105 protein-coding genes (2 of these 105 cut by a window edge) are annotated in these 111,540 nt (G+C 65.4%); 74 read left to right on the top strand and 31 right to left on the bottom strand.

Annotated features, from left to right (window positions below; genetic code table 11):
• Positions 1-2,407: the 5' portion of a ribonuclease E gene (rne, locus tag IEJ03_RS05270; RefSeq protein ID WP_192036627.1), read on the bottom strand. 914 nt of this gene lie to the left of the window's left edge; the window shows 2,407 of its 3,321 coding nt (coding positions 1-2,407); it begins with the start codon at positions 2,405-2,407; its stop codon lies beyond the left edge, outside the window.
• Between the two features lie 596 nt (positions 2,408-3,003).
• On the opposite strand from rne, the gene IEJ03_RS05275 reads away from it, so the two are divergent.
• The 3 genes from IEJ03_RS05275 (at position 3,004) to sppA (ending at position 5,812) form a co-directional block, all read left to right on the top strand.
• Entirely contained in the window at positions 3,004-3,951 is a 948-nt protein-coding gene (locus IEJ03_RS05275; protein ID WP_192036628.1) for an RluA family pseudouridine synthase, read from the top strand.
• Between the two features lie 57 nt (positions 3,952-4,008).
• Positions 4,009-4,662, top strand: coding sequence for an HAD-IA family hydrolase (locus tag IEJ03_RS05280; RefSeq protein ID WP_192036629.1), 654 nt, complete (start codon positions 4,009-4,011; stop codon positions 4,660-4,662).
• Positions 4,663-4,729: 67 nt separating this feature from the next.
• Positions 4,730-5,812: a signal peptide peptidase SppA gene (sppA, locus tag IEJ03_RS05285; protein ID WP_192036630.1), complete on the top strand. Its 1,083-nt coding sequence runs from the start codon at positions 4,730-4,732 to the stop codon at positions 5,810-5,812.
• 42 nt (positions 5,813-5,854) lie between these two features.
• On the opposite strand, the gene IEJ03_RS05290 is transcribed toward sppA, so the two are convergent.
• A complete protein-coding gene (locus tag IEJ03_RS05290; RefSeq protein ID WP_192036631.1) occupies positions 5,855-6,463 on the bottom strand; it encodes a nucleoside triphosphate pyrophosphatase in 609 nt (202 codons plus the stop codon).
• A 124-nt stretch (positions 6,464-6,587) separates the two neighbouring features.
• Here IEJ03_RS05290 and IEJ03_RS05295 point away from each other — a divergent pair, with 124 nt between their 5' ends.
• The 10 genes from IEJ03_RS05295 to tmk all read left to right on the top strand — a co-directional run bounded on the left by IEJ03_RS05295 (position 6,588) and on the right by tmk (position 14,710).
• Entirely contained in the window at positions 6,588-7,115 is a 528-nt protein-coding gene (locus tag IEJ03_RS05295) for a YceD family protein (RefSeq protein ID WP_192036632.1), read from the top strand.
• A gap of 32 nt (positions 7,116-7,147) precedes the next feature.
• Positions 7,148-7,318 carry a 50S ribosomal protein L32 gene (rpmF, locus tag IEJ03_RS05300; RefSeq protein ID WP_112053312.1) on the top strand — a complete coding sequence of 57 codons (171 nt, stop codon included), beginning with the start codon at positions 7,148-7,150 and terminating at the stop codon, positions 7,316-7,318.
• Between the two features lie 36 nt (positions 7,319-7,354).
• Entirely contained in the window at positions 7,355-8,437 is a 1,083-nt protein-coding gene (gene plsX / locus IEJ03_RS05305) for a phosphate acyltransferase PlsX (RefSeq protein ID WP_192036633.1), read from the top strand.
• A gap of 20 nt (positions 8,438-8,457) precedes the next feature.
• A complete protein-coding gene (gene fabD, locus IEJ03_RS05310; protein ID WP_192036634.1) occupies positions 8,458-9,411 on the top strand; it encodes an ACP S-malonyltransferase in 954 nt (317 codons plus the stop codon).
• 48 nt (positions 9,412-9,459) lie between these two features.
• Positions 9,460-10,200, top strand: a complete 741-nt coding sequence (gene fabG, locus IEJ03_RS05315) for a 3-oxoacyl-ACP reductase FabG (protein WP_192036635.1) — start codon at positions 9,460-9,462, stop codon at positions 10,198-10,200.
• Positions 10,201-10,329: 129 nt separating this feature from the next.
• A complete protein-coding gene (gene acpP / locus IEJ03_RS05320; protein WP_016414620.1) occupies positions 10,330-10,563 on the top strand; it encodes an acyl carrier protein in 234 nt (77 codons plus the stop codon).
• A gap of 227 nt (positions 10,564-10,790) precedes the next feature.
• Entirely contained in the window at positions 10,791-12,029 is a 1,239-nt protein-coding gene (fabF, locus tag IEJ03_RS05325; protein WP_192036636.1) for a beta-ketoacyl-ACP synthase II, read from the top strand.
• Positions 12,030-12,036: 7 nt separating this feature from the next.
• A complete protein-coding gene (pabC, locus tag IEJ03_RS05330; RefSeq protein ID WP_192036637.1) occupies positions 12,037-12,840 on the top strand; it encodes an aminodeoxychorismate lyase in 804 nt (267 codons plus the stop codon).
• A gap of 33 nt (positions 12,841-12,873) precedes the next feature.
• Positions 12,874-13,881 carry an endolytic transglycosylase MltG gene (mltG, locus tag IEJ03_RS05335; protein ID WP_192036638.1) on the top strand — a complete coding sequence of 336 codons (1,008 nt, stop codon included), beginning with the start codon at positions 12,874-12,876 and terminating at the stop codon, positions 13,879-13,881.
• Positions 13,882-14,083: 202 nt separating this feature from the next.
• Positions 14,084-14,710 (top strand): dTMP kinase, encoded by a 627-nt coding sequence (gene tmk, locus IEJ03_RS05340; protein WP_192036639.1) that lies wholly within the window; start codon positions 14,084-14,086, stop codon positions 14,708-14,710.
• Between the two features lie 484 nt (positions 14,711-15,194).
• Here tmk and IEJ03_RS05345 read toward each other — a convergent pair whose 3' ends face one another.
• Genes IEJ03_RS05345 through IEJ03_RS05355 form a run of 3 tightly spaced genes read right to left on the bottom strand, consistent with a single transcriptional unit; the run spans position 15,195 to position 17,291 of the window.
• On the bottom strand, positions 15,195-16,187 hold the full coding sequence (locus IEJ03_RS05345) for a hypothetical protein (RefSeq protein WP_192036640.1): 993 nt from the start codon (positions 16,185-16,187) through the stop codon (positions 15,195-15,197).
• Positions 16,162-16,521: a MazG nucleotide pyrophosphohydrolase domain-containing protein gene (locus IEJ03_RS05350; protein ID WP_192036641.1), complete on the bottom strand. Its 360-nt coding sequence runs from the start codon at positions 16,519-16,521 to the stop codon at positions 16,162-16,164. Before IEJ03_RS05350 ends, IEJ03_RS05345 begins: the two co-directional genes overlap by 26 nt.
• Complete coding sequence (locus tag IEJ03_RS05355; protein ID WP_192036642.1) at positions 16,521-17,291, bottom strand: hypothetical protein; 771 nt, start codon at positions 17,289-17,291, stop codon at positions 16,521-16,523. Before IEJ03_RS05355 ends, IEJ03_RS05350 begins: the two co-directional genes overlap by 1 nt.
• A gap of 483 nt (positions 17,292-17,774) precedes the next feature.
• On the opposite strand from IEJ03_RS05355, the gene IEJ03_RS15965 reads away from it, so the two are divergent.
• The 7 genes from IEJ03_RS15965 to IEJ03_RS05385 all read left to right on the top strand — a co-directional run bounded on the left by IEJ03_RS15965 (position 17,775) and on the right by IEJ03_RS05385 (position 23,874).
• A complete protein-coding gene (locus tag IEJ03_RS15965; RefSeq protein ID WP_277950342.1) occupies positions 17,775-17,900 on the top strand; it encodes a hypothetical protein in 126 nt (41 codons plus the stop codon).
• On the top strand, positions 17,897-18,892 hold the full coding sequence (locus IEJ03_RS05360; RefSeq protein WP_242458053.1) for a DNA polymerase III subunit delta': 996 nt from the start codon (positions 17,897-17,899) through the stop codon (positions 18,890-18,892). The genes IEJ03_RS15965 and IEJ03_RS05360 overlap by 4 nt, the downstream gene beginning before the upstream one ends.
• A 38-nt stretch (positions 18,893-18,930) precedes the next feature.
• Entirely contained in the window at positions 18,931-19,266 is a 336-nt protein-coding gene (locus IEJ03_RS05365) for a PilZ domain-containing protein (protein ID WP_192036643.1), read from the top strand.
• Between the two features lie 40 nt (positions 19,267-19,306).
• On the top strand, positions 19,307-20,134 hold the full coding sequence (locus tag IEJ03_RS05370) for a TatD family hydrolase (protein WP_192036644.1): 828 nt from the start codon (positions 19,307-19,309) through the stop codon (positions 20,132-20,134).
• A 27-nt stretch (positions 20,135-20,161) separates the two neighbouring features.
• On the top strand, positions 20,162-20,716 hold the full coding sequence (locus IEJ03_RS05375) for a DUF1285 domain-containing protein (RefSeq protein WP_192036645.1): 555 nt from the start codon (positions 20,162-20,164) through the stop codon (positions 20,714-20,716).
• A complete protein-coding gene (locus IEJ03_RS05380; RefSeq protein WP_192036646.1) occupies positions 20,713-22,959 on the top strand; it encodes an ATP-dependent helicase in 2,247 nt (748 codons plus the stop codon). Before IEJ03_RS05375 ends, IEJ03_RS05380 begins: the two co-directional genes overlap by 4 nt.
• Before the next feature lie 75 nt (positions 22,960-23,034).
• A complete protein-coding gene (locus IEJ03_RS05385) occupies positions 23,035-23,874 on the top strand; it encodes a sulfurtransferase (RefSeq protein WP_192036647.1) in 840 nt (279 codons plus the stop codon).
• A gap of 290 nt (positions 23,875-24,164) precedes the next feature.
• Here IEJ03_RS05385 and IEJ03_RS05390 read toward each other — a convergent pair whose 3' ends face one another.
• A complete protein-coding gene (locus tag IEJ03_RS05390; protein ID WP_192036648.1) occupies positions 24,165-25,862 on the bottom strand; it encodes an electron transfer flavoprotein-ubiquinone oxidoreductase in 1,698 nt (565 codons plus the stop codon).
• Between the two features lie 117 nt (positions 25,863-25,979).
• On the opposite strand from IEJ03_RS05390, the gene IEJ03_RS05395 reads away from it, so the two are divergent.
• The 9 genes from IEJ03_RS05395 to IEJ03_RS05435 all read left to right on the top strand — a co-directional run bounded on the left by IEJ03_RS05395 (position 25,980) and on the right by IEJ03_RS05435 (position 33,757).
• Positions 25,980-26,285: a hypothetical protein gene (locus tag IEJ03_RS05395; RefSeq protein ID WP_207116429.1), complete on the top strand. Its 306-nt coding sequence runs from the start codon at positions 25,980-25,982 to the stop codon at positions 26,283-26,285.
• 55 nt (positions 26,286-26,340) lie between these two features.
• Positions 26,341-27,093, top strand: coding sequence for an electron transfer flavoprotein subunit beta/FixA family protein (locus tag IEJ03_RS05400; protein WP_192036650.1), 753 nt, complete (start codon positions 26,341-26,343; stop codon positions 27,091-27,093).
• Complete coding sequence (locus tag IEJ03_RS05405) at positions 27,090-28,028, top strand: FAD-binding protein (protein ID WP_192036651.1); 939 nt, start codon at positions 27,090-27,092, stop codon at positions 28,026-28,028. The genes IEJ03_RS05400 and IEJ03_RS05405 overlap by 4 nt, the downstream gene beginning before the upstream one ends.
• A 735-nt stretch (positions 28,029-28,763) precedes the next feature.
• Positions 28,764-29,555 carry a DUF3450 domain-containing protein gene (locus IEJ03_RS05410; RefSeq protein WP_192036652.1) on the top strand — a complete coding sequence of 264 codons (792 nt, stop codon included), beginning with the start codon at positions 28,764-28,766 and terminating at the stop codon, positions 29,553-29,555.
• Positions 29,552-30,952 carry a MotA/TolQ/ExbB proton channel family protein gene (locus IEJ03_RS05415; RefSeq protein ID WP_242458054.1) on the top strand — a complete coding sequence of 467 codons (1,401 nt, stop codon included), beginning with the start codon at positions 29,552-29,554 and terminating at the stop codon, positions 30,950-30,952. The genes IEJ03_RS05410 and IEJ03_RS05415 overlap by 4 nt, the downstream gene beginning before the upstream one ends.
• A complete protein-coding gene (locus IEJ03_RS05420; RefSeq protein WP_192036653.1) occupies positions 30,933-31,469 on the top strand; it encodes a MotA/TolQ/ExbB proton channel family protein in 537 nt (178 codons plus the stop codon). The genes IEJ03_RS05415 and IEJ03_RS05420 overlap by 20 nt, the downstream gene beginning before the upstream one ends.
• Positions 31,462-31,869: a biopolymer transporter ExbD gene (locus IEJ03_RS05425; protein ID WP_192036654.1), complete on the top strand. Its 408-nt coding sequence runs from the start codon at positions 31,462-31,464 to the stop codon at positions 31,867-31,869. The genes IEJ03_RS05420 and IEJ03_RS05425 overlap by 8 nt, the downstream gene beginning before the upstream one ends.
• Complete coding sequence (locus tag IEJ03_RS05430; protein WP_192036655.1) at positions 31,869-32,618, top strand: energy transducer TonB; 750 nt, start codon at positions 31,869-31,871, stop codon at positions 32,616-32,618. The genes IEJ03_RS05425 and IEJ03_RS05430 overlap by 1 nt, the downstream gene beginning before the upstream one ends.
• On the top strand, positions 32,615-33,757 hold the full coding sequence (locus IEJ03_RS05435; protein ID WP_192036656.1) for a hypothetical protein: 1,143 nt from the start codon (positions 32,615-32,617) through the stop codon (positions 33,755-33,757). Before IEJ03_RS05430 ends, IEJ03_RS05435 begins: the two co-directional genes overlap by 4 nt.
• Before the next feature lie 96 nt (positions 33,758-33,853).
• On the opposite strand, the gene xthA is transcribed toward IEJ03_RS05435, so the two are convergent.
• Both xthA and IEJ03_RS05445 read right to left on the bottom strand, forming a co-directional pair.
• Positions 33,854-34,669 carry an exodeoxyribonuclease III gene (xthA, locus tag IEJ03_RS05440; protein ID WP_192036657.1) on the bottom strand — a complete coding sequence of 272 codons (816 nt, stop codon included), beginning with the start codon at positions 34,667-34,669 and terminating at the stop codon, positions 33,854-33,856.
• Positions 34,669-34,911, bottom strand: a complete 243-nt coding sequence (locus IEJ03_RS05445) for a hypothetical protein (protein ID WP_192036658.1) — start codon at positions 34,909-34,911, stop codon at positions 34,669-34,671. Before IEJ03_RS05445 ends, xthA begins: the two co-directional genes overlap by 1 nt.
• Before the next feature lie 246 nt (positions 34,912-35,157).
• Here IEJ03_RS05445 and rhlB point away from each other — a divergent pair, with 246 nt between their 5' ends.
• The 3 genes from rhlB to IEJ03_RS05460 all read left to right on the top strand — a co-directional run bounded on the left by rhlB (position 35,158) and on the right by IEJ03_RS05460 (position 39,539).
• Positions 35,158-36,432 (top strand): ATP-dependent RNA helicase RhlB, encoded by a 1,275-nt coding sequence (rhlB, locus tag IEJ03_RS05450; protein ID WP_192036659.1) that lies wholly within the window; start codon positions 35,158-35,160, stop codon positions 36,430-36,432.
• 27 nt (positions 36,433-36,459) lie between these two features.
• Positions 36,460-38,601 carry an ATP-dependent DNA helicase DinG gene (gene dinG / locus IEJ03_RS05455; RefSeq protein ID WP_192036660.1) on the top strand — a complete coding sequence of 714 codons (2,142 nt, stop codon included), beginning with the start codon at positions 36,460-36,462 and terminating at the stop codon, positions 38,599-38,601.
• A gap of 83 nt (positions 38,602-38,684) precedes the next feature.
• Positions 38,685-39,539 carry a hypothetical protein gene (locus IEJ03_RS05460; RefSeq protein WP_192036661.1) on the top strand — a complete coding sequence of 285 codons (855 nt, stop codon included), beginning with the start codon at positions 38,685-38,687 and terminating at the stop codon, positions 39,537-39,539.
• Positions 39,540-39,711: 172 nt separating this feature from the next.
• Here the strand turns inward: IEJ03_RS05460 and IEJ03_RS05465 are convergent, their stop codons facing one another.
• Positions 39,712-40,788: a 3-deoxy-7-phosphoheptulonate synthase gene (locus IEJ03_RS05465; RefSeq protein ID WP_192036662.1), complete on the bottom strand. Its 1,077-nt coding sequence runs from the start codon at positions 40,786-40,788 to the stop codon at positions 39,712-39,714.
• A gap of 343 nt (positions 40,789-41,131) precedes the next feature.
• Here IEJ03_RS05465 and rpoE point away from each other — a divergent pair, with 343 nt between their 5' ends.
• The 12 genes from rpoE to acpS all read left to right on the top strand — a co-directional run bounded on the left by rpoE (position 41,132) and on the right by acpS (position 52,180).
• Positions 41,132-41,737: an RNA polymerase sigma factor RpoE gene (gene rpoE / locus IEJ03_RS05470; protein ID WP_192036663.1), complete on the top strand. Its 606-nt coding sequence runs from the start codon at positions 41,132-41,134 to the stop codon at positions 41,735-41,737.
• A gap of 215 nt (positions 41,738-41,952) precedes the next feature.
• Positions 41,953-42,639 (top strand): sigma-E factor negative regulatory protein, encoded by a 687-nt coding sequence (locus IEJ03_RS05475; RefSeq protein ID WP_192036664.1) that lies wholly within the window; start codon positions 41,953-41,955, stop codon positions 42,637-42,639.
• A gap of 47 nt (positions 42,640-42,686) precedes the next feature.
• The gene (locus IEJ03_RS05480; protein WP_192036665.1) at positions 42,687-43,667 is read left to right on the top strand and encodes a MucB/RseB C-terminal domain-containing protein; all 981 of its coding nucleotides are present in this window, start codon (positions 42,687-42,689) and stop codon (positions 43,665-43,667) included.
• Positions 43,664-44,128 (top strand): SoxR reducing system RseC family protein, encoded by a 465-nt coding sequence (locus tag IEJ03_RS05485; RefSeq protein ID WP_192036666.1) that lies wholly within the window; start codon positions 43,664-43,666, stop codon positions 44,126-44,128. Before IEJ03_RS05480 ends, IEJ03_RS05485 begins: the two co-directional genes overlap by 4 nt.
• 135 nt (positions 44,129-44,263) lie before the next feature.
• Positions 44,264-45,682 carry a DegQ family serine endoprotease gene (locus tag IEJ03_RS05490; protein ID WP_192036667.1) on the top strand — a complete coding sequence of 473 codons (1,419 nt, stop codon included), beginning with the start codon at positions 44,264-44,266 and terminating at the stop codon, positions 45,680-45,682.
• Positions 45,683-45,874: 192 nt separating this feature from the next.
• Positions 45,875-47,692 carry a translation elongation factor 4 gene (lepA, locus tag IEJ03_RS05495; protein WP_192036668.1) on the top strand — a complete coding sequence of 606 codons (1,818 nt, stop codon included), beginning with the start codon at positions 45,875-45,877 and terminating at the stop codon, positions 47,690-47,692.
• Between the two features lie 13 nt (positions 47,693-47,705).
• Positions 47,706-48,533: a signal peptidase I gene (lepB, locus tag IEJ03_RS05500; protein WP_192036669.1), complete on the top strand. Its 828-nt coding sequence runs from the start codon at positions 47,706-47,708 to the stop codon at positions 48,531-48,533.
• Between the two features lie 79 nt (positions 48,534-48,612).
• On the top strand, positions 48,613-49,302 hold the full coding sequence (gene rnc / locus IEJ03_RS05505) for a ribonuclease III (RefSeq protein WP_192036670.1): 690 nt from the start codon (positions 48,613-48,615) through the stop codon (positions 49,300-49,302).
• Complete coding sequence (gene era, locus IEJ03_RS05510) at positions 49,299-50,201, top strand: GTPase Era (protein WP_192036671.1); 903 nt, start codon at positions 49,299-49,301, stop codon at positions 50,199-50,201. Before rnc ends, era begins: the two co-directional genes overlap by 4 nt.
• A gap of 8 nt (positions 50,202-50,209) precedes the next feature.
• Positions 50,210-50,917, top strand: a complete 708-nt coding sequence (gene recO / locus IEJ03_RS05515) for a DNA repair protein RecO (protein ID WP_192036672.1) — start codon at positions 50,210-50,212, stop codon at positions 50,915-50,917.
• A gap of 55 nt (positions 50,918-50,972) precedes the next feature.
• Positions 50,973-51,797: a pyridoxine 5'-phosphate synthase gene (gene pdxJ, locus IEJ03_RS05520; protein ID WP_192036673.1), complete on the top strand. Its 825-nt coding sequence runs from the start codon at positions 50,973-50,975 to the stop codon at positions 51,795-51,797.
• Between the two features lie 5 nt (positions 51,798-51,802).
• Entirely contained in the window at positions 51,803-52,180 is a 378-nt protein-coding gene (acpS, locus tag IEJ03_RS05525) for a holo-ACP synthase (protein WP_192036674.1), read from the top strand.
• Here the strand turns inward: acpS and IEJ03_RS05530 are convergent.
• Positions 52,120-54,906: an ATP-binding protein gene (locus tag IEJ03_RS05530; RefSeq protein WP_192036675.1), complete on the bottom strand. Its 2,787-nt coding sequence runs from the start codon at positions 54,904-54,906 to the stop codon at positions 52,120-52,122. The genes acpS and IEJ03_RS05530 overlap by 61 nt on opposite strands.
• 118 nt (positions 54,907-55,024) lie before the next feature.
• Here IEJ03_RS05530 and cysM point away from each other — a divergent pair, with 118 nt between their 5' ends.
• The 7 genes from cysM to fadA all read left to right on the top strand — a co-directional run bounded on the left by cysM (position 55,025) and on the right by fadA (position 67,159).
• Positions 55,025-55,921, top strand: a complete 897-nt coding sequence (cysM, locus tag IEJ03_RS05535) for a cysteine synthase CysM (protein ID WP_192036676.1) — start codon at positions 55,025-55,027, stop codon at positions 55,919-55,921.
• Position 55,922: 1 nt separating this feature from the next.
• A complete protein-coding gene (rlmD, locus tag IEJ03_RS05540; RefSeq protein ID WP_192036677.1) occupies positions 55,923-57,383 on the top strand; it encodes a 23S rRNA (uracil(1939)-C(5))-methyltransferase RlmD in 1,461 nt (486 codons plus the stop codon).
• 6 nt (positions 57,384-57,389) lie between these two features.
• Complete coding sequence (gene relA, locus IEJ03_RS05545) at positions 57,390-59,669, top strand: GTP diphosphokinase (protein ID WP_192036678.1); 2,280 nt, start codon at positions 57,390-57,392, stop codon at positions 59,667-59,669.
• Positions 59,666-60,544: a nucleoside triphosphate pyrophosphohydrolase gene (mazG, locus tag IEJ03_RS05550; protein ID WP_192036679.1), complete on the top strand. Its 879-nt coding sequence runs from the start codon at positions 59,666-59,668 to the stop codon at positions 60,542-60,544. Before relA ends, mazG begins: the two co-directional genes overlap by 4 nt.
• 134 nt (positions 60,545-60,678) lie before the next feature.
• On the top strand, positions 60,679-63,327 hold the full coding sequence (ppc, locus tag IEJ03_RS05555) for a phosphoenolpyruvate carboxylase (RefSeq protein WP_192036680.1): 2,649 nt from the start codon (positions 60,679-60,681) through the stop codon (positions 63,325-63,327).
• A 409-nt stretch (positions 63,328-63,736) separates the two neighbouring features.
• Positions 63,737-65,953: a fatty acid oxidation complex subunit alpha FadB gene (fadB, locus tag IEJ03_RS05560; protein WP_192036681.1), complete on the top strand. Its 2,217-nt coding sequence runs from the start codon at positions 63,737-63,739 to the stop codon at positions 65,951-65,953.
• A 27-nt stretch (positions 65,954-65,980) separates the two neighbouring features.
• A complete protein-coding gene (gene fadA, locus IEJ03_RS05565; RefSeq protein ID WP_192036682.1) occupies positions 65,981-67,159 on the top strand; it encodes an acetyl-CoA C-acyltransferase FadA in 1,179 nt (392 codons plus the stop codon).
• 99 nt (positions 67,160-67,258) lie between these two features.
• Here the strand turns inward: fadA and IEJ03_RS05570 are convergent, their stop codons facing one another.
• From IEJ03_RS05570 to IEJ03_RS05580, 3 genes are all read right to left on the bottom strand, one after another.
• On the bottom strand, positions 67,259-67,723 hold the full coding sequence (locus tag IEJ03_RS05570; protein ID WP_192036683.1) for an NAD(P)H-dependent oxidoreductase: 465 nt from the start codon (positions 67,721-67,723) through the stop codon (positions 67,259-67,261).
• Positions 67,724-67,786: 63 nt separating this feature from the next.
• A complete protein-coding gene (locus tag IEJ03_RS05575) occupies positions 67,787-68,245 on the bottom strand; it encodes a DUF488 family protein (protein WP_192036684.1) in 459 nt (152 codons plus the stop codon).
• 79 nt (positions 68,246-68,324) lie between these two features.
• Positions 68,325-69,218 carry a LysR substrate-binding domain-containing protein gene (locus IEJ03_RS05580; RefSeq protein ID WP_192036685.1) on the bottom strand — a complete coding sequence of 298 codons (894 nt, stop codon included), beginning with the start codon at positions 69,216-69,218 and terminating at the stop codon, positions 68,325-68,327.
• Between the two features lie 109 nt (positions 69,219-69,327).
• Between IEJ03_RS05580 and IEJ03_RS05585 the strand changes: the two genes are divergently transcribed.
• The 9 genes from IEJ03_RS05585 to IEJ03_RS05625 all read left to right on the top strand — a co-directional run bounded on the left by IEJ03_RS05585 (position 69,328) and on the right by IEJ03_RS05625 (position 77,260).
• Positions 69,328-70,209, top strand: a complete 882-nt coding sequence (locus IEJ03_RS05585; protein WP_192036686.1) for a hypothetical protein — start codon at positions 69,328-69,330, stop codon at positions 70,207-70,209.
• 158 nt (positions 70,210-70,367) lie between these two features.
• The gene (locus tag IEJ03_RS05590; protein WP_192036687.1) at positions 70,368-71,651 is read left to right on the top strand and encodes a Xaa-Pro peptidase family protein; all 1,284 of its coding nucleotides are present in this window, start codon (positions 70,368-70,370) and stop codon (positions 71,649-71,651) included.
• Positions 71,652-71,737: 86 nt separating this feature from the next.
• A complete protein-coding gene (locus tag IEJ03_RS05595) occupies positions 71,738-73,225 on the top strand; it encodes a CoA-acylating methylmalonate-semialdehyde dehydrogenase (RefSeq protein ID WP_192036688.1) in 1,488 nt (495 codons plus the stop codon).
• 216 nt (positions 73,226-73,441) lie between these two features.
• Positions 73,442-74,140 (top strand): TVP38/TMEM64 family protein, encoded by a 699-nt coding sequence (locus IEJ03_RS05600; protein ID WP_192036689.1) that lies wholly within the window; start codon positions 73,442-73,444, stop codon positions 74,138-74,140.
• Positions 74,141-74,289: 149 nt separating this feature from the next.
• Positions 74,290-74,685, top strand: a complete 396-nt coding sequence (locus tag IEJ03_RS05605) for an MAPEG family protein (protein WP_192036690.1) — start codon at positions 74,290-74,292, stop codon at positions 74,683-74,685.
• A 110-nt stretch (positions 74,686-74,795) separates the two neighbouring features.
• Positions 74,796-75,092: a VOC family protein gene (locus IEJ03_RS05610; RefSeq protein WP_347400997.1), complete on the top strand. Its 297-nt coding sequence runs from the start codon at positions 74,796-74,798 to the stop codon at positions 75,090-75,092.
• Positions 75,093-75,335: 243 nt separating this feature from the next.
• The gene (locus IEJ03_RS05615; RefSeq protein WP_207116430.1) at positions 75,336-76,073 is read left to right on the top strand and encodes a hypothetical protein; all 738 of its coding nucleotides are present in this window, start codon (positions 75,336-75,338) and stop codon (positions 76,071-76,073) included.
• Positions 76,074-76,289: 216 nt separating this feature from the next.
• Positions 76,290-76,571, top strand: coding sequence for a hypothetical protein (locus IEJ03_RS05620; protein ID WP_192036692.1), 282 nt, complete (start codon positions 76,290-76,292; stop codon positions 76,569-76,571).
• A gap of 212 nt (positions 76,572-76,783) precedes the next feature.
• Positions 76,784-77,260 carry a YbhB/YbcL family Raf kinase inhibitor-like protein gene (locus IEJ03_RS05625; RefSeq protein WP_192036693.1) on the top strand — a complete coding sequence of 159 codons (477 nt, stop codon included), beginning with the start codon at positions 76,784-76,786 and terminating at the stop codon, positions 77,258-77,260.
• A 76-nt stretch (positions 77,261-77,336) separates the two neighbouring features.
• On the opposite strand, the gene IEJ03_RS05630 is transcribed toward IEJ03_RS05625, so the two are convergent.
• The 3 genes from IEJ03_RS05630 to IEJ03_RS05640 all read right to left on the bottom strand — a co-directional run bounded on the left by IEJ03_RS05630 (position 77,337) and on the right by IEJ03_RS05640 (position 79,594).
• Entirely contained in the window at positions 77,337-77,885 is a 549-nt protein-coding gene (locus IEJ03_RS05630; RefSeq protein ID WP_192036694.1) for a thioredoxin family protein, read from the bottom strand.
• Between the two features lie 130 nt (positions 77,886-78,015).
• Positions 78,016-78,918, bottom strand: coding sequence for a complex I NDUFA9 subunit family protein (locus IEJ03_RS05635; RefSeq protein WP_192036695.1), 903 nt, complete (start codon positions 78,916-78,918; stop codon positions 78,016-78,018).
• A 25-nt stretch (positions 78,919-78,943) separates the two neighbouring features.
• Positions 78,944-79,594, bottom strand: coding sequence for a DsbA family oxidoreductase (locus IEJ03_RS05640; protein WP_192036696.1), 651 nt, complete (start codon positions 79,592-79,594; stop codon positions 78,944-78,946).
• A gap of 343 nt (positions 79,595-79,937) precedes the next feature.
• Here IEJ03_RS05640 and IEJ03_RS05645 point away from each other — a divergent pair, with 343 nt between their 5' ends.
• Positions 79,938-80,633, top strand: a complete 696-nt coding sequence (locus IEJ03_RS05645; RefSeq protein WP_192036697.1) for a YrbL family protein — start codon at positions 79,938-79,940, stop codon at positions 80,631-80,633.
• A 259-nt stretch (positions 80,634-80,892) separates the two neighbouring features.
• Here IEJ03_RS05645 and IEJ03_RS05650 read toward each other — a convergent pair whose 3' ends face one another.
• Complete coding sequence (locus tag IEJ03_RS05650; RefSeq protein WP_202884395.1) at positions 80,893-81,498, bottom strand: hypothetical protein; 606 nt, start codon at positions 81,496-81,498, stop codon at positions 80,893-80,895.
• A gap of 456 nt (positions 81,499-81,954) precedes the next feature.
• On the opposite strand from IEJ03_RS05650, the gene IEJ03_RS05655 reads away from it, so the two are divergent.
• The 3 genes from IEJ03_RS05655 to IEJ03_RS05665 all read left to right on the top strand — a co-directional run bounded on the left by IEJ03_RS05655 (position 81,955) and on the right by IEJ03_RS05665 (position 85,106).
• Complete coding sequence (locus tag IEJ03_RS05655; protein WP_192036698.1) at positions 81,955-82,416, top strand: GNAT family N-acetyltransferase; 462 nt, start codon at positions 81,955-81,957, stop codon at positions 82,414-82,416.
• Positions 82,417-82,548: 132 nt separating this feature from the next.
• Positions 82,549-84,177, top strand: coding sequence for a thymidine phosphorylase family protein (locus tag IEJ03_RS05660; RefSeq protein ID WP_242458055.1), 1,629 nt, complete (start codon positions 82,549-82,551; stop codon positions 84,175-84,177).
• A complete protein-coding gene (locus IEJ03_RS05665; protein ID WP_192036699.1) occupies positions 84,177-85,106 on the top strand; it encodes a ribose-phosphate diphosphokinase in 930 nt (309 codons plus the stop codon). Before IEJ03_RS05660 ends, IEJ03_RS05665 begins: the two co-directional genes overlap by 1 nt.
• 88 nt (positions 85,107-85,194) lie before the next feature.
• Here IEJ03_RS05665 and IEJ03_RS05670 read toward each other — a convergent pair whose 3' ends face one another.
• The 3 genes from IEJ03_RS05670 to IEJ03_RS05680 are packed head-to-tail and all read right to left on the bottom strand — an operon-like array spanning position 85,195 to position 87,018.
• The gene (locus IEJ03_RS05670) at positions 85,195-85,644 is read right to left on the bottom strand and encodes a secondary thiamine-phosphate synthase enzyme YjbQ (RefSeq protein WP_192036700.1); all 450 of its coding nucleotides are present in this window, start codon (positions 85,642-85,644) and stop codon (positions 85,195-85,197) included.
• A 2-nt stretch (positions 85,645-85,646) separates the two neighbouring features.
• Positions 85,647-86,615, bottom strand: coding sequence for a PA2778 family cysteine peptidase (locus IEJ03_RS05675; protein ID WP_192036701.1), 969 nt, complete (start codon positions 86,613-86,615; stop codon positions 85,647-85,649).
• Between the two features lie 4 nt (positions 86,616-86,619).
• Positions 86,620-87,018, bottom strand: coding sequence for a PA2779 family protein (locus tag IEJ03_RS05680; RefSeq protein WP_192037200.1), 399 nt, complete (start codon positions 87,016-87,018; stop codon positions 86,620-86,622).
• 303 nt (positions 87,019-87,321) lie between these two features.
• Here IEJ03_RS05680 and IEJ03_RS05685 point away from each other — a divergent pair, with 303 nt between their 5' ends.
• The gene (locus IEJ03_RS05685) at positions 87,322-87,852 is read left to right on the top strand and encodes an HPP family protein (RefSeq protein WP_192036702.1); all 531 of its coding nucleotides are present in this window, start codon (positions 87,322-87,324) and stop codon (positions 87,850-87,852) included.
• Positions 87,853-87,873: 21 nt separating this feature from the next.
• Here the strand turns inward: IEJ03_RS05685 and IEJ03_RS05690 are convergent, their stop codons facing one another.
• From IEJ03_RS05690 to leuS, 9 genes are all read right to left on the bottom strand, one after another.
• Entirely contained in the window at positions 87,874-88,716 is an 843-nt protein-coding gene (locus IEJ03_RS05690; RefSeq protein WP_192036703.1) for a nitrilase-related carbon-nitrogen hydrolase, read from the bottom strand.
• A 230-nt stretch (positions 88,717-88,946) separates the two neighbouring features.
• Complete coding sequence (locus IEJ03_RS05695; protein WP_192036704.1) at positions 88,947-89,831, bottom strand: glycine betaine ABC transporter substrate-binding protein; 885 nt, start codon at positions 89,829-89,831, stop codon at positions 88,947-88,949.
• Positions 89,832-89,928: 97 nt separating this feature from the next.
• Complete coding sequence (locus IEJ03_RS05700; RefSeq protein ID WP_192036705.1) at positions 89,929-90,810, bottom strand: glycine betaine ABC transporter substrate-binding protein; 882 nt, start codon at positions 90,808-90,810, stop codon at positions 89,929-89,931.
• A gap of 96 nt (positions 90,811-90,906) precedes the next feature.
• Positions 90,907-91,638 (bottom strand): ABC transporter permease, encoded by a 732-nt coding sequence (locus tag IEJ03_RS05705; RefSeq protein WP_192036706.1) that lies wholly within the window; start codon positions 91,636-91,638, stop codon positions 90,907-90,909.
• Positions 91,639-91,641: 3 nt separating this feature from the next.
• Positions 91,642-92,820, bottom strand: coding sequence for an ABC transporter ATP-binding protein (locus tag IEJ03_RS05710; RefSeq protein WP_192036707.1), 1,179 nt, complete (start codon positions 92,818-92,820; stop codon positions 91,642-91,644).
• Between the two features lie 62 nt (positions 92,821-92,882).
• Complete coding sequence (locus tag IEJ03_RS05715; RefSeq protein ID WP_192036708.1) at positions 92,883-93,548, bottom strand: ABC transporter permease; 666 nt, start codon at positions 93,546-93,548, stop codon at positions 92,883-92,885.
• A gap of 478 nt (positions 93,549-94,026) precedes the next feature.
• A complete protein-coding gene (gene holA / locus IEJ03_RS05720; protein ID WP_192036709.1) occupies positions 94,027-95,085 on the bottom strand; it encodes a DNA polymerase III subunit delta in 1,059 nt (352 codons plus the stop codon).
• A gap of 10 nt (positions 95,086-95,095) precedes the next feature.
• Positions 95,096-95,611, bottom strand: a complete 516-nt coding sequence (gene lptE / locus IEJ03_RS05725) for an LPS assembly lipoprotein LptE (RefSeq protein WP_192036710.1) — start codon at positions 95,609-95,611, stop codon at positions 95,096-95,098.
• A gap of 13 nt (positions 95,612-95,624) precedes the next feature.
• Positions 95,625-98,213 (bottom strand): leucine--tRNA ligase, encoded by a 2,589-nt coding sequence (leuS, locus tag IEJ03_RS05730; protein ID WP_192036711.1) that lies wholly within the window; start codon positions 98,211-98,213, stop codon positions 95,625-95,627.
• 215 nt (positions 98,214-98,428) lie between these two features.
• Between leuS and IEJ03_RS05735 the strand changes: the two genes are divergently transcribed.
• Complete coding sequence (locus IEJ03_RS05735; protein ID WP_192036712.1) at positions 98,429-98,953, top strand: zinc ribbon-containing protein; 525 nt, start codon at positions 98,429-98,431, stop codon at positions 98,951-98,953.
• Between the two features lie 16 nt (positions 98,954-98,969).
• Here the strand turns inward: IEJ03_RS05735 and IEJ03_RS05740 are convergent, their stop codons facing one another.
• Together IEJ03_RS05740 and IEJ03_RS05745 are read right to left on the bottom strand one after the other, a co-directional pair.
• Complete coding sequence (locus IEJ03_RS05740; protein ID WP_242458056.1) at positions 98,970-100,355, bottom strand: hypothetical protein; 1,386 nt, start codon at positions 100,353-100,355, stop codon at positions 98,970-98,972.
• A 93-nt stretch (positions 100,356-100,448) separates the two neighbouring features.
• The gene (locus IEJ03_RS05745; RefSeq protein WP_192036713.1) at positions 100,449-101,372 is read right to left on the bottom strand and encodes a LysR family transcriptional regulator; all 924 of its coding nucleotides are present in this window, start codon (positions 101,370-101,372) and stop codon (positions 100,449-100,451) included.
• Positions 101,373-101,617: 245 nt separating this feature from the next.
• On the opposite strand from IEJ03_RS05745, the gene leuC reads away from it, so the two are divergent.
• The 8 genes from leuC to trpB form a co-directional block, all read left to right on the top strand.
• Positions 101,618-103,063 carry a 3-isopropylmalate dehydratase large subunit gene (leuC, locus tag IEJ03_RS05750; RefSeq protein WP_192036714.1) on the top strand — a complete coding sequence of 482 codons (1,446 nt, stop codon included), beginning with the start codon at positions 101,618-101,620 and terminating at the stop codon, positions 103,061-103,063.
• 3 nt (positions 103,064-103,066) lie between these two features.
• Positions 103,067-103,735, top strand: coding sequence for a 3-isopropylmalate dehydratase small subunit (gene leuD / locus IEJ03_RS05755; RefSeq protein WP_192036715.1), 669 nt, complete (start codon positions 103,067-103,069; stop codon positions 103,733-103,735).
• A 214-nt stretch (positions 103,736-103,949) separates the two neighbouring features.
• A complete protein-coding gene (leuB, locus tag IEJ03_RS05760; protein WP_192036716.1) occupies positions 103,950-105,029 on the top strand; it encodes a 3-isopropylmalate dehydrogenase in 1,080 nt (359 codons plus the stop codon).
• Positions 105,030-105,143: 114 nt separating this feature from the next.
• Positions 105,144-106,256, top strand: coding sequence for an aspartate-semialdehyde dehydrogenase (gene asd / locus IEJ03_RS05765; RefSeq protein ID WP_192036717.1), 1,113 nt, complete (start codon positions 105,144-105,146; stop codon positions 106,254-106,256).
• Positions 106,257-106,526: 270 nt separating this feature from the next.
• The gene (locus tag IEJ03_RS05770; RefSeq protein ID WP_192036718.1) at positions 106,527-109,184 is read left to right on the top strand and encodes a FimV/HubP family polar landmark protein; all 2,658 of its coding nucleotides are present in this window, start codon (positions 106,527-106,529) and stop codon (positions 109,182-109,184) included.
• 7 nt (positions 109,185-109,191) lie between these two features.
• Positions 109,192-110,136, top strand: coding sequence for a tRNA pseudouridine(38-40) synthase TruA (gene truA / locus IEJ03_RS05775; RefSeq protein WP_192036719.1), 945 nt, complete (start codon positions 109,192-109,194; stop codon positions 110,134-110,136).
• Between the two features lie 14 nt (positions 110,137-110,150).
• Positions 110,151-110,813 (top strand): phosphoribosylanthranilate isomerase, encoded by a 663-nt coding sequence (locus tag IEJ03_RS05780; protein WP_192036720.1) that lies wholly within the window; start codon positions 110,151-110,153, stop codon positions 110,811-110,813.
• A 45-nt stretch (positions 110,814-110,858) separates the two neighbouring features.
• A protein-coding gene (gene trpB / locus IEJ03_RS05785; protein ID WP_242458103.1) for a tryptophan synthase subunit beta crosses the window boundary here: on the top strand, positions 110,859-111,540 show its 5' portion. It continues 506 nt past the right edge of the window; 682 of the gene's 1,188 nt are visible here — the first part of the coding sequence; its start codon is at positions 110,859-110,861; its stop codon lies beyond the right edge, outside the window.

Genomic DNA, 111,540 nt, shown 5'->3' on the forward strand with positions numbered 1-111,540 from the left:
CTTCCGCCTTCGGCTGCTCGGCCTTCGGGGCCTCCTGCTTCGGCGCCTCTTGCTTAGGGGCTTCCGCCTTCGGCTGCTCGGCCTTGGCGTCAGACTGCTGGGCTTCGGCCTGCAGACGTTGCTGCTCGGCCTCGGCCTGCGGGTTCACCGCGTGCTTGCGGGTCCGGTTGCGCGGGTTGTTGCGGGTGCGCTTGGGCTTGCCGTCGGTCTTGGCAGTTTCCTTGGCCGGCTGCTCCGCTGAGCTTGCCTTGTCGGCGGCCTGCTGGGGCTTCTTGTCGCCCTGGGGCTTATCGCTTTGCGGCTTGTCACCCTGGGCCTTGTCACCTTGCTGCTTGGCCGACGACGGCTTCTGCTGGCGACGTTCATCGTCCTGGCGCCCGCGTCCGCGACCGCCACCCTGGCGGCGTTCGTCGCCACGCCCCTCCGGCTTGGCGTCGCGCTGGTCGCCGCGGGTCTCGCCACGGTTGTCCTGGCGCTTGGCGCCCTGGCCGCGGTTGTCGTCACGGCCACGGCGGTTGCCACCGCGGCCGCCCCGTCCACCACGGCCGCCGCGGTCCTGGCGAGACTCGCCGTCGGCTTGCGCGTTGCGCTCGTCGTCCTGGCGCTTCGGGGTCGAGCGCTGGGAGCCACCTGCTTTCTCGCTCGCCGGGGCGGCGGGAGTCTCACCGCTACCGAGCAGCTTGCCGAGCCCCTTGAACAGACGGGTGATCACGCCGCTCTCGTCGGCGGCCGGCGCCTGGGGGGCGACGGGTGCTGCCTGAGGCTTGGACGTTTCTGGCTCTGCCTTCAGCGAGGCAGGGGCAGGTGCAGTATGGATCACGCTCTTCACCGCGGCCTCGGCGCGCTGCACGGGCTTGGCGATGCTTTCGTCCGGTTCCTTGCCGACGTCGGTGTCGGTGGGCAGCTCGTAGCTGGACTTGACCGACTCGTCCTCATCGACATGGTCGTCGCGCAGGCGCTGGACATCGTAGTGCGGGGTGTCCATCTCCGGGTTCGGCAGCACCAGCAGGCGCACGCCTTGGCGACGCTCGATCTCGGCCAGCACCGCGCGCTTCTCGTTGAGCAGGTAAGTCGCCACCGGCACCGGCAGGATGGCGCGGATCTGGGCGCTGCGCTCCTTCATGGCCTCTTCCTCGAGCAGGCGCATGACGGAAAGCGACAGCGAGCGCACGTCGCGGATGGTGCCCTGGCCGTCACAGCGCGGGCAGACCACGCCGCTGGTCTCGCCGAGCGAGGGGCGCAGGCGCTGGCGGGACATCTCCATCAGGCCGAAGCGCGAGATGCGACCGATCTGCACCCGAGCGCGGTCGAGCTTCAGGGCATCGCGCATGCGATTCTCGACCTCACGCTGATTGCGCGCCGGGCTCATGTCGATGAAGTCGATGACCACCAGGCCGCCGATGTCGCGCAGGCGCAGCTGGCGGGCGATCTCGTCGGCGGCCTCGCTGTTGGTCTGCAGCGCGGTCTCCTCGATGTCGCTGCCGCGGGTGGCACGAGCCGAGTTGATGTCGATGGACACCAGGGCCTCGGTGTGATCGATGACGATCGAGCCACCTGACGGTAGCTTCACTTCCCGCTGGTAGGCGGTCTCGATCTGCGACTCGATCTGGAAGCGCGAGAACAGCGGCACCTCATCGGCGTACAGCTTGATCTTCTGCTGGTAGGAGGGCATCACCTGGCGGATGAAGGCCAGGGCTTCCTCGTGCACCTCGGGGCTGTCGATCAGCACCTCGCCGATGTCGTTGCGCAGGTAGTCGCGCATGGCGCGGATGATGACGTTGGATTCCCGGTAGATCAGGAAGGGCGCGGGGCGCTTGCCGGCTTCCTCGGTGATCGATTCCCACACCTGGGCCAGGTAGTCCAGGTCCCACTGCAGCTCTTCGGAGGAACGGCCGATGCCGGCGGTGCGCACGATCACGCCCATCTTGTCGGGCAGCGTGAGCTGACCCATCGCGTCCTTGAGCTGCGCCCGCTCCTCGCCCTCGATGCGCCGGGAGATGCCGCCGGCGCGCGGGTTGTTGGGCATCAGGACCAAGAAGCGACCAGCCAGGCTGATGAAGGTGGTCAGGGCCGCGCCCTTGTTGCCGCGCTCTTCCTTGTCGACCTGGACGATGACTTCCTGGCCTTCCTTGAGCACTTCCTTGATGTTGGGGCGCCCGCTGGGCTCCTTGATGAAGTACTCGCGGGAGATTTCCTTGAGTGGCAGGAAACCGTGGCGGTCGGCACCGAAGTCGACGAAGGCGGCTTCGAGGGAGGGTTCCACGCGGGTGATCTTGCCGCGATAGATATTAGCTTTCTTCTGTTCCCTGGCACCGGATTCGATGTCCAGGTCGTACAGGCGTTGTCCATCGACCAGGGCGACTCGCAGCTCTTCCGGCTGGGTCGCATTGATGAGCATCCGTTTCATGTTGTCTCGCTTGCAGTCGCGCACCGGATGGCGCCCGTAAGCGGTCGACGAAGGCGAACCTCTGGGTGCTGCGTGCTTGTGCTCAGCGCATGTCGCGGATGCTTGTGCGCCCGGCTCGGGCCGCGGGGAGGTCCCGTGGCTATACGAGCGTGATCATGTTGAGTACGCGGCGGTGGCGGGACATGTTTCGGCGGGCATTACGCCCTGCCGGCCCCGCGGTCAACCGCCAGACACCTGGCATACATCGATTCGCCAACGCCGGCCTCCGGCTCGCTGTTGAGTATTCCCGTGGCCTGCGGGTCGTCCCGTCTCTGGGAACGGCCCGGGGTCCGGGCGTGGCGTTCAAGTTTCGCTTTCTTCTTACAGTGGCTCCGCAACGCTGCAAGGGCAGGCGTCATGGAGGCCAGATTCGGTTCGCTCTGGCCTGCGTGTCTGTCGGGCAGGCGCGGCTGTCGGGCAGTGAAAGGCCCATTTGAGCGAGCTGGAAATATAACAGCAATGCCCGATAGCAGCAATTGGCGCAGGGGCGGCGCGGGTGCGGTAGAATGCGCCCATCAATCGAGCGCAAGACATGACCAGGCGAGACGGAGTAACGAATGGCCGAGGGGCGAGAAGTACAGTGGATCGAGGTCACCGAGGGCCAGGTAGGGCAGCGCATTGACAACTTCCTGCGCACCCGACTGAAGGGAGCGCCCAAGGCACTGATCTACCGGATCGTGCGCAAGGGGGAGGTGCGGGTCAACAAGAAGCGGGTCAAGGTCGACTACCGCCTCCAACTCAACGACCTGGTGCGGGTGCCGCCGCTGCGGCTGGCCCCGGAGGAAGCGGTGCGCGAGGTCAGCGACAACCTGCGCAACCTGCTGGCCGGCAGCGTGCTGGTCGAGGGGCCGGGCTGGCTGGTGATCAACAAGCCGTCGGGCCTCGCCGTTCACGGTGGCAGTGGCGTCAAGATCGGGCTGATCGAGGCCCTGCGCCAGGTGCGTGAGGATCTGGACTTCCTCGAGCTGGTGCATCGGCTGGACCGGGATACCTCGGGCTGCCTGCTGCTGGCCAAGTCGCGCCCCGCGCTGCTGACCCTCAACGAGGCCCTCAAGGGGCGCAAGATGGACAAGCAGTACCTGGCGCTGGTGGCCGGGCGCTGGCCGGCACGGCGTGACTACGTCAGCGCGCGGCTGGATCGCTTCGAGGCCGGCAACGGCGAGCGTCGGGTGCGAGTCGACCCGGCGGGCAAGGTGTCACGGACCCGCTTTGGAGTGCGCGAGACCTTTGCCAACGCCACCCTGATCGAGGCCGAGCCGGTCACCGGGCGCACCCATCAGATCCGCGTCCATGCCGCCCATGCCGGTCATCCCCTGCTCGGGGATGACAAGTACGGCACCCGTCAGGGCGAGTCACTGGCGGGGCGGCTGGGGCTCAATCGTCTCTTCCTGCATGCCGCGGCCTTGACCTTCCCCGAGCCCGACAGCGGGCGTCCGGTGCACGTCAAGGCGCCGCTGGGCGAGGAGCTCGGTGCGGTGCTCGAACGCGCGCGTCGTCAGTCCTGATGCGCTGACGGGCCGCGTTCACTTATCTTTTAGCGGCAATTTCTTAGCGGGAGAGTTATGCGTTACCGACTGGTGATCTTCGATTGGGACGGCACCCTGATGGACTCCGAGGCGCGCATCGTCGCCTGCATGCAGGCGGCCGCCCGGGATGCGGAATGGGGCGAGCTGCGTGCCGAGGCGGTGAGTGACATCATCGGTCTGGGGCTGCCGGAGGCCATTGCGCGGATGTGTCCGGGGATCGGCGCCGACCAGGCCGAGCGGCTGCGCCAGCACTATGCCCGTCACTTCGTGGCCGCCGAGGCCGAGCCGCTATCCTTCTTCCCGGGCGTTGAGGCCGGGGTGGCGACGCTGCGGGAGCGCCCCGGGACACGGCTGGCGGTGGCCACCGGCAAGAGTCGTCGCGGTCTCGATCGGGTATTCGCCGAAAGCGGCAGCGGGGCCTGGTTCGATGCCAGTCGTACCGCCGATGAGACCCGCTCCAAGCCGCACCCCCTGATGCTCGAGGAGCTCCTCGATGAGCTCGAGGTGTCGGCGGATGAGGCCGTGATGGTGGGGGACACCGAGTATGATCTGGAGATGGCGCGGGCGCTGTCGATGGATCGAGTGGCCATGACCTATGGCGTGCATGCGCCCGAGCGGCTGGCCGCCAGTCGACCGACCTTTACCACCGACAGGTTTCCTGAGCTGGTCGAGTGGCTGATCGGGCGGTAACGGCCATGCCCGTCCCCAGTGACACGATGGCTTTGGACACGATGGCTTTGTAAGGAACAGGATGCCCATGAGTGATGATACCCCGAAGGATCGCTGGACCCAGGGCCCGGAGCTGAGCCCTGACGATCTGCGGCGTGCCACCCGGGAGGGAGATAAGGGCGCGGCCGTGCCGCCCGGCGACGATGCCGAGACCCTGCGCGAGCGTCAGCGCCTGGCCCAGCTCGAGATGATGGATCATTGGATCGGCGGGGTGCTCGCCGAGCAGCGTCGGTCGCGACGCTGGAAGCTGTTCTTTCGTTTTCTCTTCGCTGCGCTGATCCTGACCTCGCTGGCGACCACTTTCTATGGCGTCTACCAGGCGGGGCAGCCGGCGGTGACGGGCGAGCGGCACCTGGGCGTGGTCGAGGTGGAAGGGGTGATCGATAGTAAGTCGCCGGCCAGCGCCGAGCGCATCATCGAAGGCCTCAGGCGGGCCTGGAAGGCGCCGAGCGCCGAGGCGGTGGTGCTGCATATCAACAGCCCCGGCGGCAGCCCCGTGCAGTCCCAGCGCATCTATGACGAGATGATGCGACTGCGCCAGCAGGGCGACAAGCCGATCATCGCGGTGATCGAGGACATCGGTGCCAGCGGTTCTTACTACATTGCCGCGGCCGCCGATGAGATCGTCGCCGCGCCGGCGAGCCTGGTGGGGTCGATCGGGGTGATCTTCTCGGGTTTTGGCCTGGAAGAGGTCATCGATCGCCTGGGGGTGGAGCGTCGCGTCTTCACCGCCGGCGACAACAAGGCCTTCCTGGACCCCTTCAAGGATATCTCGCCGCAGCAGCGGGCGTTCTGGCAGCAGGTGCTCGATACCACTCATCGCCAGTTCATCGATGACGTCAAGGCGGGGCGTGGTAAGCGGCTCGGCGACGATCCGGAGCTTTTCACGGGGCTGGTGTGGACCGGCGAGCAGGCCCTGGAGCTTGGGCTGGTGGATCGCCTGGACACCTTGGATGGGGTGGCCCGAGAGCAGCTGGAGACGCCCCGCGTCAAGGACTATACCCCGGGGCTCGATCCCTTCGAGCGCCTGACGCGCCGTTTCGGTCGGGTGGCCGCCGAGTGGATGGGGCTGCCCCAGGCGCAGTCGCCGCTGCGCTATCAGGCCTACTGAGGCAGAGAGTCCGCCGGGCTGGCTGCCTTGAGCGTTTTAGGTCTATCCGGCGCCGGGGTCATCCGCCTCGGCGCCCAGCGGGTCGAGGCCGGCGTCTCTCAGCATGGCGCACAGGCGAATCAGTGGCAGGCCGATCAGGCTGTTGGGGTCGTTGCCCTCGAGGCGCTCGAAGAGGGCGATGCCAAGGCCTTCCATGCGAAAACTGCCGGCGCTGTCCAGCGGCTGTTCGCGGGCCACATAGCGGGCGATCTCGTCTGCCCGCAGGTGGCGAAACACCACATCGAAGGTTTCGTGGGCGAGCCAGTGCCGGCCGCCGGCGGTGTCGAGCAGCGCCAGTCCCGTCATGAAGTGCACGCGCTGGCCCGAGAAGCGTGCCAGGTGGGCGCGGGCGGCGGCGTCGCTGCCGGGCTTGCCGAGTATCTCGCCGTCGAACACGGCGACCTGGTCAGAGCCGATGATCAGGTGGTGCGAGAAGGTCTCGGCCAGGCGGCTGGCCTTGGCGAGCGCCAGGCGGTGCACCAGGGCGTCCGGCGATTCACCGGGACGGGGCGTTTCGTCGATCTCGGGACTCGCCCAAGTGAACGGCAGGCCCAGGCGCTCGAGCAGCTGGCGGCGCCAGGGGGAACTCGAGGCGAGAATCAGGGGTGGCATGTGATCTCCTCAGCGGCAGATGGGGCGTGTCGAGGCGGTCAAGTGTGCCCCGCCGGCCGGGAGGCGTACAGCCGTGTCGGGATGCTTTGACACCCGGCGGGGGAGTGCCTATCATTGCGCGCCTATGTTGACCACACGACTCCCCTTGAAGGTTGAGCCTCATCGGCTCGCCGCCAACGCCGAACATCTCGAAGGCCTCGTGGCCCTCGATCAGTTCGCGCGCCTCGCTGAAGATGCCGGGCCCCAGCAGGGCGATTGCCAAGTCTGGCTGGACTTCGCCATCGACACTCAAGGGCGTCGAGTGATTGAGGGTCGGCTTGCGGCCGATGTGCAGTTGCCGTGCCGGCGCTGCATGGAGCCGATGCCGACCCAGGTCAGTAGCCATTTCCTGTTGGGTGTGGTCAGCAGCGATGCGCTTGCCGCCGATCTGCCGAGCACGCACGAACCGGTGGTGGTGGAAGACGAACAGCTGAATCTCCTGACGGTGATCGAGGATGAACTGATCCTCAGTCTGCCGCAGGTGATTTATCACGACGAGGCGCAGTGTCGTGTCTCGTCAGACCAGCTGAGCAGCGGCGACGCGTCCGAGGCCTCGGCAACGCCTGCTGATAGTCCTTTCGATGTGCTGCGCACCTTGAAAGGCAAATCCTGATAGATCATCGATGCACTCTGGAGTGAATTCCCATGGCAGTTCAAAAGAGCCGTAAGACCCGTTCCAAGCGCGGCATGCGTCGTGCCCACGACTCACTGACCGCACCGACCCTGTCCCAGGACAAGGAAACCGGTACCACTCACCGTCGCCACCACGTGGCCGCCGACGGTTTCTACCGAGGTCGTCAGGTCGTCGAAGCCTGAGTCAGTGCTTCGTCCGGCGACGCTCAGCGCATTGACGTGAGAATCGCCATCGACGCGATGGGCGGGGACTTCGGTCCCCGCGCCACCGTGTCGGCCGCCGTACGGGCCCTGAAGGCCCACCCTAGACTGCAGCTGAGCCTGTTCGGTCAGCAGTCCGCCCTCGATGACGCGCTTTCGCACCTGCCGCGAAGCGACACATCCGTGCTACCCCGCCTGACCCTGTACCATTCTCCTGCTGTTGTCGCCGAAGACGCCAAGCCCTCCAGTGCCCTGCGCGGATCCAAGGATTCGAGCCTGGCGATGGCGCTCGACTGCGTAGCATCCGGACAGGCGCAGGCAGCTGTCTCGGCCGGCAATACCGGTGCCCTGATGGCGCTGGGTCGTCGGGCGTTGGGGACCGTGGCAGGCATTCCGCGCCCGGCCATCAGTACCGCGGTGCCGACGCGGGGCAAGGGGCGCTGTTACCTGCTCGACCTGGGGGCCAACGTCGAAGCCGACGCCGAGCGCCTGGTCGACTTCGCGAGGATGGGCGAGATCATGGCGCGTCGCATCGACGGACTTGCCAAGCCGCGCGTCGCGCTGCTGAACGTGGGCATCGAGGGCACCAAGGGGACGGCCAGCGTGCGGGAGGCTGATGCACATCTGCGTCGGTTCGCTCACCTGGATTATCGTGGGTTTATCGAAGGTGATGGTATCTACTCGGGCCAGGCAGATGTGGTAGTGTGCGACGGTTTCGTTGGCAATGCCGTGCTCAAGGCCAGCGAAGGGTTGGCGAAGATGCTGATCCAGCGTGTTCAGCAGACCTTCGAGGCGCACTGGAGCAGCCGGCTGGTGGGGCTCATGGCGCGGCCAGCCCTGCGTCGCCTGCGCAGCGAGTTGGATCCGGTGCGCTACAATGGGGCCAGCCTGCTAGGGCTCAACGGCATCGTGGTCAAGAGCCATGGTGGTGCCGATGCCGCTGGCTTCGCTCATGCCATCACGCGAGCCATGCGGGAGGTCAGCGAAGACCTGCCGTCGCAGCTGGCGCAAGAGCTCGAGGCAAGGGAGCCTGTTATCGCGTCGGTCGCGTGCGGTCGAGGCGATAGCGGGATGGATGCCCGTTGTCGGACCAACGAATAGAAGATGCAAAGGTGAATGTCATGACGCAATCCCTGGCCCTCGTGTTCCCGGGGCAGGGCTCCCAGCAAGTCGGTATGATGCGGGAGCTGGCCGAACGATACAGCGTGGTGAGAACCACATTCGAAGAGGCCTCTGACGCCCTGGGCTACGATCTTTGGCATGTCGTCCAGGAAGGACCTGCCGAGGCGCTGGATGCCACCGCCTGCACCCAGCCGGCACTGCTGACGGCGAGCGTCGCCATCTGGCGTGTCTGGCAGGAACTGGAAGGCCCGCGGCCCGGCATCATGGCCGGCCACAGCCTTGGCGAATACAGCGCCATGGTCTGCGCGGGCGTGCTGCCCTTTGCCGAAGGCGTGCGCCTGGTGAAGCTGCGGGGTGAGGCCATGCAGAACGCCGTGCCGGCGGGCACCGGTGCCATGGCCGCCATCCTGGGGCTTGCCGACGACGCCGTCGAGCAGGCCTGTCGCGAGGCCGCCCAGGGAGAGGTGGTGGCCGCGGTCAACTACAATGCGCCGGGGCAGGTCGTGATCGCCGGTGGCAAGGCTGCCGTCGAGCGGGCTATCGCGCTATGCCAGCAGGCGGGCGCCAAGCGTGCGCTGCCGCTACCGGTATCGGTGCCTTCGCACTGCGATCTGATGCGCCCGGCCGCCGATCGCCTGGCGAGTGCCATGAGCGCCATCGAGATGCGTCCGCCGCGTTACACCGTGGTACAGAACGTCGATGCCCAGGCACATGCCGATGTCGACACCCTGCGCACCCGGCTGGTCGAACAGCTCTACCAGCCGGTCCGCTGGACGTCCTGTGTCGAGGCCATGACCGATCAGGGCGCCGAAGTGTTCATCGAGTGCGGTCCGGGCAAGGTGCTGACCGGCCTTGGCAAGCGTATCAATCGCTCCATCAAGGGCCTGGCCGTCAATGACCCTGACAGCCTGGAGAGTGCACTCGAACTGGCGCGCGGTGCTGCTACCGAATAAGGTGGGGCCGCGCTGCCAAATGATGACAGCAACAATGCGGAATAGCTTATGAGCGAATCTAGAATTGCCCTGGTGACGGGGGCCAGTCGTGGCATCGGTCGTGCCATCGCCCTCGAGCTCGGCCGTCAGGGCCGGGTCGTCATCGGCACGGCGACCAGCGATCGCGGCGCCGAGGCCATCGATGCCTATCTCAAGGAGCAGGGCATCGCGGGTGCCGGCCGCAAACTCGACGTCACCGATCAGGGCAGCATCGATGCGCTGCTCAAGTCGGTCGGCGAGGAGTTCGGTGCCCCGACCATCCTGGTCAACAATGCCGGGATCACTCGCGACAACCTGCTGATGCGCATGAAGGAAGACGAGTGGGATGATGTCATCGACACCAATCTCAAGTCGCTCTACCGCGTCACCAAGGCCTGTGTCCGCGGCATGACCAAGGCGCGCTTCGGTCGTATTGTCAGCATCAGTTCCGTGGTCGCGACCATGGGCAATATGGGGCAGAGCAACTATGCTGCGGCCAAGGCTGGTATGGAAGGCTTCTCTCGTGCGCTGGCGCGTGAGGTTGCCTCGCGCAATATCACCGTCAATAACGTGGCGCCCGGCTTCATTGCTACCGACATGACGGATTCGTTGCCGCAGGCGCAGAAGGATGCCCTGCTGTCGCAGATTCCGCTGACCCGGCTGGGCCAGCCCGAGGAAATTGCCGCGGCGGTGGGCTTTCTCACCAGCGAGGCAGCCGGCTATATCACCGGCGAGACGCTGCAGGTCAACGGCGGCATGAACATGCGCTGACGGCCTGGCCGACTCTCATGTTGCGAAGGCCCCTGGCGGTCTATAAACTACCCCGCAGCTTTTTTGGGCTTGCGGATTCTATCCGGCTGTAAGTTAACGGCTATCTTGAACGACTGGAGTGAGTAACTAATGAGCACCATCGAAGAGCGCGTGAAGAAGGTTGTGGCCGAGCGCCTGAACGTCAAGGAAGAAGACATCCAGAACACCTCTTCCTTCACCGAAGATCTCGGTGCCGATTCTCTCGATACCGTCGAGCTGGTGATGGCGCTCGAAGAGGAATTCGATACCGAAATTCCCGACGAAGAAGCCGAGAAGATCACCACCGTTCAGGAAGCGATCGACTACGTCAACGCCCACCAGTAAGCGGGTGTTGAGATCGCGACCTTAAGGGTCGCCAGGCTCACGCAAGTGACCTGACACGGGAGCCACCCAGGCAATAGCCGGGTGGCTCCTTTTTTTGTTGGAATGGAAGCTGTGTATACAGAGGCGGGACTCCTGCGGGTGGAGACACACCGGGGGGGACATCAGGTATAATTCCCGCAACGTCGGCATGCTGCGGCATGCCATCTGAATGGTCTGGAGGGAAGCTGATGCCTCGTAGAAGGGTCGTGGTGACCGGGCTTGGTCTGGTAACGCCAGTAGGAAACACCGTCGATGACAGCTGGGCGAACATCGTCGCCGGCAACAGCGGCATCGCCGCCATCGAACACTTCGATACCAGCGGGTTCAACACGCGCTTCGGCGGGTCGGTCAAGGACTTCGATATCAGTCCTTATCTGAACCCCAAGGATGCGCGCAAGATGGATCTGTTCATCCAGTATGGCATCGCCGCCGGGGCGCAGGCCATCGACGATGCCGGCCTGGAGTGTACCGAGAATAATGCGCACCGGATCGGGGTGGCGATCGGCTCCGGCATCGGCGGTCTGCCGATGATCGAGCACAACCACAATGCCCTCAACAAGGGCGGCGCCCGTCGCATCTCGCCATTCTTCGTGCCGGGTTCGATCATCAACATGATCTCCGGCAACCTGGCGATCCAGCACGGCTTTCGTGGCCCCAACATCGCCATCACCACCGCCTGCACCACCGGTACCCACAACATCGGCTACAGTGCCCGGACCATCGCTTACGGCGATGCCGACGTCATGGTCTGTGGCGGGGCGGAGATGGCCACCACGCCACTGGGCCTGGGGGGCTTCTCGGCGGCGCGGGCGCTGTCGACGCGCAACGACGATCCTCAGTCGGCAAGCCGTCCCTGGGATCAGGATCGCGACGGCTTCGTGCTGTCCGATGGTGCCGGGGTGATGGTGCTGGAGGAGTACGAGCATGCCAAGGCCCGGGGGGCGACCATCTACGCCGAGCTCTCGGGCTTTGGCATGAGTGATGATGCCTACCACATGACCGCACCGCCGGAAGACGGTCGGGGCGCGGCCATGTCGATGGAAAACGCCGTCCGCGATGCCGGCATCGATCCCGCCAGCATCGACTACATCAACGCCCACGGCACCTCCACGCCGGCCGGTGACCTGGCCGAGAGCCGTGCCGTCGAGAAGGTGATGGGTGAGGGCGCGAAGTCCGTGGCGGTCAGCTCCACCAAGTCGATGATCGGCCACCTGCTGGGTGCCGCCGGCGCCGTCGAGGCGGTGTTCTGCGTGCTGGCGATTCGCGACCAGGTGGCTCCGCCCACCATCAACCTGGACACCCCCCAGGAAGGCTGCAATCTCGACTACGTGCCTCACAAGGCCCGGGAGATGAAGATCGACACCGCCCTGTCGAACTCCTTCGGGTTCGGCGGCACCAACGGCTCGCTGATCTTCACCAGGGTCTGATATCGCGATGGACGAGGCTGTGCTGCCGTTGGATGATCGCGGCCTGGCCTACGGCGACGGGGTCTTCGAGACCGTGCTGGTGCGTGACGGCACCCCGGTGCTGTGGGAGGCGCACCTGGCACGCCTCACGCGTGGCTGCGAACGGCTGGGCTTCCCTGCACCGCCCCGAGACACCCTCGAGGCATTGCCCGGTCGGGCGCCGGCCGGGCTCAGCGTGCTGAAGCTGATCGTGACTCGCGGCAGCGGGGGGCGAGGCTATCTGGCGCCGGCCGACCCTCAGCCTCGCCTGCGGGTACAGCGCATGCCCTTCGCGCCCGCCGAGGCACGCTGGCACGAGGGTGTGCGGGTGCGTCACTGCGCCCTGCGCCTAGGCATCCAGCCGCGCCTGGCCGGCCTCAAGCACCTCAATCGGCTGGAGAACGTGCTGGCCCGCGGCGAGTGGTCCGATCCCGGCATCGCCGAGGGGCTCTTGTGCGACAGCGAGGGGCGTCTCGTCGAGGCCACCTGCATGAACCTCTTCTGGCAGCGGGCCGGGCGACTGGAAACCCCGCGGCTCGATCGCTGCGGGGTGGCCGGCACCCTGCGTCAGGCACTGCTGGACGACCAGCCGATCGCGGAAGTCGAGGCGACCCCCGAGCGGCTCATGGAGGTCGAGGCCCTGTGGCTCGGCAACTCCCTGCAGGGGCTCTGGCCGGTGACTCGGCTCGATGACGACGAAGGCCGTGCGCTCATCACCTGGACGATCGGCGAGACACACCGTCGATTGCAGAACGACGCCCAGCGCCTGCTGGGCTATCCGTCGCTGACCTGATCCCGGTCGGCGGCGTTCCCCTGAGGAGACATCATGCGAGTGGGAAAACTTCTGCTGGTGCTGCTGGCCGTGACGGCCGCCGCGGCAGTCGGTGGCTATCGCTACTGGGAAAGCCGGCTGGTCGCGCCGATCGCTATTGACGAGCCGATACTCTATGAGGTGCCGGCGGGCGCCGGCTTCCACCAGGTGGTGCTGGACCTGGCCGATCGCGACATCCTCGACGATCCCTGGGCGTTTCGCCTGCTGACTCGCCTCGATCCGTCGGCGGTGCCGAGCCTCAAGGTCGGCGAGTATCGCCTCGAGCCCGGCATGACCGGCCGCGAGGCCCTGGCCCTGCTGGGCAGCGACCAGGTGGTGACCTATCCGTTGACCATTCCCGAGGGCTGGACCTTCGCCGAGATGCGCGCGCGCCTGGAAGCGGCCGACAAGCTGGTGCAGGAAACCGATGGCATGAGTGATGCCGAGGTCATGGCCGAGCTGGGTCGTGAAGGCGAGCATCCCGAGGGCTGGTTCTTCCCTGATACCTATCGATATCACAAGGGTGTCAGTGACCTGGATATCCTGCGCCAGGCCCATGAGCGCATGGAGACCATCCTCGATGAGGTCTGGGAAGGGCGCGACAAGGCGCTAGACCTACCCGTCGATAGCCCCTACGAGGCGCTGATCATGGCCTCGCTGATCGAGCGGGAGACCGGTGCCAGCGAGGAGCGTCGGGCCATCGCCGGGGTCTTTACTCGGCGTATGGAGCGGGGCATGCGCCTGCAGACCGACCCCACCGTCATCTATGGCATGGGCGACGATTACGCGGGCAACATCACCCGGGCCGACCTGCGCGAACCGACGCCCTACAATACCTACGTCATCGATGGCCTGCCGCCCACGCCGATCGCCATGCCGGGGCGGGCCGCCCTCGAGGCGGCGGTGAATCCCGAGGATGGCAATACCCTGTACTTCGTGGCCCGCGGCGACGGCACGCACCAATTCTCGCGCTCGCTTCGCGAGCACAACAATGCGGTGAACCAGTATATCCGCAATCGTTGAGGGACGAACGCTGCATGGATATTGAATTTTGGAAGGCAGCGCAGGAGTTCCTGATGAAATGGTTTGGGCGCATCATAGCTCTGAAAGGTGGGATCATCTCAAAATCCCAATCCCTTCTATCCAAATCATATTGCTATTATCACTGGATTCTAGGTATCAGCACCGGCCTAGATATGCGCAACGTTGACGATGGAAGGGTCATATGAAACAAGGCCGGATGATTGTAATCGACGGTAGCAATGGGGCTGGAAAAACTACGGTTATTGAAGCTCTACGTGACCATCTCAAACATCAAAATAGGGAAGCTGTTTTTACTCGCGAGCCTGGCGGCACGCCTATTGGGGAAAAGATAAGAGAAGTTCTATTATCCACGGACACCTCTGGAATGGCGTCTGTTACAGAGTTGATGCTTTTCGCTGCTGCGCGTGCGCAGCACGTACGTGAAAAGATTCTCCCCGCTCTTCAGGAAGGGAAAGTAGTTATAAGTGATCGTTTTGACTCGGCGACTTTAAGCTTTCAACATTATGCTCGGGGGCTTCCAATCGGGCTCATAACAACGCTAAATGATCTTGCAGTAGATGGGCTCAAGCCAGATTTGACCATTATCCTCGATCTGGATCCGGAGGCCGGCCTTGCGCGTGTAAGCACGCGTGACTCCCCGGATAGGCTTGAGAAGGAAACATTGGACTTTCTTCGTAAAGCTCGTGAAGGCTATTTGGCGCAGGCTAGGCTGAACCCGGAGCGTTTCATAGTGATTGATGCTTCACAATCCGTTGGCCATGTTTTAAGTGACGTGTTGCAAGCTGTTGATCATATATTGGAGTGTTGACCATGCATGATACATGAGATGCTTATGATGGTTATTTTTATTTTTCTGGTAGTGCTGAAGGGTAGGGCGCTACCTTTTCTGACAACCTCGAACATGATTTAGGTGACTGTTAGGGCTAGCCTCTATGTCATCCTTGTCATGCGCTAACTTATGTGATGGTGCGTGAGGCAGTGAGTGGCTATAGCGGTTATGGCAGGCCCTAAGGCTATCAGCTGGCTCAGTAGTAAAAACCTTTGCTTCGACCTGTTGCTTCCCTTTTTCAAAGCGATATTTCTGCTGTTAGGGTATTGTTAAGGTAGCCTAGTGATGCGTTTGTTTAAGATGGGGTTGCTAGGCTGCGAAATTGAAGCTGATGATTATATATTGAGGGTTACTGTTCTCTGAAGTGTGGGAGGTTGTCTGTTTCGGCGTGCGTCTGCGGCTGCTGATAAAGATTGGTTTTAAGTTTTAGTTGAAATTATTATAGGAGTGGTGTGTGATAGTTCTATTGATTATAAGTGTCCCATTTTCCGCAAGTAATGGAATCTTTTCCTCGTGAATGATAGTGACACTTCATGCGGTTTTGGCAACCGTTGGAATGCTTTTTCAAAAATTCAGGATTTGCGATAAGGTCACGACAGATACCGATGTGGACATTTTTCGGGAGATCTTTTGTCCATCCTTTGAGAGATTTTCCGGAGGCTATGAAATTTCGTCGTGGGTGCCCATGCGCGAGTCCAGTCGTGGCGGCTATTCTCTGTGACAGAAGTTTGTCGGTTGATGGATAGATAAGTCGTTTGTTTAAATTATAAAAGCCTGAAGAGATATCTATATAATCTATCGGTAATGTACAAATTTTGTCAAGGAAGTCGTTTGGTTCATAGTCGTCTATTTCCGTTGCGCCAGTTGCTAAAGAGAGTCGGATCGAAGCTTCTACTTCAAGATCAGCGGTCTGATCAGACCACTCTGTCAATTTCTCCATTGCAAGGTCTACATGTCGTGAAAATCGAGAATCTATGATGAGGTTGAAAAGATAGCCATGCGCAGCATGCAATTGTATGTGTCCGAACCCTGCTGAGGCTGCTAGGCTCGTGCCTAGCTTGAGGTCGTCGAAAGCATCGATTATGTCCTTCTCTTTTAATGATGAGGCAATTTCACGGTAAGTATTAATATTTTTTTTGTTTGATTTGGTTATGAAATTTTGCATTCCTTTATAGCCTGGCCAGCACGAAGCCAACTGAACCCCGGGTATTGCTCCTCGTTCAGAAATGGCTTCGGTGAGAGCGTTCCACGCCACATTTTTTGAAATCTTTGAGCAGGCGTTGTTGCTGCCAACTCCTGATGGAAGAACAACGTTTCCGACTATTGCGCAGTGGAGCCCGTTCCCACTTCGTTCGCGATAAAATTCGATACAGCGTGAGTCTGGGGTTTGATTTTTTGAGAATCCAGTGTTTACGGGTAAGAAGAAAGTTTTACTTTTGTTTTTGGAGATTGGCATATCTATGTTCATTCCTTGTCATTTTTTCTGTTAGTTGTTGTTCGAGATCAACCTCGAGGATGGCGGCAAGCCGTATTATGTAGATTAAAGTGTCGGCTAGTTCTTCTCCCAGTTGTCCCTTTGTGGCATGAATGTCTAATTCATATTCATTGGGCCGGTCTAGCTTTATGTTGATTTTCTTGATGGCGTTAGAGAATTCTCCTATTTCTCCGATAAGCCCGATTAAGTCCTTCGATAACTGAGCATAAGCTTCCATATCACTATCAAAAGAGACTGGAAATCCATGCCTGATATCCAGATCAATTTGTTTTTTTATAAGGTCTTTTAGTTCCACTATTTTTTCCTTTCTTTGGAGTTCCACGTTATTAGTGCTACGATTGCTGTTGAGATTAAGTTTATCGAAATTGCGGCTGCAGTTTCGACAAAGTCGTTCAAAACTGCCGCAAGAACTAAGCTGTTAATAAATATTGTTATTAATAATCCTGAGTTAATGATGCGCTGCTTTTTTTGTATGCTTTTTAGTGCGTTTGCCGTGGCTTGAGGAAGTATTTTGTATGATTCGGCCTCTTCGCTTTCTACGCGTGGGTCGTTTTTTATTTCTCCGTAGCTTTTTGTTAGTTGGTGGCGTATTGGCCAGATCTCCGTTTGGAAGCCGTGTTGTCCTCTATAGGTTTTTTTTGCTTCCTCTGTGAGCATGGAGAAATCGACTTTGGCAATTGGTTCTCCAATCGGTAAGCTAATATAACTATCGCTTATGTTTTGTGTGACGATCCCTAGGTTTCCGTGAAATCCCGGGTCTGCATACGTGCTTACAGGAGTGAGTCCTATGCTAAATAAAGAACCTTTGCTAATAACCCTTGCAATGACGTCTTTCGGTATGGAGAGTTCCTCTTTTGTTATTAGAACGACTCGGTGTCCTGGTTTGATGAGTATGTCACGATTGGCTGATGCGTCTATACGAGTGTTCGCTTCGGTAAGATCATAATAAACATTGCCCATCCGAAGTTCGTAACAGGCCGGTCCAACCTGGCTTGTGGAGCCGTTCACAATCAAGTGGCCAGCTGCCATCTTTTCTTCGATGTCCTTATCTGCGAGCGTTGTCATTATTTCTCCTGAAATGTTGTGCTGACGCAAGCCTATATATTTTTTTCTCGGCACACCATAGATGAAGGTCGAATTTCGCGTGTGCTTATGGTGAAACCTACGGAGTACAGTGACTGAAAGGCTCGATGTAGAGGCTCGGCCAAGCCGTATCGATTGTGTGGTCATTCCTGAGTTTCAAGTCTTGACTTGCCGCGCTCACGTTTGGTTTGCGTGGATTGAACCAGTAGCTCGAGGATAACCCTTGGTTTGTAAGCTGTTGTCAGCTACATCAACCCGAGCCTAGCTTGTATTTTCCCAGAGATATTTGGTCACCGGTCGTTGGTAGATCGTTCTGTGGGATATATAATCACTTCATATTGGAAAGGATGTAGCGTGCTTACACAAATGTTTAGCAAGTCGAGCGACCTCAATTGGGAAGCTGAATGGCTAGAAGGGCGGGGCCTAGATGTGACTCAGGTCCGTGGTCCATTCAGCGCCCCACACGTGGAGTCCTCTCCCGAGCGGGTCGCCATCATCGACGCCGGTCAATCGCTCGAGGCCGTGCAGGCGTCGATCCGCACGGAACTCGAGCGACAGCTGGCGCAGCCGTCGGCCGGGGAGAGCGCATGAGCGCCGAGGCCATGCCGACGCCGTTGCCCTGGCAGACGGGGCTCTGGCAGCAGCTGGTCACCCTGCAGGACGGGGATCGGCTGCCCCATGCGCTGCTGCTCTCGGGGCCTCGGGGTGTCGGGCCTCAGGCCCTGGCCGAGGCGCTGATCGCCCGCACCCTGTGCCATCGCCCCGGCCGTGTCGCCTGCGGGGAGTGTCACAGCTGCGCGATGCTGGCTTCGGGCTATCACCCGGACCTGAAGCGGGTCAATCCCGCCGACAAGGGCCGTCAGATCCGCATCGACCCGATTCGCGAGGTCAATGCCTTCGTCAATCAGACCGCCCAACAGGGCGGTCACCGGGTGATCGTGATCGAGCCCGCCGAGGCAATGAACGTGGCCGCCGCCAATGCCCTGCTCAAGAGCCTCGAGGAGCCTGGTGCCCGCACCCTGTTCGTGCTGCTGGCGGAGATCCCCTCGCGGTTGATGCCAACCGTGCGCTCGCGCTGCCAGCAGTGGTCCCTGACCACTCCCGAGCCGTCGGCCTGCGAGGCCTGGCTTAGCGAGGCGCTGGGCGAGCACCAGGACGCCGTCTTCTGGCTGCGGGTGGCCGGCGGCCTGCCGCTCCTGGCGCGGGATCTCGCTACCGGCGAGGCGCGTCAGCTGCGCCAGACCCTGCATGAACTGTTCGATGCTCTGGTGCGGGGCGCCGAACCGGTCGCCGAGGCCTCGCGCCTGGCCGGTGAGTCGGTGGAGGCGGTCCTGTGGTACGGTATCGGCTGGCTGGAGGACCTGATCCGCCTGGGCCTGTCCGGTGACGAGACGTCGCTGCGCAACCCGGACCTCTTGCCCCTCTACCGCCAGGCGGTCAAGAATGCTCGAGTACGGGACTGGTTTCGTCTGCTCGACTTCGCCCGCGAGCAGCGACGCCTGCTGGCGGCCGGCGGCAACCCCAATCCCCAGCTGGTGCTGGAAGCCTGGTTGGTGCGCTGGTCGGCGCTGCTACGCTCCTAGCGAAGCCCTTGTCTCCCACCATGTCACGAGGAGCCCTCATGGCCGGTCAAAAAGCGCTGTCATTGACGATTCAGGACCTGCCGACCCTGCTGTCGGCCTACATGCCTTCGCTTGAGCGGGGAGGGATCTTCGTGCCTACCCGCGAGCGCTATGCGCTCGGCGAGGAAATACTGCTGCTGCTGACCCTGCCCGGCGACGAGGAGCGCTATCCGGTGACCGGGCAGGTGGCCTGGGTCTCCCCGTCCGGCGTGTCCGGCCGCCGGGTGCCGGGGGTCGGGCTGCATTTCCGTCCCGAGGACCAGAGCGTGCGCGACCGCATCGAGACGCTGCTGGCCGGGCAGCTCGACAAGGGCGCCGCCACCTATACCCTCTAGGGTTCCCCACCTTTCCTTTTTTTCGCTGACCGAGTGTCCCATGTTTGTCGATTCCCACTGCCATCTCGATCGTCTCGACCTGAGCGCCCATGACGGCGACCTCAACGCCGCCCTGGAAGCCGCTCGCGCGCGCCATGTGCGTCAGTTCCTGGCCATCGCCGTGACCCTCGAGGACGTGCCCGGGCTTGGCGAGATCGCTCGCGCCCATGACGACGTGGTGATCTCCGCCGGTGTGCACCCGCTGCACCGCGTGGCCGAGGAGCCGACGGTCGAGGCCATCAAGGAATGCGCGGAGGCTCACGAGGCGGTGGCCATCGGCGAGACCGGTCTCGACTACCACTACGAAGGCGTCGCCCCGGAGGTGCAGCACGAACGCTTCCGTCGTCACCTGATCGCCGCCACCGAGCTGGAGCTGCCGGTGATCATTCACACCCGCGAGGCCCGCGAGGACACCCTGGCGCTGATCCGCGAGCATACCGATCCCGCCATCGGCGGTGTGCTGCACTGCTTCACCGAGGATCTGGACATGGCGCGGGAGGCGGTGCGCCACGGCTTCTACATCTCCCTGTCCGGCATTGTCACCTTCCGCAATGCCAAGGCGATTCGCGAGCTGGCCCGAAAGGTGCCGCTGGATCGCCTGCTGATCGAGACCGACAGCCCCTACCTGGCGCCGGTCCCGCATCGCGGCAAGCCTAACGAGCCCCAGTGGGTCGTCGAGGTGGCCGAGTGCATCGCCGAGGAGCGCGGCATCAGCGTCGACGAGGTGGCCATGCAGACCACCAGCAACTTCTATCGTCTGTTCAAGGCCGCGGTGCCCGAGGCGCCGTCGGACGTGAAGGAGTCCCTGGCTCAGTCCGGCCTGATCTGAGCCCGCCGCCGTCCAGGAGGACACCCGATGCCCACCGACCCTCATCCGCTTGCGCCCCTGCTGAACCACATCGAGGGAGAGGGCGCCATTCCGCCGCTCGAGGCCTGGCAGCCACCGCTGTCGGGGAGCATGGAGCTGCGCATCGGGGCCGATGGCCGCTGGTGGCACGAGGGCGAGCCCATTACGCGGGGGCGTCTGATCCGCCTGCTCTCTACCGTGCTGCGTTGTGAAGACGATGGTTCCCATTATCTGGTGACCCCGGTCGAGAAGTGGCGTATCGAGGTCGAGGATTGCGCCTTCCTGATCATCGACGCCGATCACCAGGACGGCGTCTGGACTCTGACCACCAACGTCGGCGACCGCCTGGCCTTGGGGGCCGAGCGGCGGCTCAGGCTCGACCGGGAGATGCCCTCGGTGCCGGTGCGCTTCGGGCTGGCCGCGAGGCTGCATCGCAACGTCTATTACCGGCTGATCGAGCAGGCCGAGAGTCGCTCGAGCATCGGCGGCGATGTGCTGGAGCTCGGTGTCGAGAGCGACGGTGTCTGGCAGCCACTGGGGCGGCTGTCCAAGGAGGATGCGTGAGGCTGACGTCGGAACAGCAGGCCGTGGTGGGGCACCCGGGCGGGCATGCCCGGGTGGCCGCCGTGGCCGGCGCCGGCAAGACCACCACCCTGGTGGCGCGAGTGCTGCACCTGCTCGCCACGGGCGTGCCGCCCCGGCGCATGCTGGTGCTGATGTTCAACCGCGCCGCTCGCGAGGACTTCACCGCCAAGCTCGTCGCCCGGGCACCCGCCGGCACGGCCCTGCCCGATGTGCGTACCTTTCACTCCCTGGGCCATCGCCTGACCCAGAGCCTGACCCGCTGGGGGGCACTGGCGCCGCGCCAGCTGCTGTCCGTGGACTGGCAGCGCGAGCGCTTGCTGCGCCAGGCCGTGCAGCAGACGCTGTCAGGCGATCAGACGCGCCTGGAGGCCGCCCTGGAGCCGGATCGCCTGGAGGCCTTCGGCCACTTCTGCGAACTGGTCAAGGCCGAACTGGCCGACCCCGGTGAGCTGCATGAGCGCCTCGATTACGGCGATGATACCGGTCACTTTATCGAGGCCTTCGATGCGGTCGAGACCCTGCTCGCCGACCATGGCCTGATGACCTATGCCGACCTGCTGTATCGGCCCCTCAAGGCGCTGGAGCGGGAGCCGGCGCTCAAGGCGCGGGTGCAGGGCTATCTCGATGAGGTCATCATCGACGAATACCAGGATATCAACGCCGCCCAGCAACGCCTGCTCGCCCTGCTGGCCGGCGAGACGGCGGCGGTGATGGCGGTGGGCGATGCCAATCAGTGCATCTACGAATGGCGCGGGGCCCGTCCCGACACCATGCTCGACGACTTCACCGCCATCTTCGGCGAGGCCCGGGACTACCCCCTGTCGACCACCTTCCGCCATGGCCACGCCCTGGCGCTGGCCGCCAATCACGCCATCGCCGCCAATCGTCGACGCCCGGATCAGCTGTGCCTGGCCGGCCCCGATAATCCGGCCACCACCCTTCGGGTGGCCCGGGGCGGGCAGCGGCTCAGCGAGGCGCTCACCGACTGGCAGCGGAAGGGGAGGTCTCTTTCCGAGAGCTGCGTGCTGGTGCGCAGCTGGGCGCTGTCGGTGTCGGTGCAGCTGACCCTGCTGCGTGCGGGCATTCCCTTTCGGCTGTCCCGGGATGACCGCTTCGTGTTCCGCCTGCCGCTGGTGCAGGCCCTGGCCGGCCACTTGATGCTGGCCCGTCAGCCCGAGTTGCTACATGACCCCGGGCACCTCGAGCTGCTGCTCGCCCAGCCCACACCCTTCGTGGCTCGCGAGCGGCTCGGCGCCCTGGCCCTGCGCCTGGCCGAGACTCAGCGCTGGCCCGAGCGCCAGGACCCGCTGCTGCAGAGCCTCAAGCCCCTGCAGCGCCGCAATCTCAAGCGTCGCTGGGAGCTGCTCTGCGAGCTGCCGCGCCTGGCCGCCTGGCCCCCGGCCAAGCTGCTCACACATGTGGTCGAGCGTCTGGACGCCGAGAAGGTGCTCAAGCGAGCCGCGGCGCGCCGCGAGAAGGGTGAGGAGGACGTGCGCCTGCTCGACGTGCTGATCGAGCAGGCCGGCGAGCTCGCCCACGACCCCGATGCCTTCATCGCCTTGCTGCGCGATCCCGTCGAGAGCCGTGAAGACGGCGTGCTGATCACCACCGTGCATGGCGCCAAGGGACTGGAATGGCCATTGGTCGCCCTGTGGGGCGTCAACGAGGAAGACTTCCCCCACTACAGCCGCGAGAATCCGCTCAGCGACGAGCGTCTCGAGGAAGAGCGACGGCTCTTCTACGTGGCGATCACCCGTGCCCGCGAGCAGTTGCTGATGCTCCACGACGGTGGCGAGCATCGTCCCAGCCGTTTCATCGCCGAGACCGCCTGGCAGGATTGCCAGCGGCTCGCCGAAGCGCTGAACGATGACGATGCACAGGGCGCTGCATACAGTGACGGTGTCGCCTCCCCGCCGGCGCCGTTGGCCGTGGAGCAGCCGACCCTGGCCGAGCGCTATCTGGCCGCCCAGGGTCTTGACCAGCCGGCGATCACCCGTGCCGAGCCGGCTGTCGCCTCGGCCGGCTCGCCGCCATCCGGCGTCGCCTTTCGCGTCGGCCAGCGCCTGCGGCACGCGGTGTTCGGTGAAGGGGAGATCGATCTGGTCGAGGGCGACCCGCGAGACCCGGTCATCGAGGTGCGCTTCGCCCAGGCCGGCAAGCGGCGCCTGATCGCCAATCGCGCGCCCATCGAGCCGCTGTCGATGGCGCCGGTCACCGACTAGAGGCATCGTCTTTCGAGAATCATCCCTCCAGAATCATCCCTCGAGAATCATTCCTCGAGATAAGGAGCGCCCCGCATGACGCAGCCGCTGATCGATAGTGCCTCTCTCGCCGCCGCCCTGGCCTCATCGCGTCCGCCGCTGTTGCTCGACTGCCGCGCACGACTGGATGATTCGGATGCCGGTCGAGCCCTGTGGCAAGCCGGTCACCTGCCGGGCAGCCGGCACCTGGCCCTGGAGCATGACCTGTCAGGGCCAGCGGGAGAGGGCGGCCGCCATCCGCTGCCGGCCCAGGACGCCTTCACCGCGGTGATCCGGCGTCTGGGTATCACCCCGGATGTGCCGGTGGTGGTCTATGACGACAGGGGCGGCCAGCTCGCCGCCGCCCGGGCCTGGTGGATGCTGGCCTGCTGGGCGGGCCATCCGGAGGTGCGCGTGCTCGATGGTGGGTTGCCGGCCTGGCAGGCCATCGACGGAGCGCTCGAGGCGGGAGAGGTGGCTACGTCGGCTCCCAGCGACTGGCGGCCGCGCTTCGACGACGGCGCCTGGGTGGAGGCCGCCGATATCATGCCTGAGCAATCGGCGCTGCTGGATGCCCGGGCCATGCCGCGCTTTCGTGGCGAGGTCGAGCCCATCGACGCGGTGGCCGGTCATATTCCCGGCGCGCGCTGTCGCCCCAGTGCCGACAACCTGGCCTCCGACGGGCGCTTCAAGCCGGCCGTCCAGCTCGCCGCCGAACTGGCAGACATCGATACTCAGGCGGCCGATGGCCTGATCGCCTACTGCGGCTCCGGCGTCACCGCTTGTCACGACATCCTGGCCTATGCCGTTGTCGGCAAGCCGTTGCCGCGCCTCTACGCCGGCTCCTGGAGCGATTGGATTCACGATCCCGACCGCCCTGTCGCCACCGGCGAGTGAGTCCGGGGTTCGTTCGTCGCCCCAAAAAACGCCCCGCCGGCACGTGGCCGGCGGGGCGCTTTGCGTTCCGCTCCTCTGCTAGGGAGCGCCTGATTCATGTCGCGAGCGACGAGAGGCTGGTCGCCGCCGGAACGGAGGAACCGGAGTGTAGCCTGCTACATGAGGATTCCGGCCGGGCCGGCGATCCGAGTACCGCCGGCGGCCAGGATGGCTAGGTTCGTTCCCGACGAACCAACGCACTTCCCACTTCCTTGTGCGTCGTCGAGCGCAGCAATGAATCAGGGGGTCCCTCACATGTTGGGGTAGTTGGGTCCACCCCCGCCTTCCGGCGCCACCCAGGTGATGTTCTGGGCGGGGTCCTTGATGTCGCAGGTCTTGCAGTGCACGCAGTTCTGGAAGTTGATCTGGAACTTGGGCGTGCCGGCCTCATCTTCCACGATCTCGTAGACCCCGGCCGGGCAGTAGCGCTGCGCGGGTTCGGCGTACTCCGGCAGGTTGACCCGCACCGGCAGCTCGGGGTCGGTGAGGCGCAGGTGGCAGGGCTGGTCTTCCTCGTGATTGGTGTTAGAGAGGAACACCGAGGAAGACTTGTCGAACGAAAGCTTGCCGTCGGGCTTCGGGTAGTCAATCTTCTCGCATTCTGAGGCCTTCTTGAGCGCGGCATGATCGGCGGTGGTGTCGTGGACGTTGGGCAGCTTGCCGCCCAGCAGCTGATCGAGGAAGTTGTAGGCGCCGCCGCCCACGGTGCCGTACTTGTGGATCGCCGGGCCGAAGCTGGCGCTCTCCTTGAGCTCCTGATAGGCCCAGCTCGCTTCCCACTTGTCGGTGAAGGTGGTGAGTTCCTGGCCGCCTTCATCGCCGGCCGAGAGCGCCTCGAAGACGCTCTCGGCGGCCACCAGCCCGGACTTCATGGCGGTATGCAGGCCCTTGATCTTGGCGAAGTTCAGGGTGCCGGCATCGCAGCCGATCAGCAGGCCGCCCGGGAAGGTCATCTTCGGCAGGCAGTTGAGGCCGCCCTTGGCGATGGCTCGAGCGCCATAGGCCACGCGCGTGCCGCCCTCCAGGTACTGCTTGAGCACCGGGTGGTGCTTCATGCGCTGAAACTCGTCGAAGGGCGACAGGTAGGGATTCTGGTAGGAAAGATCCAGGATCAGCCCGACCACCACCTGCGAATTCTCGGCGTGGTAGAGGAACCAGCCGCCGTGGGTCTGCTTGTCCAGCGGCCAGCCGGAGCCGTGCAGCACCAGCCCCGGTTCGTGCTGCTCGGCCGGCACGTCCCACAGCTCCTTGAGGCCGATGCCGTAGTGCTGGGGATCCTTGCCGGCATCCAGGTCGAATTTGTCGATCAGGCGCTTGCCCAGGTGGCCGCGTGCGCCTTCGGCGAACAGGGTGTACTTGGCGCGCAGCTCCATGCCCGGCATGTGGCCGTCCTTGGGCTCGCCGTCGGCGCCCACGCCCATGTCGCCGACCAGGATGCCGCGCACGGTGCCGTCGGCGTCGTGCAGGGTCTCTTGGGCGGCGAAGCCCGGGAAGATCTCGACGCCGAGCTCCTCGGCCTGCTCACCGAGCCAGCGACACAGGTTGCCGGCGCTGATCACGTAGCGGCGGGAGTCGCCACTCGTCTGGTCGCCGCCGGGGCGCCGGCCGCCGGTGTTATGCATGGTCTTGGGCACCAGGGCGTTGGGCAGCTTCTGGGCCTGCTCGGCATCCTTGAGCAGATAGAGCTCGTCGCGAATGGCCGGCGTGGTCAGCGGGGCGCCGCGGCTTTCCCAGTCGGGGAAGAGCTCGGCCAGGGCGCGGGGCTCGAAGACGGCACCGGACAGGATATGGGCGCCCACTTCGGACCCCTTCTCCACCACGCACACGGTCAGCTCCTGTTCGGTCTCGTTCGCCTGCTGCATCAGGCGGCAGGCAGCGGCCAGGCCGGAGGGGCCGGCGCCGACGATGACCACGTCGAAATCCATGTATTCGCGTTCTTGCTCTTCCACTTGTGCTCTCCCGTTATGCGATGTCGTTCAGGGCTTATGCCTGCGCGAATCACGCCTGATTATGCTGCCTATTGTGCGATATTAGTGGCCAATCGGGTAGCCATCTTCGTGCCGACAATGCGTCGTCAAACGTGCGTTTTCTTTCATGTCTGTGCCCTGATGCGCATACTTGGCGCAACGCATCGCAGGCCGGGGCTCGGCCGACGACAATCGGCGCCGATTGCCTCGCCTTTGGTGCTGCCAATCCCGGGCGGGAAAGGGGAGCATGGCGAGCCGATCGGTATCATTCTTGCCGCCAATATTGTGACGGCACTGGCCCTGTGGCAGATTACGCATCTGCCCGGGATCTGTCGGTTGATCATGCACTTAACGAAAGAATCTAACGACCTGCCCATCGGTGATAACGGGGCGGCCGACGCATGACGGTACTATCCCCGACTCACGCCTCAGCGAGGCCCCAGCGTAAAGCGAGGACACCATGAAAGTATTGGTCGCGGTCAAACGCGTCATCGATTACAACGTCAAGATCCGGGTCAAGCCGGATCACTCCGACGTCGATCTCACCAACGTCAAGATGGCGATGAACCCCTTCTGCGAGATCGCCGTGGAAGAAGCGGTCCGCCTCAAGGAGAAGGGCGTGGCCACCGAGGTGGTCGCCGTGACGGTGGGCCCCAAGGCGGCCCAGGAACAGCTGCGCACGGCCATGGCACTGGGCGCCGATCGCGCCATCCACGTGCAGACCGACGACAAGGTCGAGTCGCTGGCGGTCGCCAAGCTGCTCAAAGGCGTGGTCGACGAGGAGCAGCCGGGGCTGGTGATCCTCGGCAAGCAGGCCATCGACACCGACAACAATCAGACCGGCCAGATGCTGGCCGCACTGGCAGGCCTGCCCCAGGCCACCTTCGCCTCCGAGGTGGATGTCCAGGGTGAGAAGGTCGCGGTGACCCGCGAGATTGATGGCGGCCTGCAGACCCTCGAGCTGTCGCTGCCGGCGATCGTCACCACCGACCTGCGCCTCAACGAGCCGCGCTACGCCAAGCTGCCGGACATCATGAAGGCGAAGAAGAAGCCGCTGGCGGTCAAGACGCCGGAGGACTATGGCGTGGCGACCGGCAGCAAGGTCAGCCTGGTCAAGGTCGAGGCGCCGGCCGAGCGCAAGGGCGGCGTCAAGGTGGGCTCGGTGGATGAGCTCGTGGACAAACTCAAGAACGAAGCCAAGGTGATCTCATGAGCATTCTGGTACTCGCCGACCATCACGACGGACAACTCGCTGGCACCACCGCTCATGTGGTGGCGGCAGCGCAGGAGATTGCCAAGGCCGGCGGTGGCGACATCGACGTGCTGGTGGCCGGTGAAGGCGTCTCCGCCGTCGCCGAAGCCGCCGCCAGGCTCGAGGGCGTCAACCGGGTGCGGGTGGCGGATCACGCCGTCTATGCTCACCAGTTGGCCGAGCCGCTGGGCGCGCTGCTGGTCGAGCTGGCCGGCGACTACAGCCACGTGCTGGCCAGCGCCTCGACCACCGGCAAGAACGTCATGCCGCGCCTCGCTGCCCTGAAGGACGTCTCCCAGCTCTCCGACATCATCGCTGTCGAGAGCGCCGACACCTTCTGCCGCCCGATCTATGCCGGTAACGCCATCGCGACCGTCAAGAGCGACGACGTCCTCAAGGTGATCACCGTGCGTGCCACGGCCTTCGATGCCGTGGCAAGCGAGGGCAGTGCCAGCATCGAGGCGGTCGACAACGTGGTGGACAACCCCCAGTCGCGCTTCCTCAAGGAAGCACTGGAGCAGAGCGACCGGCCCGAGCTCGGCGCCGCTCGGGTCGTCATCTCCGGTGGCCGCGGCATGGGCAACGGCGAGAACTTCAAGCTGCTCGACGGCATCGCCGACAAGCTGGGCGCGGCGATCGGTGCCTCGCGTGCCGCGGTGGATGCGGGCTATGCCCCCAACGACATGCAGGTCGGCCAGACGGGCAAGATCGTGGCCCCGGAGCTGTATATCGCCGTGGGCATCAGCGGTGCCATCCAGCACCTGGCGGGGATGAAGGACTCCAAGGTCATCGTCGCCATTAACCAGGATGAGGAGGCGCCGATCTTTCAGGTCGCCGACTATGGCCTGGTCGGTGATCTGTTCGAAGTCCTGCCGGAGCTCGAAGCGAAGCTGTAAAACGATCGGGCTCTTCCAGGTCGCGCGCTCGATAATCTGCGGCCTGGTCGGCGATCTCTTCGAAGTCCTGCCGGAACTCGAAAGCAAGCTGTAAGACGATCGGGCTCTTCCAGGTCGCGCGCTCGATAGTTTGTGGCCTGGTAGGTGACCTGTTCGAGGTGCTGCCCGAGCTCGAAGCGAAGCTGTAGGCAGATCGGGCTCTTCCAGGTCGCGCGCTCGATAGTCTGCGGCCTGGTCGGTGATCTGTTCGAGGTGCTGCCGGAGCTCGAAAGCAAGCTGTAGGACGGTCGGGCTCTTCCAGGTCGCGCGCTCGATAGTCTGCGGCCTGGTCGGTGATCTGCTCGAGGTGCTGCCGGAGCTCGAAAGCAAGCTGTAGGACGATCGGGCTCTTCCAGGTCTTGCCGGAAATCGAAGGCAAGCGGTAAGGCTTGCTCCTGTTCGGCCATAGGACGGGCCGGTCTCTCCCCGGAGAGGCCGGCCCGTTTGCGTCTGTGCGCCGGCAGCGAAAGCGAAGGGGGCAGCGCCCGTCGTCCGGGCACACCCCGTCATGGGCTTGTCTGTCCCCGAGTGCGACGCCGATGTGATGCCGCTGCGCTATGATGGCGTCAAGCCATTCGCGTCGCTGGCGTCAGGCGATGAGAGGCATCCGCGGGCGCGACGGCATGCATTGGATATTGATAACTATTCTTGTTTAGAGTAGGGTCCGGGCATCTGTCGGATCTTTCGGAGACAAGCGTGTCCTATCCCCATCCCTGGCTTCGCCATGCCGTGGCGGGTGTCGCCCTGCTCATGGTCGGCACGGCGGCGGCCCAGTCGACGGTGCGCGACGAGGCCCTCGAGGCCCAGCGCACCCAGGCCGAGCTTCAGGCGCGTATCGACAACGCCGACGATGCCGTGCGCGATAAGCTTCGAGCCCTGCGCCAGGCGCGTGGGGAAACGCGGCGACTGAGCGCCTACAATGCCGAGCTGGCGCCGCTGGTCGAGCGCCAGGCCGAGGCCCTGGCCCGGCGTGACGAGGCGCTCTCCACCCTGTCTGCGACCCGTGAGGCCCTTCCCGGCCTGATGCGCGCCATGGTCGAACGCCTACGGGTCTGGGTGGAGCGCGACATGCCTTTCCTGCGAGCCGAGCGCCTGGCTCGGGTCGAGAGCCTCGAGCGCTTGCTGGGTGATCCCGAGACGAGCCGCGACGAAAAGCTCTCGCGGATGCTGGCCGCCTGGCGGGCCGAGCTCGACTACGGCCGCGAGATCGACGCCTGGCGTGGCGAGCTTGCCGGCGATGTCCCGCGCGAGGTGGATTTCCTGCGCCTGGGGCGGGTCGGCTGGTACTTCCTGACCCCCGACGGCCATCGAGGCGGCGTCTGGAAGGTGGCACAGAGCGACTGGCAGCCGCTGGACGCCGCGGCTCTGGCCGAGGTCCGCAAGGGGCTGGCCATCGCCCGTGAACGGCGGGCACCTGCGCTGCTGGACCTGCCGATTTCTCAATCCGTGTCTCAGTCACAGGTACGCGCCAGGGAGGACGCCCGATGAGCATGCCAAAAGCCATGCGGACCGCCCTGATGGGCCTGTGGCTGGCTGGTGCGCCGCTGCTGGCTCAGGCTCAGCCGATCAGCGAGCCGGACGACGAGGCCGCGCTCTCGACCCTGCGCGCCGATCGCGAAGCCGCCGAGGCCCGCGACCGCGCCCGTCTGGCCGAGCTGGTCGACGACGACACGGCGCTCGATGCGGCGCTGGCCGAGGCCCGGGAGGCGCTGGCCGGGGCTCGCGAGCGGCGGGAGTCCCTCGACGCCCGGCAGCAGGCGCAGCGCCAAGCCCTCGAGGCCCTCGACGCCCGTCGACAGGAGCAGGGCGGCGATCTGCAGGCGGTATTCGATGAGGTGGTCGGCGTCAGCGGGGAGTTGCGCGACGATCTCGCCGACAGCTGGTTGACCCTCGGCGGCGCGGCCGAGCTGCCGCCGCGGCTAGAGGCCGATGGTGTCCTCGGCGTCGATCGGGTGGCCGGCCTGGCCGACAGCTTGATGGCGCTGACCCGCGAGACCGGCCGCGTGATCGAGCTCGAGGCGCCGGTGGCCGGCGCCGACGGCCAGATCGTTAAGCGCTCGGTGCTCCGCGTCGGCGACCTGCTGGCGGCCACCGACGATGGCCGGCTGCTGGAGCGCTCAGGCGAGGCCGGGCGTCTGGCGGTGTTGCCGATGACGCCCGAGCCGGTCGCCGAACGGCTGGCGGCCTTCCAGGGTGGCGAGGGCGAGACCCTGGCCTTCGACCCGGCCGGTGGGCAGGTCGTTGCCGCCATGGCTCAGACGCCGAGCCTCTGGGCGCGCTTCCAGCAGGGCGGCGCCGTGGGCTATGTGGTGGTGGCGCTGGGCATCGTCGGGCTGTTGGTGGCGCTGGGTCAGTACCTCTATCTGATGCGCGTGACCGTGCGGCTGCGTCGTCAGCTCGCCGACCTCGACCGGCTACGCGATGACAATCCGCTGGGCCGCGTGCTTAAGCGTTTTCATGCTCTCGGCTCGGGCCATGCCCCCGAGGCACTGGAGGCCCGTCTCGACGAGGCGCTGCTCGCCGAGCAGCCGAAGCTCGAGCGCGGCCAGGGGCTGGTCAAGATGCTCGCCGCCGTGGCGCCGCTGATGGGGCTGCTTGGCACCGTCACCGGCATGATCGTGACCTTCCAGTCGATCACCGTGTTCGGTACCGGCGACCCGCAACTGATGGCCGGCGGCATCAGTCAGGCGCTGGTGACCACGGTGCTGGGTCTGGTCACCGCGGTGCCACTGCTGTTCGCCCACACGGCGCTGTCCAGCCGCAGCCGGGCGCTGATCGGCACCCTCGAGGGACGGGCCAGTGCCGTGCTCGCCGATGCCCTGGAAGCCGATCGGGCCTTGCCCTCAGTGAGCGCGACGCCGCGCCATGCCGATGTCCTGGCTTGATCCCCTGGCGTGGCTGGTCGAGGCCGGCGGCCCGGTGCTGGTGGTCGTCATCGGCGTGGCGGTGCTGCTGTTCTCGCTGGGGCTGGAGCGCTGGTGGTTCTTCCGTTTCCATTACCGCCCGGCACGCCGCGCCCTGGTCAGGCGCTGGGTGGCCCGCGAGGATCACGTCAGCTGGAGCGCCCTGACCCTGCGCGAGACCTGGGCCCGTGAGCTGATCACCCGGCTGCGCGCGCCGCTGCCCTGGATCAAGCTGCTGGTGGTGATCTGCCCGTTGCTGGGTCTGCTCGGCACCGTGACCGGCATGATCGCCGTCTTCGACAGCCTGTCGGTGAGCGAGGTCAACCAGGCGCGAGCCATGGCCGATGGCGTGGCCCGCGCCACCCTGCCGACCCTGAGTGGCATGGCGGTCTCGGTGGTGGGGCTTCTGTTTATCGCTCGACTCGAACACATCATCCGGCGCGAGGATCAGCGGCTGCACGACCGCCTGGCACGCGCCGCGGAGGACGCACATGCGTAGACGTCGACTGGCGGCGGCCGCTGAAGATAGCAGCGAGGTCAACCTGACCCCGATGCTGGACGTGGTCTTCATCATGCTGATCTTCTTCATCGTCACCACCAGCTTCATCAAGGAGAGCGGGGTGGAGATCGAGCGCCCCGAGTCCAGCGCGGCGACATCCCGCCCGGACGTCCAGGTGCTGGTGGCGATCACCCCCGAGGGCGCGGTCTGGGTCGAGGGCGAACCCGTGGACCTGCACCGGGTCGGCCCGCGGGTGGCCAGCCTGGTCAGCGACGACGGGTCGGTGGTGATCCAGGCCGATCGTGACGCCACCACCGGCGTGCTGATCGAGGTCATGGATCGCCTGCGCGAGGCCGATGTCGAGCGGGTGGCGGTGGCCGCCCAGCGGAGCGGTGACTGATGCGGCTACCGGTTTCGCTGCTGGCCGGTGCGGCCCTGACGATGGCGCTGTTCGCGCTGCTGGCGCTCTTGGTGGCCCCACCCGAGGCCGAGCCCGAGCCGCCCAAGGAGTTCATGATGACGTTGGCCGAGGCCCCGGCCGAGCAAGCGCCCGAGCCGACCGTGGCCGCCAGCGCCGCGCCGCCGCCGCCACCCAGTGCGCCGCCCCCCCCTCCTCAGCCGGCGCCGGCGCCCCGGTTCGACAGCGCCATTTCCCTGCCGGAGCCTGAGCTGCCACCCATGAACATGCCGGAGGCGCCGGTGGACGAGGCGCTGCCGGCGCTCATCGAGACGCCGCCCGCACCAGATCCCGAACCCAGGCCGCAGCCCGAGCCGGAACCTGAGCCTTTGCCGGCGCCCGAGCCTAGCCAGGCATCGGCCGACACGTCTTTGGCCGACGAGAGCTCGGCGGCCGTGTCCCAGGCGGCCGCCGATGAGCCGGTGGACGTCGGCTCCTCGGCCAAGGCGACCCGGCGGGTGCCGCCCGAGTATCCGTCCCGAGCCCAGCGGCGCGGCCTCGAAGGCCATGTAGTGGTGCAGTTCATCATCCGTCGCGACGGGCGTGTCGAGCGCGACAGCATCGAGGTGGTCAAGGCCAGTCCGCGCAACGTCTTCGACCGCGTCGCTCGTCGCGCCATCGCCGGCTGGCAGTTCGCCGCCGCCGATCACCGTCGCCGGGCCCGCCAGCGCCTGGAGTTTCAGTTGAGATGACGACCATGACGCCGACTCGCCCACTGTGCCTGGTCGCCTGGCTGCTGCTGGCGTCGCCCGCGCTGGCGGCGCCGACGCTGCCGGGTGGGATCATCAACGACCTGCAGCGGCTCGAGCAGCGCCTCGGCCAGTCCGAGTTCGATGTCGTGCGCGAGCGCGCCCGGAGCCAAGCCGAGCGCCTGGCCGGCGGCAACGCCTCGGATCGCTGGGCCCGCGCCCTCTATCTGCAACTCGCCGCCAGCGCCGAGGCGCGCCTCGATGCGCCGCTCGCGGCCGCCGCGCATCTGGCCGAGGCCCGCAGCATCCGCGGTGTCGATCGCGCCCAGGCGGATCGCTGGCTTCGCCAGGAGGCGGGGCTGCGCCTACGGGCCGGCCAGTCCGAGCGGGCGAGGGCACTGTTGGGCGACTGGTTCACGCGTCACGACGGCACCAGCGAGGAGCACTGGCTGATGGCCCGGCTGCTGGCCGCCGAGTCCGACTGGGACGGTGCGGCGCGCTGGGTGAGTCGAGCCCTGGCCTCCGGCGGCGAGCCGAGCGAGCCCCGGGTGCGTCTTGCCGCCACCGTGCTGCAGCGGGCCGGCGACGAGGGCGGTGCGCTCTCGCTGATCGAGCGGCGTCTCGAAGGCGCAGGCGGCGACGCCGAGACCTGGCGGCGGGCGGCGAGTCTCGCCCAGCGCCTGGGTGAGCCGGGGCGGGCGGCGGCGATCTGGGAGGCCGGCTGGCGGCGCGGCGTGTTGTCGGGAGTCGATGATCTTGGCCAGCGCATTCGCCTGCACCTGGCCGGTGGCACACCGGCGAGGGCCGCCGAGCTGCTGGCCACCGCCCTCGAGTCGCAATCGCTTCCGGATGATCTCGACCACCGTCGCCTTCTGGCGCAGGCCTGGCAGGCCGCGCGGGATCATCAACGGGCCCTGGTCGCCTGGCGCGAGGTTGCGAAGCGCAGCGGGGAGGGCGACGACTGGTTGCGACTGGGCGAGCTGGCCCATGGCTGGGGCGAGTGGGAGGCCGCCGTCTTGGCGCTGCGTCGGGCGCGGGAGCTGGGCGAGGCCGAGGCGGACGCCTGGCTGGCAAGCCTGCCGGGGCAGGAGGATGGCAGCGAGGACGGGGTCGCAGTGGGTGGCCCCGCCGGCGAGTCGTGACTCAGAGCGTCATGATCAGCGGGGCTTGATCAGCGAGGGCTTGATCAGCGAGGGCTTGATCAGCGAGGGCAGAGCGCCGTGATCGGCACGGCCTGATCAGATCGCGAGCTCGGTCCACACCGGCGCGTGATCCGAGGGTTTCTCCATCCCGCGCAGATCATAGTCGATGCCGGCGTCGGTCACGGCCTCAAACAGCGGGCGGCTGACCAGGATGTGGTCGATGCGCAGGCCGCGTTTCGGCTCGCGGTCGAAGCCCTTGGAGCGGTAGTCGAACCAGCTGAAGTGATCGTCCCGGGTCGGGTGCACCAGGCGATAGCTGTCCTTGAGTCCCCAGTCCTTGACCCGGCCGAGCCAGGCGCGCTCGATGGGCTGGAAGCTGGTCTTACCCTCGCGCAGCCAGCGCTTGCGGTTGGGCTCGCCGATGCCGATGTCGCGATCTTCGGGCGAGATGTTGAAGTCGCCCATGATGGCGATGCGCTCATCCGGTCGGCAGTCTTCCTCGAGCAGCCGCGAGAGCTGCGCATAGAAGCGTTCCTTGTAGGGGAACTTGGTGGGGTGCTCGACGTTCTCGCCCTGGGGAAAGTAGCCGTTCCACACGGTGAGGCTTTCGCCATCGGCCAGTCGCAGCCGGGCCCCGATCATACGCCGCTGGGCATCGTCCTCGTCGTCGGGGAAGCCGTAATGCACCTCTTCGGGCTCCTGGCGGCACATCAGGGCCACGCCGTAGTGGCCCTTCTGACCGTGGTAATAGACGTGATAGCCCAGGGCCTCCAGGGCCGCGCGAGGGAACTCGCTGTCCTGGACCTTGGTTTCCTGCAGTCCGATCACGTCCGGCGCATGAGCCGCCACCAGAGCCTCGAGCTGGTGCGGGCGCGCCCGCACGCCGTTGATGTTGAACGAGACCAGACGCATCACTTGTCCTCGCCGTCGGAGGAGGACCGCTCCGGGTGAATGGCGATGGACTGCGCCTGCTGCATGCGCTCGAGCTTGCGAGCGGCCTGCTGCTTGCGCTGATCCTGCTTCTTGCGGGTAAAGCGGCGCGACGAGGCGACCTCATCCGGGTTGTCGTGGCGCCATTGCTTGTAATCCTTGCGACGGCCGGTGCGAATCGTCACCTTGTCGGCCATCGAGCGGGTCTTCTTTTTGCGTGTCATGACATCGTGTCCTTTCCTGAGCGGCGGCCATTCTAGCAATCACCGCGCCCTATCGACAGCGATCCGCCCCGTTACTACTACTTGCGTACGTGCGCGATCGCCGATGCCGTCATGGCGAGGCGGGGCGCGAGATGTCTCCCGGGCAAGCCGAGACGATCAAGGGCTGGTACAATACCTCACCCGGAACTGGCCTGACCCTGGCGTCAGTGCATCACATCCACTGTTACTGGAACCTAAGCACAGCCTATGAGCGAGTCGGAACAGAATCCCGCCCCGGCGCAGACCCGCAAGCCGAAGCGTCGGCGCCGCAAGCCGCGCAAGTCACAGTCCAACTGGGACATCCGCCAGTTCCAGGTGCCTGCCGTCGCGGGCAAGTGGCGCTTCCACGACTTCGATCTGCCCCTGCCGCTGATGCGCGCCATCCATGCGCTGGGCTTCGAGTACTGCACCCCCATTCAGGCCGAGGCGCTCGCCCAGACCCTGCTGGGCGGCGACGTGGTCGGCAAGGCGCAGACCGGCACCGGCAAGACCGCGGCCTTCCTGATCTCGATGCTGGCCTATTTCCTCGAGGAGGAGACCCCCGACGGCCAGCAGACCGGGGCGCCCCGCGCGCTGATCATCGCGCCGACCCGCGAGCTGGCGCTGCAGATCGAGAAGGACGCCAAGGCCCTGGCACGCTTCACCAAGCTGAACATAGCAAGCGTCGTCGGCGGCATGGACTACCAGGCGCAGCGCGAGCAGCTGGGCAAGAACGTCGATCTGCTGGTGGCCACCCCGGGCCGGCTGCTCGACTTCCACGAGAAGCGGGATGTCGACCTGACCCAGGTCGAGGTGCTGGTGCTCGATGAGGCGGATCGCATGCTGTCGATGGGCTTCATCCCCGACGTCAAGCGCATCATCCGTCACACCCCGAAGAAGGAAGAGCGCCAGACCTTCCTGTTCTCGGCGACCTTTACCCCGGACATCCTCAACCTGGCCAGCCAGTGGACCCTGGATCCGGCGCATGTGGAGATCGAGGTCACCGTCGACAACGCCGCCGATATCGATCAGCACGTCTATCTGGTCAGCGACGAGGACAAGTCACGCCTGCTGATCAACCTGTTGAAGGACGACAGCCTCGAGCGGGTGATGGTGTTCTGCAACCGTCGTGATCTGGTACGCAAGCTCGACGATCTGCTGCGCGAGGCCGGCGTCAATGTGGCGATGCTCTCCGGCGACGTGCCCCAGACCAAGCGCATCGAGACCCTCGAGCGTTTCCGCGAGGGCGAGGTGCGGGTGCTGGTGGCCACCGACGTGGCCGGTCGCGGCATCCACATCGAGGACGTCAGCCACGTGATCAACTACACCCTGCCGGAAGACCCGGAAGACTACGTGCACCGCATCGGTCGTACCGGTCGTGCCGGCGCCAAGGGGGTGTCGATCAGCTTCGTGGGCGAGGAAGACGCCTTCTCGTTGCCCGAGATCGAGCGCTACATCAACGACAAGCTGCCCTGCGAGCACCCGCCGGAAGGCACGCTGTAACGGCCACGGCCGTAAGGACGACCGACGATGCTGGACGAGGCGCTCAAGGGCGACATCCAGACCGCCTATCGGCGGGTACTCGAGGGCCTCGAGCTGACGCCGCGCTACGGCCAACGGCTGATGATCGCCGAGATCGCCCGCACCCTGGCGGGCATCGAGGCGGATGACGCCGGCAAGCGGACCTCCGATGAGCACGTCTGCGTGCTGGAGGCCGGCACTGGCACCGGCAAGACCCTGGCCTATCTGCTGGCGGCCCTGCCGGTGGCCAAGGCCCGTGGCAAGCGGCTGGTGGTCTCTACCGCTACCGTGGCGCTGCAGGAGCAGGTCCTGCACCAGGACCTGCCGGCGCTCAAGAAGCACAGCGGGCTCGACTTCGATTATGCCCTGGCCAAGGGGCGCGGGCGCTACCTGTGCGTGGCCAAGCTCGAGCAGGCACTGGACGGCGTCGAGGACAATCCGACCCTGTCGCTGTTCGAGCAGGCCATGGAGTCCCGGGACGGCGATGACTTCCATGCGCTGGTCAAGGAGCTGGCCGAGGCCTACGGCAACGGCCGCTGGGAAGGGGATCGCGACAGCTGGCCGGTGGCGATCGCCGACCCTCAGTGGCGGCGCCTGACCACCGATCATCGTCAGTGCACCAATCGTCGCTGCGACCACTTCAGCGCCTGTGCCTTCTTCCGCGCCCGGCGCTATCTGGACAGCGCCGATATCATCGTCGCCAACCACGATCTGGTGCTCGCCGATCTGGCGCTGGGTGGAGGCGCGGTGCTGCCGAGCCCCTCCGATTGCATCTACGTCTTCGACGAAGGGCATCACCTGCCCGACAAGGCGATCGGCCACTTCACCCACCGCTTCGCCGTCAACGGCGCCCTGCGCTGGCTGCGTACCCTCAAGAAATCGCTGACCGAGCTCAACACCGCACTCGGCGTGCAGCCGACCCTGGCACGCCTGCTGGGGGGTTTCCCCGAGGCGATCGCCGCCCTGGAGCCGAGGTTGGGCGAGGTCTTCGCTCTTGGCCATCAGCTCGCCGAGCTACCCGATGGCGCCGGCGAGGAGAGTCGCCAGCTGCGCTTCGACATGGGACGCGCCCCCGAGGCCCTGCGCGAGCAGGCCGGCGGCCTGGTGACGATCTTCGCCGAGCTGTCGCGCAACCTCGAGAGCATGGCCGACATCCTGCGCGAGAGCCTCGACCCGGAGAAGTCCACCGGACTGCCCCGGGAGCAGGCCGAGCCCTGGCTGCCGCTGATTGCCCTGCTGCATGGTCGCGCCCTGGAGGCGCATGGGCTGTGGCTGGCCTTCAGCGAGGTCGACGATACCCGGGAGCCGCCCCGGGCGCGCTGGTTGAGCTTCGAGCAGGTCGGCGGTGAGCCGGAGCTGGTGTTCGCGGCGAGCCCGGTCTCGGCGGCGCACACCCTGGCGCGGACCCTGTGGGGCAGCTGCCACGGCGCGGTGGTCACCTCGGCGACGCTCACGGCGCTGGGGCGCTTCGAGCGCCTGCAGGAGCGAGCGGGGCTGGCCAACCGCTATCGCTACCAGCGCCTGCCGAGTCCATTCGACTACTCCCGGGCGGTGCTGAGCATCCCCCGCGAGGCGGTGGATCCCGGCGATCGCGAGGGCCACGAGCGCGCCATCGTCGACTTCGTGCAGGGGCTCGGCGACAACGAGGCGGTGCTTGCGTTGTTTTCCTCGCGTGCCCAGCTGCGCGCCGTCGAGAAGGCGCTGCCGCGCCGTTATCGCGAGCGGGTGCTGGCGCAGGACCGGCTGCCCAAGCGGGAGCTGATCGAGCGCCATCGCGCCCGGGTCGATGCCGGGGAGGGCAGTATCATCTTCGGCCTGGCGAGCTTCGCCGAGGGCATCGACCTGCCCGGCAAGTACCTGACCCACGTGGTGATCACGCGGCTGCCCTTCGCGGTCCCCGACGATCCGGTCGGGGCGACGCTTGCCGAGTGGATCGAGAGCCAGGGCGGCAACCCCTTCATGCGCATCACCGTGCCGGATGCCTCGATCAAGCTGGTGCAGGCCTGCGGCCGGCTGATCCGCAAGGAGGAGGATGTCGGGCGCATCACCCTGCTGGACAGGCGGGTGCTGACGCGCCGCTACGGCCAGGCGCTGCTCGACGGCCTGCCGCCCTTCACCCGCGAGATCGACGGGGTGGTGCAGGCAAGCTGATCTCCTCTGGCTCCAGGGCTCCAGGGCTCCAGGGCTCCAGGGCTCTGGTGTTCTGGGGCCCTGGCCGCTGCCGCGAGACCAACATGAAGCTGATCCTCAGTCGCAAGGGCTTCGATACCGCCGCCGGCGGGGTGCCGAGCCCGATCTTCCCCGATGGCCGCCTGCTGTCGCTGCCGATCCCCGATGCCCGCTCGACAGTCGCCTACGACGACATCGTTCACGAGGGGGCGTCGCTTGGCCCCTTGGTCGCCGAGCTGACCCGGGGGCGCATCGCGTCCGGGCAGGGCGCCCACCTGGATCCTGATCTGCTGGCAGATAGCCTGCCGCGTCGCCCCGGCTGGCGGCCGGTATTCGGCCAGATGGGCCAGGCCCAGAGCCATCTGCGCAATCAGGGCGTGGGGCCGGGTGATCTGTTCCTGTTCTTCGGGCTCTTCCGGCGGGTCGAGCGACGCGAGGGCGCCTGGCGCTGGGTGCGGGATGCGAGGCCCTGTCACCTGCTGTGGGGCTGGATGCAGGTCGATGAGGTCGTGTCGCTGGCAGACGGCTGGCCGCCGGGTCTCGAGTGGGCACGGGATCATCCTCATGCGCATCGGCTGGAGGCCGCGGGCAACACCCTCTACCTGGCGCGGCCCAGGCTGGTCCTCGACGGCGTGGCCGATGGCCTGCCGGGAGCGGGCGTCTTTACCCATGATGCCCCGGCGCGTCGGCTGACGGCGCCGGAGGCGGAGAGGGTCTCCGACTGGGCGCTGCCGCCTGGCTTCTACCCGGGGGATGGCCAGCCGCCGCTTTCTTATCACGCCGACCCAGGCCGGTGGCGTCTCCATGCGGATCATGTGGCGCTCAAGGCCGTGGCTCGAGGGCAGGAGTTCGTGCTGGATGGCTCGGCCTACCCCGAGGCGCGCGCCTGGGCGGAAGAGCTGATTAGAGGCGGTGTCTGAGGGGCTCTCACCAGTCGCGCTTGTAGAAGGTGAAGCGCGAAGGTGAAACGACACGGGCCCGCCATTTGGCGGGCCCGTGTCGTTGTCTTGTCGAGCTAGGAAGACCGTTCAGTCGATGCAACGCTAAACTATCACGCCGCTCAGTCTTCGCGTCGCTTACTCTGCGCGTCGCTTACTCTTCGCGTCGCTTGGCCAGCACCGGCGTCAGTTTCTCGTTCATGGCGGTGAAGGTGGACACGGTGGTGTCCCAGTCGATGCAGGCATCGGTGATCGAGACGCCGTAGGCGAGGTCGGCCTTGTCGTCCTTGATCTTCTGGTTGCCCCAGCCGATATGGGACTCGACCATCAGGCCGATGATGGAGCGGTTGCCCTCGAGGATCTGGTTGGTGACGTTTTCCATCACCAGCGACTGCAGGGCCGGGTCCTTGTTGGAGTTGGCATGCGAGCAGTCGATCATGATGTTCGGCTGGATGCCTTCCTTCTCCAGCTCCTTCTCGGCGAGCGCCACGCTGACGCTGTCGTAGTTGGGCTTGCCGTTGCCGCCGCGCAGTACTACATGGCCATAGGCATTGCCGCGGGTGCGGATGATCGCCACCTGACCGGCCTGGTCGATGCCGAGGAAGTTGTGCGGATGGGCCACCGATTGCAGGGCGTTGACCGCCACGTCGAGGCTGCCGTCGGTGCCGTTCTTGAAGCCCACGGGGCAGGAGAGGCCGGAGGCCATCTCGCGGTGGGTCTGGGACTCGGTGGTGCGGGCGCCGATCGCCGACCAGCTGATGCAGTCCTGCAGGTACTGGGGCGAGATCGGATCGAGCGCCTCGGTGGCCAGCGGCAGGCCCATCTCGGCAAGATCGACCAGCAGGCGGCGGGCGATGTGCAGGCCTTCCTCGATCTCGAAGGAGCCGTTGAGGTGCGGGTCGTTGATCAGGCCCTTCCAGCCCACGGTGGTGCGGGGCTTCTCGAAGTAGACGCGCATAACGATGTAGAGGCTGTCTTTGACCTCGTCGGCCAGCTTGCGCAGGCGGCGGGCATAGTCCAGCGCCGCGTCCACGTCGTGGATGGAGCAGGGGCCGACCACCACCAGTAGTCGCGGATCGCTGCCATCCAGGATGCGCTGGATCGTCTCGCGGCCCTCGATGACCGTGCGTTCGGCGGCATCGGTCAGGGGAATTTCCTGCTTGAGCGTCTCGGGAGTGATCAGGACATCCTGGGCCAGGACGTTGAGGTTGTTGACCTGCTGTTGTGACATGCCGCTACCTGTGACGTGGATACACGCGTGAAATAAGGATGAAGAACCATCTACTATCGCTCGTGGGCCCGGTAAAAATCAACGGCGACAAGGAACTCGCCGGCACCGGAAGTTGTCCCAGCCGTTCGTGATCGATGGCATGCTGTGTGCTTGATGGAATGCCAATAAACAGGAACACTGACCGATACCCATCATCGAATGCCACCAGGTTTCCACATAAACGATATGACTGCTTGTTTGCTCCCAGCGTTCACCGAGAGTTCGCCTCCGGGGCGGTGCCGCCTGGTTGGCCCGCCTGACAGGACGGCGATTGCCAGCCCCTCCTGCGCCGGAGGGGGCTGAAATGGACACCCGGGAAACCGATCAAGCGCTCGTCGAGCGGGCGCAGCGAGGCGATACGCGAGCCTTCGATCTGCTGGTCAAGAAGTATCAGCACAAGATCATCGGCCTGATCGGTCGCTATGTGCATGACCATGCAGAGGTGCATGACGTGGCGCAGGAGGCCTTCATCAAGGCCTATCGTGCGCTCGGCAAGTTCCGCGCCGAGAGTGCCTTCTACACCTGGCTGTATCGCATCGCCATCAATACCGCCAAGAATCACCTGGTATCTCGCGGACGGCGCCCGCCGGGCAGCGATCTGGATATCGTCGATGCCGAGCTGGTCGACCAGAGCGGCCGACTGTCCGACATCGAATCGCCCGAGGCCTCCATCGCGCGCGACCAGCTGGAGGCGGCGGTGTTCGAGGCCATCGAGAATCTGCCCGAGGATCTGCGCACGGCCATTACCCTGCGCGAGTTCGACGGCCTGTCCTACGAGGACATCGCCCAGGTGATGGATTGCCCGGTGGGCACGGTGCGTTCGCGCATCTTCCGTGCCCGGGAAGCCGTCGATCGCCATATCCAGCCGCTGGTGGTGACCGCGCGCACGCAGGACATGGTCCACGAATGAGCCCGTCGGGCATTTTCTCGCGCCGAGCTGAACTGTTGTCGCCTTGTGGCGTCACATGCTTGGGCCAAATGAATCGCGGTGGCAATGCCTGAAAAGGTGGGATCAATGACGCCATGTCTTGCCCACCGGAACGACAGGTCACGAAGGCTGTTGTCACCATTCGCGTCGACAACCGATCCAAGGGCAACATGCCTTAAAGTGTGAGGGTGCAAGTAATGAATCAGAATCCACGGGAGTCATTGTCTGCCTTGATGGACAGCGAGGCCGACGATCTCGAGCTACCCCGGGTACTCAAGTCGCTGGACGAGTCCGGCGAGGTAGCCGAGACGTGGCGTCGCTACCATCTGGCCCGCAGTCTGATGCAGCGCGACCGGGATCTCGATGTGACCACCGACCTGTCGGCGGGCATCATGGCAAGACTCGCCGATGAACCGGTCCCGGCGCCCGAGACGCCGGTCGCGCCGGCTCGAGGCCTGTTTTCCCGTGTCGGCTCCTTCGCAGGCAGTGCCGCGGCGGCCGCTGCCGTTTCGTTGATGGTGATTACCGGCGTGCAGTATTACAACGCCTCGGAGGACGGTGGCTTGGCAGGGCAGCCGGGATTGGTCAGTGCGCCCGGAGCGACCGCCGGAGATGCGGGTTCGGTGCAGCGGCCATCACTGGTCGATCTACCGCTGTTCCAGTCGTCCGCGTCCGACCGCGGCTTGATCAATGTCGGGGCCGGTATCAAATCGCCGATGATGATGTCGCCGAGCGTGCGGCAGTCTCAGCGCGCCGATCATCAGCAGGCTCGTCTGCTGCAGTCCTATCTCGATCGTCACGCACAAGGCGCGGCCTATGGTAGCGGTGATGCCTGGATGCCGCTGTTGAGGGCCTCCGGCCAAGAGTCGTTGGGTCTGCGTTGATGGCGACATCCCCTCACAAGCGTGATGGCGGCGCAGGCCGAGCATCTATGTTTCGACCGCTAGGGGCTTCCCTCCTGCTGGTGCTGATCTGGTCATCGTCGCCGGCCGTGGCGGAGAGCGAGGAGTCGGCTGGCCTGGACTGCCGCCGCCTGGTCGAGAAGCCGGTGCCGTCCTCCGCCAGCGCCTGGTTCGAGCGCAGCCTCTGGGCCAATCACTGTTACGTCTTCAAGGCCCGCGCCGTGCGTATCGGCGGCGACGGCGTGCGAACGATCGCCCTGTCGCATGACGTCCGCGATGGCATCGAGCATGAGGTGGCACGCTTTCTCGATGGCGAGCCGGTGGTCTTCGAGCGTCGCGGTCGCGTCGGGCGTGGCGCCTTTGCCAACCAGGATGGCGGGGTGCCGGACTCACCGCAGGCGATCATGGCACGTCTCTCCGAGCATTATCGCCTGAGTCTCGGGGGCGAGGAACGCATCGCCGGGCGCCGCGCCATCCGCTTGGATATCGAGCCGCTGGACGACATGCGCTATGGACAGCGCCTCTGGCTGGACGAGATCACGGCCCTGCCGCTCAAGCAGATGCTGCTGGACACCCAGGGACGGGTGCTGGAGACCTTCCAGATCACCGAGATCGAGCATCCGGCGGTCTTCGACGGCCACCTCGAGATGGATCGGGTGCGGACTCTGCCGGATGACTCCTGGCAGCCGGGCTGGCTGCCACCCGGCTTCGTGGCGCAGCCGGTGACAACGGCCAGCGCCCGACATGCCGAGGCGGTGCGCCATCGGTTCTTCAGCGACGGCCTCTCCAGCCTGAGCATGTTCGTCGAGCCCCTCGTGCCGGAGCGGTCGGCGCTGGCCCCCGGGCTGCATCGCCTCGGCATCTCCTATGCCGCGGTCCGCCACCTGTCACTGGGCGGTCAGCCCATGCAGGTGGTCGCGATGGGGGAATTGCCGGCCGAGGTGCTGGTGAGGGTCGTCGAGCGGGTCAGCCTGGATGCCGATGGATCAGTCTCGCAGGAGGCGCCATGACGTTCGCCCAGGATCTGTCCGAGACGCACTGCCTCGAGGCGTCGGCCCGGGTCGAGGCTCTGCTTCCGGAAGGCGCCCGGATCAGCGTGCTCACCCAGAGCGGCTGCGCCGGCTGTGCGTCCCGACAGGGCTGCGGTACCGGCCTGCTGGCTAGTCGGAAGCGACAGCGTGCCCAGCAGTTGATCGTTCATACCTCCCGGTCGCTGACGGTCGGCCAGGCGGTACGTGTCGGCCTGCCGGCGCGACGCTTCTTGAGTGGCGCAGTGGCCGTCTATGGCTTGCCTCTGCTGACCTCTCTGGTCGCCGGTGGCGCGGCCGAGGCCTGGCTGGCAGCGGGGCATCCGCTGGTGCCGGTGGCCTTCCTGGCGGGCCTGGCCGGGGGCATGTCGGGGCTGGCCCTGTGGACTCGCTACCAATCCCCGGTCTATCGCCCGGTGTTGCTCGACCCTTCTCCCCCCTGAGCGACGGGTCACACCATATAACCAATAAACCAGGGATGATTCACGGGAATGGCCATGACCTCGACGACTCGGGGTTGCTGGCATTCAACCATGCCGATCCACGCATTACCTTTCCATGCTGTTGCAGGAGTGACTATGGAACGTACGCTTCGCCATTCTTTCGCTTTCGCCGTGCTGATGATGCTGGCCCTGGCCTGTGCCTCGGCCCAGGCCAGGGACCTGCCCGACTTCACCGAGCTGGTCGAGCAGGCGGCCCCGGGCGTGGTCAACATCTCGACGACACGCACCGTGACCTCCGGCGGGTTTTCCTATCACGGCCCCGGGGGCGAGGAAATCCCCGAGATCTTCCGGCGCTTCTTCGGCGATCAGCTCCCGATACCGGGCGGCGGCCAGAAGCGGGAACGCGAGCGCCAGTCGCTGGGTTCCGGCTTCGTGATCAGCGAGGACGGCTACATCATGACCAATGCCCACGTGGTCCAGGATGCCGATGAGATCCTGGTGCGTCTCAATGATCGCCGCGAGCTCGAGGCCGAGCTGGTCGGTGCCGATGCCAAGACCGATGTGGCACTGCTCAAGGTCGACGCCGACAACCTGCCGACTCTCGAGATCGGCGACTCCGATACGCTCGAGGTGGGGGAGTGGGTGGCCGCCATCGGCTCGCCCTTCGGCTTCGATCACTCGGTGACCGCCGGTATCGTCAGCGCTATCAACCGCACCCTGCCGTCCGATGCCTATGTGCCCTTCATCCAGACCGATGTGGCCATCAATCCGGGCAACTCCGGCGGGCCGCTGTTCAATCTCGATGGCGAGGTCGTGGGCATCAATTCGCAGATCTTTACCCGCAACGGCGGCTTCATGGGCCTGTCGTTCGCGATTCCGATCAGCGTAGCCATGGACGTCGCCGATCAGCTCAAGAACGAAGGCCGGGTCAGCCGTGGCTGGCTGGGGGTGGTGATCCAGCCGGTCTCTCGGGATCTGGCCGAGTCCTTCGGCCTGGAAGGTCCGACCGGGGCGCTGATCGCCGATCTCGATCCCGAGGGCCCCGCCGCCCGTGATGGCCTGAAGGCCGGCGACGTCATCATCGGCGTCAACGGGGAGGACGTCGATCGGTCCAGCACCTTGCCGCGGCTGGTGGGGCGCGTCCGCCCGGGCGAGGATGTCGAGCTTGCGCTGATGCGCGACGGTCGCGAGCGCGAGCTGACCGTGACCGTGGGCGCCTGGCCGGATGCGCCGGGTGGCCAGCAGGCATCGGGTCCGTCTACTGGCCGCCAGGCCCGCCTGGGACTTGCGGTCATGCCCCTCGAGGAAAACGTGCGCGAGCGGCTGGGCATCGACGGCGGGGTGCGCGTCGAGTCGGTCGAGCCCGGTGGCGTCGCCCAGCAGGCAGGCATTCGCCCGGGCGACGTGCTGGTCTCGGTGGACCATCAGGCCATTTCTTCACCGAAACGGCTGATGTCGGTGATCGAGTCGCTGGAGGCCGGGCGTGCCGTGCCGGTGCGTCTCTATCGCGAGGGCCGCTCCCTGTACGTGGCGCTGCGCCTCGAGGCCGACTAGTCGACTCCGTGAGTCGAGGCGAAGGACGGGGCCTGCGGGCCCCGTCCTGCGTCGGGAGCAGGCTTGCCGGTGGTGTCGCTGTTCCTGTCGGGCCCTTGCCGGTACAATGCCGGCATTCTTTTCAAGACGCTCCTCTCGTCGGGCCCTTTCCCGACGATGCTAGGATGCGTACCAAGAACCGGATGACTGTGCATGAGCAACAACGCAACGAGCAAAGACCTGAGCCTGATTCGAAACTTCTCGATCATCGCCCACATCGATCATGGCAAGTCGACCCTCTCGGATCGCATCATTCAGATCTGCGGAGGCCTGACCGATCGCGAGCTCAAGGAGCAGGTGCTCGATTCCATGGATATCGAGCGGGAGCGCGGTATCACCATCAAGGCACAGTCGGTCACCCTGGATTACCAGGCCGATGACGGGAAGACCTACCAGCTCAACTTCATCGACACCCCGGGTCACGTCGACTTCTCCTATGAGGTCTCACGTTCGCTCTACGCCTGCGAGGGCGCGCTGCTGGTGGTCGATGCCGGTCAGGGGGTCGAGGCGCAGTCCGTGGCCAACTGCTATACCGCCGTGGAGCAGGGTCTCGAGGTGCTGCCGGTGCTCAACAAGATGGACCTGCCCCAGGCCGACCCGGACAAGGTCAGCCAGGAGATCGAGGAGATCATCGGGCTGGATGCCACCGATGCCTGTCAGGTCTCGGCCAAGAGCGGCATGGGCATGGAAGCACTGCTCGAGCGCCTGGTGCGCGACATCCCGGCCCCCAAGGGCGATCGGGACGCACCGTTGCAGGCGCTGATCGTCGATTCCTGGTTCGACAATTACCTGGGCGTGGTCTCCCTGGTGCGGGTCTTCGACGGCACCCTGAAGAAGGGCGACAAGATCCGCATGACCTCCACGGGCCGCGATTGGCCGGTCGGTGAGGTGGGCATCTTCACGCCGCTGCGCAAGGAAACCGGCATCCTGCGGGCCGGCGAAGTCGGTTTCGTGGTCGCCGGTATCAAGGATATCCACGGCGCGCCGGTGGGTGACACCATCACCCATGCCAAGACCCCCGACGTGCCGCGTCTGCCGGGCTTCCAGAAGGTCAAGCCGCAGGTCTATGCGGGTATGTTCCCGGTCAGCTCCGATGACTATGAGGACTTCCGCGATGCCCTCGAGAAGCTGGCGCTCAACGATGCCTCCCTGGACTACGAGCCGGAGAATTCCGATGCCCTGGGCTTCGGCTTCCGCGTCGGCTTCCTCGGCACCCTGCACATGGAGATCATCCAGGAGCGCCTGGAGCGGGAATACAACCTCGACCTGCTGACCACTGCGCCCACGGTGGTCTACGAACTGGCGATGGACAGCGGCGAGGTCATCTACGTCTCGAACCCCTCGAAGCTTCCGGACATGGCCAACGTTGACGAGATGCGTGAGCCGGTCGTGCGGGCCAGCATCCTGGTGCCCCAGGAGTTCGTTGGCAATGTCATCACCGAGTGTGAGCAGCGCCGCGGCACCCAGCTCGACATGCAGTTCCTGGGCAGCCAGATTCAGCTGACCTACGAGCTGCCGATGTCCGAGGTGGTGATGGACTTCTTCGATCGTCTGAAGTCGATCACCAAGGGCTATGCGTCGCTTGATTACAACTTCGAGCGCTTCGAGGCCGCCAAGCTGGCGCGCCTGGACGTGCTGATCAACGGCGACCGGGTCGATGCCCTGGCAGTCATCATCCACCGCGATCATGCCCATTCCCGTGGCCGCTTGCTGGTTGAGAAGATGAAGGAGCTGATTCCGCGCCAGATGTTCGACGTGGCGATCCAGGCCGCGATCGGCGGCCAGGTCGTGGCTCGCTCGACGGTCAAGGCGCTGCGCAAGAACGTGACCGCCAAGTGCTATGGTGGCGATGCATCCCGCAAGAAGAAGCTGCTCGAGAAGCAGAAGGCGGGCAAAAAACGCATGAAGCAGGTAGGCCGGGTCGAGATCCCGCAGGAGGCCTTCCTCGCCGTGCTCAAGGTGAACGACTAGGATGCTCTAACACATGGATTTCTCGCTTCTGCTGGTGGTGGCCGTCGCGGTCACCGGGTTGATCTGGCTGCTCGACAGCGTCTGGTGGTCCAAACGCCGCCAGCAGCGCCCGATGCTTGCCACCGGCGACGGCCCTACGGGCCATGAGTCGGATCACAGGGAGAGCGCAGGCGTTGCCGTTCCCGCGACGAGTGCCAAGGAGCCCTGGCTCGTCGACTACGCGCGCTCCTTCTTCCCGGTGCTGCTGGTGGTGCTGGTGCTGCGCAGCTTCGTGGTCGAGCCCTTCCAGATCCCCTCGGGCTCGATGCGCCCGACCCTGGAGATCGGTGACTTCATCCTGGTCAACAAGTTCACCTACGGGCTGCGTCTGCCGGTCACCAACACCGAGCTGGTCGATCTCGGCGAGCCCGAGCGGGGTGACGTGATGGTGTTCCGGTTTCCCCAGGATCCCTCGGTGAACTTCATCAAGCGGGTGATCGGGCTACCGGGCGATCGTATTCGCTACGAAGGCAAGCAGCTCTATATCAATGGCGAGCCGGTCGCCAAGCAGCTGGTCGACGGGAGCGACACCGACCAGTTGGAAGAGGTGCTGCTCGAGGAAAGCCTGGGCGATGCCACCCACGCCATTTACAATAATTTTCGCGACCCGGGGCCGCAGATGCGCGAGCTTCGCGTGCCCGAGGGCCATTATTTCATGATGGGCGACAACCGTGACCACTCCAACGACAGCCGCTACTGGGGCTTCGTGCCGGAGGAGAACATCGTCGGCGAAGCCTTCGCCGTGTGGATGCACTGGAACGGCGGCCTGCCGAGCTTCGGCGAGGTCCGATTGATCGACTGACCCAGTCGCGGCCCTGGTGGCCGCGCCCGATCCCACGCCCATCGATGATGACAACCTTACAGAGAGTAGCAGGAGTTTCGTGAGCAACCCCTTGAATGCCTTCAGCCGCCGGGTCGGCCATGAGTTCGCCGATCCCGGCCTGCTGGAGCTGGCCATGACCCATCGCAGCTTTGGCGGCCAGAACAACGAACGGCTCGAGTTCCTCGGCGATTCCATCGTCAACTTCGTGATCGCCGAGGCGCTGTTCCGGCGCTTTCCGGAAGCCCGGGAAGGCCAGCTGTCCCGGCTGCGCGCCCGCCTGGTCAAGGGGCAGACCCTGGCCGAGCTGGGCCGCGAGTTTTCCGTCGGCGAATGCCTGCGCCTGGGCTCCGGCGAGATGAAGAGCGGCGGCCATCGCCGCGACTCGATTCTCGCCGATGCCGTCGAGGCCGTGATCGGCGCCATCTATCTGGATGCCGGCATGGACGTGGCCAAGGCCCGCGTGCTGTCCTGGTTCGCGAAGCGCCTCGAGGCGCTTGATCTTCAGGATACTCAGAAGGATCCCAAGACTCGCCTGCAGGAATTCCTGCAGTCGCGCCAGTCGCCGCTGCCCCGCTATGAGGTGGTGACGGTGGATGGCGAGGCCCATGCCCAGACCTTTACCGTCGAGTGTCATATCGAGATGCTCGAGGAACACACCGTGGGGGTGGGATCGAGCCGCCGCCATGCTGAACAGCAGGCTGCCGAGCTTGCCCTGACACGCCTAGATCCCCGTGGAGGTCGCTCATGACTCAGTCCTGTGGCTTCGTCGCCATCGTCGGGCGGCCCAACGTCGGCAAGTCGACGCTGATGAATCGCATCCTCGGTCAGAAGGTCTCCATCACCTCGCGGCGCCCGCAGACCACGCGCCACCAGGTGATGGGCATCAAGACCGAGGACGAGACCCAGTTCATCTATGTCGACACCCCCGGCATGCACATCATGTCGAAGGATCGCAACAAGGCGATCAACCGCTTCATGAACCAGGCGGCCACCCAGGCCCTGCGCGACATCGATTGCGTGGTCTTCATCGTCGACCGCACCCGCTGGGCGCCGGAAGATCAGGTGGTGCTCGACAAGCTGACCCACGTCACCGCGCCGGTGATCCTGGCCGTGAACAAGGTGGACTGGCTCGAGGACAAGGCCAGCCTCCTGCCCTGGCTCGAGCAGATCGGCGCCAAGCGCGACTTCGCCGCCATCCTGCCGATCTCGGCCAAGCACGGTACCAACGTGCCCGAGCTCGAGGCCGAGGTCGCCAAGCACCTGCCGGAAGGCATCCATCACTTCCCCGATGATCAGATCACCGACAAGAGTTCCCGCTTCCTGGCGGCCGAGCTGGTCCGCGAAAAGGTCATGCGCCAGCTGGGGGACGAGCTGCCGTACCAGATGACCGTCGAGATCGAGGAGTTCAAGACCGATCAGCGCGGCACCCTGCACATCAGCGCCCTGATGATGGTCGAGCGTCAGGGGCAGAAGAAGATCCTGATCGGCGAGGCCGGCGATCGCATCAAGAAGATCGGCCGCGAGGCGCGCCTGGAGATGGAGCGCGCCTTCGAATCAAAGGTGATGCTCAACCTCTGGGTCAAGGTCAAACGCGGCTGGTCCGACGACGAGCGGGCCCTGAAGAGCTTGGGCTACGACCTCGACTGAGCCCCGTTATGCAGCCTCAGCCGGCCTACCTGCTGCACAAGCGCCCCTATCGAGAGACCAGCGCCCTGGTCGACCTGCTGACCCTGGATCATGGCCGCATTCGCGCCGTGGCCCAGGGCGTACAGCGGCCGGGTAGCCGGTCTCGAACCCGGCTGCAGCCCTTCACACCGCTGCACCTGACCTGGACGGGGGCGGGGGAGCTGAAGCGCCTGCGTCTGATGGAGAGTACCGGCAGCGCGCCGATGCTTGTCGGTGAGGGGCTACTGTGCGGCTTCTACGCCAACGAACTGCTGACCCGGCTGCTGCCGCTGGAGCTGCCGGTGGCCGAGGTCTTCGCCTTCTATGGGGCGGCACTGAAGGAGCTGCCGCGACCTGGTGATCGGGCCGGCGCCCTGCGGCGGCTGGAGTTCTCCCTGCTCGAGGCGCTGGACGCCGAGCCGGTGTTCTGTGATCTCGACGGCGCCGAGCTCGATCCCCAGACCCGCTATGTCTACCACGGCGAGGCGCGTCGTTTCAGTGCGCTGACCTCAGGCGACAACCGTGGCCTCGATGGCCGCACCCTCAGGCTGCTGGAACAGGGCGACTGGGCGGCGCCAGGACTCGCCGCGCCGGCGCGCTCGCTGGCGCGGGCCGCTCTGGCGCCGCTGCTCGGCTCGCGGCCCCTCAGGGCTCGCGAGCTGATGCAGCAACTGGCCGCATGCCGCCGTTCCGGCTGATATCCTGCCCCTAGCGTTCGACTCACCCCTGATTACCCACTGGAGAGGCTGTCTCATGCATCCCCCTCGTATCCTGCTCGGCGTCAACATCGATCACATCGCCACCCTGCGTCAGGCCCGCGGCACCCGGTTCCCCGACCCCGTTCAGGCGGCCCTGCTCGCCGAGGAAGCCGGGGCGGATGGCATCACCGTGCACCTGCGGGAAGACCGTCGTCATATCCAGGAGCGCGATGTCAGGCTCCTCGCCGAGGTGCTGAACACCCGCATGAACCTCGAGATGGCGGTGACGCCGGCGATGATTGAGCTGGCCGAGGAGATTCGCCCGGCCCATGTCTGCCTGGTGCCGGAAAAGCGCGAGGAGCTGACCACCGAGGGCGGACTCGACGTGGCCGGGGCGCGCGAGACCATCGCCGCCGCCTGTGCGCGTCTGGCCGCGGTCGGCTGCGAGGTGTCGCTGTTCATCGATCCCGAGCCCGAGCAGATCGAAGCGGCGCGGGAGGTCGGTGCGCCGGTGATCGAGCTGCACACCGGGGCCTATGCGGAGGCAGTGGGCGAAGAGGCCCATCGCGAGCATGCCCGTCTGTCGGCGGCCACCGAGATGGCGCTGGAGCTGGGGCTGGTGGTCAACGCGGGGCATGGCCTGCACTACCACAATGTTGAGGCGATCGCCGCCATTCCGGGGCTCACCGAGCTGAACATCGGCCATGCGATCATCGCGCGTTCGCTGTTCGTGGGGCTCAAGGAGGCCGTGGCGGAGATGAAGCGCCTGGCGATCGCCGGCCAGGAAGCCGGCCTGGTGGCGGCGATGGAAGCCCACGATCATGATCATGACCACGCGCATGACCATGACCACCATGGTCATGAGCACGGTGAGGGCTAGTCGGCATGATCCTGGGGATCGGCACCGATATCGCACGAGTGGCCCGCTTCGAGGCCGCCATGGCGCGCCACGGCGAGCGCTTCGCGGCGCGCCTGCTCGGGGCGCATGAGCAGGCTCGGCTTGCCGAGCATGGGCAGCCCGCCGCCTACCTGGCCAAGCGCTTCGCCGCCAAGGAGGCCTTCGTCAAGGCGCTCGGCACCGGCATGCGAGAGGGCATGCGCTGGGGCGAGATTCAGGTGGTCAACGACCGTCTGGGCCGGCCCGCGCTCAGCCTGTCGGGCCAGGCCCAGGTGCTAGCCGAGCGCCTGGGCGTGACCGGCCTTCATCTCTCGCTCTCCGACGAGGCCGAGCTGGCGCTGGCACTGGTGGTGCTGGAGGGCTGAGCCTGTCGCGCCTGCCAGGCACGCAGGCGGCCCATGGCGGCATAGAGCTCCTTCAGCAGGGAGCCGACCGCCGCCACGCCCTGTACCCGCAGCTTGGTCTCCAGGGTCTCGGCGAGCAGGGCCAGCTGGGGCGCCCCGCAATAGCGGCAGGCGCCGTTGAGGCGATGAATGGCCTCCAGAAAGGCCTCCGAATCCTGAGCCTGCCAGGCAGCGTCCAGGGCACGCTCGCTGTCATCGAGACTCTCCAGCAACAGCGTCAGTGTCTTCCTCGCCAGATCCTCCCGGCCGCCGGCCAGGCGGGCCCCCAGTCCCATGTCGACCACCGCTAGCTCCCCGTCGGATTCGACAGGGCCGTCCTGGGGGGGCTCGGCTGTCGACAGGGATGACCCGCTACGCTCCTGGCGGGGTGGGGGAAGCCTCAGGCCCAGGTGCTGGCCGAGCAGCGTGACCAGCCGCTGGGCGTCGATCGGTTTGATCAGTACATCGTGCATGCCGCTGGACAGCAGCCGCTGACGTTCCTGCTCCTGGGCGTGCGCGGTGACGGCGATGATCGGGCAGGTCTTCCAGTCGTCGCCCAGCTGGCGAAGCGCCGCCAGGGTGGCCTCCCCATCCATGCCGGGCATGCGGATATCCATCAGCACCAGATCGACCCGCTCGCTCTGGGCCAGCGCCAGGGCCTCTTCACCGCTTGAGGCTAGCAGCGACATGATGCCCGCTTCGCGCAGCAATTCCTGCAGCAGCAGCCGGTTGGAGGCCACGTCGTCGACGACCATGACCCGCGGCGAGGGAATCGCCGGGAGTCCGGTCTGGTCACTCCTGGAGCGCGGCACCCGGGTGGAGGGCGTCGGCCCGAGCTGCCGCTTGATGGTATCGGCCAGCAGTTGGCGGGAGATGGGCTTGGTCAGCGTCTCGCCGCCGCCGGGCAGGCGCAGCTCCGGTATGTCGTAGGGACTGGCATTGACCATCAGGATGGCCGGGCAGTCGCTGTCATCCAGGTAGGTCTGCCAGCTCGCCAGTCGCTCGGGTGCAAGGTCTTCGAAGTTAAGGCCACCCAGCACCAGGTCGGGGTAGGGCGGATCGGCGACCTGGTCGGCATCGGGGGGCAGCACCTGGGCATTCCAGGTCACGAGCAGGTGATGGAGGGCGCGCTGGGTGACGAGGTGAGGCTCAAACAGGGCGACGACTCGCCCGCCCAGGTCGAGCTCAGGCGAACGGAGCTGCTGGCGAGAGGAGGCCAGCGGCAGGTTGAAAGAGAACACCGACCCTTCGCCGGCTTCGCTGGACATGGTGATGGCGCCGCCCATCTGTTCGATAAGCTGGCGACAGATCAGGAGCCCAAGCCCGGTGCCGCCGAACTGGCGGGCGTCACTGGAGTTGGCCTGGCTGAAGGCCTTGAACAGGCGGTCGCGCTGCTCCTTGGACAGGCCGATGCCGGTATCGCTGACGGTGATCCTCAGCGTGACCTGGTGCTCCCGGGTTTCCTCGAGCATGACCCGCACGATGACCTCGCCCTGCTCGGTGAACTTGACCGCGTTGTTGATCAGGTTGGTCAGCACCTGGCGGATGCGCAGCGGGTCGCCCTGGAGGTCGATGGGCACGTCGTCGAAGACCAGGCCCAGCAGGTGCAGGCCCTTCTCGTGGGCCTGGGGCGCCTGCAGGCCCAGCACCTCGTCGACCAGTGCCACCATGTCCAGGTGCACGGTCTCGAGCTCCAGCTTGCCGGCCTCGATCTTGGAGAAGTCGAGGATGTCGTTGACCAGCTTCAGCAGGCTGTCCGAGGTGCGCTGCATGTGCTCGAGCCAGTCGCGCTGGCGACCGTCGAGCCCGGAGCGCCCCAGCAGCTGGCAGAAGCCGATGATGCCGTTGAGCGGGGTGCGGATCTCGTGACTCATGTTGGCCAGGAATTCGGACTTGATGCGGTTGGCCTCCAGGGCCCGGCGATGCGCCATGTCGAGCTCGATATTCTTGACCTCGATGGTTTCCATCGACTCCTGCAGGTCCTGGGTGCTCTGTTCGATCTGCGCCTGCATGTCCTCCTGCACCCGCTCCAGATGGTCGCGCAGGGTGTTCACCTCCGCCATGAGCCCTGCGGTCTCCGATGGCCCCGTCTCGGGCAGGCGAAGGTCGCGATCGCCGCGGTTGAGGCGCTCCAGCGCCGACTGCAGGACGCCCAAGGGGTCGGTGATCCGGCGACTCAGCGAGTAGGCCGCCAGGAAGAGCCCGAGGCCGGCGATCAGTAGGCCGAGCCCATGGAACAGCAGGTGGCGGTAGCGGCTCAGGGTGAGACTCAGGGTCTCGACCTCCACGGCAAGCCACGCGCCCCCGGGCTGGTTGAGTGGTCGTGTCAGCAGCCAGCCGGCGCCGTCGGTATCCAGGGTCGGCGCGGCCGGCGGGCTGGCAGAGCCGCGGGGAGGCTGGCCAAGCGACAGCAACGGCGTGTTCGACCCTGTGAAGAGACGCACCGAACGCACTTCCTCGAGCCGAAGCAGGGCCTCGGCCAGTGGCCGCAATGCCTCGCCTTGGGCTTCGTTGCTGGCCTCGCCAGGCGGGATGCCCAGCGTCTCGCCCATCGCCTGGGCGACAAGGGCGGTATGTTCCATCAGCCGCTGCTCAAGCGCCAGGCGACGGGCGCCGGCGTCGTGAGTTAGGGTCAGGGCGGAGGTGATGGCCAGCAAGCCCAGTGGCAGGCACATCAGCCACAGCAGCAGGCGCGTCTTGATCGGCATGCACAACTCTCTAGCGACATCGTTTTCATGCAGTATGCCACAGCCTTTGCCCATCCCTGTCACCGCGACACGCCCGGCGATATAATGCGGTAAAAGACTTTTCCAGAAGGAAGGTTAGATGCAGTTTCCCACGCTCGAGGATGTGGTTGGCAACACCCCGCTGGTGCGCCTGAAGCGCATCGCTGCCGGACGCAACAACACGCTGCTGGCCAAGCTCGAGGGCAACAATCCGGCCGGCTCGGTCAAGGATCGTCCGGCCCTGTCGATGATCAGTGAGGCCGAGGCCCGCGGCGAGATCGCCCCAGGCGATACCCTGATCGAGGCCACCTCCGGCAATACCGGCATCGCGCTGGCCATGGCCGCCGCCATGAAGGGCTATCGCATGGTGCTGATCATGCCCGACAACGCTTCCAGTGAGCGCAAGCAGGCCATGGCGGCCTTCGGCGCCGAGCTGATTCCGGTCACCCGGGAGCAGGGCATGGAAGGGGCGCGGGATCTGGCCGACACCATGATTGCCAATGGCGAGGGAAAGCCCCTCAACCAGTTCGCCAACCCCGACAATCCCCTGGCGCACTACCGCACCACCGGGCCGGAGCTGTGGCGCCAGACCGAGGGAACCATCACCCACTTCATCAGTTCGATGGGCACCACCGGGACCATCATGGGCGTCTCGCGCTATCTCAAGGAGCAGAATCCCGAGGTGCAGGTCATCGGCCTGCAACCCGAGGACGGCGCCAGCATCGCCGGCATCCGTCGCTGGCCCGAGGCCTACCTGCCGAGTATCTTCGAGCCCGCCCGAGTCGATCGGGTGATCGATATCGGCCAGGCCGAGGCCGAGCAGCAGATGCGTCGCCTGGCGCGGGAAGAGGGCATCCTCGCCGGAGTCTCCTCCGGTGGCGCCCTGGCCGGTGCGCTGAAGATTGCCGAGGAAGTCGAAGACGCGGTGATCGCCTTCATCGTCTGCGATCGCGGCGATCGCTATCTTTCCACCGGCCTCTTCGCCCCGGAGCAATAGGATGGCGATGCTAGGCAAGCGGCGCTCGCCGAGACCGGCCACCCGGAAACCCTCGTCCACCCGCCCGACTCCGCCCGCTGCGGATGAGGGCGTGACGATCCTGCGGCTCGCCCACGACGGGCGAGGCGTGGCCCGCGATGCGGCCGGCAAGACCCTGTTCGTGGATCGTGCCCTGCCCGGTGAACGGGTCGAGGTGGCCGTGCACAAGAGCCGCCAGCGCTTCGACGAGGCGCATGTGCGCGAGGTGCTCAAGGCCGCCCCCGAGCGAGTGACGCCGACTTGCCCGCATTTCGGCGTCTGTGGCGGCTGTGATCTCCAGCATCAGACCCTCGAGGCCCAGCGTAATCACAAGCAGCAGGTGCTGGTCGAGCAGCTGGCGCGCCAGGGGCTTGAGCTCGAGCAGTCGCCCGACCTGCTGGCCGGCGAGGGTCTGGGCTATCGGCGCCGCGCCCGGCTCGGGGTCAAGGTGGATGCCGAGGGTAGTATCCATCTGGGCTTCCGCGCCCGAGGCAGCCATCACCTGATCGACATGACCGCATGTCCGGTGCTGGTGCCGGCCCTCGAGGCCTTGCTGTCGCCGCTGCGCGAGCGGCTCGCGACCCTCGATGCACCGCGTCAGGTGGGGCATCTTGAGCTGATCGCAAGCGATGCCGGCGTCTGTCTGGTGGTGCGTCAGCTGCGCGATCAGCCGGCCGATGCCAAGCACTGGAACGCCTTCGCCGCGGCCCACGGGCTGTCGCTTGGCTGGCTGGTCGGCCGCGAGACGCCGCGTCTCGAGTGGCTCACCGAGGCGCCGGATCTTCACTACGGCCTGACGCTGTCCGACTCTGGACAGGCGCCTGGACAGGAGCCTGAACAGGAAAAGACGCGCGAGCTGGTGCTGGGTTTCGCCCCGGGCGACTTCCTGCAGGTCAATGCCGAGGTCAACCAGTGCCTGGTTGATACCGCCCTTGCGTGGCTGGCGCCTCAGGCCGGTGAGCGGGTACTCGACTGCTTCGCCGGGGTGGGCAATTTTAGCCTGGCGCTGGCCGCGCGCACGGGTGAGGTGACCGGCGTGGAGGGGAGTCCCAGGATGGTCGAGCGGCTGGCCGCCAATGCCCGGCGCAACGGCTTCGCGGGGATCACCGCCCGCCAGGCGGACCTGAGTCGCGAGGATCAGGCCCGTGCGCTGCTGGCCGAGACCGAGTGGGACCTGGTGGTGCTGGACCCGCCCCGGGAGGGCGCCGAGGCCCTGTCCCGCCGGCTGGCCACCTCCCGAGTCTCGCGGATCCTCTATGTCTCCTGTGACCCGGCAACCCTCGCCCGGGACGCGGCCCACCTGGTGGCCGGTGGCTACCGGCTCAAGCGTGCGGCGGTCGCCGACATGTTTGCGCAGACGGCCCACCTCGAGGCCGTGCTGCTATTTGAGCACCCCGAATTTCCTGCGTCCGCGGCGACGCCGGCGCAGATGCCAAAGGAGTGAAGCACCATGGTGAAGGTGCGTGATGACCAGCCGCTGACCGATGACGGCGCGGTGGATCTCGAGCAATGGCTGGCTCGCCTGGGCGAGGAGGCCTTGCTGACCGATGTCGGACGACTGCGCGAGGTCTGCGAACTGGCTCGCCGGTTGGCCGACGAGGCGAGCCAGGCTCAGCAGCTCGGGCTTGGCAATGGCTCGAGCTATCGCATGGGCCTGGAAATGGCGGACATCCTCGGTGAGCTCAAGCTCGATCAGACCGCTCTGGAAGCCGCCGTCCTGTATCGCTCGGTGCGCGTTGGGCTGATCTCGGTTGAGGCCATCGAGAAGCGCTTCGGCAAGGAAGTCGCCAGCCTGATCGAGGGCGTGCTGCAGATGGCGGCGATCAGTCATCAGGCGCTGCCCAGTCAGGACATGACCCAGTACAACCAGCAGGACAACTTGCGACGCATGCTGGTGACCATGATCGACGACGTGCGGGTCGCACTGATCAAGATCGCCGAGCGCACCTGCGCCCTGCGCCAGGTCAAGGACTCCACTCGCGACAAGCGTCTGCGAGTGGCCCGCGAGGTGTTCGACATCTATGGCCCGCTGGCGCATCGGCTGGGCATCGGCCATCTCAAGTGGGAGCTCGAGGACCTGTCCTTTCGCTATCTCCACGAGGCCGAGTACAAGTCGATCGCCAAGCAGCTCGCCGAAAAGCGTCTCGACCGGACCCGCTACATCAACGATGTGGTGGGCACGCTCAAGGAGCTGCTGGAAGCGCAGGGCATCCACGAGTACGACGTCGACGGCCGTGCCAAGCATATCTACTCGATCTGGCGGAAGATGCAGCGCAAGCACATCGACTTCTCCCAGGTCTATGACGTGCGGGCGGTGCGTATCCTGGTGCCCCGGGTAGCCGACTGCTATACGGCGCTGGGCATCGTCCACTCGCGCTGGCATCACGTGCCTCACGAGTTCGACGACTACATCGCCAATCCCAAGAAGAATGGCTACCAGTCGCTGCATACCGCGGTGATCGGTCCCGAGAACAAGGTGCTCGAGATTCAGATCCGCACCTTCGCCATGCACGAGGAAGCAGAACTCGGCGTCTGTGCTCACTGGCGCTACAAGGGCCACGACACCAAGGCCAAGAGCCGCAGCTACGAGGACAAGATCGCCTGGCTGCGCCAGGTGCTCGAATGGCAGGAGGAGGTCGGCGGCTTCGGCGACCTGCGCGAGGAACTCTCAAGCGACGTGGCACCGGACCGCATCTACGTCTTCACCCCCGACGGCCATGTCATCGATCTGCCGCGGGTCGCCACGCCGATCGACTTCGCCTACCGGGTGCACACCGAGATCGGTCACCGCTGTCGTGGCGCCAAGGTCAACGGTCGCATCGTACCGCTGACCTACGAGCTCAAGACCGGCCAGCAGATCGAGATCCTCACGGCCACCAAGGGCGGCCCCAGCCGCGACTGGCTCAACCCCTCGGTGGGCTTCGTGCGCACCTCTCGGGCGCGAGCCAAGATCCAGGCCTGGTTCAAGCAGCAGGCCCGTGGCCAGAACCTCGAGGAGGGCAAGGCGCTCTTCGACAAGGAGATGAAGCGCCTCGACGTCGAGGACATCGACCTCACGACCCTGGCGCAGAAGGTCAACTACACGACCCCCGAGGACATGTATGCGGCCATCGGTGCTGGTGATCTGCGCATCGGTCAGGTGCTGCATCAGGCGCAGCAGCTGTTCGGCGAGCACGATGACCAGGAGCAGCTCGACCGGCTGTTGGCCAAGCCGCGCCGCGAGAAGCAGGCCGCCGGTGGCCAGGACATCACCGTGCTGGGGGTGGGCAATCTCAAGACCAGCATGGCCAACTGCTGCCACCCGGTGCCCGGCGAGCAGATCGTCGGCTTCATTACCCAGGGGCGCGGCGTCACCGTGCACCGCCAGGACTGCCCGAACATCCTCCAGCTGCGCCTCGACGAGCCCAAGCGTATCATCGAGGTGGAGTGGGGCGAGCGGGCCGCGACCCGCTATCCGGTGGATATCGAGATCGAGGCCTGGGACCGTTCGGGCCTCCTGCGGGATGTCACCGGCGTGTTGGGCAACGACAAGGTCAACGTGCTCTCGGTGAACACCCAGACCGATGAGGTCGAGGGCCTGGCGAGAATGACCATTACCCTCGAGGTCGATGGACTGGAGACCCTGGGGCGGCTGTTCTCGCGCATCCAGCAGCTCTCCAACGTGCTCGATGTCAAGCGCCTGAGAAGCGGTGCCAAGGGCAAGGCCCGTGGCAAGGGAGGGCGCTCATGAGCGAGCGCCACGGCCTCGATGACCTGCTGACCCTGATGGCGGTGCTGCGCGATGCCGAGCAGGGCTGCCCGTGGGATCTCAAGCAGGACTGGGACACGATCGTGCCGCACACCCTCGAGGAGGCCTATGAAGTCGCCGATGCCATCGAGCGCCGGGCCTTCGACGAGTTGCCGGGCGAGCTGGGGGATTTGCTGTTCCAGGTGGTCTACTACAGCCAGTTCGGTCGCGAGGAAGGGCGCTTCGACTTCCATGACGTGGTGCACACCCTGACCGCCAAGATGCTCCGGCGCCATCCCCATGTCTTTCCCGATGGCACCCTGAGCTCACGCCGCGGCAATGCGAGTGCCGCCGAGATCGAGAGCGCCCAGGCCCCTGGGCTTGACAACATCAATAGGCGCTGGGAGGCCCTCAAGGCCGAGGAGCGCACCGAGCGTTCGGCGCATTCGGTGCTCGATGACGTGCCCCGCAACCTGCCGGCGCTGTCCCGCGCCGCCAAGCTCTCCAAGCGGGCCGCGCGGGTCGGCTTCGACTGGCCCGATCACCGCGGCGTGCTGGACAAGATCCGCGAGGAACTCGACGAGGTCGAGGAGGCACTGGCCGCAGGCGATCATGAACACGCCGGCGAGGAAGTAGGCGACCTGCTGTTCGCGGTGGTCAATCTCGCCCGTACTCTCAAGACCGATCCCGAGCAGCGCCTGCGCGGCACCAACGCCAAGTTCGAGCGACGCTTCCGCCATGTGGAGTCGGCCCTGGCCGCCGAGGGCAAGGCGCCGGGCCAGGCCGGCCTCGAGGACATGGAGCATCATTGGCAGGCCGCCAAGGTGCTTGAAAAGAATGGCGAGGCGCTTGAAAAGAACGGCGAAACGTCGGCCTGATGGCCAGCAGGATCGCTCGCCAGACGAACAGGACACGGCGCTCGCGCGCCCGAGGAAAGACATCTCATCGCGGTGCGGGAGTCGCCATTGCAGTAGCGGGTCAACAATTCCAATAGCCGACAGGAGGGATGTCTGTGAGCGACGATCTGCATGAATCTTTGCGAGAAAATGTCCGTGTGCTGGGCGATAGCCTGGGGCGAACCATCGCCGATGATCTGGGCGAGGGCTTCGTCGACAAGATCGAGTCCATCCGCGGCCTGGCCAAGCGCGGCCGGCAGGGCGATCCCGAAGGGCGCCGCGAGCTGATCGAATACCTGCGTCGGCTGCCGGATCGCGATCTCTTGCCGGTCACTCGGGCCTTCAACCAGTTCCTCAATCTCGCCAATATCGCCGAGCAGCACTACCGGGCGCGCTTTCGCCGTGTCGAGGACTACAAGCCGGGCTCCCAACCCGAGCTTGGCGAGCTGATCGCCCGGGCACGCAAGGCCGGCCACTCGCCCCGCGAGCTGGTCGAGTCGCTGGCCAGCATGCGGGTCGAACTGGTGCTGACGGCCCATCCTACCGAGGTCATTCGCCGCACCCTGATCCAGAAATACGACGCCATCGACGACTGCCTGACCGGGCTCGAGTCGACCGTCGACTCGCCGGAGAAGGTGTCGCGGGTCCATGGCCGGCTGGAAGAGCTGATCAGCCAGGCCTGGCATACCGACGAGATCCGTCACGAGCGTCCTACTCCGGTCGACGAGGCCAAGTGGGGCTTCGCGGTGATCGAGAACTCGCTGTGGCAGGCGGTGCCCGATTTCCACCGCGACCTCGACAGCCTGCTGCTCGACGCCGCCGGCGAGCGCCTGCCGCTGGATGCCGCGCCGCTGCGCTTCGCTTCATGGATGGGCGGCGATCGCGACGGCAACCCCAATGTCACCGCCAAGGTCACCCGCGAGGTCCTGCTGCTGGGTCGCTGGATGGCCGCGGATCTGTATCTGCGCGATCTCGACCAGCTCAAGGCCGAGCTGTCGATGTGGAAGGCCAACAGCGCCCTGCGCGCCGAGGTCGGTGATGCCCCGGAGCCCTATCGGGAACTGCTCAAGCGCCTTACCGCTAAGGTCGAGGCCACCCGCGACTGGGCCAAGGCCGGCCTCGACGGCGAGCCCCACGAGGGCGGGCCGATCATCGAACATCGCGATCAGCTTTATGCGCCGCTGCTGGCCTGCTACCGCTCGTTGTGCGATGTCGGCCTGGATACCATCGCCAACGGCGTGCTGCTCGACACCCTGCGCCGGGTCGCCGTGTTCGGCGTCACCCTGACCAAGCTGGATCTGCGTCAGGAATCGACCCGCCATAGCCAGGTGTTCGACGAGCTGACCGACTACCTGGGCCTCGGCCACTATCAGGACTGGGATGAAGAGCAGCGCCAGGATTTCCTGCTCGGTGAGCTTGAGTCCCGTCGGCCCCTGATCCCGCGGCGCTGGGAGTGCTCCGGCGAGACCCGCGAGGTCATCGACACCTTCCGGGTGATCGCCTCCGAGCAGCGCGAGGCGCTCGGGACCTACATCATCTCCATGGCCGGTCAGCCGTCCGATGTGCTGGCGGTGGCGCTGCTGATGAAGGAGGTCGGCGGCGACGTGGCCCTGCCCATCGCGCCCCTGTTCGAGACCCTGGATGACCTCAACCGGGCCGGTGACGTCATCGACCGGCTGCTGGCGCTGCCGGGCTATCGCCGCCTGGCCGGCGACGAGCAGGAGGTGATGATCGGTTACTCCGATTCGGCCAAGGACGCCGGCCAGCTGGCCGCCGCCTGGGCCCAGTATCGGGCCCAGGAGACCCTGGTCGAGGTCTGCAAACGCCGTGGGGTGGATCTCACGCTCTTCCATGGTCGCGGTGGCACCGTGGGCCGCGGGGGCGGTCCGGCGCACGCGGCGATCCTCTCCCAGCCGCCGGGCTCGGTGAATGGCAGTCTGCGGGTCACCGAGCAGGGGGAGATGATCCGCTTCAAGTTCGGTCAGCCGGACATCGCCCTGCGCTCGATGGAGATCTATGCCTGCGCGGTGCTCGAGGCGACGCTGCTGCCGCCGCCGTCTCCCGAACCCGCCTGGCGGGAGGAGATGGATCACCTCGCCGAGGTGGCTCATAAGGCCTATGTGGGCGTAGTGCGCGAGAATTCGGACTTCGTGCCCTATTTCCGCGCGGTGACGCCGGAAGGGTCCTTGGGGCGGCTGCCGCTGGGCTCGCGACCCACCAAGCGACGCCAGGACGGCGGCGTCGAGACCCTGCGCGCCATCCCCTGGATATTCGCCTGGACCCAGACCCGCCTGATGCTGCCGGCCTGGTTAGGCAGCGGCGAGGCCTTCGTCCAGCGCTTGGCCGAGCCCGGAGGCCTCGAGCGGTTGCAGGAAATGCGTAGCCGCTGGCCCTTCTTCGGCACCTATCTGGACATGCTGGAGATGCTGTCCGCCAAGGCCGATATCGACATCGCCGCCTACTACGAGCGGCGGCTGGTCGACGAGCCGGGGCTGCTGGAACTGGGCGCAGAACTGCGCGGTCGCTTCACGAAACTGCAGGCGGCGCTGCTCGATATCCTCGACCAGCAGGAGCTTCTGGAGAACACGCCGCTGATTCACCAGGCCATCGAGGTGCGTAATCCCTATATCGACCCGCTGCATGGCCTGCAGGCCGAGCTCTTGCAGCGTAACCGGGATGCCGATGGCGCCATCAGCCCGTCGCTGACCCGTGCCTTGATGGTGACCATGGCGGGCATTTCCGCGGGGCTTCGCAACACGGGGTAAATCCTTGCCTGGGAGTTCTCGGTCGGCGGTTTATCCGACGCCTTCGCAAGCCTGGCGGTGCGAATCCACTCGCACCGCTAGGCGGCCCGGATGAACCTTCGTCACAGCGTCACTTTGTCCTTTCTTCCCTTCTTCCTTGCTTCCTTTCCATCCCTCTCACCTTCCTATGGCCGCTCGACTCATGCGTCATGTCGGGGAGCTCTGGGATCTCGTCTTGTCATGTCGCTTTTCCTGATATCCCGGCCACGGCAGCTCGAATCCCTGAATCCTGATCCGTGCCTATAGTACCTTTCACTAAGAGAGTGGGGCTTGACGCTGTGTGGCGGCTGGCGCAAGCTGATCAGTAATCAAACGGCCGTATGAAAATGCAGTCGGGCACCGGCATCCAACCCTGTGTGGAGATTCGTGGATGATCTATCAAGGCAAGGCCATTGCGGTGGCGAGTGACACCAATACCGGGGGCGAATCCATCGCCACCCTCACCTTCGATCTGGAGGGTGAGTCGGTCAACACGCTGTCCAGCGCGGTGGTCACCGAGCTTGGCGAGGCGGTCGAGGCCATTGCGGCGACCCATGGCCTGTGCGGTCTGGTGATCGAAAGCCGCAAGGACGCCTTCATCGTCGGCGCCGACATCACCGAGTTCCATGGCCTCTTCCAGAAGGGTGAGGACTACCTGGTCGAGATGAACCTGAAGGTGCATGACATCTTCAATGCCATCGAGGATCTGCCGTTCCCCACCGTCACCGCCATCAACGGCCTGGCGCTGGGCGGCGGCTTCGAAGTCACCCTGACCACCGATTTTCGCGTCATGGCCGACAGCGCCAAGATCGGCCTGCCCGAGACCAAGCTCGGCATCCTGCCCGGCTGGGGCGGTTGCGTGCGCCTGCCGCGGCTGATCGGTGCCGATAACGCCATCGAATGGATTGCCGGCGGCACCGAGCACCGCGCCGACGCCGCCCTCAAGGTCGGCGCCGTGGATGCGGTGGTGCCCGGCGAGCGCCTAGCGGCCGCCGCCCGGGATATCCTGGCCCGCGCCCATGCCGGCGAGCTCGATTACCGGGCTTGGCGTGTCGAGAAGACCTCGCCGCTCAGGCTCGATGCCATCGAGCAGATGATGGCCTTCGAGACCGCCAAGGGCTATGTGGCCGGCAAGGCGGGCCCGCACTATCCGGCGCCCATCGAGGCCATCAAGGTGATCCAGAAGGGCGCCGGCGAAGGGCGGGAGCGCTGCCAGGCCATCGAGGCCAAGGCCTTTGCCAAGCTGGCGCTGACCGATGTCTGCTACAACCTGGTCGGGCTCTTCATGAATGACCAGGTGGTCAAGAAGAAGGGCAGCCAATACGCCAGGCAGGCGCGACCGGTCAATCAGACCGCCGTGCTGGGGGCCGGCATCATGGGCGGCGGCATCGCCTACCAGAGCGCCTCCAAGGGCACGCCGATCCTGATGAAGGACATCAAGGACGACGCCATCGAGCTTGGCCTCAAGGAGGCGCGCAAGCTGTTCACCAAGCAGGTCGAGCGCAAGAAACTGACCACCGAGACGATGGCCGAGAAGCTCACCAACATTCGCCCGACGCTGTCCTACGGCGACTTCGGCCACGTCGATCTGGTGGTCGAGGCGGTGGTCGAGAACCCCAAGATCAAGGATGCGGTGCTCACCGAGGTGGAAGGGCAAGTCGGCGAGGACACCATCCTCACCTCTAACACCTCGACCATCTCCATCACTCGCCTGGCCGAGAACCTCAAGCGTCCCGAGAACTTCTGCGGCATGCACTTCTTCAACCCCGTGCATCGCATGCCGCTGGTCGAGGTGATCCGCGGCGAGAAGACCTCTGACGCCGCCGTGGCCGCCACCGTGGCCTACGCCCGCGCCATGGGCAAGACGCCGATCGTGGTCAACGACTGCCCGGGGTTCCTGGTCAACCGCGTGCTCTTTCCCTACTTCGGTGGCTTCAGCCTGCTGGTCGAGCAGGGCGCCGACTTCCGCCGGATCGACAAGGTCATGGAGACGTTCGGCTGGCCGATGGGCCCCGCCTATCTGCTCGATGTGGTGGGCATGGACACCGCGGTGCACGCCAATGCCGTGATGGCCGAAGGTTTCCCGGACCGCATGGCTCAGGGAGGAAAGAATGGCGGGAAAGCCGCCATTCAGGCGATGTACGAGGCCGAGCGCCTGGGCCAGAAGAACGCCAAGGGCTTCTACGCCTACGAGGAAGACAAGAAGGGCAAGCCGAAGAAGGTCGAGGACGAGGCGGCGCTGTCCCTGGTCAATGACGTCGCGACGGGAACCAAGGACTTCTCCGACGAGGAGATCATCGCCCGCATGATGGTGCCGCTGTGTCTGGAGACCGTGCGCTGCCTGGAAGACGACATCGTCGCCACCCCGGCCGAAGCCGACATGGCGCTGATCTATGGCATCGGCTTCCCGCCGTTCCGGGGCGGCGCGCTGCGCTACATCGACGCCATGGGCCTGGACGCCTTCGTCGCCCAGGCCGAGCGTCTGACCGAGGAACTGGGGCCGCTCTACGCCCCCACCGACAAGCTGCGCGCCATGGCCAAGGCCGGCGAGCGCTTCTATTCCGATGCCGCGACGTCCAGCGCTAATTCCAGCCATAAGCCGGCCTGAGCCACCACGTACAGGAGAGGTTGTCAGATGAGTTTGAATCCGAGAGATATCGTGGTGGTCGACGGCGTGCGTACCGCCATGGCCAAGGCCAAGCACGGCGCTTTCCGCCACGTGCGCGCCGAGAACCTGTCGGCGTCGGTGATGCAGGCGCTGTTCGATCGCAACCCGGGGCTCAACCCCAACGAGGTCGATGACGTGATCTGGGGCTGCGTCAACCAGACCCTCGAGCAGGCCATGAACATCGCCCGCAACGCAGCGATCATGACCGGCATCCCGCGCAGTGTGCCGGCCCAGACCGTCAACCGGCTGTGCGGCTCCTCGATGAGTGCGCTGCATATCGCCAGCGCCAACATCAAGGCCGGCATGGGGGACTTCTACATCATCGGCGGCGTCGAGCACATGGAGCACGTGCCGATGACGCACGGCGTCGACGTCAACCCGGCCACCAGCAAGCATGCCGCCAAGGCGGCGATGATGATGGGCCTGACCGCCGAACTGCTGGGCAAGATGCATAACATCGGCCGTGAGCAGCAGGACGCCTTCGGGGTGCGCTCCCACCAGCGTGCTCAGGCGGCCAGCGATGCCGGGCGCTTCGACAACGAGATCATCGGCGTAGAGGGCCACAACGCCCAAGGCTTCAAGGTGCGGGTGGACCGTGATGAGGTGATCCGCGGTGAGGCCAGCCTCGAATCGATGGGCGCCCTGAAGCCGGTCTTCGACCCGCGCCACGGCACCGTCACCGCCGGGACCTCCTCGGCGCTGTCGGTGGGTGCCAGCGGCATGGCGGTGATGAGCTACGAGCGCGCCCAGGCGCTGGGCCTCGAGCCGATCGCCCGGGTACTGTCCACCGGCGTGGCCGGCTGCGATGCCTCGATCATGGGCTATGGCCCGGTGCCGGCGACCAAGAAGGCGCTCAAGGCCGCTGGCCTGACCATCGACGACATCCAGACCGTCGAGCTAAACGAGGCCTTCGCCGCCCAGTCGCTGCCGGTGCTCAAGGATCTCGGCCTGTACGATCGCATGGACGAGGTGGTCAACCTGAACGGCGGCGCCATTGCCCTGGGCCACCCGCTGGGCTGCTCAGGGTCGCGGATCTGTACCACCCTGCTCAACGTGATGGAACAGCAGGACACCCGCCTGGGGCTCGCCACCATGTGTATCGGCATGGGCCAGGGCGTGGCGACCATCTTCGAGCGGTTGAAGTAGCGGAAATACCAGCAGCGCTCGGGCTGGCCTCTCGCCATCAGGCCCTGAACGAAGAACGGCACCCTTAGGGGTGCCGTTTTTCATGGTGGTGAAGTAGGCTCAGAGAATGCCGGCGTCGAGTCCGGCCGCGAGGTAGAGCCCCAGTTCCTCGACCTGGTCGGCGAAGCCGTCCTGCCAGTCGCCCCGCAGCATCAGCGGCTCCTGTACCCACCGCCAGCGCAGCCCGGTGACGATCGACTCCACGGCTCGGCGGGTGCCGGTGCCGTCATAGCCGGCGCGCACATAGAGTGCGCAGGGCAGCCCCTGCTTCTCCTCCAGCACGGGGTAGTAGCTACGATCGAAGAAATCCTTCAAGGCGCCGCTCATGTAGCCGAGGTTCTCGGGGGTACCGAGCAGCAGGGCATCGCAGGCGCGAATATCGTCGGGGCCGGCGTCGAGGGGCGCCTTGACGATCACCTCGATGTCCTCGAGGTCCGGGTGGCGCGCGCCACATGCGGCGGCCTCGCGTAGGCGCCGGGTATTGGGGGAGGGTGCATGGGCCACGATCAGCAGTCGTTTGGTCATGAGGGGCAGGGTGCCAGTCGGCGAGCCGTCGGGCCAGGGACACGTGGGTGGGCGGTCGCAGGCTCAGGCGTTGGACGGGGGCTCGGCCGCATGATCGGTCGGCAGCGACGCCGCGTAGCAGGGTGGGGAGCTGAGGGCCGTGCCCTCGGCCTCCTGGTCTTCCTCGTCAAGTGCTTCGAGCAGCGCCTCGCGCAGGATCGGCAGCTGGGACTGCTCCAGGTCGCGAGCCGCGGACAGCAGGGTCAGCCGGCCCTGGCGGGCCAGGCGCATCAGCGGCAGCAGGCAGTCCTCGGCATCCGCCATCTCCCAACGATAGCGGCGAGTGAAGACCGCATGGCTAATGCGGCCCTGGTGCCAGTCACGGCGCAGGCCATTGGAGGGCGAGGCATCCCGGTACCAGTCGGTCAGTGCCAGGGTGTCGCGGCGCTTGCCCCGCGGCCAGAGGCGATCCACCAGCACCCGCGCGCCGTCGTCGGCCTCCGGCTCGGCATAGATGCGCTTCAGCTGAATGTCATGGCGCATGGTAAACCACTCCTGTCGGTGGCCAGGAAGGCCATACATCGTCAAGCATGGCCAGGTCATAGGCAAGTCATAGGAAAGACTAGCCAGCCCCTCCTTCCCCTGCCACATACTCGAGCGATTCCAGCGAGTCGGTGCCGGTGACGATGGCCTCCAGCTCGTCGCAGAAGGCGGTGAAGGCATCGCTCGTGTGCCCCGGGGTGCGATGCAGCTCGATCTCCACATGCCCAAGCGGGGGCAGGCCCTCGTCGTCGCCGACGATGCGGCAGCCTTCGGGGACACTGCGCGGCGTCTTGACGGTCGCCGCCAGGCCCGCCTGCACCGGCAGGTTGATGCCGGTGGGCGACTGGCTGGAGTAGCGCACGTCCCAGCGTCGCTCGGTCGCGCCCAGCGCCGCGAAAGCATGGGCGCGGAAGGTGCAGCCCTCCGGGTTCAGGGCCAGCGGCAGGGCGTCCCAGTCATCAAGCGAGCAATCCTCTGCCACCACCCACACCAGCGGCTCGCGGCCCAGCAGCCGGCCGGTCTGTGTCGGACTGTGGCGCACCACCAGAGCGGCGTCCAGCAGACCCTCCTGAAAGTCATGCACCAGCGAGCCACTGATGCTGCAGATGACCTCGAGGCGCACCTCGGGGAAGCGGGCGGCGAAGCGGGGCAGCAACTCGGGCAGGTAGGTGCTGGCCTGCTCCTCCGAGGTGCCCAGCCGAATCAGCTCGCCCTGGCGATCCACCCCCATTACCCGGCGCGCCTCGTCCTCCAGCTTGAGGATATGACGGGCATAGGGCAGCAAGCGACCTCCCGGAGCGGTGAGTACCACGCTGCGGCTGGTGCGTTCGAACAGTGATTCGCCCATCTGATCCTCGAGCCGCTTGATCTGCAGGCTGACGGCCGACTGGGTGCGATGCAGCACCTTGCCGGCGGCACTGAAGCCCTCGCATTCGGCTACCGTGACGAAGGCACGGAGCAGGTCGGTATCCATGATCTATGAGCCCCTGCAATGCATTTTATCTTAACCATTCATTTCTATTATTAAACTCGCCTCACTACCCTGTCCATACGTTATTGGAACAAGTCAGGAGCAACCCCTCATGCAAGGCACCGCCATGCAGGAAGACGATACCGCACTCTATGGTCTGATCGATCTCGAGCGTTATCCCATCGACCGGCTGGACGGCGAGCGGGGGCGCGAATTGATCGCCGAATGCCGTGAGCAGCTGGGTCAGGACGGCTGCGTGGTGCTCAAGGGGTTCGTGCCCGATGAGGCTCTGGCGCGGCTCGAGCGCGAGACCGAGCGGCTGTCGCCGGAAGCTCACTACAACCAGACCGAGACCAACCCCTATAACAGCGATGCCGACCCGAGCCTGCCGGCCAGCCACCCCAAGAACCGCTTCGACGATCGCACCAACGGCTTCGTCGCCGGTGACCGCATCGACAGCGATACCATCATTCGCCAGGTCTATTCAGACCCCGGTTTCCAGCAGTTCATCGCAAGCGTGGTGGACATGGACGAGATCCATCAGTATGCCGACCCCCTGGCCGACCTGGTCGTCAATGTGCTGCGGGAGGGCTGCCAGCATCCCTGGCACTACGACACCAACGAATTCATCGTCACCATGATGACTCGCCAGTCCCACGGCGGCGGGCGCTTCGAATACGCCCCGGGCATCAGGAGCCCCGAAGGCGAGAACTTCGACGAGGTCGAGCAGGTCATCGACGGCGACCGCTCGCGGCTCAAGTCTCTCGATCTTCAGCCGGGTGATCTGCAGGTGTTCTTCGGCCGCTATTCGCTGCACCGGGTGACCCCGGTAGAGGGCGATCGCGAGCGTCACACCGTGATCTTCGCCTATGCCAAGGAGCCGGGTTTCATCGGCCGCCCCGAGCGTGCGAAGCGCATCTTCGGGCGCATGGCGCCGGTGCACGAGTGCCTGCTCGAGGAAGGCATGCAGCGCAGTGACAGCCTGGCCGACTAGCCTGGCTGCGCTCGGTCATACGGCGTTAAAAATCGGCTCAAATTGCTCATTTACCACGATGTAAACTCCGCTTTATCGCCGATTTCCGCCTTGTCTGACCATCGCTCGCCGACGCCTAGTTCAGCTACAGACCATCATTTCTTTAAAAGAGAGACGCCATGAGCATCGTCGACTTCGACAACCTGACCGATAACGAACCCGCCTCCATTCCGGTGGTGCCCTCCGCTCCGATGGCCAACGGCGACAGCATTCCCACCGCCTTCGACCCGGTGCAGCTGCGGGCCGGGCGCCTCAAGCGCCTGCGTCAGATGATGGCCGAACAGGGCTACGCCGCCGTGGTGCTGTTCGATCCCTATAACCAGCGCTATGCCACCGGCTCGCGCAATATGTTCGGCTATTTCCTGCGCAACTCCACCCGCTACATCTATGTGCCGCTCGAGGGCCCGGTGATCCTCTTCGAGTACCCGGGCAGCGCCCACGTCTCGACCTGGCTCGAGACCATCGATGAATCGCGCACTTCCAAGGTGGTGTGGTCGGCGGTGAACCAGCGCGACAACATGTCGTCCGACCCCTTCGGCATCGAGATCGCCGAACTGATGGAGGAACATGGCCGCGGCAACAAGAAGATCGGCCTTGACCGCTGCGCGCTGAACCTGGCCCGCTCGCTGGAGGCCCAGGGCCTCGAGGTCTTCGACTGCATGCAGGACACCCTGCATTGCCGTCGCATCAAGACCCCGGAAGAGATCGCCTGCCTGGCCCAGTCGATGGCAGGTTCAGAGGCCGCAGTGGCGGAAGTGGAAGCCGCTATCAAGCCGGGCATCAGCGAGACCGAGCTGTTTGCGACCCTCTACGGTAACGTCATCAAGCAGGGCGGGGAGTTCATCGAGACGCGGCTCTTGTCCTCCGGCCCGCGCACCAACCCCTGGTTCAACGAGGCAAGCGACCGGGTGGTGCGCCCGGGTGAGCTGATCGCGCTGGACACCGACACCATCGGCTGCCACGGCTACTACTCCGACTTCTCGCGCACCTTCCATGTCGGGCCGGGTCGCCCCAGTGGCTACCAGCAGAGCCTCTACCAGATGGCCTATGACCAGGTGCACCACAACATGGGGATTCTCAGGCCGGGCATGAGCTATCGCGAGATCGCAGAAAATGCCTGGAAGATTCCCGAGCGCTTCCTCGACCGCCGCTATCCGTCGATCATCCACGGCGTCGGCATGCACGGCGAGACGCCGCTGGTCGCCCACCACATGGACTTCGACCGCTTCTCGAAGGACGGCATCCTCGAGCCCGGCATGGTGGTCTCGGTGGAGAGCTACATCGGCGAGGTCGGCGGCGCCGACGGCGTCAAGCTCGAGGAAGAAGTGCTGGTCACCGAGACCGGCATCGAGAAGCTCTCGCGCTATCCGTTCGACGAGGCCCTGCTCGGCCGCCAGGTCTGATCAAACTTGCGTCGCTTTTCCCACGGGGCGAGCGGCGCGCCTTACCCGATCCCGAGAACACGACCCAAGGTTGGAGTCATCCCCAGATGCATACCCTGAACCACCTTATCGCCGGTGAAGCCGTCAGCGCCGAGCGCACCATCGAGGTATTGAACCCGGCCACCGCCGAGCCGGTGCGTCGCCTGGCCATGGCCGACGGTGCCACCGTCGGGCGCGCCATCGAAGCCGCCCGAGAAGCCCAGCCCGCCTGGCGCGATATGCCGCCGGCCAAGCGCGCCCAGGTGATGTACCGCTTCAAGACCCTGCTCGAGCGTGACGCCGACGAGATCTGCGCGTTGGTCAGCGAGGAGCACGGCAAGGTGCTGGAAGACGCCATGGGTGAGCTCAAGCGCGGCATCGAGAACGTCGAGTACGCCTGTGGCGTGCCGGAGCTCTTGAAGGGCGAGTATTCCCACAATGCAGGCCCCGGCATCGATACCTGGTCGAACCACCAGCCTCTGGGCATCGTCGCCGGCATCACGCCCTTCAACTTTCCGGCCATGGTGCCGCTGTGGATGTACCCGATGGCGCTGGCCTGCGGCAATGCTTTCATCTTGAAGCCCTCCGAACAGGCGCCGTCGGCTGCCGTGAAGATGGCCGAACTGCTCGACGAGGCCGGCCTGCCCAGGGGACTCTTCAGCGTGGTGCACGGCGATCGCGAAGCCGTCGACGCGCTGATCGAGGCACCTGAGGTGAAGGCACTGAGCTTCGTCGGCTCCACCCCGGTGGCGCGCAAGATCTACGAGGGCGGCACTCGGCAGGGCAAGCGCGTGCAGGCCCTCGGCGGGGCCAAGAACCATGCCGTCGTGCTGCCGGATGCGGATCTGGACAACGCCGCCAGCACCCTGATCGGCGCCGCCTACGGCAGTGCCGGCGAGCGCTGCATGGCGATCTCGGTGGCCGTGTGCGTGGGTGATGACACCGCCGACGCCCTGGTCGAGCGCCTGGCCGCTCAGGCCCGCGAGCTCAAGATCGGCCCGGGCACCGAGAAGGGCCTCGACATGGGCGCGCTGATCAACGCCGGTCAGCGCGACAAGGTCGCCGGTTACATCGAGCAGGGCGCGGCCGCCGGCGCCGAGCTGGTGGTCGATGGCCGCCAGCACCCGCTGGTCGAGGGATCAAAGGGCTACTTCCTCGGCGCGACCCTGTTCGACCGGGTCACCCCAGAAATGAGCATCTACCGAGACGAGATCTTCGGCCCGGTGCTGTGCGTGGTGCGCGTCGAGACCTTCGAAGAAGCCATCGCCCTGATCAATGCCCACCAGTACGGCAACGGCACCTGCGTGTTTACCCGCGATGGCGAGGCCGGGCGCCGCTTCAGTGATGCCATCGAGGTCGGCATGGTCGGCATCAACGTGCCGCTGCCGGTGCCTGTGGCCTTCCACAGCTTCGGCGGCTGGAAGGACTCGCTATTCGGCGACCTGCACGCCTACGGCCCGGATGCGGTGCGCTTCTATACCCGCCGCAAGTCGGTCTCCCAGCGCTGGCCCAAGCGCAGTGCCCAGGAGAGCGCCCAGTTCAGCTTCCCCTCCTGAGCGACCTGACCGGCTGATAGTGGCTGGAATCACGCCCGCCCCGGCCTGCCGGGGCGGGCGTTTTGGTGGGCGGGTACGGCGTGATGTCCGCGTCCACGAGACGGCTTGCCGGTCAGGGAGCTCGGCACGGTGATCTCGCGGGGGGCGCTACACTTCAGGTATGGTGTCCCCGATGATGCCCTCGGGGCGCAGACAGCCTGGTGTCGGGGAGCGACAATGACGGGAGATCCGAAGCGCAGGTGGGCAGCCCTGTTAGCAGCGTTGGCACTGGCGCTGCTCGTCACCCTTGGCGTGTGGCTGTACCAGATGGGGTTCTTCCAGGTGGCCCGACTCGAGCGGCTAAGCGAGGAGCTGGGGCTCTGGGGGCCGCCGATGCTGGCCGGGGTGATCGCGCTGTCGGTGGTGGTCGGGCCGATTCCGACCATGGTGGGCAGCCTGGCGGCGGGCATGCTCTACGACCCGCTGCTGGCCTTTCTGCTCAGCATGGTGGGCGCCCTGGCGGGGGCCTGTATCAGCTTCTGGATCGCTCGCCTGCTGGGGCAGCCGCTGATCGAGCGGTACTTCCATGGCCACCTCGCGCTGTTTCCTCTCTGCCCTGAGCCGCTGCTCTTCGGCATGGTGGTGGTCGCACGGCTTATACCGGTGATGTCCTTCGCCCTGATCAGCTATGCCGCCGGGCTTACCGCCCTCTCGACATGGCGGTTCCTGCTCGCCAGCGCCCTGGGCATGTCGCCCATGACACTTCTCTACGTGATGGCCGGGACCGGCCTCGCCCGTGACAGCGCCTGGGCGATGATCGGCGGTATCCTCTTTCTGGGGCTGCTGCTGACCCTGCCGGCGCTGGTGGATGCGGGCTGGGTGCCCTTGCCCAGGCGTTGGCGGGAGCTTATCCACCACCTGCGACACCCTCGGTGATGGCGCAGGGCACCGGCTGCCTTCACCGTGTTCGGGCCTGGCCAGGATCTCGCATTTCACCGCGTCGCGCTTAACGAGAGCGCGGCAGGCCATGGTGAGGGCCGGCTATCATCGCGGCCATCGTCTGCCGTCACACAAGGAAGTTCTCCATGCCCGTCATTCTCTACGTGCTGTTCGCCGTTTCGCTGCTGCCGATCCTGCTGGCCTGGGCAGGCGCGGCCTATCGGATTCGCCAGCTGGGCACGCTGGACAACCGGCATCCCCGGGCGCAGCAGGCCCGCCTGACCGGCGCCGGGGCCCGAGTCCAGGCGGCGCAGGCCAACGCCTGGGAGTCGCTGGGCGTGTTTACCGCGACTTGTGTGATTGCCCTGGCGGCAGGCGTCGAGCTGGAAAGCCTGACACCGGCGGCGTGGCTGTTCCTTGTGTGCCGGCTGCTTCATCCGCTGCTTTACGTCTTTAACCTCGCCTGGTGGCGGTCCGGCGTCTACGCTCTGGGCATGCTGTGCTGTGGCTATATCGTCTGGCGAGCGGCGACTCTGAGCTGACCTTGAGCTGAATGGCCGAGTCGCTCGAGCCTGCACCATCATTCGCGCGGATCGAGCTGTTCGCCCTGGGGTTGCGAGATGATGATCGTCTACTAGAGGAGGAGGCCGCCATGACCCCTCGAATCAGCATGATCACTCTGGGCGTTCGCGATCTGGCAAGCTCGGTCCGCTTCTATGAGCAGGGCCTCGGCCTGCCGCGGATGGCTTCGCCCCCTGAGGTCGCCTTCTTTCCCCTCAACGGCAGTTGGCTTGGCCTGTATGGCCGCGAGGCCCTCGCCGAGGACGCCGGCGTGCCGGCCGAGGGGAGCGGTTTTCGTGGCGTCGCCTTGGCTCACAACCTGGCCTCCGAGGTGGAGGTCGATGAGCTTCTCGCCCAGGCAGTTGCCGCCGGCGCCACCCTCATCTAGCCTGCCCAGAAGGTCTTCTGGGGCGGCTATTCCGGCTACTTCGCCGACCCCGACGGCCACCTGTGGGAGGTAGCCTACAACCCCTTCTGCTGGATCGGCCCAAGCGATGATGTTTCCTAAGGCATTTCGCTACGGGCCGCGCCCCGAGTGCTGCCCGCCTGTAAAGGAGGGGGCGCCGTGAATCGACGCGCCAGGACGTCAGGTCAGGGGCGCTTAAGCGTTGAACAGCTTCAGGGGATCAGGATGATGATCCGTTACGCTCTCGCGTTGTTTGCTCTTATGGTGCTGGTCGCGCCTTCCGTTCGTGCGGAGCAGATCATTGCTGCCAGCTATGCCGAGCCGGTCGCACGCTACGGGCATTATGCCCTTGGCCGGCCCCATGAATACGCGCGTTTGGTAGCGACTACCGACACTGGGCGAGAAGTGGTGCTGGAGTTGCCCATGGAGGAGGTGTTCGAAGACCTGGCCCCGCGCCTCGTGCAATTGGCGGATCAGGCGCCCGCGGCATTGCTGGTCATTGTCAGTTCGCGAGACAGCGGGTCGCGGCTGGCGCTGGTCGGCCTGGATGGATCTCGGCTGGCGATAGTGGCGCAGTCGGCCCCGATCGGTATGACGAACCGTTGGCTTAACCCGGTCGGTGTCGCCGACCTGAGTGGCGAGGGTGAGGCAGAGATAGCCGCGGTAACGACACCCCACATAGGCGGCGTGCTGAGGGTCTACCGACATAGCGGTGAGCGCTTGGTAGAGATCGACTCGCTGAGCGGGTTCTCAAATCATGTCTATGGCTCCCCAGAGCTGGATCTTTCCAGGCCCTCGATGATCGATGGGCGCATGCAGCTGTTGGTGCCCGACGCTAGGCGGCAGATTGTGCGCGTCATCATGCTGAGTGACGGGGAGCTGGTCGAAACCGATCGTTGTCTCTTTAGCGAGCCGATTACGGGCCCGGATGCGCTGGATGAGTGCGAGCGCCGTCTACATTAGTTTCATGATCCCTGACAACCTCGTGAAGGCGTCCACTGCGGCCTGCTGACCTGATGCCAAGGCGTCGAAGGGCGGGGCGATCTATTCTTGAGTGAGGCTCGGCGACCATGGCTGGTGTCATGGCGCCTGCATTGGTGAGCGTGACGCGAAGGGTCGCCGCGGCGGCCAAGTGCCTGCACGTGCCGATAATGGCGCTCACACAATAGAGGAAGGCAGATGACAACGCTGATCGTGTTTCACGAAGTCGAAGATGGCGAATGCTGGGCGAAGGCCTGGAAGAAAGGGCCGGGCAGCCGGCACGAGATGTTCGCCCAGATCGGTGTCAGCGCTCGCACCTTCAAGAACCCCGAGCACCCGAACTCTGTAGGGCTGATTCTGGAGGTGCCGGACATGGCGCGCTTCCAGTCCTTCATGGCCTCCGACGAGGCCAAGCAGGCCATGGAAGAGGACCGCCTGAAGGTCGACACCATGCGGATGCTCGGTGAGTTCACGCCCTGATGCGGCGATGTCTGGGGGCTTCGGGTGGCTGGGTCGGATGGATGGGCCGGGGTCAGGTTCCGCTGGGGCGTCTTGGCTGGGTAGCGTCTCGGCGTTGTGCTACGGGTTGAATAACGCGCCCTCGACCATCATTTCCTCATGCAGCGCCGTCGCGTGATCGATGGCGTCTGATGCCGTTTTCCTTGATATCCATCCGACAGGAGGTTGTCCTCATGGCCTTTGCACCCTCGAGCATGCAGCTTACCAGTTCTGCTTTCGCCGCCCACGGGGCAATTCCCGCCAAACATACCGGGGAAGGGGAGAACGTGTCTCCGGCTCTTGAATGGACGGACGCGCCTGAAGGCACCAAGGCGTTCGCGGTGATCTGCCATGACCCGGACGCACCGCTGGTCCAGAACGGCAGCTACGGCTTCGTGCACTGGCTGCTCTACAACCTGCCGGCCGACACGACGTCCCTGGGGGAGGCCACCACGGTGGGTACCCGTGGTGTCAACGATACCGGCAACATCGGCTACGGCGGGCCCATGCCGCCGGAAGGCCATGGCGTGCACCTGTACTACTTCTGGGTGCTGGCGCTGGATGCGCCGACCGAGCTGCCCGAGGGTCTGACCCTGCCGGAGCTTCTCACGGAGCTTGAACCGCACCTGCTGGGCATGAACCGCCTGGTTGGTACCTACCGCCGCGACTGAATGGCTTGCCCCGTCCGTCAGGGCGGTCCCTCCCCATGAGCCGTGGTGCAGGCGTCACCGCACGCGCCACGGCTGTCTATTTCCACTTGATGTTGCAGCCAATCGCCGGCCGCTGATCCGGGTCCGGGGCCTCGCCCGAGAGCACCGCATCGGCGGCGGCCCGCAGGTCCTTGCCGGTCACCGGCAGGTCCTGGCCGGGGCGACTGGCGTCGAACTGGCCGCGGTAGGCCAGCCGGTGGTCACGGTCGTAGAGGAAGAAGTCCGGCGTGCAGGCGGCGCCGAAGGCGCGGGCCACCTTCTGGGTCTCGTCGACCAGATAGGGGAAGGTATAGCCGCGCCGCCTGGCTTCCTCGACCATGCGCTCGGGGCTGTCGTCAGGATGTGCCATCGCATCGTTGCTGTTGATGGCGACGATCTCGAGGCCGTGGTCGTGATACTCCTGAGCGAAGTCGGAAAACGCATAGGCGATGTGCTTAACGAAGGGGCAGTGGTTGCAGAGGAAGGCCACCAGCACGGGGCTGTCCTGAAACTGCTCACTGCTGATCGGCTGGCCGTGGGCATCTCTGAGGTGAAAGGCGGGCAGAGGGCTGCCCAATGCGACCATCTTTGACGGGGTGAGCGACATGGCAATCCCCTCTCCTGATCCGTGGATGAATAAAGGCGGTACTGAGCCATCCTTTCAGCGTAGCAAACTCATCGCCGCGCTGGCTCGCGTATGGCTGATCTGCGTCAGTAGCTGCAACAATGTCCTGGACTCAGCTGCCGCTCAGACAGTTCGGCAGGCTGTCACGCAGGGAGCGGGGAATGATGCCCAGGTCGGTAAAGGTGCCGACACCCTCGCCGACGATGTTGTCCTGTGCCAGCAGCGCCAGCTGGTCGTGGGTCAGCGGCGGGCGGGGCAGGGGAGAGAACAGCGTGGCGAGAGCGTGCCACACCGGCCAGGGCACCGGCACCAGCGGGTGTTCGCGGCGCAAGTGAGCCATCACCAGGGTGAGGATGTCGCGATAGCGCATCACGTCCTCGCCGCCCAGCTCGAAGAGCCGCCAGGCCGGCGGACGCGGGCCCATGATGTTCCCCACCGCGCGGGCGACATCCCCCACATGGACCGGCTGCAGGCGGGTCTCGCCGCGGCCGAACAGCGGGATCGCCGGCAGACGGGTGAGCGTCTCGAGGGTCGACAGGAAGGCGTCGCCGGGGCCGAACAGCACGCTGGGTCTCAGCAAGCTGGCCTTGGGAAATGCCCGGAGCACCGCGGCCTCGCCCCGGGCGCGGGCGCTGATATATCGGGAGGTCGAGTGCTCGTCCACGCCGATCCCGGAGACATGGACCAACCGGGTGATTCCGGCCTCGCGGGCGAGCCTGGCCAGGCGACCGGCCCCTTCCACGTGGATGGCATCGAAGCTCAGTCGGCGCGATTCCACATACAGGCTCACCGCATTCACCGCGCCGCTGGCGCCGGCCAGCGCCTCACGCACGCTGTCATCGTCGCGGATGTCGGCGCTGGAGAGGCTCAGCGGGTCGCCGTCGTCAATGCCACCGGGAAGGCGTGGCGTCCGGGCGACGATGCGCACGGCATGGCCGGCCTCCAACAGTTCGCGCACGATTGCCCGTCCCAGGAAGCCGGTACCGCCGAACACCGTGATAGGGCCGTCGGGCATGGGGTCTCTCTCGTTCGACAGGGGATCAGTCCATCAGATCGAGCAGCCGCTCCACGGCCAGCAGCAGCTGGCGGCGCGGCTGGGCGCCCTCGAGGATACCGGCATGCTCGCCGTTCAGCGAGAAGCGCAGGCCCGGCACGCCCTGAATGCCGAGCGCCTGCGCGGCCTGCTGGTCGGCGAGTACCCGCTCACGATATCGCCCCTCACCGAGCGCTGCCTCGAGCGATGCGCCATCCAGGCCGAGCCTATCGGCGACCGCGACCAGCGCCGCCGGGTCCGCCAGGTCCAGGCTGTCCTCGAAGAAGCCACGGAACAGCGCCGAGCGCAGGGTGTCGGCGGAGTTGAATTTTTCGATGGTGTTGGTGGCATCAACCTCTTTGGCCCAGGCGGTCGCCTCGTGGGCCAGCCGCGAGCGGGGCTGGATGCGCGGCAGACGCAGCGTCATGCCACGCTCTTCGGCCATGGGATACACGGCGCGGCCCCAGATGTCGTGGAGGTAGTCGCCGTCCGGCTCCAGTGTCGGCACGGGCTCCGGGCGCAGCTCGAAGGCCCGCCAGCGAATCTCGATTGCCTCACCGAAGCGTGTCTTGAGTGCCGCCAGTTCAGGCTCTTCCAGATAGCAGAAGGGGCAGACGTAATCGCTGAACACATCGATGCTGATACGGGGTGTGCTCATGGGATGCCTCATCGGAAAATATCGCGACACGATAGCTTGAGAGGCGGCGGTGGGCAAAGCCGTTGCTACCTGGCCGAGAGGCGGCGTGTCGCGTTCAGCGAGCCGTCCCAACGATCTCATGACTAGCCCTGCCGGGCGCTGGACTGGCCTGCGTAAGACGCGGAGGACCTTTGAGAATCAGTAGCCCCCAAGTTGACAGCAGGATGACATGGAATAGACTCTCCAGCCTTTTACTCATGCTGCATGGTTTCAGGCGTCACGCTTGGTGCCAGCATGGGTACTCATGGAGCTACATCGGCATCAAAAGAGGATTTTGATGCCTAAGGCTAGGAAAGGACGCACCTTGAAGAAGTATTCGATTCCCGACATCTCCCGCGGTTCTCCCCTCGTGCTCAGAAACAGCCTGCGGATCGGGCGGGGGAACAAACGTGATTGCTATGTGCACCCTGATGACGCCGGTCAATGCATCAAGGTGCCGCGCCATCCGACGCGTCAAGATGAGTGCCAGGAGCAGAGCATCGTAGAGTGGCACTACATCAATCATCTCAAGCAGCGCTGCGTGCCCCTGGCTCACGTGATCGATTGCCATGGCTGGGTTTATACAAGCCAGGGGGTGGGGCTTGTCATGGAGCGTGTTCAGGACGATGACGGTGCTCCGGCCCTGACCCTGCGGGACGCCTTAATACAGCGCCGCATCAGCAGAGGTCAGATCGAACGCATGCTGGCGATATTGAAGGACTGGGCGATTGCGCATGCGATTGTGATTGCTGACCTGAATACGGATAACCTGATGATCCGGTCAGGGGAGACCGAGTCTGTCTTTGTGCTGGTAGATGGCTTCGGCAGCCGTAGGCCTGACTGGAAATTCTCGCTGTATCAAAAGCTCCCCTCCCTTTCCCGCTGGAAGACCAAGCGTCAATGGAAACGTCAGGAAGTCACCCTGTTCAAGACTGTAGATGAAATATTGGCTGATCGTTGCGTCAATCGGCATTCTCCCGATGACGTGTCGACGCCAGCCTTGATTCGATCAGAACCTTAGTCGCGTTTCGCGTTTCGCGTTTCGCGTTTAATGCATGTCTCGTGGGGCTTCCTTGCCCCGAATCGCTTTCTTCGAGCTCATTCCCTCGAAGGTCGTTACGCGGAATCCTTTCCTCGAGCGGGTTCCCTTGAGTTACTTTGCGTGAGTGTTCAAATTGCCAAGAGGCACCTCTTGCCTCTCACGGTCGCCACCGATGCGATGATGTCGCGCACTCACATCAATCAGGTGATGACCACCAATGGTCGGCGAGTAAGCCGGATCACATATGCCGCTGCTTGCAGTTCACCGCTGGGTTGAAGGGCTCGAGGTTGCCATGGGCATTCTCGCGCAGCCAGACATGCTGGTCGTAGTGGGGCGCGAAGCCGTGCGCCTCGTCGGCGGCCGTGGCCGGGTCATCGGCCATGGCATCCCAGCTGCGGCCAGCCAGGCTCGGCGGCTGGGTATGGCCCGCTGCCGCCCAGGCCTGCTCGAACACCAGGTTCTCCACCCCGACAAGCACCAGGGAGCCGTCGTCCTGAGGCTCGTAGAGCAGGATGCCAGGGCTGTGGAAGTCGGTATGGATGCCGGTGCCCTCGACCCGTGGCTCGGTTACTGTGATGCCGAGCAGATCCGGGCGCAGGTAGTGGATGCCCATGCTGCCCAGTTCTGTTGGCATGCCATGGGCATCGGCGCGCACGCACTCACCGGAAGGCTCCGGTATATAGCCTTCTGCCAAGGCGACGTTGACGTCCTGGAAGCGGGCGGTGGCGGTACGGATCGATTCGATCAGGGCGGTGATGTCTTCGTGTTCGGGAGTGGTGGCGGTCGCTGGCCCAGCCATGGCGAGGCCGGTTGCGATCAGGCCACCCAGTACGATCCTATGCATGTGTGTATCCTCCTCCCGCTTCTCATTTAATTGGATTGGAGAGACGGAAGTCTTTCGGTCAAGGGTTTTGCGGATCATGCATGCTCCCTCCTGCTCCCTCCTGCTCCCTCCTGCTCCCTCTTTCTCCCTCTCCTTCTCCTTCTCCTTCACAGATAGGGGCAGTGGACGTGAGCGCAAAACGGACGACTGGATCCTGCGCTTCGAGCATGTTCTTTGAGAATAGTGAGCTTCGAGGGCGCGTTCGTGCGGTTTTGATAGTGAATTGTGACCCCTTAAAGGTGAGCGTCCAGGATAGACAAGATGCTGAGTGCGGCTCATTCTCCTTGCCGGCGAACCTGAGTCACACTGCTTGTATGGGCTTGCATCTCGACATCCTCTGCCATCCCCGCACAGGCCTTGGCGCTCGCTGGCCGGGTGTGACGGAGCGGCCACCATGCTCGCTATAGGAAAGCTGCGATGAATGTCTCACTGGAAGCCATCACGAAGGATAACTGGGATCAGGTGGCACGCCTGACGGTGTCGGACGCGCAGCGCCAGTTCGTAGCGGAGAATGCCTACTCCATCGCCGAATCCTTGTTCAGCGAGCATAGCGTGGCGCGGGCGATCTGTGTCGGCGATGAGCCGGTGGGCTTCATCATGTATGAATCCCTGGCGTATGAAGGCACGCCGCGGGACTACAATATCTATCGCTTCATGGTGGACAGCGACTTCCAGCACTGTGGCATTGGCCGGCAGGGGATGCGCCTTACCCTGGACGCGCTCCTTAAGCAGGAGGGCGCGCAGCGCATCACGGTCTGTTATGTGCCCGGGAATGCAATCGCCAGCGACTTTTATGGCAGCCTGGGCTTTCGCGAGGTGGGGCTGAGTAGCGGCGGGGAGATGATCGCTGAAATCATCGCTCAATCGACGGATGCCTAGTCGAGTGATGCATCGCCGTGTGAAACACCGCTGACTGACGCCTTTCCATACCGCTGCTAGGCTAACAACACCTGTTAAAGGCATACACCGGGCCATCCGGATCGGTTGCCTGACCCTGATCGGAGGGTATCGATGACCCAGACCGCCAGCAACACCGGCACCCCCCCTGGCGAAGGCGGCGAGAGTGATGGCGCCGAAGACTCCGTGGTCATGGAAGACACTCTTGCCCCGTTGCTGCTTCGCCGGGTGGGCATCGACACCTACCACGAGAATGTGGCCTATCTGCATCGAGACTGCGCGCACTATCGCGCAGAGGGCTTCCAGGCGCTTTCGAAGCTCGAGGTGCGCGCCAACGGCCATCGGATCCTGGCGAGCCTCAACGTCGTGGATGATCCGGCTATCGTCGCTTGCCATCAGCTCGGGCTCTCCGAGGATGCCTTCAAGGCGCTTGGCGAAGCGGAGGGGCAGCCGGTCAGCATCTCCCAGGCCGAGCCCCCGGCCTCGATTCCGGCCCTGCATCGCAAGATCGCCGGCGAGCGATTGTCCCGCGAGGATTTCAACAACATCATTCGCGACATCGCCGAGCTGCGCTATTCGAAGATCGAGTTGACCGCCTTCCTCGTGGCCTGCAGTCAGGGGGAGCTGGACCGCGAGGAAGTCTTCTACCTGAGCGATGCCATGAGTCGGATCGGGCGTCAGCTCGACTGGCATGAGCACCCGGTGGTCGATAAGCACTGCATCGGGGGCATTCCTGGCAACCGCACCTCGATGCTGGTGGTGCCGATCGTGGCGGCGCATGGCCTCTTGTGTCCCAAGACCTCATCGCGTGCCATCACCTCACCCTCGGGTACCGCCGATACCATGGAAGTGCTAGCCAAGGTGGACCTGCCCTTCGACGAGCTGGAAGAGATCGTGCGCACCCACCGCGGTTGCCTGGCCTGGGGCGGGACCAGCGAGCTATCGCCGGCCGATGACGTGCTGATCGCCGTCGAGCGACCGCTGTACCTGGATTCCCCGGGGCAGATGGTGGCCTCGATCCTGTCCAAGAAGGTGGCCGCCGGGTCGACACATCTGTTGCTTGATATTCCGATGGGGCCGCATGCCAAGGTGCGCACCATGGCCGAGGCGCGGCGCCTGCGTAAGCTTTTCGAATTCGTAGCCGGGCGCATGGGGCTGGTCCTCGATGTGGTGGTCACCGATGGCAGTCAGCCGATCGGGCGGGGCATCGGTCCGGTGCTTGAGGCCCGCGACGTGATGCGGGTGCTGACACATCATCCCGATGCGCCCAACGACCTGCGACAGAAGGCCCTGCGCCTGGCGGGGCGAATGCTGGAGTTCGACCCCGACGTGCGTGGCGGCGACGGCTTCGGCATCGCCCGGGATATCCTCGACTCCGGCCGGGCGCTGGAGAAGATGCAGGCGATCATTCGTGCCCAGGGCGAGATGCCGTTCGACCTGGACGATCCACCGCTGGCCCCCCACAGCTTCGACGTGATGGCTCCGAAGGCCGGGGTAGTGACGGCCATCGACAACCTGAAGCTGGCGCGCATCGCCCGCCTGGCCGGGGCCCCGAGGCCCGCGGGTGCGGGGGTCGATCTGCTGACGCGCATCGGCGATACCGTAGAGGTCGGTCAGCCGCTGTACCGGGTCTATGCCGCCTATCATGCCGAGCTTGCCTTCGCGCATCAGTCCTGCGAGCGGGACAACGGCTTCAGCATCGGCCGCGCGGACGAGATCACGAGACCGAACGTGGAGTTCTGATGGATACCAGGCTTGTCTATTTCGAGGATGAAGCGGTTCCGGCGCGTCGCCTGGCCGAGGCGGCCGGGCTCGATGCGAGCGTCATCAAGCGCCATGACTTTCCCGATCAGGAGCTGCTGCTGACCCTGGCATCACCGCTTGACGATGCCCTGCCACGGACGCTGGTGCTTTACAGAAGCCTCGATCGGCCCAACGACAAGCTGGTGGAACTGCTGCTGCTCGCCCGCCATGCCCGCCGGCTGGGCGTGACGCGGCTGGTGCTGGTAGCGCCATATCTCGCCTACATGCGCCAGGATATCGCCTTCCACGCCGGCGAGATCGTCAGTCAGCCGCTGATCGGTGCCTTTCTCGGCGAGCTTTATGATGCGGTGATCACCGTCGACCCCCATCTGCATCGCATCTCGCGCCTCGAAGAGGTGATGCCGGGGATTCAGACGCGGACCCTCTCCGGGGCACCCAGGCTCGCGGCTCTGATCAAGGAGAAGCGCCGCAACCCGCTACTGATGGGGCCGGATGACGAATCGATCCAATGGGTCGAGGTGGCCGCCGCCACCACCGGCTTCGATCATGGGGTGTGTCACAAGGTGCGACATGGCGATACCCGGGTCGATATCGCGCTGCCGGATATCGACCTGCGTGGGCGTGAGGTGGTGCTGATGGACGATATCGCCAGTTCCGGCCACACCCTGGCCCGTGCCGCCGAGGCGCTGCTGGCCGCGGGAGCCGATTCGGTGGACGTGGCGGTGACCCATGCGCTCTTTGCCGGCGATGCCCTGGAGGTGATTCGCCGGGCCGGCGTCAACGAGGTATGGAGTACCGATAGCATCGCCCATCCCAGCAACGCCGTGGCTATGGCGCCGACCCTTGGCAAGGCGCTGGGTGAGGTGCTGGGTGAGGTGCCGGGTGAGATGAAGAGCGAAGCTCAATAAGCGCGAGGCTCAATAGGAGGGGCTCAATAGGAGGGGCTCAATAGGAGTGGCTCAATACGAGAGGCGGCACACCAGGCCGCGCTTATTCTCAGCTCAGTTCTCCGTTCAGTTCTCCGTTCAGTTCACCATTCAGGGTGGCGAGAATACGCCGTGAATCGCCTTGGTCGCGATGCTCGCCGAGCCACACCCCCTGCCAGGTGCCGAGGGCCAGGCGCCCGTCGCGCACCGCAAGTGTCAGCTGGGTGCCGAACAGGCTGGCACCGATATGGCCGGGCATATCGTCCGGCCCTTCCATGGTGTGACGGAAGAACGGCAGATCGCCAGGGGCGATATGGCGCAGGAAGGCGTCCATGTCGTGGCGTACGTCGGGATCGGCATTCTCGTTCAGGGTCAGCGAGGCCGAGGTATGCAGTAGCTGCAGGTGCACCAGGCCGATACCGAGGCCGGACAGGCTCTCAAGGGCATTCTCGATCTCGTGAGTGATCAGATGAAAGCCCCGCGAACGCGGGGCGAGGCGAATCTCGTGCTGTTGCCACATGGTCAGCGGGCCTCCTTCGGGAAGAGTGCGTCGAGTCTGGCGTTGGCCGTGTCCTGCCACTTGCCCGGCAGGCGGGCGGCCTGCTCGAGGGCAGCGCGGGCGTCCTGCTCCTGGCCCTGAGCATGAAGCGTCAGCCCCAGGTTGAGCCATGCGGCGGCAAGCTCGGGGTCGTGCAGGGTGGCGAAGCGAAAGGCATTGGCGGCACCGGCTCGGTCGCCGCTTGAGTAGCGGGCATTGCCGAGCCCGAACCAGCCCATGGCGAGTCCCGGGAAGCGTTGGGTGAGCGCCTCCCAGCTGGGCCGCAGCGCTTCGGCGCCTTGCACCCGCTCGGCATCGCCGATAGCGGTGAGCGCCGCTTCGGCGGAGATGCCGGGAGGAATCTCGCCGGGCGGTAGGGCGACCATCGCCCAGCGGTCGCTGCGTGCCCAGGTGGCATCGAAGGTGGAGAGCGCCATGTCCTGATGGGGCTTGAAGCCGGTGTGCAGCCGGATCGTTTCCTTGTCGAGGTCGTAGCCGGTCGCCACGGCGTAATGCCACAGGGGGGCGATCGGCAGCGACAGGTTCTGCATCACTACTACCGGATGATCGGCGGCCAGCGTCTGGAGCAACGCCTCGATGTCATTGTCGAGCACGAAGGGAACGCGCCCCTGGCGGCGCACCGTGGCCAACATTTCCGGCTGCACGCTACCCTGCCGGTTGGGCAGGAATAGCTTGGGGATCAGGGCATCGACACCGATCTCGACGCCTGAGTCGTTGAGCACCATGGCCAGCGCGGCGGGGCCACATTGGTAGTCGCGTTGGCCAAAGAAGGGCACGCCCTCGATGCTCACCTGGGGCGGGATATCGAGCCGCTCGGGGCTCGAGATGCGGGGCGTGCCGGCACAGCCCGCCAGCAACATGAGGCAGAGGACACAAAGCAGAACGCCCGCAGTGCGGGCGTTCGGCGTGTGCCAGATAGCTTGGCGTGTCATGCGATCAGCGCGTGAACGGATAGACATTGGTCAAGCCCAGGATGTCGGTGACCAGCAGGATCACGAACACCGCGAACAGGGCGCCGACCACGCTGGCACCGGCCGGCATCTCGTCGAGCTGATTGGCCATCTGAGCCACTTCCTCATCGGACAGTGCCGCGACACGGGCCTGCACTTCTGCCGGCTGGACGCCTTGCAGCAGCAGCTGCTGCTGAACGTCTTCGCGAGCCAGGAGGTCATTGATGCGTTCCCGGTCGGCGGCCACTTGCGAGGCGCTGAGAGCATCCTGCGTCGAGATCAGGTCGCCGGCCGGTGCGGTCTGCACCGAGGCCACAGCGGGCAGGCTTCCCAGTACCAGGAAGGCGATCAACAGCGGGCTAATGACGCGAGCGAGTTTCTTCATCATGGAATGATCCTTATAGCGGAATTGGCTTTTGGCTTCTTCTTGATGGTCCGAGACATCCAAGTCATGGGAACGATCTTGCTACACGCGATGCGCCCCCAGTATAGGGGGAGATGACGATGATTTTCATGCCCTTTTTGGGCATGGAAGCGCCAGGATTTTTCATACCGGCACGCAAGGGCGCCGGCATCAAGCCCAGCCGTCCCTGATAGCGGCCTCATCTAGTCTTATAGATAAGGCTTACTTCACTTGCTTGGTGCACTTTGACAGACTCCTGCACTCTTTTTGTGCAGGGGCGAGTGAGTGAAGACGTATCTCTCGAAAATGCGTGGCGAGCCCATCCAGCGCCCCCGGGCCTGCTGGCGGGATGCGCTCTGGTCCTGGGTCGGCGCCTTCGCCGGCATGCTGGCCATCAGCTGGCTGAGCGCGCACTGGCTGACCAGCCAGCTGCTGATCGTGGGCTCCTTCGGGGCGACCTCGGTGCTGATCTATGCCGTCCCGGCAAGCCCCCTGGCGCAGCCCCGCAATGTGCTGCTCGGCAGCATGCTCTCGGCCATGGTGGGGGTGGGCTGCTTCCAGCTGCTGGGGGCAACCGCGGTAGCCGTGGCGCTGTCGGTGTCGCTGGCCATCCTGGTCATGCAGCTGACCCATACCGTGCACCCACCTGGGGCCGCCGCGGGGCTGATCGCGGTCATCGGCGGGCCTGAGGTCCACGGGCTGGGCTGGTGGTATCCGCTGATGCCGGTGGGCATCGGCTGTGCCCTGATGCTGGGGGTGGCGATTCTTATCAACAACCTGGCGCGCCACCGGCGCTATCCGGTCCATTGGCGCTGAGCCGGCGGTCTTTCACCGATCTCAGCGGTGGCCGGCCATCAAGTCGCGTACCAGCGGGGTGTCGGCGTCGCGATGGGTGGGCAGCTCGAAGCGCGCCCGGGCGATGGCGGTGCGTGACAGCCTGGCCTCGATCAACATCTCGCGATCCTCGGCCAGCGCCAGGATCTCGCCCCGCGGACCGAGAATCCGCGAGCCACCCCAGAAATGGCTCCCGCCCTCGGGGCCGAAGCGATTGGCCATGATCACTGGGGTACCGTAGGTCATGGCATAGAAGTGCAGGTTGACGGCCCAGTTCTGCTCGTTGGAGAAGTCGTCGCTGACGATGCCCGAGGCCGAGTTGATCGGCGCGCAGAGCACCGTGGGCCTGGCCAGCAGGGCGGCATGCACCAGCCCCGGGTTCCACAGGTCGGCACAGATCAGCGAGGTCGCGGACCAGCCAGGGCGCACGGGCACGTGGGTCAGTTCGCTACCGTGGGTGAAGAGCTTGCCTTCCTCCAGGCCACCGTAGGTGGGCAGGTTGAGCTTGCGGTGCACGGCCTGGAGCTCGCCATGCTGGAGGATCGCCAGGGCGTTGTAGTACTCGCCGGGGCTCGCCTCCTCGACGAAGCCCACCACCACCTGCATCTCGCCGGCTTCCCGGGCGAGCTCCGTCAGGCGCGGATCATGAGCCGGGCAGGCCAGTTCGATCACCTGGTTTCCCAGGCCGTAGCCGGTCAGCGACAGCTCGGGAAAGACCAGCAGCTCAAGCCCTGTGTGGTGGGCCTTGGTGATCATCTCGCGGTGGCGCTCGAGGTTGGCATCGACATCGCCCAGGGTGGCGTTGATCTGGGCGGCGCCGACGCGCAGGTGATCCTGATAGTGCATGGTCGAGTCTCGCTATCGGGTGAACGAAGGGGTGACAGGAAGTGGGGGCAATGAGCCATCGCCGCGGATCTTCGCAGGCGCATGGCGGTGCTTCAAGGCGCGCTCGAACGGGGCAAGATGTGTCATCTCGGGCAGGCTCGCGATTGCGTCGGGGGTGGATGCAAGAAAGGCCGCCCTCGGGGCGGCCTTTCAGATAGCGAATGTCCAGCGCGTGGCGCCCGGCGGCTCGCTTAGATCAGATCATGCTTCTCCAGGAAGCTTTCGGCGACGCGCTCGATGGTTTCGCGCTCCACGTCCACCCGGGCGTTCAGGGCGGCCATGGTCTGGTCGTCGAGCAGACCGGAGAGGGTGTTCAACTGCTCGGCGAGCTGAGGGTTGGTCTCGAGGACATCCTCGCGGACCACGGGCGTCAGCGAGTAGGCGGGGAAGAAGTCCCGGCTGTCCTCGAGCACCCGGAAGTCGAAGGCCGGAACGCGACCGTCGGTGGAGAACACCAGGCCGACATCGACGTTGCCGTCGCGCAGGGCGGAGTAGATCAGGCCGGTATCCATGCGGACGATGTCATCACGACCGACACGGAACTCATAGGCCTGCTGTAGCGGGCGCCAGCCGTCCTTGCGGGAGTAGAATTCGGTGTCCAGCCCGAAGGTCAGGGACTTGTCCTCATTGATCGCCTGTGACAGGTCGTCCAGGGTTTCGATGCCCATTTCCTCGGCGGTATCGTCGCGCATCGCCAGGGCATAGGTGTTGTTGGCGGCGGAGGGCTCCAGCCAGATGATGCCCTTGTCGGCATCGAGTGCCTTGACGCGCTCGTAGGTGGCGTCCGCCGATAGGGTCTCGTCGATGTCGTTGTAGACGATCAGCGAGGTGCCGGTGTATTCCCAGTACAGGTCGACCTGGCCGTTCTCCTGGGCCTGGCGCAGCACGCTCGAGCCCATGCCGTCGCGCTTCTCGATGTCGTAGCCGAGGTCATCGAGGTACTGGCTGGTCATGCTGGAGAGAATGAGTTGCTCGGTGTAGTTCTTGCCACCTACGGTGAGTTCGCTGGCGTGGGCGGTGCCGACCAGCAGGGCCGAGGCGAGGCCCAGATGGGTGAGGTATCGCTGCAATCGCATTTGCGGAGTCCTCTTCCAGAAATGAGACGTTACCCTGACATGCCGGCCGCCGAAGGCCAGGTGGCGGCTCGGCGGCCGGCATTTGGTCAGGTGGTGATCACAGCAGGTCGTGTTCCTTGAGGAAGCCTTCGGCGACACGCTCGATGGTCTCCTTGTCGACGTCGACCTGGGCGTTGAGGCCGGACATGGTTGCATCGTCGAGCAGGCCGGAGAGCTTGTCCATCTGGGCCTCGAGCTCGGGATTGGCCTCAAGGGTCTCGGCGCGCACCACCGGAGTCAGGGCGTAGGCCGGGAAGTAGTTCTGGTCGTCTTCGAGCACCTGGAAGTCGAAGGCCGGGATGCGACCATCGGTGGCGAACACCAGGCCGACGTCGACCTGGCCGTCGCGCAGCGCCTGGTAGACCAGGCCGGAGTCCATGCGTTTGACGTCGCCGCGGCCGACGCGGAAGTCATAGGCCTGCTGCAGCGGGCGCCAGCCGTCCTCGCGAGCATAGAACTCGGCATTCAGGGCGAAGGTCAGGCCCTCGTCGTCGTTGACCGCCTGGGCCAGGTCGGACAGCGTCGCGATGCCGCGCTCCTGGGCATCATCTTCGCGCATGGCCAGGGCGTAGGTGTTGTTGGCGTCGGAGGGCGCGAGCCACACCAGCCCCTTCTCGGCATCGAGTTCCTTGACCCGCGCGTAGGTCTCCTCGGGCGACAGGCGCTCGGTGACGTCGTTGTAGTTGATCAGCGAGGTGCCGGTGTACTCCCAGTAGAGATCGATCTGGCCATTCTCCTGGGCCTGGCGCAGCACGGCCGAGCCCATGCCGGAGCGCTGCTCGACGTCATAACCCAGGCCGTCGAGGTACTGGCTGGTCATGCTGGCCAGGATCTGCTGCTCGGTGAAGTTCTTGCCGCCGACCACGATCTCGTTGGCCTGAGCGGTGGCCATGGTGCTGGCCAGTGCCGCGCCGGAAAGCAGGGTCATCAAGGTTTTCATGGAGTCGCTCCTTGTTGTGAAGTGTCAGTCGTGCGTCTTGCTATGGGTCGAGCGTCCCTGCCTGCCGAGTCGCTGCCAGGCAGTGGATCGCACGAATCAGGCCCGGCTCGGGTTCACCCCGCGCGGGACCATCAGGAAAGCGGTGACAGCGATGAGCATGTCGACCGCGACTGCCAGCAGTGCCGTGGGAATGGCGCCAGAGAGCATCATCACCGGGTCATAGAGGTCGATGCCGGTGAAGATCAGCTCGCCAAGGCCGCCGGCTCCGATCAGGAAGGCCAGCGGCACGGTGCCGACGTTAATGGCCAACGCCGTGCGGATGCCGGCGAAGATCACGTATAGGGCATTGGGTAATTCGACCCGTAGCAGGCGCTGGGTCGGCGACATACCGATGCCCGCCGCGGCTTCCATGAGGGCCGGCGAGACGCCCTTGAGGCCCGTGTAGGTGTTGCGGGTGATCGGCAGCAGCGTCGCCACGAAGAGCCCGAACACTGCCGGCACGGTGCCGATGCCCAGGAAGCTCATCGACAGCGCCAGCACCGCAAGCGTCGGGATGGTGGTGCCCACGTTGAGCACCTGCATCGCGGATTCCGCGACCTTTTCCATGGTGGGGCGCGACAGCAGGATGCCCAGCGGGATGGCGACGAGGATCGCCAGGCTGCCGGAGATGGCGGTCAGCCATAGATGCTGCACGGCCAGGTACTGGATATCGGGCAGGTAGAAGATGAAGTCGTCGATCACGCCGCTGGACTGGCTCCACACCCCGGCCATGAAGACTACCACCAGCACCAGCAGGCGCATTGCCCCAGAGAGGTTCAGCGTCGGCATGGCTTACTCCTTGTGGGCCGGTGACAGCGATGCTGCGGCATCCGGAGTGGCTTCGTCTCGCGAGTGAGCCCGGTAGCGGGAGCCCAGGTGGTGGGTGATCGCCCGCTGGGTGATCTGGCCGACGATGCGGCCGTCGTCGTCGACGCAGGGTACCCAGGTCATGTCATTGGCAAACATCAGCGAGGCGACCTTGCGCAGATCGTCGTCGAGGCTGACCACCACCGGCACGCTCTGGAAGTGATCGCGGCAATGGCCCTTGGTGGTGCGGGCCACGGCGGCGTTGATGATGCCCACCGGTTGGCGTTTGTTGTTCACCATCACGATGCTGTTCAGATAGCCATATGCTTCGATCCGGTTCAGCGCGGTGTCGAGGGTGTCGTCTGGGCGCACTAGGCCGATCTCGTCGCTGGCCAGGTCGCGCACCTTTACCAGGTTGAGGCGCTTGAGCGCCCGATCCTCGCCGAGGAAGGATTCGACGAAGTCGTTCTTGGGCGCGGCCAGCAGCTCATCGGGCTCCGAGTACTGCACCAGTTTGCCGGCACGGAAGATGGCGATGCGGTCGCCCATCTTGATCGCTTCGTCGATGTCGTGGCTGACGAACATGATGGTCTTCTTGAGGTCCTGCTGCATCTTCAGGAACTCGTCCTGGATCACCGCCCGGTTGATCGGGTCGATGGCGCCGAAGGGCTCGTCCATCAGCATCACGGGCGGGTCGGCGGCCAGCGCCCGAGCCACGCCGATGCGCTGCTGCTGCCCGCCGGAGAGCTCGCTTGGATAGCGCTTGAGGAAGGCATCCGGCTCCAGGGCGATCATGCGCATCATCTCCCGCGCACGCTCCCGGTACTTGGCCTTGTCCCAGCCCAGCAGCTTCGGCACCACGGTGATGTTCTCCTCGATGGTCATGTTGGGGAACAGACCGATCTGCTGGATCACGTAGCCGATGTTGCGGCGCAGGTCCTGGGTGTCGAGGCTGCTGGTGTCCTCGCCGTTGATGAACACCTTGCCCGACGTTGGGCGAATGATGCGGTTGATCATCTTCAGGGAGGTGGTCTTGCCGCAGCCGGAGGGGCCGAGCAGGATGCAGATCTCGCCGCTCGGCACCTCCATGCTGATGTGGTCGGCGGCGGTCACGGCCCCTTTGGGCGTGTCGAAGACCTTGGTCAGGTTGTCGAGTCGAATCATGTAGCGGTCCTTGTCGGGTCTGCAGCCTTTTCAGGTCGACTGAGAGTGGCGCGGATGACGGTTCAGGCAGTGGTGGCGGCGCGCTCCATGCCCTTGGGCGTCAGGCGCTTCTGCAGCGCCAGCAGTGAATAGTCGACGATGATCGCCAGCACGCTGACGGCCACGGCGCCGAGGATCAGCTGGCGAGGATCGGACTGTGAAATGCCGCGGCTGATGAAGGTGCCGAGCCCCCCGGCGCCGATGTAGGCGGCGATCGCCATGACGCCGATATTGAGCACCACGGCGGTGCGCACGCCGGCCATGATCACCGGCACGGCGAGCGGTATTTCGACCATGCGCAGGCGCTGGTTTTGGCTCATGCCGATGCCGCGAGCGGCCTCGCGAAGGGCCGGGTCGACGTTGTTGATGGCGGTATAGGTGTTGCGAATGATCGGCAGCTGCGAGTAGAGCAGTACCGCAATGACCGCCGGCATGTACCCGATACCCTGACCGATGATCGACAGGATCGGGATCATGATGCCGAACAGCGCGATGGAGGGGATCGTCACGATGATCGAGGCGATGTAGAGCACGGTCTTGGCGGCGCGTTCGTTCTTGGTGATGGCGATGCCGATCGGCACGCCGGTCAGGGTCGCGATGCCGACCGCGACGCCCACCAGGGAAATATGCTCGACCGTGCGGGTCAGCAAGAGCTCCAGGTTGTCCAGAGCATATTGAAGCAGTTCCAAGCGACGTCTCCTTGATGATGGTGTCTCAAGGCCGGCAGGGGCTGACCGGCCCGGCAGGTCGGGGGATCATGCCACGGCGCGCCCCGAGAAGTACGTGGACAGGGGTGCCGGCGCGGGAACGCGCAATAGCTTAGCAGAGCCAAATAGCCGTTTGTTATTGATTTGCATGATGATCCAAAATGCCAGTTATTGAAGATGCTGATGTGGCCTTGCCTCCTGCATGGTCTTATCTCTTGCATGGCCTTGAAGGGGAAGGGCGCCTGCCGAAGGGTGGCGGGACGCCGCATGGGCGAGAGCATCGCCGCTCGTCCTGGTCCGGGCAGGTGTACGGGCATCGTCATCATCGAGCATTGGCGCCCGGGGCGCGGGTCGGGAAGGGCGAGCAGACGCTGGCGGGACGAGTGTCTTTCTCCGTAAAAGATGACGGCGCCCCGCGGGGCGCCGTCTCGGTCGGATGGGGCCCGCCAGGCGGCGAGGCTCAGCCGACCTTGTAGGACTGCGGCGACTCCGCCAGCAGGCCACGGCCGCCGGCAAGCGTCAGCGCCAAGTCGTGCAGGCCATCCCACAGTGGTACGGCGCTGGCGCCCTTGATGGCCAGATCGAGGCGCTGGGAGAACATCAGCAGCTTGTGCAGACGCTTGACCGGCAGCCGGTTCAGGGCCTGCTGGTAGGCGGGACGCCGCTTGTCGAAGATCGGCGGTTTCTGGGCCTTGCAGGCATGCTCGAAGCTCTGGCCCTGGTCGAGGTGCTGGTAGAGCGAGAGCAGGGTGCGCAGCTCACGGGTCAGCGCCCATAGCACGATGGGGGCTTCGAGCCCCTCGCGCTGCAGGCTCCTGAGGATCCGCGAGGCACGCTCGCGCTCGCCGCGCAGGCAGGCATCGCTCAGGGTAAAGACATCGTAGCGGGCGCTGTCTTCGACGCCCTGGGTGATCGATGCCACATCGAGGCGGGCACCCCGTGGCATCAGCAGGGCGAGCTTCTGCAGCTCCTGATCGGCGGCCAGCAGGTTGCCTTCGGTGCGCTCGCCGAGCAGGCGGGCGGCCTCCATGTCCATGCTGAGGCCATGGTGGCTGGCGCGGTCGCGCATCCAGAAGCCGAGACGCTGGTGATCCACCGGCCATACCGGCACGAAGAGCCCGGCCTTGTCCAGTGCCTTGAACCACTTGCTCTGCTGCTGCCGGCGATCGAGCTTGTCGGCCATGATCAAGAGCACGTTGTCGCTGCCCTTCATCTGCTCGGCGTAGGCCTCTAGGGCCTTGCCGCCTTCCTGGCCGGGCGCCTGGCCGCCTAGGCGCAGCTCGATGAGCTTCGACGAGGCGAACAGCGACAGGCTGGCGGCGGACTCGGTGAGCCGCCCCCACTGGAAGCCGTTCTCGACGTGCAGTACTTCGCGTTCCTCGATGCCGGCATTGCGCGCCGCCGCACGCACCGCGTCGCAGGCCTCCATGTGGAGCAGGGGCTCGTCGCCTGAGACGATCACTACCGGCGGCAGGCCCTTGGCCAGCGCCGGGGGGAGTTTGTCGGGAAAGACTTTCATGGCGACTCCGTTACTGCTCGGCCAGTGGCCTCAGCCGCTCGATCAGCCGACGAGCGGCTGTCTCGTACAGGCGCTCTCGGGCATTGCGGCGGCTATCGTCCTGGGCCAGCAGGTCGTCGTCGTTGACGGTGACCGTTTCGCTGACCTCGAGGGTCTGCTGGTCGAGCAGATAGGCGTCGTTGGCCTGGCGCTGCACCGAGAAGGGTGCCCTCAGAGTGAGCTCGATATCATGGCTGGTGCCGGCGGATAGCCCCTGCTGCGTCTCGCTGATGGTCCCGCGCCCCAGATTGAGGCGCAGGGCCGCCTGGTCGTCGACCCGGGTGCCGGCCCGGGTCAGCGTCTTGCGCACCGCGGTGGCGAGGTCGTCATCGGCACCGGCCAGGGCCAGCGCCGGCAGGGCGGGCAGCGACTCGCCGTAGCCCCGCAGCTGAAAGCCGCAGCCGCCGAGGCCAAGCCCCAGTGTGCCGATGGCGGTCGCGCCCAGCGCGACCCTCAGTCCCTGCTTGAGAAAGCGGCGGCGTTGCATGATTGATTCCTTTTCACCCGACAACGATATTGACCAGCTTGCCCGGCACCACGATGACCTTGCGCACCGTCTTGCCCTCGAGGTGACGCTGCACGTTCTCGGCGGCCATGGCCTGGGCCTCGATGGCGGCCTTGTCGGCATCGGCGGGCACCTCGAGGCGGGCGCGCAGCTTGCCGTTGACCTGCACCACCAGCTCGATGGCGTCACGGGCCAGGGCGGACTCATCCAGGGTCGGCCAGTCGGCATCGATCACTGGCTCGGCGTGGCCGAGCGCGGCCCACAGGCCGTGGCAGGCGTGCGGGGTGATCGGCGCAAGCAGCAGCACACAGGCTTCCACGGCCTCGCGGGCGACGGCCAGATCCTGCGGGCTGGCATTCTCGCCGTCATTCTGGAAACGGCCGATGGCATTGGTCAGTTCCATCACCGCGGCGATGGCGGTGTTGAAGGTGGTGCGCCGGCCGATATCGTCGCTGGCCTTCTTGATGGTCTCGTGGGTCTTGCGGCGCAGTTCACGCTGGGGCTCGGTCAGAGCCTCGAGATCGAGGCTGCCCGGGGTGCCGGCATTGGCGTGCTCGGCGACCAGGCGCCACAGGCGCTTGAGGAAGCGGTGGGCGCCCTCGACGCCGGTGTCGGACCACTCGAGCGACTGCTCCGGGGGCGCGGCAAACATCATGAACAGGCGCACGGTGTCGGCGCCGAAGCGGTCGATCATCGCCTGGGGGTCGACGCCGTTGTTCTTGGACTTGGACATCTTCTCGATGCCGCCCATCTCCACCGGTTCCCCGTCGCTGATCAGCACGGCGCTGACCGGGCGGCCCTTGTCGTCGCGCTTGACCTCGACGTCGGCCGGGTTGAACCAGTCCTTGCCACCGTTGGCGGCGGGCCGGTAGTAGGTCTCGGCGATCACCATGCCCTGGGTCAGCAGGCGCTTGAAGGGCTCATCGGAGTCCACCAGGCCGAAGTCGCGCATCAGCTTGTGGAAGAAACGCGCATAGAGCAGGTGCAGGATGGCGTGCTCGATGCCGCCGATGTAGAGATCCACCGGCAGCCAGTAGTTGGCGCGCTCATCGAGCATGGCCTCCATGTTGTCGGCGCAGCAGAAGCGGGCGTAGTACCAGCTGGACTCCATGAAGGTGTCGAAGGTGTCGGTCTCGCGCACCCAGCCGTCGCCGAGATCGCTGAACTCGGGCATCTTCTTGAGCGGCGAGCCGGAGGCGTCGACGGTGACCTCGGTGGGCAGGCAGACCGGCAGTTCGTCGTCGGTGAGCGGCACGGTCTGGCCTTCGGGGCCGTACTTGACCGGGATCGGCGCGCCCCAGTAACGCTGGCGAGCTACGCCCCAGTCGCGCAGGCGGAAGTTGGTCTTGACCTCGCCGTGGCCCTGCTCGGTCAGCTTGGCGGCGATGGCATCGAAGGCCGCCTGGAAGTCCAGGCCGTCGAACTCGCCGGAGTTGATCAGCACGCCGTGCTCGTCATGGGCGGCGGTGGAGACGTCCGGTGCCTGACCGTCCTCGGTGGCGATCACCGGCTCGATGGGCAGGCCGTACTTGGTGGCAAACTCCCAGTCGCGCTGGTCGTGGGCGGGCACGGCCATCACCGCGCCGGTGCCGTACTCCATCAGCACGAAGTTGGCCACATAGACCGGCACCTGGCGCCCGGTGAGGGGATGGACGGCCTGATAGCCGGTGTCCATGCCCTTCTTCTCCATGGTGGCCATCTCCGCCTCGGAGGTGCCGCCGTGGGCGCATTCCTCGTTGAAGGCGGCAAGCGCCGGGTTGTGCTCGGCGGCCGCCTTGGCCAGCGGGTGGCCGGCGGCCACGGCCACGTAGGTCACGCCCATCAGGGTGTCCGGACGGGTGGTGTAGACGCGCAGCGGTTCGGCGCCGTCATGGCCGGTTACGTCAAAGGCAAGCTCCACGCCCTTGGACTTGCCGATCCAGTTGCGCTGCATGGTCTTGACCTGCTCGGGCCAGTCGACCTGGTCGAGGTCCGCGAGCAGCTCGTCGGCGTAGTCGGTGATCTTCAGGAACCACAGCGGGATTTCCTTGCGCTCCACCGGTGCGCCGGAGCGCCAGCCGCAGCCGTCGATGACCTGCTCGTTGGCGAGCACGGTCTGGTCGACCGGGTCCCAGTTGACCGTCGACATCTTCTTGTAGACCAGGCCCTTCTCGACCAGCTTGGTGAAGAACCACTGCTCCCAGCGGTAATAGTCGCTGTCGCAGGTGGCGAATTCACGGTTCCAGTCGTAGGCGAAGCCCAGTGCCTTGAGCTGGTCGCGCATGTAGTCGATGTTCTGATGCGTCCACTCGGCCGGCGGCACCTGGTTCTTGATGGCGGCGTTCTCGGCGGGCATGCCGAAGGCGTCCCAGCCCATGGGCTGCAGCACGTTCTTGCCCTGCATGCGCTGGAAACGCGAGACCACGTCGCCGATGGTGTAGTTACGCACGTGCCCCATGTGTAGCTTGCCGCTGGGGTAGGGGAACATCGACAGGCAGTAGAACTTTTCGCGATTGGCGTCTTCTACTGCCTTGAAGCACTGCTGCTTGGTCCAGAACTGCTGGGCGTCGCGTTCGATGTCGTGAGGCTTGTACTGTGCGTCCATCGGTCTGAATGGTTACCTTGTAGCGTCGGTGGCGAAGAGCAAGGGACTTTCCCGCGTGATCATGCTCGCGCGATATATGGCGCGAAAGGCTTGCTGGCACGGGAAGATAGCGTCTAAATGGGGATCAAGCATACCGCAGCGGGGCCTGAGCAGGTAGGGGCTCCGTGCTTGGTCAGAGCAAGGCCAGAGCAAGGAAGGTCACAAAGGAGGCTCACATGAGCGATCAGGACAAGCATTCGGACCATCGCCTGCGCGAGGGCTATGAGCGTCTTCTGGCGCGGCTTCAGGACGGCGCCAAGGAGCTGTCGTGGGAGAACCTGCAGAAGGAGCTCGATGAGGCGGTGGATTTTGAGGCGGAGGTCGAGGACTACACCCGCGACGAGCTGTCGCTACTGCGCGCCTGGGTCGAGCGCGACCTCAAGGACCTGCGCCACTACCTGGCGGCCGGCGGCGAGGGCGTGGCCAGCTGGCTTGGTATCGATCTCGACGTGCTGTCGCGGCGCATCCGTGAGGCGCTGTTCTCGATCGCCGACCGCACCGTGATCGATCGGGTGCGCTTCGAGGACGACCTGGAGGCGGCTCGCGCCGACTACTGCGAAGGCGAGATGGTCGCACCGGGTCTCTTGAGCTGCGTGCACTGCGGCGCCGAGGTGACGCTTGGCGAGGTGGCGCGCCTCGAGCCTTGCCACCAGTGCGGGCATCGTTATTTCTCTCGCGGGCCTCAGGTCGGCACTCACTGAGCTGGCCTGGCCGGCGTCAGCCCAGCCTGGCGATCACGCCGATCGCCAGGCAGACCCCCAACGACATGACCAGGGCATAGATCAGGTTGTGGCGCATCATCAGCCCGCCACTGGTGCCATAGCGGCCCTGCAACGACAGGTTGATCCCCGATAGCGGGCCGATGGCCGCACCCACCGCCCAGGCGCTCAGTGCCACCACCCCGACCAGGGTGTGGTTGGCGCCGTCCAGGTCCAGCAGCGAGGCCAGGGTCGAAATGCCGATGATCGGGTGCAGGCCGATTACGGCGCTTGAGACGATGGCCAGAAAGCTGAGGATGGCTTGCCCCGCCCCGAAGTGCTCAAACAGCACCCACTGACTGCCGGTGGCCGCATCGATGAAGGTCGAGAGCCCCTGGGTGAAGAGTCCTGCCGCCAAGAACAGCGAGATCTCGCCGCGCATCGCCGGCAGTCGCTCCCGGGTATGCTGCATCATCCGCTTCGATGTAAAGGTGATGCCGCGGGGCAGGTTGGCGGCGAGCGCCGTGGCCGGCAGCAGGAAGGTGATGATGCTGACGATGGACAGCGCAGGCGTCAGGCCGTAGTGAAAGCCAAGCACCAGCACCGCGAGCCCCACCGGCATCAGCAGGTTGCGCGGGGCCAGCGAGACTCCCGGCACCTCGGCAAGATCGAAGCGCCGTGCCAGCTCGAGGCGCGTCAGCACGCCGGAGAGCGCTGCCAGGGGTACCCCGGCGGCGAGTACGAGCGCGAAGTCGAGCCGGGGGGCCAGGCCCATGGCCACGCCCATGGCGGCGAAGAACGGTGACCAGAGCGCGGCGCTGGAGAGCCCTCGATTGAGGGTCAGCAGCTGCGGCAGGCGCAGGCCGTCGGCGCGCTTGAGCTGATCGCCGATCAGGAACACCGAGGACAGGTTGAGGATGGCCCCGAGCAGGTGAACGCTCAGCCAGGTGGTGATCACACCCCGCCCCCCGTGGTTCTGGGTGCCGGGCGACGGCGGGGCGCGGTTGATCAGGCCGATGAAACTGACCCCGACCAGCATGGCGACCACGAAGGTGTTGGCGTCCAGCACGCTTTTCCAGGCGAGCTCTGCGCCATAGATGCCTCGGCTGATCGCCAGCAGCGTCGCCCCGATCACCGCCAGCGCGCCTACCTGGCGGCGGTTGCGGGTGGGGATATCGACCCACAGCAGGGCCACCGCCAGCCAGAACGCCACGCCGACCAGCGGCGCCAGGGCGGAGAGGCCGGCCAGGCGCGACACCTGCAGCGCCAGGCCGAGGGCGATGATGAGCCCCGCCAGCCGCTGCCTTCCGCTGATCAGGGGGCGAGCAGGCGCAGGGACGGACGGGGCCTCAGCCTCTGATGAAGAAGAGGATGACGAAGAGGGCGACGGCGAGGCGGGCGGCATGGACGCGTATCCGGGCAAAGCTAGGCATCCTAGGCAAGCCCGGCGGCCTCGGCAAGCGGCGGCCAGGGGACTGCCCGGGTCAGCTTTGCTGCCTCAGGCGAGCGGGGTCGGCAGCGCCCAGCGTCGCGCCTCGTCCGTGCGCGCGGCATCGAGCTTCGCCATCATCGCCCGGGTGGCATTCGAGAGCGTGCGGTTGCGATGCACCAGATAGCCCAGCGGGCGCTCGATGGGGCGATGATCGATCGGCAGGACATGGAGGTCGTCGTCGATCATGCTCTCTGGGAGCACGCTCCAGCCGAGCCCGATCGAGGCCATCATCTTCAGCGTCTCCAGGTAGTTGGTCGACAGCCCCACCTTCACGTTCAGCGCCTCGCGGGAAAAGGTCTCCAGCACGATGCCGCGGGTGAAGGTCAAGGGGCCCGGCAGCACCGCAGGATGGGCGGCCAATGCCGACATGGAGAGCCGCTCATGCCGTGCAGCGTGCTGGGCAAGAGGGTGATCCTTGCCACAGACGAAGCGCAGCCGGTCGATCCATACCGGCACCACCGTGAGCTGGGGGTCGGGCACCGGGGCCAGGGTGACCACGGCCATTTCCAGGCCGCCATCGAGCACCCCCTGATAGGCCTGTTCGGAATCCAGGAAGCGCAGGTCAAGATCCGCCGCCGGGTGGTCACGGGTAAAGGCCTTGAGCAGGGGCGGCAGCCGGTGCAGGCCGATATGGTGGCTGGTGGCCAGCGTCAGGCTACCGGCCACGTCGCCTGCGAGGTTCGATAGCGCCCGGCGGCTGTCGTCGACCATCAGCAGGATCTGCCGGGCCCGGGGCAGCAGCAGGGCGCCGGCTTCGGTGAGGGTGACGCGGCGGCCGATGCGATCGAAGAGGCGCGATCCCACCTGATCCTCGAGGGTGGCGATGCGCTTGCTGACCGCGGGTTGCGTCAGGTGCAGCTGCTCGCCGGCCAGCGAAAAGGACCCGTAGTCGGCGACGGCCAGGAAGGCCTGCAGGCTTTGGGTGTCCATGGGCGGCTCCTCAAACGATAGCGGTGATGGGGTTCTGGGCAGCGTCAGGTGCCTCATGGCTTGGCGCAAGTCGCGTCATGCCGGCCTGGTATTCCAGCATGGAATTAATAACATAAATAACATGAATTGATTTTATGTGTAGGGCGCCCTAGTCTCGGTGCCATGGCAACGACGCCTGAGATGCCAGCGGCGTCCGGCGCGGCACGATCAATCAGAGGGCGAACTCAGCCCCGTGGAGGAGAGACATGGCAGGCCAGACGCTTTACGACAAGCTGTGGTCACAGCACCTGGTGAAGGAGCGCGATGACGGCACTGCGCTGATCTACATCGACCGCCAGCTGCTGCACGAAGTGACCTCGCCGCAGGCCTTCGAGGGACTGCGCCTGGCCAAACGTCAGCCGTGGCGTCTGGATGCCAACCTCGCCACCCCCGATCACAATGTGCCGACCACGGTTGTCGAGCGCGCCGAGGGCAATGCCGGCATCAAGGATCCAGTATCGCTGATCCAGGTGCAGACCCTGGATGACAACTGCGAGGCCTTCGGTATCGAGGAGTTTCGCATCAACGACGCCCGCCAGGGCATCGTGCACGTGGTTGGCCCGGAGCAGGGCGCGACCCTGCCGGGCATGACGGTGGTCTGCGGTGATTCTCATACCGCCACCCACGGCGCCTTCGCGGCGCTGGCTCATGGTATCGGCACCTCAGAGGTCGAGCACGTGCTGGCCACCCAGTGCCTGCTGGCGCAGAAGATGAAAAACATGCAGGTGCGGGTCGAGGGCTCGCTCGGCACCGGCGTCACCGCCAAGGACGTGGTGCTGGCGATCATCGGGCGCATCGGCACTGCCGGCGGCACCGGCTATGCCATCGAGTTTGCCGGCAGCGCGATCCGCGAGCTGTCCATGGAAGGCCGCATGACGGTCTGTAACATGGCCATCGAGGCGGGTGCCCGGGTCGGTCTGATCGGCGTCGATGACACCACCATCGACTATCTGCGCGAGCGCCCCTTCGCGCCTCAGGGCGAGCAGTGGGAGGCCGCCGTGGCTGACTGGCGAAGCCTGGTCTCCGATGACGATGCCGCCTTCGACAAGGTGGTGACGCTCAAGGCCGAGGACATCGAGCCGCAGGTCAGCTGGGGCACCAGCCCCGAGATGGTCACCGGCATTTCCGGCGAGGTGCCCGACCCCGCCGAGGCGACCGACGATACCGTCAAGGGCAGTCATGCCCGGGCGCTCGAGTACATGGGGCTTTCGGCCAAGCAGAAGATCACCGATATTCGCCTCGACAAGGTGTTCATCGGTTCCTGCACCAACTCGCGCATCGAGGACCTGCGCGCGGCGGCCAAGGTCGCCCGTGGCCGCAAGGTCGCCGATTCCATCATGCTCGCCATGGTGGTGCCGGGCTCCGGGCTGGTGAAGCGCCAGGCCGAGGACGAGGGGCTCGACAAGATCTTCACCGAGGCGGGCTTCGAGTGGCGCGAGCCGGGCTGCTCCATGTGTCTGGCCATGAACGCCGACAAGCTCGGCGCCGGCGAGCATTGTGCCTCGACCTCGAACCGTAACTTCGAAGGCCGTCAGGGCTATGGAGGGCGTACCCACCTGGTCAGCCCGGCGATGGCCGCCGCGGCCGCCATCGCCGGCCACTTCGTGGATGTCCGCCAGTTCGATGTGGAAAGCCAGCCCCAGGAGGCCTGAACCATGCACAAGTTTGAACGTCAGCAGGGTCTGGTGGCGCCGATGGATCGCGCCAACGTCGATACCGACCTGATCATCCCCAAGCAGTTCTTGAAGTCGATCAAGCGCACCGGCTTCGGCGTCAACCTCTTCGACGAGCTGCGTTACTTGGACGAGGGCTACCCGGGCCAGGATGTTTCGCAGCGTCCGCTCAACCCGGATTTCGTCCTCAATCAGCCGCGCTATGAAGGCGCCAGTGTGCTGCTGGCCCGGCGCAACTTCGGTTGCGGCAGCTCCCGGGAGCATGCGCCCTGGGCATTGGAGGACTTCGGCTTTCGCGTGGTCATCGCGCCGAGCTTCGCCGACATCTTCTACAACAACGCCTTCAAGAACGGCATCCTGCTGGTGACCCTTGAAGAAGACGTCATCGAGCGGCTGTTCCAGGAGGTCGAGGCCAGTGAAGGCTATCGCCTGGACGTCGATCTCGAGCATCAGCGCATCACCACGCCGGCCGGCGAGATCCTCGAGTTCGAGGTCGATGCCTTCCGCAAGCACTGCCTGCTCAACGGCCTCGACGATATCGGCATCACCCTGCAGGATGAAGACGCCATTCGTGACTTCGAGGCCAGGCACCGGGCCGCGCGTCCCTGGCTGTTCCGCGAGCCTGCGGGCACACCGGCGGCCAAGGCCTGAGGCTGAATCGACCCAACGCCAGACTTCGGCCCGGTGCGCCGGGCCAACCTCCCAGCATCGACGCTGGACACTGAAGAAGAGGGATGCCCTCAAGGGCACACGCGCAGGGAAGCGCCATCTTCTTTTCGTCAGGCGGAGGCGCTTCGCCTGACGTTTCCATCACCGAATGACCGGGTCCGCCATGCGGGCCCTTTTGCCAAGAGAGCCATAGCACATGAGCCGCAAGATTCTCGTTCTGCCGGGTGACGGCATCGGCCCGGAAATCACCCGCGAGGCCGTCAAGGTCCTCAAGGCCTGTCAGGCCGCTGGTCTTGACGTCGACATCGAGGAAGGCCTGGTGGGCGGGGCGGGCTATGACGCCCACGGCGAACCGCTGCCGGCGGTGACCCTGGAGCAGGCCCGCGGCGCGGACGCGATCCTGCTTGGGGCGGTAGGTGGGCCGAAATGGGACAAGCTCGACGACATCAGCAAGCGTCCGGAAAAGGGCCTGCTGGGGCTTCGCAAGGAGCTTTCACTGTTCGGCAACCTGCGTCCCGCGCTTCTGTATCCTCAGCTCGCGGAGGCCTCGAGCCTCAAGCCCGAGGTGGTGTCCGGTCTCGACATCATGATAGTGCGCGAGCTCACCGGCGGCATCTACTTCGGCCAGCCGCGCGGCATCGAGGAGCGCGACGGCCAGCGGGTGGGCTTCAACACCTACGTCTACTCCGAGGCCGAGATCGAGCGCATCGGCCGGGTGGCCTTCGAGATGGCCAGCAAGCGCGGCGGCAAGCTGTGCAGCGTCGACAAGGCCAATGTGCTAGAGGCCACCATGCTGTGGCGCGAGGTCATGGAGCGGCTGGCGCCGGAGTATCCGGACGTCGAACTCTCCCACATGTACGTCGACAACGCTGCCATGCAGCTGGTGCGCGCGCCCAAGCAGTTCGATGTGATCGTCACCGGTAACATGTTCGGCGACATTCTCTCCGACGCCGCCGCCATGCTCACCGGCTCGATCGGCATGCTGCCCTCGGCCTCGCTGAATGCCGATGGCCAGGGCATGTACGAGCCCTGCCACGGCAGTGCGCCGGATATCGCCGGTCAGGGCATCGCCAATCCGCTGGCGACCATTCTTTCGGTGGCGATGATGCTGCGTTACTCGCTCAATGAGGCTGCGCTGGCCGAGCGCATCGAGGCGGCCGTGGGCAAGGTGCTGGATGAGGGGCTGCGCACCGCGGATATCGCCTATCCGGGTACCCGCCAGGTCTCCACCGGCGAGATGGGAGACGCCGTGCTGGCGGCCTTCGAGGCGTCGTGAGTGTCGATGCATTAATCCGTAAGTGTTTGAAATAAAGTTGAAAGCCGGCCCCGTCTGCGCGTCGGGGCCGTGTCGTGTATACTTGTTGGCTAATTCTTTTTTGGAGGACTTCACATGTTGACAGTCGGTTTCGTGGGTTGGCGTGGCATGGTGGGCTCTGTGCTCATGCAGCGCATGCAGGAAGACAATGAGTTCGCCGGCATCGAGCCGGTGTTCTTCACCACTTCCCAGGTCGGTCAGCCCGGGCCCGATGTCGGCGTGGACGTGCCCCCGCTCAAGGATGCCTTCGATCTGGACGCCCTCAAGGCGCTTGACGTGGTGGTCACCTGCCAGGGTGGTGATTACACCGAGAAGGTCTACCAGGACCTGCGCCAGGCCGGCTGGAAGGGCTACTGGATCGACGCCGCCAGCACCCTGCGCATGGCCGATGACGCCACCATCGTGCTCGACCCGGTCAACCGCGACGTCATCGATGAGCAGCTTGCGCGCGGCACCAAGACCTTCGTCGGCGGCAACTGCACGGTCAGCCTGATGCTGATGGGCCTGGGCGGCCTGTTCGAGGCCAACATGATCGAGTGGATGACCTCGATGACCTACCAGGCGGCCTCCGGCTCCGGTGCCAAGCACATGCGCGAGCTGCTCAATCAGATGGGTGGACTGCGTGACAGCGTGGCCAGCGAGCTGGCCGATCCGGCGAGTGCGATCCTCGACATCGACCGTAAGGTCACCGAGACCATGCGCGGTGCGAGCTTCCCCACCGAGAACTTTGGGGCGCCGCTCGCCGGCAGCCTGCTGCCCTGGATCGACAAGCCGATGGAGAACGGCCAGAGCAAGGAAGAGTGGAAGGGTGGCGTCGAGACCAACAAGATTCTCGGTCTGGGCGACAACCCGACTCCCATCGATGGCCTCTGCGTGCGCATCGGTGCCATGCGCTCCCACAGCCAGGCCTTCACCATCAAGCTCAAGCAGGATGTGCCGCTCGACGAGATCGAGGACCGTCTGGCCAAGCACAACGAGTGGGTGCGTGTCATCGCCAACGAGAAGGACGCCACCATCGATGGCCTGACCCCGGCCGCCGCGACCGGCACCCTGAACGTGCCAGTGGGTCGCCTGCGCAAGCTGGCCATGGGCGGTGAGTATCTGTCCGCCTTCTCGGTCGGCGATCAGCTGCTGTGGGGTGCCGCCGAGCCGCTCAAGCGCATGCTGAAGATCCTCCGCGAGCAGTAAGAAGCTTCGCCACGGCCGTTTCCAACGCCTCCCTTCGGGGAGGCGTTTTTTTGTCGGGTCAGAGGTGGGGCCGTGCGAGGTCACGATCTGCGTTCTTCGCCAACGTTGAATGCGTGGCCTGCTTTGTCTTGTCGGCGCCTCCCGGTGAGCGGAAAGTGTGAGTACAATTAACCCATTATTCGATGATTAGGTTGTCGTGACTCATACTGATGTTTGAATATCTTGATGTATGGGTCCGTTGCCCCCGACACCTGCGAGGCCATTGTCGCCATGAACCGCAAGTTTTCTCTGCTCATCCTGATGTCGCTTTCCGCTCTCAGTTCGCCAAGCTGGTCGCTGGGTGTGGGAGACGCGCGAGTGTCCTCGGCGTTGGGGGCACCTCTCGAGGCCACGATTCCGCTGACGGACACCCAGGGCGTATCGGCGAAGGCGCTGACGGCCCGCCTGGCCGATGTCGCGGCATATCGTCGTGCCGGGCTCGAGCGCAGCCTGTGGCTCGAAGGGCTGGAAATGACGGTCATTCCGCAAGTGTCGGGGCTGGCAGTCAAGGTGCGCTCCCGGCATCCGGTGAGTGATCCCTATCTCGATCTGCTGGTGGAGCTCGACGGCCCGAGTGGGCGTCAGCAGCGCCAGGTCACCCTGCTCTTCGATCCTCCGGGGTTTGGCTCGCAGTCGGCCGGCGCCGCGACATCCGGCGCGTACAGCCCTGAGCAACCCCGCCGCCAGGGCACGGTAGCGAGCCTGCCGCCCGCGACTCCCCGAGAAACGCCACGGGAAGGCGGGGAAACATCCTCCCGAGGCGCCGGCTACGTCGATGTCGGCGATACCCTGTGGAGCGTTGCCGAGCGGCTGCGCCCGGGGGCAGGCATCACCATGCCGCAGATGATGATGGCGCTGCTGGGTGCCAACCCGGATGCCTTTTCGGGCGGCAACATCAACCGCCTGAAGGCAGGTCATGTGCTGGAGGTGCCCTCCCGGGAGCAGATTCTGGCGCGCGCACCGCAGGAGGCCAAACAGCAGATGCAGGCGCATAATCGTGCCTTTTCCCGAGGTGAGCCGCTGCCCATGATGGCGTCCCCTTCGACGCCCGCACCGACCGGTGTGAATGCGCCCGACGGCTCGACGGATGCCGCCGCTGAGGTGGCCTCGGGCAGTCCTGATGGTCAGGAGCCGACGGTCGCCGACGCCGATGTCGCTTCCGAATCCACGGCTCGGCTCGAGGCCGATACGGCCTCTGACGAGGCGGCCGATCAGCCGCGCCTGACCCTGCTGACCGATGCCGAGGTTCAGGCCGAGGCGGTGGACACGGTGTCCAGCGAGCAGAGTGATCGTCTCGATCGCATGGAAGAGCGGCTCGAACAGAGTCAGCAATCGTTGGCGGCCATGCGTGCCGAACGCGAGGAGAACAGCGCCGAACTGGCCTCGCTGCGCGAGGAGGTCGCTCGCCTACGCGATTCCTTGTCGAGTATGGCGGCGAAATTGGCGTCATCGGCTGCGCAGGCAGAAGCGTCGTGGGCGGGATCCGGCTTCGTCGATCGTTATCTGATGCCCCTGTGGGCCACGCTCAGTCAGGCGGGTCGCACCCTGTCGGGGCAGCTGGCTGCTGGTGGTCTGGCCGTCTTGCTGGCGCTGTGGCTGCTGGTGCGTCGCCGTCGAACGTCAAACCCTGCCAGGGATGAGGCGTCCGGCGCTGGCCTAGTCGAGGGCGAGGACGCGGCAGCAACGACCCTTCAGGGCGATGACAAGCCGGCGCATGGCGCATCGAAGCAGGGCGAGGCGCTGATGCCTCAAGCCGAGTCCGTCAGTGAGGCCGACATCTTCATGGCCTACGGACGTTACGAGCAGGCTCAGGCCATGATCGAGGAGGGCCTCGCAGCCGAGCCCGAGCGCTATGACCTGCGACTCAAGCTGGTCAAGGCGCTGGTGGAACAAGGAAAGTGGCAGTCGGTGCATGCCGAGGCCGAACGCCTGGCGGCAGATGACGATCCGGCGCGTCAGTCGGAGTTGGTGCGCTTGCTGGCCCGTGAACCCCGGGCGCCGTCGGATGGGGCAGGGCGCGTGGCGGAGATCGATGCCGATCAGCGGGAAACGACACCTGATACCACAGCCTCCAATGAACCTGGTGAAGAAGAGAGCCGAGCCTTCATCGATTCCGGTATCTCGCTGGCACCCGTGGAGTCGGCATCGGCCTTGCGTCCTCCCATCGAGCGTGAGCCGATGGCCTTCGATGATAAGCCCCAGCCTGCTCGCCCCTCCTGGCAGGAGGGCGAGGACGTGACCCCGGAAGAGATTGGCGAAGCGTTGCACAAGGCTTCGGTCGCCGCGCCGGAGGAGCAGGATGCCGAGCGAGACGTGCCACTGGAGATGGGCGCTGCGGCGTCTGCCGAAGAGGGTGATGCCGAAAGGGAGCGAGAGGCCGTCGAGAGCCGGTCGGCCGATTACGATGCGACGACACCGGTCCCCGGCGATGGCGAGGCGTCGCCCGAGAGCGGGAGCAATGTGATCGATTACCGTCCGCCGCCCCTGGAGCTGGAGACGGACACGCCCGAAGAAACGCCCATGCAGCCCAGCGTGGAGTTCGCATCGGAGGGGGGGCAGTCAGAAGAGTCGTCCGCCTTGGGGGAAGAGGCGGACAGCGATCTGGCCCAGCTGCTGCGAGGAGAGGGTCGAGGCTCTCGTATGGACGCCTTCGGTGCCGGCGATGAAGACTGGGAGATCGAGGAGGTAGCTTTCGAGCCGCTGCATCTGGATAATGAGCGACCTGCCGATTCCCCGTCGGAGTCTCGGGCACTGGTCGGTCAGGCCGAAGCGCGCCTCGAACAAGGTGATCATGCCCAGGCACGCGACCTGCTGGACCGGGCTCTGGAAGAAGGGGATGGCGATATCCGCGAGCAGGCCAAGCGCATGATCGCCCAGCACAACCTATGATGAGCCGATGCCCCTTTTCGAGTCCCTTGATGACAAGCATCCCCTTGCTGGCCGCCTGGCCATGGGGGTCGAGTATGACGGCAGCCACTACTGTGGTTGGCAACGCCTGAAGCAGGCCCCCTCGGTGCAGGGGGCGCTCGAGAAGGCCATGGCCCGCGTGGCCAATACGCCGATTACCGTGCACTGCAGCGGGCGCACCGACAGCGGCGTGCATGCCACCCGTCAGGTCGTTCATTTCGATGCCCCGGTCCCGCGCTCCCAGAAGGCCTGGGTGTTCGGGACCAATGCCAACTTGCCGCGAGATATCGCCGTGCGCTGGATTGCCCCGGTGCCGGATGACTTTCATGCCCGCTTCCTGGCGCTGGCCAGGCGCTACCGCTACGTCATTCTCAATCAGCCCAGTCGGCCGGTGCTGGAGCGCGCCAATGCCACCTGGTGCCGCGACCCCCTGGATGTGCCGGCCATGCACGATGCCGCTCAGGCTCTGGTGGGCGAGCACGACTTCTCCAGCTTCCGCGCCGCCGGCTGTCAGTCCAAGACTACCCAGCGCCACCTGCACTTCATCGAGGTGCATCGCCACGGCCCGCTGGTGGTGGTCGATGTCCAGGCCAATGCCTTCCTGCACCACATGATTCGCAATATTGTCGGTGCGCTGATCACGGTGGGGCGCGGCGAGCAGGGGCGGGATTACCCGGCCCGGCTGCTGGCCCTGAAGGATCGCCGTCAGGGAAGCCCCACGGCACCGGGATGTGGGCTGCACTTCGTCGATTCGGTCTACGATGACGTCTACGACCTGCCCCGCGAGCCGTTGGGGCCGAATCTCTTGGCCTTCCTCGGCGAGTGGACCGGCGAGCGTGAGTTGCCGGACTGCCCGCTGGTGGATTTTCGTCGCACCCGCCCGACCCAGGCCTCGGTGCCGCCGGGCTACATCGAGGCGGGCAGGCCGGCATGAGGGAGTCGCGTGCCATGCAAGTCGATCCGAAAACGAATCCCGTCATCCGACGCACGCGGGTGAAGATCTGTGGTCTGACTCGAGAGGAAGATGTCGATGCGGCCGTGGCCGCCGGCGCCGATGCGCTGGGCTTCGTGCTGTGGCCGGGGAGCAAGCGGGCCATCGACCTTGCGCGACTGGCCGAGCTGAGTGCTCGGGTGCCCGCCTTCGTGACCCGGGTCGGTCTGGTCGTCGATCAGGACCCTAAGCTGATCGAGGCGGCCTGCGAACACCTGGATCTGTTGCAGTTCCACGGCAACGAGGCCCCCGAGGCGTGCGGGCGCTTTTCCAGACCCTACATCAAGGCGCTGCGCATGCGTGACAGGATCGACCTGCAGGCGTCGGCGAGTGCCTATGGTCAGGCACGAGCGCTGCTGCTGGATGCCTACAAACCCGGGGTTCCCGGCGGTACCGGGGAGACCTTCGACTGGTCCCGTATCCCCGCAAGCCTGGCAAAACCTGTTATTCTGGCGGGAGGTCTGCACGCGATGAATGTCCAGCAGGCCGTGCGTGCGGTGCACCCCTTTGCCGTCGATGTGTCAGGTGGTGTCGAGTCGACACCCGGCATCAAGGCGGCCGACAAGATCGACGATTTCCTGCGTCAAGTCCTTACGACCTACCCATCCAAGTTCCAGTGACCCTGTGAGGTGTCTTTCGTGACCAAGTTCAGCGACCTGACCCGCATGCCGGATGCACGAGGCCATTTCGGCGCCTACGGCGGCCGGTTCGTCTCGGAAACGTTGAGCTTCGCCCTGGAGGAGTTGGAGAAGACCTACGAGGCTCTTCGCGACGATCCCGATTTCCAGGCCGAATTCGACCATGATCTGGCCCACTACGTGGGCCGGCCTTCTCCGCTGTACCATGCTAAGCGCTGGTCGCGGGAACTGGGGGGCGCGCAGATCTGGCTGAAGCGAGAGGACCTGAACCACACTGGCGCCCACAAGGTGAACAACACCATCGGTCAGGCGCTGCTGGCCAAGAAGAGCGGCAAGCCGCGAGTCATCGCCGAGACCGGCGCCGGCCAGCACGGCGTGGCCACGGCCACCGTGGCGGCTCGCCTGGGCCTCGAGTGCGCGATCTACATGGGGGCCGAGGACGTCCAGCGTCAGAAGCTCAACGTCTATCGCATGCAGTTGCTGGGCGCCACCGTGATCCCGGTCGAGTCCGGCTCGCGTACCCTCAAGGATGCCATGAACGAGGCGCTGCGCGACTGGGTCACTAACGTCGACAACACCTTCTACATCATCGGCACCGTGGCCGGTCCGCACCCCTATCCGATGCTGGTGCGCGACTTTAACGCGGTGGCCGGCCGCGAGGCCCGTGACCAGTCCCTCACGCAGATTGGTCGCCTGCCGGATGCGCTGG

This window comes from Halomonas sp. YLGW01 (assembly GCF_014840935.1).
Taxonomy (GTDB): domain Bacteria; phylum Pseudomonadota; class Gammaproteobacteria; order Pseudomonadales; family Halomonadaceae; genus Onishia.

Excerpts from the sequence above, each read along its gene's own strand:
- IEJ03_RS05740 (WP_242458056.1), bottom strand. The coding sequence starts at position 100,355 with ATGCCGCCCGCCTCGCCGTCGCCCTCTTCGTCATCCTCTTCTTCATCA.
- IEJ03_RS05585 (WP_192036686.1), top strand. The coding sequence starts at position 69,328 with ATGCAAGGCACCGCCATGCAGGAAGACGATACCGCACTCTATGGTCTG.
- IEJ03_RS05360 (WP_242458053.1), top strand. The coding sequence starts at position 17,897 with ATGAGCGCCGAGGCCATGCCGACGCCGTTGCCCTGGCAGACGGGGCTC.
- IEJ03_RS05415 (WP_242458054.1), top strand. The coding sequence starts at position 29,552 with ATGAGCATGCCAAAAGCCATGCGGACCGCCCTGATGGGCCTGTGGCTG.
- era (WP_192036671.1), top strand. The coding sequence starts at position 49,299 with ATGACTCAGTCCTGTGGCTTCGTCGCCATCGTCGGGCGGCCCAACGTC.
- lptE (WP_192036710.1), bottom strand. The coding sequence starts at position 95,611 with ATGCAACGCCGCCGCTTTCTCAAGCAGGGACTGAGGGTCGCGCTGGGC.
- IEJ03_RS05290 (WP_192036631.1), bottom strand. The coding sequence starts at position 6,463 with ATGCCACCCCTGATTCTCGCCTCGAGTTCCCCCTGGCGCCGCCAGCTG.
- IEJ03_RS05530 (WP_192036675.1), bottom strand. The coding sequence starts at position 54,906 with ATGCCGATCAAGACGCGCCTGCTGCTGTGGCTGATGTGCCTGCCACTG.
- fabD (WP_192036634.1), top strand. The coding sequence starts at position 8,458 with ATGACGCAATCCCTGGCCCTCGTGTTCCCGGGGCAGGGCTCCCAGCAA.
- acpS (WP_192036674.1), top strand. The coding sequence starts at position 51,803 with ATGATCCTGGGGATCGGCACCGATATCGCACGAGTGGCCCGCTTCGAG.
- leuS (WP_192036711.1), bottom strand. The coding sequence starts at position 98,213 with ATGGACGCACAGTACAAGCCTCACGACATCGAACGCGACGCCCAGCAG.
- IEJ03_RS05420 (WP_192036653.1), top strand. The coding sequence starts at position 30,933 with ATGCCGATGTCCTGGCTTGATCCCCTGGCGTGGCTGGTCGAGGCCGGC.
- IEJ03_RS05690 (WP_192036703.1), bottom strand. The coding sequence starts at position 88,716 with ATGCACTATCAGGATCACCTGCGCGTCGGCGCCGCCCAGATCAACGCC.
- cysM (WP_192036676.1), top strand. The coding sequence starts at position 55,025 with ATGCAGTTTCCCACGCTCGAGGATGTGGTTGGCAACACCCCGCTGGTG.
- pabC (WP_192036637.1), top strand. The coding sequence starts at position 12,037 with ATGGACGAGGCTGTGCTGCCGTTGGATGATCGCGGCCTGGCCTACGGC.
- fadA (WP_192036682.1), top strand. The coding sequence starts at position 65,981 with ATGAGTTTGAATCCGAGAGATATCGTGGTGGTCGACGGCGTGCGTACC.
- IEJ03_RS05735 (WP_192036712.1), top strand. The coding sequence starts at position 98,429 with ATGAGCGATCAGGACAAGCATTCGGACCATCGCCTGCGCGAGGGCTAT.
- pdxJ (WP_192036673.1), top strand. The coding sequence starts at position 50,973 with ATGCATCCCCCTCGTATCCTGCTCGGCGTCAACATCGATCACATCGCC.
- IEJ03_RS05375 (WP_192036645.1), top strand. The coding sequence starts at position 20,162 with ATGCCCACCGACCCTCATCCGCTTGCGCCCCTGCTGAACCACATCGAG.
- fadB (WP_192036681.1), top strand. The coding sequence starts at position 63,737 with ATGATCTATCAAGGCAAGGCCATTGCGGTGGCGAGTGACACCAATACC.
- IEJ03_RS05445 (WP_192036658.1), bottom strand. The coding sequence starts at position 34,911 with ATGACACGCAAAAAGAAGACCCGCTCGATGGCCGACAAGGTGACGATT.
- sppA (WP_192036630.1), top strand. The coding sequence starts at position 4,730 with ATGAGTGATGATACCCCGAAGGATCGCTGGACCCAGGGCCCGGAGCTG.
- lepA (WP_192036668.1), top strand. The coding sequence starts at position 45,875 with ATGAGCAACAACGCAACGAGCAAAGACCTGAGCCTGATTCGAAACTTC.
- recO (WP_192036672.1), top strand. The coding sequence starts at position 50,210 with ATGCAGCCTCAGCCGGCCTACCTGCTGCACAAGCGCCCCTATCGAGAG.
- IEJ03_RS05655 (WP_192036698.1), top strand. The coding sequence starts at position 81,955 with ATGAATGTCTCACTGGAAGCCATCACGAAGGATAACTGGGATCAGGTG.
- IEJ03_RS05695 (WP_192036704.1), bottom strand. The coding sequence starts at position 89,831 with ATGCGATTGCAGCGATACCTCACCCATCTGGGCCTCGCCTCGGCCCTG.
- leuB (WP_192036716.1), top strand. The coding sequence starts at position 103,950 with ATGAGCCGCAAGATTCTCGTTCTGCCGGGTGACGGCATCGGCCCGGAA.
- IEJ03_RS05345 (WP_192036640.1), bottom strand. The coding sequence starts at position 16,187 with ATGCCAATCTCCAAAAACAAAAGTAAAACTTTCTTCTTACCCGTAAAC.
- IEJ03_RS05620 (WP_192036692.1), top strand. The coding sequence starts at position 76,290 with ATGACAACGCTGATCGTGTTTCACGAAGTCGAAGATGGCGAATGCTGG.
- IEJ03_RS05435 (WP_192036656.1), top strand. The coding sequence starts at position 32,615 with ATGACGACCATGACGCCGACTCGCCCACTGTGCCTGGTCGCCTGGCTG.
- IEJ03_RS05370 (WP_192036644.1), top strand. The coding sequence starts at position 19,307 with ATGTTTGTCGATTCCCACTGCCATCTCGATCGTCTCGACCTGAGCGCC.
- relA (WP_192036678.1), top strand. The coding sequence starts at position 57,390 with ATGGTGAAGGTGCGTGATGACCAGCCGCTGACCGATGACGGCGCGGTG.
- IEJ03_RS05640 (WP_192036696.1), bottom strand. The coding sequence starts at position 79,594 with ATGAGCACACCCCGTATCAGCATCGATGTGTTCAGCGATTACGTCTGC.
- IEJ03_RS05780 (WP_192036720.1), top strand. The coding sequence starts at position 110,151 with ATGCAAGTCGATCCGAAAACGAATCCCGTCATCCGACGCACGCGGGTG.
- IEJ03_RS05580 (WP_192036685.1), bottom strand. The coding sequence starts at position 69,218 with ATGGATACCGACCTGCTCCGTGCCTTCGTCACGGTAGCCGAATGCGAG.
- IEJ03_RS05705 (WP_192036706.1), bottom strand. The coding sequence starts at position 91,638 with ATGCCGACGCTGAACCTCTCTGGGGCAATGCGCCTGCTGGTGCTGGTG.
- IEJ03_RS05660 (WP_242458055.1), top strand. The coding sequence starts at position 82,549 with ATGACCCAGACCGCCAGCAACACCGGCACCCCCCCTGGCGAAGGCGGC.
- IEJ03_RS05570 (WP_192036683.1), bottom strand. The coding sequence starts at position 67,723 with ATGACCAAACGACTGCTGATCGTGGCCCATGCACCCTCCCCCAATACC.
- rpmF (WP_112053312.1), top strand. The coding sequence starts at position 7,148 with ATGGCAGTTCAAAAGAGCCGTAAGACCCGTTCCAAGCGCGGCATGCGT.
- leuC (WP_192036714.1), top strand. The coding sequence starts at position 101,618 with ATGGCAGGCCAGACGCTTTACGACAAGCTGTGGTCACAGCACCTGGTG.
- IEJ03_RS05745 (WP_192036713.1), bottom strand. The coding sequence starts at position 101,372 with ATGGACACCCAAAGCCTGCAGGCCTTCCTGGCCGTCGCCGACTACGGG.
- IEJ03_RS05425 (WP_192036654.1), top strand. The coding sequence starts at position 31,462 with ATGCGTAGACGTCGACTGGCGGCGGCCGCTGAAGATAGCAGCGAGGTC.
- IEJ03_RS05590 (WP_192036687.1), top strand. The coding sequence starts at position 70,368 with ATGAGCATCGTCGACTTCGACAACCTGACCGATAACGAACCCGCCTCC.
- IEJ03_RS05460 (WP_192036661.1), top strand. The coding sequence starts at position 38,685 with ATGAAGCTGATCCTCAGTCGCAAGGGCTTCGATACCGCCGCCGGCGGG.
- IEJ03_RS05650 (WP_202884395.1), bottom strand. The coding sequence starts at position 81,498 with ATGCATAGGATCGTACTGGGTGGCCTGATCGCAACCGGCCTCGCCATG.
- IEJ03_RS05670 (WP_192036700.1), bottom strand. The coding sequence starts at position 85,644 with ATGTGGCAACAGCACGAGATTCGCCTCGCCCCGCGTTCGCGGGGCTTT.
- IEJ03_RS05710 (WP_192036707.1), bottom strand. The coding sequence starts at position 92,820 with ATGATTCGACTCGACAACCTGACCAAGGTCTTCGACACGCCCAAAGGG.
- rpoE (WP_192036663.1), top strand. The coding sequence starts at position 41,132 with ATGGACACCCGGGAAACCGATCAAGCGCTCGTCGAGCGGGCGCAGCGA.
- IEJ03_RS05365 (WP_192036643.1), top strand. The coding sequence starts at position 18,931 with ATGGCCGGTCAAAAAGCGCTGTCATTGACGATTCAGGACCTGCCGACC.
- IEJ03_RS05295 (WP_192036632.1), top strand. The coding sequence starts at position 6,588 with ATGTTGACCACACGACTCCCCTTGAAGGTTGAGCCTCATCGGCTCGCC.
- rlmD (WP_192036677.1), top strand. The coding sequence starts at position 55,923 with ATGGCGATGCTAGGCAAGCGGCGCTCGCCGAGACCGGCCACCCGGAAA.
- IEJ03_RS05680 (WP_192037200.1), bottom strand. The coding sequence starts at position 87,018 with ATGAAGAAACTCGCTCGCGTCATTAGCCCGCTGTTGATCGCCTTCCTG.
- IEJ03_RS05385 (WP_192036647.1), top strand. The coding sequence starts at position 23,035 with ATGACGCAGCCGCTGATCGATAGTGCCTCTCTCGCCGCCGCCCTGGCC.
- IEJ03_RS05480 (WP_192036665.1), top strand. The coding sequence starts at position 42,687 with ATGTTTCGACCGCTAGGGGCTTCCCTCCTGCTGGTGCTGATCTGGTCA.
- IEJ03_RS05395 (WP_207116429.1), top strand. The coding sequence starts at position 25,980 with ATGCGTCGTCAAACGTGCGTTTTCTTTCATGTCTGTGCCCTGATGCGC.
- IEJ03_RS05490 (WP_192036667.1), top strand. The coding sequence starts at position 44,264 with ATGGAACGTACGCTTCGCCATTCTTTCGCTTTCGCCGTGCTGATGATG.
- rhlB (WP_192036659.1), top strand. The coding sequence starts at position 35,158 with ATGAGCGAGTCGGAACAGAATCCCGCCCCGGCGCAGACCCGCAAGCCG.
- IEJ03_RS05595 (WP_192036688.1), top strand. The coding sequence starts at position 71,738 with ATGCATACCCTGAACCACCTTATCGCCGGTGAAGCCGTCAGCGCCGAG.
- IEJ03_RS05430 (WP_192036655.1), top strand. The coding sequence starts at position 31,869 with ATGCGGCTACCGGTTTCGCTGCTGGCCGGTGCGGCCCTGACGATGGCG.
- IEJ03_RS05275 (WP_192036628.1), top strand. The coding sequence starts at position 3,004 with ATGGCCGAGGGGCGAGAAGTACAGTGGATCGAGGTCACCGAGGGCCAG.
- IEJ03_RS05405 (WP_192036651.1), top strand. The coding sequence starts at position 27,090 with ATGAGCATTCTGGTACTCGCCGACCATCACGACGGACAACTCGCTGGC.
- IEJ03_RS05605 (WP_192036690.1), top strand. The coding sequence starts at position 74,290 with ATGCCCGTCATTCTCTACGTGCTGTTCGCCGTTTCGCTGCTGCCGATC.
- truA (WP_192036719.1), top strand. The coding sequence starts at position 109,192 with ATGCCCCTTTTCGAGTCCCTTGATGACAAGCATCCCCTTGCTGGCCGC.
- fabF (WP_192036636.1), top strand. The coding sequence starts at position 10,791 with ATGCCTCGTAGAAGGGTCGTGGTGACCGGGCTTGGTCTGGTAACGCCA.
- asd (WP_192036717.1), top strand. The coding sequence starts at position 105,144 with ATGTTGACAGTCGGTTTCGTGGGTTGGCGTGGCATGGTGGGCTCTGTG.
- mazG (WP_192036679.1), top strand. The coding sequence starts at position 59,666 with ATGAGCGAGCGCCACGGCCTCGATGACCTGCTGACCCTGATGGCGGTG.
- IEJ03_RS05280 (WP_192036629.1), top strand. The coding sequence starts at position 4,009 with ATGCGTTACCGACTGGTGATCTTCGATTGGGACGGCACCCTGATGGAC.
- IEJ03_RS05770 (WP_192036718.1), top strand. The coding sequence starts at position 106,527 with ATGAACCGCAAGTTTTCTCTGCTCATCCTGATGTCGCTTTCCGCTCTC.
- IEJ03_RS05675 (WP_192036701.1), bottom strand. The coding sequence starts at position 86,615 with ATGACACGCCAAGCTATCTGGCACACGCCGAACGCCCGCACTGCGGGC.
- IEJ03_RS05485 (WP_192036666.1), top strand. The coding sequence starts at position 43,664 with ATGACGTTCGCCCAGGATCTGTCCGAGACGCACTGCCTCGAGGCGTCG.
- IEJ03_RS05475 (WP_192036664.1), top strand. The coding sequence starts at position 41,953 with ATGAATCAGAATCCACGGGAGTCATTGTCTGCCTTGATGGACAGCGAG.
- acpP (WP_016414620.1), top strand. The coding sequence starts at position 10,330 with ATGAGCACCATCGAAGAGCGCGTGAAGAAGGTTGTGGCCGAGCGCCTG.
- fabG (WP_192036635.1), top strand. The coding sequence starts at position 9,460 with ATGAGCGAATCTAGAATTGCCCTGGTGACGGGGGCCAGTCGTGGCATC.
- mltG (WP_192036638.1), top strand. The coding sequence starts at position 12,874 with ATGCGAGTGGGAAAACTTCTGCTGGTGCTGCTGGCCGTGACGGCCGCC.
- tmk (WP_192036639.1), top strand. The coding sequence starts at position 14,084 with ATGAAACAAGGCCGGATGATTGTAATCGACGGTAGCAATGGGGCTGGA.
- IEJ03_RS05700 (WP_192036705.1), bottom strand. The coding sequence starts at position 90,810 with ATGAAAACCTTGATGACCCTGCTTTCCGGCGCGGCACTGGCCAGCACC.
- IEJ03_RS05400 (WP_192036650.1), top strand. The coding sequence starts at position 26,341 with ATGAAAGTATTGGTCGCGGTCAAACGCGTCATCGATTACAACGTCAAG.
- lepB (WP_192036669.1), top strand. The coding sequence starts at position 47,706 with ATGGATTTCTCGCTTCTGCTGGTGGTGGCCGTCGCGGTCACCGGGTTG.
- IEJ03_RS05355 (WP_192036642.1), bottom strand. The coding sequence starts at position 17,291 with ATGACAACGCTCGCAGATAAGGACATCGAAGAAAAGATGGCAGCTGGC.
- IEJ03_RS05575 (WP_192036684.1), bottom strand. The coding sequence starts at position 68,245 with ATGCGCCATGACATTCAGCTGAAGCGCATCTATGCCGAGCCGGAGGCC.
- IEJ03_RS05630 (WP_192036694.1), bottom strand. The coding sequence starts at position 77,885 with ATGTCGCTCACCCCGTCAAAGATGGTCGCATTGGGCAGCCCTCTGCCC.
- holA (WP_192036709.1), bottom strand. The coding sequence starts at position 95,085 with ATGAAAGTCTTTCCCGACAAACTCCCCCCGGCGCTGGCCAAGGGCCTG.
- IEJ03_RS05635 (WP_192036695.1), bottom strand. The coding sequence starts at position 78,918 with ATGCCCGACGGCCCTATCACGGTGTTCGGCGGTACCGGCTTCCTGGGA.
- IEJ03_RS05665 (WP_192036699.1), top strand. The coding sequence starts at position 84,177 with ATGGATACCAGGCTTGTCTATTTCGAGGATGAAGCGGTTCCGGCGCGT.
- IEJ03_RS05465 (WP_192036662.1), bottom strand. The coding sequence starts at position 40,788 with ATGTCACAACAGCAGGTCAACAACCTCAACGTCCTGGCCCAGGATGTC.
- xthA (WP_192036657.1), bottom strand. The coding sequence starts at position 34,669 with ATGCGTCTGGTCTCGTTCAACATCAACGGCGTGCGGGCGCGCCCGCAC.
- IEJ03_RS05610 (WP_347400997.1), top strand. The coding sequence starts at position 74,796 with ATGACCCCTCGAATCAGCATGATCACTCTGGGCGTTCGCGATCTGGCA.
- leuD (WP_192036715.1), top strand. The coding sequence starts at position 103,067 with ATGCACAAGTTTGAACGTCAGCAGGGTCTGGTGGCGCCGATGGATCGC.
- dinG (WP_192036660.1), top strand. The coding sequence starts at position 36,460 with ATGCTGGACGAGGCGCTCAAGGGCGACATCCAGACCGCCTATCGGCGG.
- IEJ03_RS05625 (WP_192036693.1), top strand. The coding sequence starts at position 76,784 with ATGGCCTTTGCACCCTCGAGCATGCAGCTTACCAGTTCTGCTTTCGCC.
- IEJ03_RS05600 (WP_192036689.1), top strand. The coding sequence starts at position 73,442 with ATGACGGGAGATCCGAAGCGCAGGTGGGCAGCCCTGTTAGCAGCGTTG.
- IEJ03_RS05615 (WP_207116430.1), top strand. The coding sequence starts at position 75,336 with ATGATGATCCGTTACGCTCTCGCGTTGTTTGCTCTTATGGTGCTGGTC.